Annotated in this window: 134 protein-coding genes, 1 tRNA gene and 9 pseudogenes (2 of these 144 only partly in view); 79 read left to right on the top strand and 65 right to left on the bottom strand. The window is 36.7% G+C overall.

The window, feature by feature from the left end; all coding sequences use genetic code 11:
• The 9 genes from atpA to MIDI_RS05440 form a co-directional block, all read left to right on the top strand.
• Positions 1-540: the final stretch of a F0F1 ATP synthase subunit alpha gene (atpA, locus tag MIDI_RS05475; protein WP_013951589.1), read on the top strand. The gene continues 756 nt to the left of window position 1, outside the view; the window shows 540 of its 1,296 coding nt (coding positions 757-1,296); its start codon lies off the left edge, out of view; the stop codon is at positions 538-540.
• Positions 491-769, top strand: a complete 279-nt coding sequence (locus tag MIDI_RS09465; protein ID WP_237697358.1) for a hypothetical protein — start codon at positions 491-493, stop codon at positions 767-769. The genes atpA and MIDI_RS09465 overlap by 50 nt, the downstream gene beginning before the upstream one ends.
• A 15-nt stretch (positions 770-784) precedes the next feature.
• Entirely contained in the window at positions 785-1,636 is an 852-nt protein-coding gene (gene atpG, locus MIDI_RS05470; RefSeq protein ID WP_013951588.1) for an ATP synthase F1 subunit gamma, read from the top strand.
• Between the two features lie 27 nt (positions 1,637-1,663).
• Positions 1,664-3,076, top strand: a complete 1,413-nt coding sequence (atpD, locus tag MIDI_RS05465; protein WP_013951587.1) for a F0F1 ATP synthase subunit beta — start codon at positions 1,664-1,666, stop codon at positions 3,074-3,076.
• Positions 3,077-3,086: 10 nt separating this feature from the next.
• Positions 3,087-3,329: a F0F1 ATP synthase subunit epsilon gene (locus MIDI_RS05460; RefSeq protein ID WP_041185548.1), complete on the top strand. Its 243-nt coding sequence runs from the start codon at positions 3,087-3,089 to the stop codon at positions 3,327-3,329.
• 375 nt (positions 3,330-3,704) lie between these two features.
• Positions 3,705-4,115: a hypothetical protein gene (locus MIDI_RS05455; RefSeq protein ID WP_013951585.1), complete on the top strand. Its 411-nt coding sequence runs from the start codon at positions 3,705-3,707 to the stop codon at positions 4,113-4,115.
• 265 nt (positions 4,116-4,380) lie between these two features.
• Positions 4,381-4,569: a hypothetical protein gene (locus MIDI_RS05450; protein ID WP_041185547.1), complete on the top strand. Its 189-nt coding sequence runs from the start codon at positions 4,381-4,383 to the stop codon at positions 4,567-4,569.
• 194 nt (positions 4,570-4,763) lie between these two features.
• Positions 4,764-4,889 (top strand): hypothetical protein, encoded by a 126-nt coding sequence (locus MIDI_RS09900; protein ID WP_272940955.1) that lies wholly within the window; start codon positions 4,764-4,766, stop codon positions 4,887-4,889.
• Between the two features lie 98 nt (positions 4,890-4,987).
• The gene (locus MIDI_RS05440; RefSeq protein ID WP_160162295.1) at positions 4,988-5,254 is read left to right on the top strand and encodes a hypothetical protein; all 267 of its coding nucleotides are present in this window, start codon (positions 4,988-4,990) and stop codon (positions 5,252-5,254) included.
• Positions 5,255-5,473: 219 nt separating this feature from the next.
• Here the strand turns inward: MIDI_RS05440 and iscX are convergent, their stop codons facing one another.
• The 5 genes and pseudogenes from iscX to secF all read right to left on the bottom strand — a co-directional run bounded on the left by iscX (position 5,474) and on the right by secF (position 9,103).
• The gene (gene iscX, locus MIDI_RS05435) at positions 5,474-5,677 is read right to left on the bottom strand and encodes a Fe-S cluster assembly protein IscX (RefSeq protein WP_013951582.1); all 204 of its coding nucleotides are present in this window, start codon (positions 5,675-5,677) and stop codon (positions 5,474-5,476) included.
• A gap of 3 nt (positions 5,678-5,680) precedes the next feature.
• Positions 5,681-6,813: pseudogene (prfB, locus tag MIDI_RS05430) on the bottom strand (peptide chain release factor 2).
• Positions 6,810-8,006: a UDP-N-acetylglucosamine 1-carboxyvinyltransferase gene (locus MIDI_RS05425; protein ID WP_237697357.1), complete on the bottom strand. Its 1,197-nt coding sequence runs from the start codon at positions 8,004-8,006 to the stop codon at positions 6,810-6,812. The pseudogene prfB and the gene MIDI_RS05425 overlap by 4 nt, the downstream one beginning before the upstream one ends.
• Positions 7,999-8,133: a hypothetical protein gene (locus tag MIDI_RS09895; protein ID WP_013951579.1), complete on the bottom strand. Its 135-nt coding sequence runs from the start codon at positions 8,131-8,133 to the stop codon at positions 7,999-8,001. The genes MIDI_RS05425 and MIDI_RS09895 overlap by 8 nt, the downstream gene beginning before the upstream one ends.
• 58 nt (positions 8,134-8,191) lie before the next feature.
• Entirely contained in the window at positions 8,192-9,103 is a 912-nt protein-coding gene (gene secF, locus MIDI_RS05420) for a protein translocase subunit SecF (protein WP_013951578.1), read from the bottom strand.
• A gap of 267 nt (positions 9,104-9,370) precedes the next feature.
• Between secF and MIDI_RS05415 the strand changes: the two genes are divergently transcribed.
• The 4 genes from MIDI_RS05415 to ccoG all read left to right on the top strand — a co-directional run bounded on the left by MIDI_RS05415 (position 9,371) and on the right by ccoG (position 14,495).
• Complete coding sequence (locus tag MIDI_RS05415) at positions 9,371-10,867, top strand: Rne/Rng family ribonuclease (protein ID WP_013951577.1); 1,497 nt, start codon at positions 9,371-9,373, stop codon at positions 10,865-10,867.
• Positions 10,868-10,883: 16 nt separating this feature from the next.
• Positions 10,884-11,348, top strand: coding sequence for a hypothetical protein (locus MIDI_RS06485; protein WP_052567734.1), 465 nt, complete (start codon positions 10,884-10,886; stop codon positions 11,346-11,348).
• 113 nt (positions 11,349-11,461) lie between these two features.
• Positions 11,462-13,141, top strand: coding sequence for an ABC transporter ATP-binding protein (locus MIDI_RS05410; protein WP_160162292.1), 1,680 nt, complete (start codon positions 11,462-11,464; stop codon positions 13,139-13,141).
• A gap of 4 nt (positions 13,142-13,145) precedes the next feature.
• On the top strand, positions 13,146-14,495 hold the full coding sequence (gene ccoG / locus MIDI_RS05405; protein WP_013951575.1) for a cytochrome c oxidase accessory protein CcoG: 1,350 nt from the start codon (positions 13,146-13,148) through the stop codon (positions 14,493-14,495).
• Positions 14,496-14,558: 63 nt separating this feature from the next.
• On the opposite strand, the gene MIDI_RS05400 is transcribed toward ccoG, so the two are convergent.
• Positions 14,559-14,786: a hypothetical protein gene (locus tag MIDI_RS05400; protein ID WP_041185544.1), complete on the bottom strand. Its 228-nt coding sequence runs from the start codon at positions 14,784-14,786 to the stop codon at positions 14,559-14,561.
• 335 nt (positions 14,787-15,121) lie between these two features.
• On the opposite strand from MIDI_RS05400, the gene MIDI_RS05395 reads away from it, so the two are divergent.
• The gene (locus tag MIDI_RS05395) at positions 15,122-15,325 is read left to right on the top strand and encodes a hypothetical protein (RefSeq protein WP_237697356.1); all 204 of its coding nucleotides are present in this window, start codon (positions 15,122-15,124) and stop codon (positions 15,323-15,325) included.
• 100 nt (positions 15,326-15,425) lie between these two features.
• Here the strand turns inward: MIDI_RS05395 and MIDI_RS05390 are convergent, their stop codons facing one another.
• Positions 15,426-15,833, bottom strand: a complete 408-nt coding sequence (locus tag MIDI_RS05390) for a hypothetical protein (protein WP_148234174.1) — start codon at positions 15,831-15,833, stop codon at positions 15,426-15,428.
• Between the two features lie 1,182 nt (positions 15,834-17,015).
• Between MIDI_RS05390 and MIDI_RS05385 the strand changes: the two genes are divergently transcribed.
• The 3 genes and pseudogenes from MIDI_RS05385 to MIDI_RS07480 all read left to right on the top strand — a co-directional run bounded on the left by MIDI_RS05385 (position 17,016) and on the right by MIDI_RS07480 (position 20,694).
• Entirely contained in the window at positions 17,016-17,522 is a 507-nt protein-coding gene (locus MIDI_RS05385; RefSeq protein WP_083809661.1) for a shikimate kinase, read from the top strand.
• Positions 17,519-19,394 (top strand): annotated as a pseudogene (gene htpG, locus MIDI_RS05380) (molecular chaperone HtpG). The gene MIDI_RS05385 and the pseudogene htpG overlap by 4 nt, the downstream one beginning before the upstream one ends.
• A gap of 1,018 nt (positions 19,395-20,412) precedes the next feature.
• Positions 20,413-20,694: a transposase gene (locus MIDI_RS07480; protein ID WP_160162291.1), complete on the top strand. Its 282-nt coding sequence runs from the start codon at positions 20,413-20,415 to the stop codon at positions 20,692-20,694.
• Between the two features lie 168 nt (positions 20,695-20,862).
• On the opposite strand, the gene MIDI_RS05370 is transcribed toward MIDI_RS07480, so the two are convergent.
• The 4 genes from MIDI_RS05370 to acpP are packed head-to-tail and all read right to left on the bottom strand — an operon-like array spanning position 20,863 to position 24,704.
• Positions 20,863-22,068 (bottom strand): phosphoglycerate kinase, encoded by a 1,206-nt coding sequence (locus MIDI_RS05370; protein WP_083809659.1) that lies wholly within the window; start codon positions 22,066-22,068, stop codon positions 20,863-20,865.
• A complete protein-coding gene (gene gap, locus MIDI_RS05365) occupies positions 22,058-23,080 on the bottom strand; it encodes a type I glyceraldehyde-3-phosphate dehydrogenase (protein WP_013951567.1) in 1,023 nt (340 codons plus the stop codon). Before gap ends, MIDI_RS05370 begins: the two co-directional genes overlap by 11 nt.
• A gap of 39 nt (positions 23,081-23,119) precedes the next feature.
• The gene (gene fabF, locus MIDI_RS05360; RefSeq protein ID WP_041185540.1) at positions 23,120-24,370 is read right to left on the bottom strand and encodes a beta-ketoacyl-ACP synthase II; all 1,251 of its coding nucleotides are present in this window, start codon (positions 24,368-24,370) and stop codon (positions 23,120-23,122) included.
• 10 nt (positions 24,371-24,380) lie between these two features.
• Positions 24,381-24,704: an acyl carrier protein gene (gene acpP / locus MIDI_RS05355; RefSeq protein ID WP_013951565.1), complete on the bottom strand. Its 324-nt coding sequence runs from the start codon at positions 24,702-24,704 to the stop codon at positions 24,381-24,383.
• A 162-nt stretch (positions 24,705-24,866) separates the two neighbouring features.
• Here acpP and MIDI_RS06480 point away from each other — a divergent pair, with 162 nt between their 5' ends.
• Both MIDI_RS06480 and MIDI_RS05345 read left to right on the top strand, forming a co-directional pair.
• Complete coding sequence (locus MIDI_RS06480; RefSeq protein ID WP_052567732.1) at positions 24,867-25,436, top strand: Smr/MutS family protein; 570 nt, start codon at positions 24,867-24,869, stop codon at positions 25,434-25,436.
• Positions 25,420-26,118 carry a uroporphyrinogen-III synthase gene (locus MIDI_RS05345; RefSeq protein ID WP_013951563.1) on the top strand — a complete coding sequence of 233 codons (699 nt, stop codon included), beginning with the start codon at positions 25,420-25,422 and terminating at the stop codon, positions 26,116-26,118. Before MIDI_RS06480 ends, MIDI_RS05345 begins: the two co-directional genes overlap by 17 nt.
• Positions 26,119-26,466: 348 nt before the next feature.
• Here the strand turns inward: MIDI_RS05345 and MIDI_RS08180 are convergent, their stop codons facing one another.
• Both MIDI_RS08180 and MIDI_RS09890 read right to left on the bottom strand, forming a co-directional pair.
• The gene (locus MIDI_RS08180; protein WP_192805766.1) at positions 26,467-26,610 is read right to left on the bottom strand and encodes a hypothetical protein; all 144 of its coding nucleotides are present in this window, start codon (positions 26,608-26,610) and stop codon (positions 26,467-26,469) included.
• Entirely contained in the window at positions 26,595-26,723 is a 129-nt protein-coding gene (locus tag MIDI_RS09890) for a hypothetical protein (protein WP_272940954.1), read from the bottom strand. The genes MIDI_RS08180 and MIDI_RS09890 overlap by 16 nt, the downstream gene beginning before the upstream one ends.
• 203 nt (positions 26,724-26,926) lie before the next feature.
• On the opposite strand from MIDI_RS09890, the gene MIDI_RS08985 reads away from it, so the two are divergent.
• The 7 genes from MIDI_RS08985 to MIDI_RS05320 all read left to right on the top strand — a co-directional run bounded on the left by MIDI_RS08985 (position 26,927) and on the right by MIDI_RS05320 (position 31,699).
• Positions 26,927-27,241, top strand: coding sequence for a hypothetical protein (locus MIDI_RS08985; RefSeq protein ID WP_041185539.1), 315 nt, complete (start codon positions 26,927-26,929; stop codon positions 27,239-27,241).
• 109 nt (positions 27,242-27,350) lie between these two features.
• Positions 27,351-29,786: a DNA topoisomerase (ATP-hydrolyzing) subunit B gene (gyrB, locus tag MIDI_RS05335; RefSeq protein WP_013951561.1), complete on the top strand. Its 2,436-nt coding sequence runs from the start codon at positions 27,351-27,353 to the stop codon at positions 29,784-29,786.
• Positions 29,787-29,810: 24 nt separating this feature from the next.
• A complete protein-coding gene (locus MIDI_RS08740) occupies positions 29,811-29,966 on the top strand; it encodes a hypothetical protein (protein WP_013951560.1) in 156 nt (51 codons plus the stop codon).
• A gap of 427 nt (positions 29,967-30,393) precedes the next feature.
• Positions 30,394-30,555 (top strand): hypothetical protein, encoded by a 162-nt coding sequence (locus MIDI_RS08735; RefSeq protein ID WP_013951558.1) that lies wholly within the window; start codon positions 30,394-30,396, stop codon positions 30,553-30,555.
• A 276-nt stretch (positions 30,556-30,831) separates the two neighbouring features.
• Positions 30,832-31,131, top strand: coding sequence for a nucleoside/nucleotide kinase family protein (locus tag MIDI_RS06475; RefSeq protein WP_013951556.1), 300 nt, complete (start codon positions 30,832-30,834; stop codon positions 31,129-31,131).
• A complete protein-coding gene (locus tag MIDI_RS10460; RefSeq protein ID WP_052567731.1) occupies positions 31,121-31,327 on the top strand; it encodes a nucleoside/nucleotide kinase family protein in 207 nt (68 codons plus the stop codon). The genes MIDI_RS06475 and MIDI_RS10460 overlap by 11 nt, the downstream gene beginning before the upstream one ends.
• A gap of 126 nt (positions 31,328-31,453) precedes the next feature.
• The gene (locus MIDI_RS05320; protein WP_041185538.1) at positions 31,454-31,699 is read left to right on the top strand and encodes a hypothetical protein; all 246 of its coding nucleotides are present in this window, start codon (positions 31,454-31,456) and stop codon (positions 31,697-31,699) included.
• 309 nt (positions 31,700-32,008) lie between these two features.
• On the opposite strand, the gene MIDI_RS08730 is transcribed toward MIDI_RS05320, so the two are convergent.
• From MIDI_RS08730 to MIDI_RS05310, 3 genes are all read right to left on the bottom strand, one after another.
• The gene (locus tag MIDI_RS08730; RefSeq protein WP_160162290.1) at positions 32,009-32,191 is read right to left on the bottom strand and encodes a hypothetical protein; all 183 of its coding nucleotides are present in this window, start codon (positions 32,189-32,191) and stop codon (positions 32,009-32,011) included.
• Between the two features lie 114 nt (positions 32,192-32,305).
• The gene (locus MIDI_RS08725) at positions 32,306-32,446 is read right to left on the bottom strand and encodes a hypothetical protein (protein ID WP_160162289.1); all 141 of its coding nucleotides are present in this window, start codon (positions 32,444-32,446) and stop codon (positions 32,306-32,308) included.
• Positions 32,447-32,627: 181 nt separating this feature from the next.
• Positions 32,628-33,317, bottom strand: a complete 690-nt coding sequence (locus MIDI_RS05310; protein ID WP_013951553.1) for an SDR family NAD(P)-dependent oxidoreductase — start codon at positions 33,315-33,317, stop codon at positions 32,628-32,630.
• A 146-nt stretch (positions 33,318-33,463) separates the two neighbouring features.
• On the opposite strand from MIDI_RS05310, the gene MIDI_RS05305 reads away from it, so the two are divergent.
• The 4 genes from MIDI_RS05305 to tyrS are packed head-to-tail and all read left to right on the top strand — an operon-like array spanning position 33,464 to position 38,849.
• Entirely contained in the window at positions 33,464-35,182 is a 1,719-nt protein-coding gene (locus tag MIDI_RS05305) for a cation:proton antiporter domain-containing protein (RefSeq protein ID WP_013951552.1), read from the top strand.
• Positions 35,183-35,188: 6 nt separating this feature from the next.
• The gene (gene nhaA / locus MIDI_RS05300; protein WP_013951551.1) at positions 35,189-36,361 is read left to right on the top strand and encodes a Na+/H+ antiporter NhaA; all 1,173 of its coding nucleotides are present in this window, start codon (positions 35,189-35,191) and stop codon (positions 36,359-36,361) included.
• Entirely contained in the window at positions 36,362-37,603 is a 1,242-nt protein-coding gene (locus MIDI_RS05295) for a lipoprotein-releasing ABC transporter permease subunit (RefSeq protein WP_013951550.1), read from the top strand.
• 10 nt (positions 37,604-37,613) lie between these two features.
• Positions 37,614-38,849: a tyrosine--tRNA ligase gene (gene tyrS / locus MIDI_RS05290; protein ID WP_013951549.1), complete on the top strand. Its 1,236-nt coding sequence runs from the start codon at positions 37,614-37,616 to the stop codon at positions 38,847-38,849.
• Between the two features lie 16 nt (positions 38,850-38,865).
• Here the strand turns inward: tyrS and queF are convergent, their stop codons facing one another.
• Entirely contained in the window at positions 38,866-39,684 is an 819-nt protein-coding gene (gene queF / locus MIDI_RS05285) for an NADPH-dependent 7-cyano-7-deazaguanine reductase QueF (RefSeq protein ID WP_013951548.1), read from the bottom strand.
• A 191-nt stretch (positions 39,685-39,875) separates the two neighbouring features.
• Between queF and MIDI_RS05280 the strand changes: the two genes are divergently transcribed.
• The 8 genes from MIDI_RS05280 to MIDI_RS08980 all read left to right on the top strand — a co-directional run bounded on the left by MIDI_RS05280 (position 39,876) and on the right by MIDI_RS08980 (position 46,142).
• Positions 39,876-40,973, top strand: a complete 1,098-nt coding sequence (locus MIDI_RS05280) for a flagellar basal body P-ring protein FlgI (RefSeq protein ID WP_013951547.1) — start codon at positions 39,876-39,878, stop codon at positions 40,971-40,973.
• A 1-nt stretch (position 40,974) separates the two neighbouring features.
• Positions 40,975-41,229 (top strand): hypothetical protein, encoded by a 255-nt coding sequence (locus MIDI_RS05275; protein ID WP_013951546.1) that lies wholly within the window; start codon positions 40,975-40,977, stop codon positions 41,227-41,229.
• Between the two features lie 3 nt (positions 41,230-41,232).
• Positions 41,233-41,685 (top strand): hypothetical protein, encoded by a 453-nt coding sequence (locus tag MIDI_RS05270; RefSeq protein WP_013951545.1) that lies wholly within the window; start codon positions 41,233-41,235, stop codon positions 41,683-41,685.
• A gap of 14 nt (positions 41,686-41,699) precedes the next feature.
• On the top strand, positions 41,700-44,108 hold the full coding sequence (locus MIDI_RS05265; protein ID WP_013951544.1) for a FlgK family flagellar hook-associated protein: 2,409 nt from the start codon (positions 41,700-41,702) through the stop codon (positions 44,106-44,108).
• Positions 44,109-44,127: 19 nt separating this feature from the next.
• Positions 44,128-45,003, top strand: a complete 876-nt coding sequence (locus tag MIDI_RS05260; RefSeq protein WP_013951543.1) for a hypothetical protein — start codon at positions 44,128-44,130, stop codon at positions 45,001-45,003.
• A gap of 102 nt (positions 45,004-45,105) precedes the next feature.
• On the top strand, positions 45,106-45,480 hold the full coding sequence (locus MIDI_RS05255; protein WP_083809658.1) for a flagellar assembly protein FliW: 375 nt from the start codon (positions 45,106-45,108) through the stop codon (positions 45,478-45,480).
• Between the two features lie 214 nt (positions 45,481-45,694).
• Complete coding sequence (locus MIDI_RS05250; RefSeq protein ID WP_041185536.1) at positions 45,695-45,964, top strand: AAA family ATPase; 270 nt, start codon at positions 45,695-45,697, stop codon at positions 45,962-45,964.
• 37 nt (positions 45,965-46,001) lie between these two features.
• Positions 46,002-46,142, top strand: coding sequence for a hypothetical protein (locus tag MIDI_RS08980; RefSeq protein WP_192805745.1), 141 nt, complete (start codon positions 46,002-46,004; stop codon positions 46,140-46,142).
• Positions 46,143-46,211: 69 nt separating this feature from the next.
• Here MIDI_RS08980 and MIDI_RS08975 read toward each other — a convergent pair whose 3' ends face one another.
• Positions 46,212-46,436: a hypothetical protein gene (locus tag MIDI_RS08975; RefSeq protein WP_192805765.1), complete on the bottom strand. Its 225-nt coding sequence runs from the start codon at positions 46,434-46,436 to the stop codon at positions 46,212-46,214.
• The gene (locus tag MIDI_RS09885; protein ID WP_272940954.1) at positions 46,421-46,549 is read right to left on the bottom strand and encodes a hypothetical protein; all 129 of its coding nucleotides are present in this window, start codon (positions 46,547-46,549) and stop codon (positions 46,421-46,423) included. The genes MIDI_RS08975 and MIDI_RS09885 overlap by 16 nt, the downstream gene beginning before the upstream one ends.
• Before the next feature lie 378 nt (positions 46,550-46,927).
• Here MIDI_RS09885 and MIDI_RS06465 point away from each other — a divergent pair, with 378 nt between their 5' ends.
• Positions 46,928-47,233, top strand: a complete 306-nt coding sequence (locus MIDI_RS06465) for a DUF4143 domain-containing protein (protein ID WP_410517926.1) — start codon at positions 46,928-46,930, stop codon at positions 47,231-47,233.
• Between the two features lie 476 nt (positions 47,234-47,709).
• On the opposite strand, the gene MIDI_RS08165 is transcribed toward MIDI_RS06465, so the two are convergent.
• The 3 genes and pseudogenes from MIDI_RS08165 to MIDI_RS08160 form a co-directional block, all read right to left on the bottom strand.
• The gene (locus MIDI_RS08165; RefSeq protein ID WP_237697446.1) at positions 47,710-47,922 is read right to left on the bottom strand and encodes a transposase; all 213 of its coding nucleotides are present in this window, start codon (positions 47,920-47,922) and stop codon (positions 47,710-47,712) included.
• Positions 47,912-47,959, bottom strand: a pseudogene (locus tag MIDI_RS10455) (hypothetical protein); the annotation flags it as partial. The gene MIDI_RS08165 and the pseudogene MIDI_RS10455, both read right to left, overlap by 11 nt.
• Positions 47,940-48,257 carry a hypothetical protein gene (locus MIDI_RS08160; protein ID WP_052567730.1) on the bottom strand — a complete coding sequence of 106 codons (318 nt, stop codon included), beginning with the start codon at positions 48,255-48,257 and terminating at the stop codon, positions 47,940-47,942. The pseudogene MIDI_RS10455 and the gene MIDI_RS08160, both read right to left, overlap by 20 nt.
• Before the next feature lie 228 nt (positions 48,258-48,485).
• On the opposite strand from MIDI_RS08160, the gene MIDI_RS08970 reads away from it, so the two are divergent.
• Complete coding sequence (locus MIDI_RS08970; protein WP_192805744.1) at positions 48,486-48,632, top strand: hypothetical protein; 147 nt, start codon at positions 48,486-48,488, stop codon at positions 48,630-48,632.
• Between the two features lie 666 nt (positions 48,633-49,298).
• Here the strand turns inward: MIDI_RS08970 and MIDI_RS05230 are convergent.
• The 9 genes from MIDI_RS05230 to MIDI_RS10625 form a co-directional block, all read right to left on the bottom strand.
• Positions 49,299-49,682 carry an FG-GAP repeat domain-containing protein gene (locus MIDI_RS05230; RefSeq protein ID WP_041185534.1) on the bottom strand — a complete coding sequence of 128 codons (384 nt, stop codon included), beginning with the start codon at positions 49,680-49,682 and terminating at the stop codon, positions 49,299-49,301.
• A gap of 342 nt (positions 49,683-50,024) precedes the next feature.
• Positions 50,025-50,258, bottom strand: a complete 234-nt coding sequence (locus tag MIDI_RS05225) for a hypothetical protein (RefSeq protein WP_041185533.1) — start codon at positions 50,256-50,258, stop codon at positions 50,025-50,027.
• A 675-nt stretch (positions 50,259-50,933) separates the two neighbouring features.
• Complete coding sequence (mnmA, locus tag MIDI_RS05220) at positions 50,934-52,004, bottom strand: tRNA 2-thiouridine(34) synthase MnmA (protein ID WP_041185532.1); 1,071 nt, start codon at positions 52,002-52,004, stop codon at positions 50,934-50,936.
• Between the two features lie 2 nt (positions 52,005-52,006).
• Positions 52,007-53,665, bottom strand: a complete 1,659-nt coding sequence (yidC, locus tag MIDI_RS05215) for a membrane protein insertase YidC (RefSeq protein WP_013951535.1) — start codon at positions 53,663-53,665, stop codon at positions 52,007-52,009.
• A 17-nt stretch (positions 53,666-53,682) separates the two neighbouring features.
• Positions 53,683-53,883, bottom strand: coding sequence for a membrane protein insertion efficiency factor YidD (yidD, locus tag MIDI_RS10450; RefSeq protein ID WP_202795464.1), 201 nt, complete (start codon positions 53,881-53,883; stop codon positions 53,683-53,685).
• 25 nt (positions 53,884-53,908) lie between these two features.
• A complete protein-coding gene (gene rnpA / locus MIDI_RS05210; RefSeq protein WP_160162288.1) occupies positions 53,909-54,289 on the bottom strand; it encodes a ribonuclease P protein component in 381 nt (126 codons plus the stop codon).
• Positions 54,290-54,301: 12 nt separating this feature from the next.
• On the bottom strand, positions 54,302-54,442 hold the full coding sequence (gene rpmH / locus MIDI_RS05205) for a 50S ribosomal protein L34 (RefSeq protein ID WP_013951533.1): 141 nt from the start codon (positions 54,440-54,442) through the stop codon (positions 54,302-54,304).
• Between the two features lie 78 nt (positions 54,443-54,520).
• Positions 54,521-54,772 (bottom strand): hypothetical protein, encoded by a 252-nt coding sequence (locus MIDI_RS07435; protein WP_192805743.1) that lies wholly within the window; start codon positions 54,770-54,772, stop codon positions 54,521-54,523.
• A gap of 97 nt (positions 54,773-54,869) precedes the next feature.
• The gene (locus MIDI_RS10625; RefSeq protein ID WP_237697355.1) at positions 54,870-55,145 is read right to left on the bottom strand and encodes a transposase; all 276 of its coding nucleotides are present in this window, start codon (positions 55,143-55,145) and stop codon (positions 54,870-54,872) included.
• Positions 55,146-55,443: 298 nt separating this feature from the next.
• On the opposite strand from MIDI_RS10625, the gene MIDI_RS08720 reads away from it, so the two are divergent.
• Together MIDI_RS08720 and MIDI_RS09880 are read left to right on the top strand one after the other, a co-directional pair.
• Positions 55,444-55,695: a hypothetical protein gene (locus tag MIDI_RS08720; RefSeq protein WP_160162287.1), complete on the top strand. Its 252-nt coding sequence runs from the start codon at positions 55,444-55,446 to the stop codon at positions 55,693-55,695.
• A gap of 95 nt (positions 55,696-55,790) precedes the next feature.
• Positions 55,791-55,925 (top strand): hypothetical protein, encoded by a 135-nt coding sequence (locus tag MIDI_RS09880; RefSeq protein ID WP_272940953.1) that lies wholly within the window; start codon positions 55,791-55,793, stop codon positions 55,923-55,925.
• 605 nt (positions 55,926-56,530) lie between these two features.
• Here MIDI_RS09880 and era read toward each other — a convergent pair.
• The 5 genes from era to rpmB are packed head-to-tail and all read right to left on the bottom strand — an operon-like array spanning position 56,531 to position 59,904.
• Positions 56,531-57,406, bottom strand: coding sequence for a GTPase Era (era, locus tag MIDI_RS05200; protein ID WP_013951531.1), 876 nt, complete (start codon positions 57,404-57,406; stop codon positions 56,531-56,533).
• A 3-nt stretch (positions 57,407-57,409) separates the two neighbouring features.
• Positions 57,410-58,078: a ribonuclease III gene (gene rnc, locus MIDI_RS05195; RefSeq protein ID WP_013951530.1), complete on the bottom strand. Its 669-nt coding sequence runs from the start codon at positions 58,076-58,078 to the stop codon at positions 57,410-57,412.
• The gene (gene lepB / locus MIDI_RS05190) at positions 58,050-58,799 is read right to left on the bottom strand and encodes a signal peptidase I (protein WP_013951529.1); all 750 of its coding nucleotides are present in this window, start codon (positions 58,797-58,799) and stop codon (positions 58,050-58,052) included. The genes rnc and lepB overlap by 29 nt, the downstream gene beginning before the upstream one ends.
• Positions 58,800-58,816: 17 nt before the next feature.
• On the bottom strand, positions 58,817-59,590 hold the full coding sequence (locus MIDI_RS05185) for an NAD kinase (protein ID WP_013951528.1): 774 nt from the start codon (positions 59,588-59,590) through the stop codon (positions 58,817-58,819).
• Positions 59,591-59,595: 5 nt separating this feature from the next.
• Positions 59,596-59,904, bottom strand: a complete 309-nt coding sequence (gene rpmB / locus MIDI_RS05180; protein WP_013951527.1) for a 50S ribosomal protein L28 — start codon at positions 59,902-59,904, stop codon at positions 59,596-59,598.
• A gap of 308 nt (positions 59,905-60,212) precedes the next feature.
• Here rpmB and MIDI_RS05175 point away from each other — a divergent pair, with 308 nt between their 5' ends.
• The gene (locus tag MIDI_RS05175) at positions 60,213-60,518 is read left to right on the top strand and encodes an AAA family ATPase (protein WP_013951526.1); all 306 of its coding nucleotides are present in this window, start codon (positions 60,213-60,215) and stop codon (positions 60,516-60,518) included.
• 4 nt (positions 60,519-60,522) lie between these two features.
• On the top strand, positions 60,523-61,494 hold the full coding sequence (locus MIDI_RS05170; protein ID WP_013951525.1) for a hypothetical protein: 972 nt from the start codon (positions 60,523-60,525) through the stop codon (positions 61,492-61,494).
• A gap of 73 nt (positions 61,495-61,567) precedes the next feature.
• Here MIDI_RS05170 and MIDI_RS09100 read toward each other — a convergent pair whose 3' ends face one another.
• The 10 genes and pseudogenes from MIDI_RS09100 to MIDI_RS05130 all read right to left on the bottom strand — a co-directional run bounded on the left by MIDI_RS09100 (position 61,568) and on the right by MIDI_RS05130 (position 68,818).
• Positions 61,568-61,840 carry a hypothetical protein gene (locus MIDI_RS09100; RefSeq protein WP_202795463.1) on the bottom strand — a complete coding sequence of 91 codons (273 nt, stop codon included), beginning with the start codon at positions 61,838-61,840 and terminating at the stop codon, positions 61,568-61,570.
• 116 nt (positions 61,841-61,956) lie between these two features.
• Positions 61,957-62,502, bottom strand: a complete 546-nt coding sequence (locus MIDI_RS10620) for a transposase (RefSeq protein ID WP_052567728.1) — start codon at positions 62,500-62,502, stop codon at positions 61,957-61,959.
• A gap of 475 nt (positions 62,503-62,977) precedes the next feature.
• A complete protein-coding gene (locus MIDI_RS09875; RefSeq protein ID WP_272940952.1) occupies positions 62,978-63,106 on the bottom strand; it encodes a hypothetical protein in 129 nt (42 codons plus the stop codon).
• Positions 63,087-63,218, bottom strand: a complete 132-nt coding sequence (locus MIDI_RS09870; RefSeq protein ID WP_272940951.1) for a hypothetical protein — start codon at positions 63,216-63,218, stop codon at positions 63,087-63,089. Before MIDI_RS09870 ends, MIDI_RS09875 begins: the two co-directional genes overlap by 20 nt.
• Positions 63,219-63,547: 329 nt before the next feature.
• The gene (locus MIDI_RS05155) at positions 63,548-64,033 is read right to left on the bottom strand and encodes a helix-turn-helix domain-containing protein (protein ID WP_013951519.1); all 486 of its coding nucleotides are present in this window, start codon (positions 64,031-64,033) and stop codon (positions 63,548-63,550) included.
• Positions 64,034-64,126: 93 nt separating this feature from the next.
• Positions 64,127-65,482: pseudogene (gene lnt / locus MIDI_RS05150) on the bottom strand (apolipoprotein N-acyltransferase); the annotation flags it as partial.
• Between the two features lie 200 nt (positions 65,483-65,682).
• The gene (locus tag MIDI_RS05145; protein ID WP_013951517.1) at positions 65,683-66,726 is read right to left on the bottom strand and encodes a divergent polysaccharide deacetylase family protein; all 1,044 of its coding nucleotides are present in this window, start codon (positions 66,724-66,726) and stop codon (positions 65,683-65,685) included.
• A gap of 227 nt (positions 66,727-66,953) precedes the next feature.
• Complete coding sequence (locus MIDI_RS05140; protein WP_013951516.1) at positions 66,954-67,313, bottom strand: TlpA family protein disulfide reductase; 360 nt, start codon at positions 67,311-67,313, stop codon at positions 66,954-66,956.
• Positions 67,294-68,619 (bottom strand): S41 family peptidase, encoded by a 1,326-nt coding sequence (locus tag MIDI_RS05135; RefSeq protein ID WP_237697354.1) that lies wholly within the window; start codon positions 68,617-68,619, stop codon positions 67,294-67,296. Before MIDI_RS05135 ends, MIDI_RS05140 begins: the two co-directional genes overlap by 20 nt.
• A 4-nt stretch (positions 68,620-68,623) precedes the next feature.
• Complete coding sequence (locus MIDI_RS05130; RefSeq protein ID WP_202795462.1) at positions 68,624-68,818, bottom strand: CDGSH iron-sulfur domain-containing protein; 195 nt, start codon at positions 68,816-68,818, stop codon at positions 68,624-68,626.
• A 142-nt stretch (positions 68,819-68,960) separates the two neighbouring features.
• Here MIDI_RS05130 and rnhA point away from each other — a divergent pair, with 142 nt between their 5' ends.
• The 9 genes and pseudogenes from rnhA (at position 68,961) to MIDI_RS09455 (ending at position 72,662) form a co-directional block, all read left to right on the top strand.
• Positions 68,961-69,395, top strand: coding sequence for a ribonuclease HI (gene rnhA, locus MIDI_RS05125; RefSeq protein WP_013951514.1), 435 nt, complete (start codon positions 68,961-68,963; stop codon positions 69,393-69,395).
• A 304-nt stretch (positions 69,396-69,699) separates the two neighbouring features.
• Positions 69,700-70,158, top strand: coding sequence for a type II toxin-antitoxin system RatA family toxin (locus MIDI_RS05120; protein WP_013951513.1), 459 nt, complete (start codon positions 69,700-69,702; stop codon positions 70,156-70,158).
• Positions 70,159-70,289: 131 nt separating this feature from the next.
• The gene (locus MIDI_RS05115) at positions 70,290-70,544 is read left to right on the top strand and encodes a hypothetical protein (RefSeq protein WP_160162285.1); all 255 of its coding nucleotides are present in this window, start codon (positions 70,290-70,292) and stop codon (positions 70,542-70,544) included.
• 117 nt (positions 70,545-70,661) lie between these two features.
• Complete coding sequence (locus MIDI_RS06450; RefSeq protein WP_052567727.1) at positions 70,662-70,925, top strand: efflux RND transporter permease subunit; 264 nt, start codon at positions 70,662-70,664, stop codon at positions 70,923-70,925.
• A gap of 38 nt (positions 70,926-70,963) precedes the next feature.
• Positions 70,964-71,137 (top strand): hypothetical protein, encoded by a 174-nt coding sequence (locus MIDI_RS08715; RefSeq protein WP_160162284.1) that lies wholly within the window; start codon positions 70,964-70,966, stop codon positions 71,135-71,137.
• Complete coding sequence (locus tag MIDI_RS10430; RefSeq protein ID WP_148234206.1) at positions 71,080-71,352, top strand: efflux RND transporter permease subunit; 273 nt, start codon at positions 71,080-71,082, stop codon at positions 71,350-71,352. Before MIDI_RS08715 ends, MIDI_RS10430 begins: the two co-directional genes overlap by 58 nt.
• A 58-nt stretch (positions 71,353-71,410) precedes the next feature.
• Positions 71,411-71,587, top strand: coding sequence for an efflux RND transporter permease subunit (locus MIDI_RS08130; protein ID WP_148234171.1), 177 nt, complete (start codon positions 71,411-71,413; stop codon positions 71,585-71,587).
• A complete protein-coding gene (locus MIDI_RS09865; RefSeq protein ID WP_148234170.1) occupies positions 71,575-71,799 on the top strand; it encodes an efflux RND transporter permease subunit in 225 nt (74 codons plus the stop codon). Before MIDI_RS08130 ends, MIDI_RS09865 begins: the two co-directional genes overlap by 13 nt.
• 8 nt (positions 71,800-71,807) lie before the next feature.
• Positions 71,808-72,662: pseudogene (locus MIDI_RS09455) on the top strand (efflux RND transporter permease subunit).
• Positions 72,663-73,003: 341 nt separating this feature from the next.
• Here the strand turns inward: MIDI_RS09455 and MIDI_RS09450 are convergent.
• Positions 73,004-73,207 (bottom strand): hypothetical protein, encoded by a 204-nt coding sequence (locus tag MIDI_RS09450; RefSeq protein ID WP_237697353.1) that lies wholly within the window; start codon positions 73,205-73,207, stop codon positions 73,004-73,006.
• On the opposite strand from MIDI_RS09450, the pseudogene MIDI_RS10425 reads away from it, so the two are divergent.
• The 5 genes and pseudogenes from MIDI_RS10425 (at position 73,119) to MIDI_RS09855 (ending at position 76,300) form a co-directional block, all read left to right on the top strand.
• Positions 73,119-73,374: pseudogene (locus tag MIDI_RS10425) on the top strand (efflux RND transporter permease subunit). The gene MIDI_RS09450 and the pseudogene MIDI_RS10425 overlap by 89 nt on opposite strands.
• 214 nt (positions 73,375-73,588) lie before the next feature.
• A complete protein-coding gene (gene nuoI, locus MIDI_RS05105) occupies positions 73,589-74,077 on the top strand; it encodes an NADH-quinone oxidoreductase subunit NuoI (protein WP_013951512.1) in 489 nt (162 codons plus the stop codon).
• Between the two features lie 17 nt (positions 74,078-74,094).
• Positions 74,095-75,043, top strand: a pseudogene (locus MIDI_RS05100) (class I fructose-bisphosphate aldolase).
• 13 nt (positions 75,044-75,056) lie between these two features.
• Complete coding sequence (locus MIDI_RS05095) at positions 75,057-75,506, top strand: nucleoside deaminase (RefSeq protein WP_013951510.1); 450 nt, start codon at positions 75,057-75,059, stop codon at positions 75,504-75,506.
• A 665-nt stretch (positions 75,507-76,171) separates the two neighbouring features.
• Positions 76,172-76,300 carry a hypothetical protein gene (locus tag MIDI_RS09855; RefSeq protein WP_272940948.1) on the top strand — a complete coding sequence of 43 codons (129 nt, stop codon included), beginning with the start codon at positions 76,172-76,174 and terminating at the stop codon, positions 76,298-76,300.
• Between the two features lie 571 nt (positions 76,301-76,871).
• Here the strand turns inward: MIDI_RS09855 and topA are convergent.
• On the bottom strand, positions 76,872-79,247 hold the full coding sequence (gene topA / locus MIDI_RS05090) for a type I DNA topoisomerase (protein WP_013951507.1): 2,376 nt from the start codon (positions 79,245-79,247) through the stop codon (positions 76,872-76,874).
• A 223-nt stretch (positions 79,248-79,470) separates the two neighbouring features.
• Between topA and uvrB the strand changes: the two genes are divergently transcribed.
• A complete protein-coding gene (uvrB, locus tag MIDI_RS05085; protein WP_041185528.1) occupies positions 79,471-81,459 on the top strand; it encodes an excinuclease ABC subunit UvrB in 1,989 nt (662 codons plus the stop codon).
• A 56-nt stretch (positions 81,460-81,515) separates the two neighbouring features.
• Here uvrB and MIDI_RS05080 read toward each other — a convergent pair whose 3' ends face one another.
• Positions 81,516-82,652, bottom strand: coding sequence for a glutamine synthetase type I (locus tag MIDI_RS05080; protein WP_013951504.1), 1,137 nt, complete (start codon positions 82,650-82,652; stop codon positions 81,516-81,518).
• Positions 82,653-82,813: 161 nt separating this feature from the next.
• Between MIDI_RS05080 and MIDI_RS05075 the strand changes: the two genes are divergently transcribed.
• The 9 genes from MIDI_RS05075 to MIDI_RS09445 all read left to right on the top strand — a co-directional run bounded on the left by MIDI_RS05075 (position 82,814) and on the right by MIDI_RS09445 (position 87,668).
• Positions 82,814-85,156 (top strand): flagellar basal body FlgE domain-containing protein, encoded by a 2,343-nt coding sequence (locus MIDI_RS05075; protein WP_160162280.1) that lies wholly within the window; start codon positions 82,814-82,816, stop codon positions 85,154-85,156.
• A gap of 190 nt (positions 85,157-85,346) precedes the next feature.
• A complete protein-coding gene (locus tag MIDI_RS10420; RefSeq protein WP_148234166.1) occupies positions 85,347-85,460 on the top strand; it encodes a sugar phosphate nucleotidyltransferase in 114 nt (37 codons plus the stop codon).
• A complete protein-coding gene (locus MIDI_RS05070) occupies positions 85,457-85,666 on the top strand; it encodes a glycosyltransferase family protein (RefSeq protein ID WP_041185527.1) in 210 nt (69 codons plus the stop codon). The genes MIDI_RS10420 and MIDI_RS05070 overlap by 4 nt, the downstream gene beginning before the upstream one ends.
• 35 nt (positions 85,667-85,701) lie before the next feature.
• Entirely contained in the window at positions 85,702-85,932 is a 231-nt protein-coding gene (locus tag MIDI_RS05065; RefSeq protein WP_041185526.1) for a sugar phosphate nucleotidyltransferase, read from the top strand.
• A 321-nt stretch (positions 85,933-86,253) separates the two neighbouring features.
• Positions 86,254-86,535, top strand: a complete 282-nt coding sequence (locus tag MIDI_RS05060) for a hypothetical protein (protein WP_410517899.1) — start codon at positions 86,254-86,256, stop codon at positions 86,533-86,535.
• Positions 86,516-86,641, top strand: a complete 126-nt coding sequence (locus tag MIDI_RS10415; protein ID WP_410517898.1) for a cupin domain-containing protein — start codon at positions 86,516-86,518, stop codon at positions 86,639-86,641. The genes MIDI_RS05060 and MIDI_RS10415 overlap by 20 nt, the downstream gene beginning before the upstream one ends.
• Positions 86,642-86,780: 139 nt before the next feature.
• Positions 86,781-87,182: a hypothetical protein gene (locus MIDI_RS08100; RefSeq protein WP_041185524.1), complete on the top strand. Its 402-nt coding sequence runs from the start codon at positions 86,781-86,783 to the stop codon at positions 87,180-87,182.
• The gene (locus MIDI_RS07395; RefSeq protein WP_041185411.1) at positions 87,142-87,327 is read left to right on the top strand and encodes a transposase; all 186 of its coding nucleotides are present in this window, start codon (positions 87,142-87,144) and stop codon (positions 87,325-87,327) included. Before MIDI_RS08100 ends, MIDI_RS07395 begins: the two co-directional genes overlap by 41 nt.
• Positions 87,328-87,434: 107 nt before the next feature.
• A complete protein-coding gene (locus tag MIDI_RS09445) occupies positions 87,435-87,668 on the top strand; it encodes a hypothetical protein (protein ID WP_237697352.1) in 234 nt (77 codons plus the stop codon).
• A 44-nt stretch (positions 87,669-87,712) separates the two neighbouring features.
• Here the strand turns inward: MIDI_RS09445 and MIDI_RS10410 are convergent.
• From MIDI_RS10410 to yihA, 4 genes and pseudogenes are all read right to left on the bottom strand, one after another.
• A pseudogene (locus MIDI_RS10410) lies at positions 87,713-87,772 on the bottom strand (hypothetical protein); the annotation flags it as partial.
• 202 nt (positions 87,773-87,974) lie between these two features.
• Positions 87,975-89,825: a transglycosylase domain-containing protein gene (locus MIDI_RS05045; RefSeq protein ID WP_013951502.1), complete on the bottom strand. Its 1,851-nt coding sequence runs from the start codon at positions 89,823-89,825 to the stop codon at positions 87,975-87,977.
• Positions 89,826-89,832: 7 nt separating this feature from the next.
• On the bottom strand, positions 89,833-91,137 hold the full coding sequence (gene nuoF, locus MIDI_RS05040; RefSeq protein ID WP_013951501.1) for an NADH-quinone oxidoreductase subunit NuoF: 1,305 nt from the start codon (positions 91,135-91,137) through the stop codon (positions 89,833-89,835).
• Positions 91,138-91,192: 55 nt separating this feature from the next.
• Complete coding sequence (gene yihA / locus MIDI_RS05035) at positions 91,193-91,780, bottom strand: ribosome biogenesis GTP-binding protein YihA/YsxC (protein ID WP_013951500.1); 588 nt, start codon at positions 91,778-91,780, stop codon at positions 91,193-91,195.
• Positions 91,781-91,890: 110 nt separating this feature from the next.
• Between yihA and MIDI_RS05030 the strand changes: the two genes are divergently transcribed.
• From MIDI_RS05030 to MIDI_RS08965, 4 genes are all read left to right on the top strand, one after another.
• Positions 91,891-92,100, top strand: coding sequence for a hypothetical protein (locus MIDI_RS05030; protein WP_013951499.1), 210 nt, complete (start codon positions 91,891-91,893; stop codon positions 92,098-92,100).
• Positions 92,101-92,195: 95 nt separating this feature from the next.
• Positions 92,196-92,993: an inositol monophosphatase family protein gene (locus tag MIDI_RS05025; RefSeq protein WP_013951498.1), complete on the top strand. Its 798-nt coding sequence runs from the start codon at positions 92,196-92,198 to the stop codon at positions 92,991-92,993.
• Between the two features lie 356 nt (positions 92,994-93,349).
• Entirely contained in the window at positions 93,350-93,478 is a 129-nt protein-coding gene (locus tag MIDI_RS09850; RefSeq protein WP_272940949.1) for a hypothetical protein, read from the top strand.
• Positions 93,463-93,669, top strand: coding sequence for a hypothetical protein (locus MIDI_RS08965; protein WP_041185402.1), 207 nt, complete (start codon positions 93,463-93,465; stop codon positions 93,667-93,669). Before MIDI_RS09850 ends, MIDI_RS08965 begins: the two co-directional genes overlap by 16 nt.
• A gap of 89 nt (positions 93,670-93,758) precedes the next feature.
• Here MIDI_RS08965 and MIDI_RS08960 read toward each other — a convergent pair whose 3' ends face one another.
• From MIDI_RS08960 to pth, 5 genes and pseudogenes are all read right to left on the bottom strand, one after another.
• A complete protein-coding gene (locus MIDI_RS08960) occupies positions 93,759-93,899 on the bottom strand; it encodes a hypothetical protein (RefSeq protein ID WP_013951496.1) in 141 nt (46 codons plus the stop codon).
• Positions 93,900-95,009: 1,110 nt separating this feature from the next.
• A complete protein-coding gene (acpS, locus tag MIDI_RS05010; protein ID WP_013951495.1) occupies positions 95,010-95,381 on the bottom strand; it encodes a holo-ACP synthase in 372 nt (123 codons plus the stop codon).
• Positions 95,378-97,207 carry an aspartate--tRNA ligase gene (gene aspS / locus MIDI_RS05005; RefSeq protein WP_013951494.1) on the bottom strand — a complete coding sequence of 610 codons (1,830 nt, stop codon included), beginning with the start codon at positions 97,205-97,207 and terminating at the stop codon, positions 95,378-95,380. Before aspS ends, acpS begins: the two co-directional genes overlap by 4 nt.
• Before the next feature lie 147 nt (positions 97,208-97,354).
• A pseudogene (ychF, locus tag MIDI_RS05000) lies at positions 97,355-98,450 on the bottom strand (redox-regulated ATPase YchF).
• Positions 98,451-98,462: 12 nt separating this feature from the next.
• A complete protein-coding gene (gene pth, locus MIDI_RS04995; protein WP_013951492.1) occupies positions 98,463-99,020 on the bottom strand; it encodes an aminoacyl-tRNA hydrolase in 558 nt (185 codons plus the stop codon).
• A gap of 122 nt (positions 99,021-99,142) precedes the next feature.
• Here pth and MIDI_RS04990 point away from each other — a divergent pair, with 122 nt between their 5' ends.
• The 5 genes from MIDI_RS04990 to ileS are packed head-to-tail and all read left to right on the top strand — an operon-like array spanning position 99,143 to position 107,557.
• On the top strand, positions 99,143-99,757 hold the full coding sequence (locus MIDI_RS04990) for a ribonuclease D (RefSeq protein WP_013951491.1): 615 nt from the start codon (positions 99,143-99,145) through the stop codon (positions 99,755-99,757).
• A gap of 12 nt (positions 99,758-99,769) precedes the next feature.
• The gene (locus MIDI_RS04985) at positions 99,770-100,702 is read left to right on the top strand and encodes a tyrosine recombinase (RefSeq protein ID WP_013951490.1); all 933 of its coding nucleotides are present in this window, start codon (positions 99,770-99,772) and stop codon (positions 100,700-100,702) included.
• 37 nt (positions 100,703-100,739) lie between these two features.
• Positions 100,740-102,479 carry a DNA primase gene (dnaG, locus tag MIDI_RS04980; RefSeq protein ID WP_013951489.1) on the top strand — a complete coding sequence of 580 codons (1,740 nt, stop codon included), beginning with the start codon at positions 100,740-100,742 and terminating at the stop codon, positions 102,477-102,479.
• Between the two features lie 20 nt (positions 102,480-102,499).
• Positions 102,500-104,389, top strand: a complete 1,890-nt coding sequence (gene rpoD, locus MIDI_RS04975) for an RNA polymerase sigma factor RpoD (RefSeq protein ID WP_013951488.1) — start codon at positions 102,500-102,502, stop codon at positions 104,387-104,389.
• 15 nt (positions 104,390-104,404) lie between these two features.
• Positions 104,405-107,557, top strand: coding sequence for an isoleucine--tRNA ligase (gene ileS, locus MIDI_RS04970; protein WP_013951487.1), 3,153 nt, complete (start codon positions 104,405-104,407; stop codon positions 107,555-107,557).
• Positions 107,558-107,939: 382 nt separating this feature from the next.
• Here the strand turns inward: ileS and MIDI_RS07385 are convergent, their stop codons facing one another.
• Both MIDI_RS07385 and MIDI_RS04965 read right to left on the bottom strand, forming a co-directional pair.
• The gene (locus MIDI_RS07385) at positions 107,940-108,116 is read right to left on the bottom strand and encodes a transposase (protein ID WP_237697351.1); all 177 of its coding nucleotides are present in this window, start codon (positions 108,114-108,116) and stop codon (positions 107,940-107,942) included.
• Positions 108,117-108,188: 72 nt separating this feature from the next.
• Positions 108,189-108,440, bottom strand: coding sequence for a transposase (locus MIDI_RS04965; protein ID WP_160162278.1), 252 nt, complete (start codon positions 108,438-108,440; stop codon positions 108,189-108,191).
• Between the two features lie 214 nt (positions 108,441-108,654).
• On the opposite strand from MIDI_RS04965, the gene MIDI_RS08955 reads away from it, so the two are divergent.
• Positions 108,655-108,840 carry a hypothetical protein gene (locus MIDI_RS08955; RefSeq protein ID WP_192805742.1) on the top strand — a complete coding sequence of 62 codons (186 nt, stop codon included), beginning with the start codon at positions 108,655-108,657 and terminating at the stop codon, positions 108,838-108,840.
• Positions 108,841-110,178: 1,338 nt separating this feature from the next.
• On the opposite strand, the gene MIDI_RS04955 is transcribed toward MIDI_RS08955, so the two are convergent.
• Positions 110,179-110,269 (bottom strand) — tRNA-Ser (locus tag MIDI_RS04955).
• Positions 110,270-110,469: 200 nt separating this feature from the next.
• Between MIDI_RS04955 and ispG the strand changes: the two genes are divergently transcribed.
• Positions 110,470-111,681, top strand: a complete 1,212-nt coding sequence (gene ispG / locus MIDI_RS04950; RefSeq protein WP_013951486.1) for a flavodoxin-dependent (E)-4-hydroxy-3-methylbut-2-enyl-diphosphate synthase — start codon at positions 110,470-110,472, stop codon at positions 111,679-111,681.
• Between the two features lie 6 nt (positions 111,682-111,687).
• Here the strand turns inward: ispG and MIDI_RS04945 are convergent, their stop codons facing one another.
• The 4 genes in view from MIDI_RS04945 to MIDI_RS04930 are tightly spaced (at most 50 nt apart) and all read right to left on the bottom strand, a layout consistent with a single transcriptional unit that may run on beyond the window.
• Positions 111,688-112,587, bottom strand: a complete 900-nt coding sequence (locus MIDI_RS04945; protein ID WP_013951485.1) for a cation diffusion facilitator family transporter — start codon at positions 112,585-112,587, stop codon at positions 111,688-111,690.
• A gap of 50 nt (positions 112,588-112,637) precedes the next feature.
• Positions 112,638-113,315: a DNA polymerase III subunit epsilon gene (dnaQ, locus tag MIDI_RS04940; protein WP_013951484.1), complete on the bottom strand. Its 678-nt coding sequence runs from the start codon at positions 113,313-113,315 to the stop codon at positions 112,638-112,640.
• Positions 113,281-113,925 (bottom strand): dephospho-CoA kinase, encoded by a 645-nt coding sequence (coaE, locus tag MIDI_RS04935; protein ID WP_013951483.1) that lies wholly within the window; start codon positions 113,923-113,925, stop codon positions 113,281-113,283. Before coaE ends, dnaQ begins: the two co-directional genes overlap by 35 nt.
• Positions 113,894-114,194 carry the final stretch of a glycosyltransferase family 2 protein gene (locus MIDI_RS04930; protein WP_013951482.1) on the bottom strand. 650 nt of this gene lie beyond the right edge of the window, so 301 of the gene's 951 nt are visible here — the last part of the coding sequence; the start codon falls outside the window, past its right edge — the gene reads right to left on this strand; the stop codon is at positions 113,894-113,896. Before MIDI_RS04930 ends, coaE begins: the two co-directional genes overlap by 32 nt.

Genomic DNA, 114,194 nt, shown 5'->3' with positions numbered 1-114,194 from the left:
GAGTTTTTCCGTGATAACGCAATGCATGCCTTAATCATATATGATGACTTAAGTAAGCATGCTGTAGCCTATAGGCAGATGTCGTTATTATTACGTAGACCTCCGGGACGTGAAGCTTATCCTGGGGATGTTTTTTACGTGCATTCCAGGCTTCTAGAAAGAGCTGCTAAAATGTCAGATAAAGATGGCGGTGGTTCTTTAACTGCCTTACCCATTATTGAAACGCAAGGAGGGGACGTCTCAGCATATATTCCAACAAATGTGATTTCAATTACTGATGGACAAATTTTCTTAGAAACAGAACTCTTTTATAAAGGTGTTAGACCTGCAGTTAGCGTTGGGTTATCAGTTAGCCGGGTTGGATCGGCAGCACAAATTAAAGCTATGAAACAAGTTGCAGGTAGTATTAAATTAGAGCTTGCACAATATAGAGAAATGGAAGCTTTTTTCTCAATTTTCTGCGGATTTAGATTTAGCAACGCAAAAATTATTGGCTCGGGGCGAAAGATTAACGGAGCTCTTAAAACAAGCTCGATATAGCCCCAGTGCCGTTGAGGAGCAGATTTTAGGCCTTTTTGCGGGTATTAATGGGTATTTGGACGCTTTAGCAACAAAAGACGTTAAGAGATTTGAAGAAACATTACGCGAGTATACCAAATTTAATAATTCTGTATTGCTTGAGCGAATAAAAACGGAACAGGAGATTAGTGATGATATTGCAAAGGAGTTGCATAAAGTTTTATCTGATTTTGCCAAGTCTTTTGTGTGATATTTGGGAAACGCTATGTCTTCATTAAAATTTTTAAAGGGACGGATAAAGAGTGTAAAATCCACGCAGAAAATTACTAGAGCAATGCAACTTATCTCTGCCGCAAGACTAAATAAGGCGAGGGAGGCTTTGGAGTTATCTATTCCATACACAACTGCAATGCAGGAAATGATCATATCTGTTGCTGGGAGTGCCGAATTAAATATACCGATGTTTAAAAAATTTTCTGAAAGGCAGAAACATTTGATTGTTGTAGTCACCTCTGATAGAGGACTGTGTAGCTCCTTTAATGCTGCTGTAATCAAAAAAGCAAAAGAGTATTGTACTACACTACAAACTTTAGGTGAAAGTTTTTATATAAGGTGCATTGGAAAGCGCGGTGATGAGAGCTTAAGTAATCATTTTGGGACGGAATTAGTCACAAAAGTGTCGAGCACAAAGCAAATAGACACTAAATTAGCAAGCTCAATAGTAGAAAATATTATTAAGGATTTAAGCTTAGATAAGTTTAATACTGCAAATATCATATTTAATAATTTTGTATCAGCAATGCAGTATGAAACAGTTAATAAACAGATTATTCCTTGTGAGGTTGGAATAACCAATCAAGGTGCAAATTTTGAGTTTGAGCCGGTTTTACCAGAAATGATTGAGGAACTAACAGAAAAATATTTAATAGCTGTTATTTATAATGTACTACTTGAAAATGCGGCCAGCGAACACAGTGCGCGAATGACTGCTATGGATAATGCGACAAGAAATGCTAAAGAAATGCTACATAATTTAAGCAATAAATATAGTAGGACAAGACAGGCTTTAATTACAAAAGAGCTTATTGAAATCATTTCAGGAGCACAAGCAATATAAGTTGTTAATAAAAAAGGATATTTAAAAATGGCTAATAAAGGTATAATAACCCAAGTAATAGGTGCGGTGGTAGACGTTAGGTTTGAAAGAGGCTTGCCGCCTATATTAAATGCGATAAGCTGCACTCACCTAGGTAGAGAGTTAGTTTTTGAAGTTGCCCAGCATATTGGTGAAGGTGAAGTGCGAGCAATTGCCATGGATAGTACTGAGGGGCTAAAGCGGGGCATGGAAGTTTTTGATAAGGGAGAGCCTATCTCTGTTCCGGTTGGAAGGGAAACTCTAGGCAGAATTATGAATGTAACTGGTGAGCCGATTGATGAGAGAGGGCCAATTGGTGCTAAATCTACACTTCCAATACATAGAAAAGCTCCTAAACTCATTGATCAAGCCACAGCTTCAGAAATATTAGTTACAGGGATCAAAGTCATAGATTTATTGGCACCATATGCTAAAGGAGGGAAGATCGGGCTTTTTGGAGGTGCAGGGGTCGGAAAGACAGTATTAATTATGGAATTGATCAATAACGTAGCTAAAGCTCATGGCGGTTTTTCAGTGTTCGCAGGAGTTGGAGAGCGGACAAGAGAGGGGAACGATCTTTATCATGAAATGATGGATTCTAAAATTATAGATGTGGATGATTCAACTAGATCTAAGGTTGCCTTGATTTATGGACAGATGAACGAGCCTCCTGGAGCACGTGCAAGAGTTGCTTTGACGGGATTGACTGTTGCAGAGTTTTTTAGAGATGAAGAAGGACAAGATGTATTGTTTTTCGTGGATAATATATTTAGGTTTACCCAAGCAGGCTCAGAGGTTTCAGCGCTTCTCGGACGCATTCCCTCAGCGGTCGGTTATCAGCCAACACTTGCTACGGAAATGGGCGCTTTACAAGAGAGAATCACTTCAACCAAGAAAGGTTCGATTACCTCGGTTCAAGCTATATATGTGCCTGCCGATGACTTAACAGATCCAGCCCCTGCAACATCATTTGCTCACCTTGATGCTACAACTGTTCTTAGTAGACAGATAGCAGAGCAAGGTATATATCCAGCTGTTGATCCACTGGATAGTACTTCACAAATGTTATCGCCTGCGATAGTTGGAGAACGCCATTATGGAGTTGCAGGGGAAGTGCAGAGGATTTTACAAACCTATAAATCTTTGCAAGACATTATTGCGATTCTTGGTATGGATGAACTTCCTGATGCGGACAAGTTGATTGTAAACCGAGCCAGAAAGATCCAAAGGTTTTTATCACAACCATTCCATGCTGCAGAAGTATTTACTGGAGCACCTGGTAAATCTGTGGCCCTTGAAGACACGATTGAAGGTTTTGAAGATTTAGTTAGTGGCAAGTATGATCACTTGCCAGAATCAGCTTTCTATATGGTTGGCTCGATAGGAGAGGCAGTAGAAAAGGCTAAAAAATTACAAGTATAGTAGGTAGATAGTGTCAAAAATAAACTGTAAGTTGTTAGCACTTGATTCCAAGATTCTAGACGAGGATTTAGATATGATAGTAATTCCAGGAAAGGAAGGAGAATTAGGAATTTTAAATGGACATATACCTATGGTTGTTACATTAAAGAAGGGGCAAATCAAGGCTTATTTAGAGAACACCATAACGATTTATGATATTGAATGGGGTTTTGCTCGTATTACCAAAGATAGATGCAATATACTTTTATCTTAGGTTTGATAAAGAGATATTGGTATACAGCGTACAAGCAGGGGAGACTATAAAATATTTTGATAGTGGAGTATAGCTTCTGTTGCAGTAGTATGGATGATAAGCCTGTGAGGACTTTTGTTTGTCGCGGTTCGAGGGTAAATGCGTTGCCCGCCAATTATTTATGCTGCCTTTTTCGATGAATAAGAGTTACTCTGCTGTGTTTACGCAACTTTCTCCTACCTCGCTATTGCTGTAAAAAAATCTTGACCACTGTTTTGAGGTGTATATACAATACGCTACGGTGTTGTTTTTGTTGTTATAGATAGAGGTAGGTATGCGTGACAGCACCAAAGAAGAAAATTTTAGTGAGACTCAGCTTCAGGAGATATTCAAGGAATGGAGAAAATTAGAAGATCCAGCAGCACTTTTGGCAATCAAATTAGTGAAGCAGTATCATTAGTTGCGAAGGAGCCCATTTTTGCGTATTTATTAGAAAGAATTGCAGGAAATGACGAGTATTATAGCGTAGCATTAAGGCTTTGCGAAGAACACGGTTTTTTAATACGCTTTAAAGAGCCGTCTACCTATCGAATATTTGAATTAGCTGTAGGAGTGGATACTTCGTCCGCTTCTAATAAAGCGGAATTGCAAATGTTGTGGATGAAAGTTTTGACTCAGTTATGTAATGAATCCGGCTTTGTAACTCCACTCCACGATAATGCTTTGGCGCATACTAGCAAAATTATCAGCGATTTAAAAATTCTTGAAGATTTAAAAAAAGAACAACGGCTTGAAGTTGCTAGCTAGCGTGGCAGGGGATCATTGCGCCTGGCGGAACCTAGTATGATAAAGCTAAAATTTTCTATCACTTATCTTTAGATATTAGCCGTGAGATCCTTGGAGAAAACAGCAAGGAGGTAGCACAGGTGTGTGACCGCATAGGTTTAGTGTATAAAAATTTACAAAATCATGAAGACGCGATTGCTGTATGCAAAGCTTGCTATATATAAGGAACTGTATGGGGAAACTAATGCTGAGGTGGCACAAGTTTATCGAGAAATAGCGTTACTGTATGATAGACAGCATAACCATACTGAAGCCTGTGCTCTATTACAAAGAGCTCTCTATATATAAATCTTCTTTAGAGAAGATGATCAGAGAACCAACCAGGATGCGTACTGACCTAAAGTTTATATTTAATATCCAGAGTTATGGAGAAGACGAAATGCAGGCTAATATAAATCCAATGTTTGGTCCATAGGGGACCCCACTTTGCTAGAAGAGAATTAAATGTAATTGAAGATAGACCGCTTGAGGGGAAGAGAAACGCGGCCGGTGAGGAATCAAACTTGGTGTCTCCTGAAGAGCAAGAAGTTTACGGTAGTAGTGGAGCTTATCCAACATTAAGTAAGGGCAGAAACACAATACGATAGTGTGCTTTTAAGAAATACGGCCATGTTAAAACTAGCTACTAATAGCAATGATGGAGCGGACCTTTTAAATAGAGTAATTAAGTTGGCAATAGATCAAGATGGAAAAGAAAATGAAGCTGCTAAGCTTTCTTATCCAAGCTTTCGATGAGGGCGGAGAGGAAGCTTTGCGTGATATTTTAATCAAACTTGAGCAGCACAAAGAGGAGTTTAAGATCAAAAGGCTTTAAAAGTGATATGGAGAAGCTAGTGACTTCATTGTTTAAGGCGATTGCTGGCACTAATGAATTAATTGACTCAGATTCTGCCATTATAGAGCGGGATAACGAGGTGTTTGATAGGGTAGCAAGCTGGTTTAGAGATTTAAGAACCGCATTAGGTTATGATGAAAATAGTGAGGAAGCAAATAATTTAGAAATAACGTTCTTGCAAGGATTGCATGAGAAATTGGGCGAGAGTAATTCATGGTTCGCTGGTTCTCCAAGTCCGTTATCCAGGCTTAGACCCAGACGATGAGATCCTGGGGTTACAGTGGCAGCAGTACTAGCTACGCTCAAAATGTTCACCAGGTTTGATCCAGAACTGGACATATTTTTAGTAGTTGGTGCGGATAATGCAACTTCCTGGGTTTACGAAGAGCTACGTTGGGACTTGCTAGATGAGCATATGGCTCAGTAATTTGGCTCTTTATAATACGGAAGTTGTTTTGGCTCTCTATATTTGGGAGAAAATTTTCTAATGGTTGCTATCCCTTTCTTCAAGCCATGCAGCTTGGACTGCTTCTAATATCTTTTCGTTTGATCTGTTAGGCAAATCATCGAGATAATTTAGAGAAACCACCATCTCTTTTAGTTTTGGAAAGCTGATATTAATTATATCAATATCAGGGTACTTTTCTTCTAAAGAAATTGCTATATCGTAAATATCTGTCCAACGCATAAACTAATCCAAATCTTCAATAAAGTTATCTAGGCCCTTACCGGTCGCTTTGCTTACTAACATCTTATACATGAATTTGTCAAGATCTCCGTCTAAAACTGCGGTGGTGTCTGTTTCTTGGTGACCAGTTCTTAAATCTTTAACCACACGATAAGGATGTAGAACATAGGATCTAATCTGGTGGCCCCAACTAATACCGGTTTTGGAGGCATTCAGCTGGCTAGCTGCTGCCTCTTTTTTCTTTAGTTCTAGATCATAGAGCCTCGCCTTTAGCATAGAAAAACATTCATCTCGATTGCGGTGTTGGGAACGGTTGCTTTGTGATTGCACTACTATTCCTGTTGGCAGGTGTATGATTCTAACCGCACTATCTGTAGTGTTAACATGCTGTCCCCCCGCTCCTGATGCTCTATAAGTATCAATTCTTAGCTCTGACTCCTTTATTTTAATTTGTATGTCTTCATCAACAACTGGATACACAAAAATGCTTGCAAAGCTGGTGTGTCTTTTCCCGGCACTATTAAATGGTGAAATTCTAACTAATCTATGTATACCGGTCTCATTCTTGAGCCAACCATATGACCCAGGGCTCGAAATTTTTATTGTACATGATTTTATACCAGCCTCTTCACCACTTAGTTGATCTATTATTTCAGACTTAAATTTATGCTGTTCAATCCAACGTAAGTACATTCTAAGTAACATAGCAGCCCAATCGTTACTCTCAGTTCCTCCAGCTCCAGAATGGATTTCAGCAAAGCAGCCATTATTGTCAGCCTCGCCTGAAAATAAACATTCTATTTCTTGTTTTTTCGTTTCCTGAGATAGTTTTTCTAATTCGTGGTCAATTTCCAAGATTAAGCTTTGATCACTAGCTTCACTTGCTAGATTGTATAACTCTAAATTTTCCTTAAGTTTTTTTTCTAATCTTGACGATTCCATTAATAGATTTTTCCAGGTAGTCTCTCTCCTTTAGCAGTTTCTTAGTCTTTTGTTGATCAGACCATAAAGATAGCTGCTCACACTCATAGTTAAGTTGCTGTAATCTTGTTAGAGAATTATCCCAGTCAAAGATACCTCCTGAGAAGCTCTAAGGTATTCTCTATACTTTTTTTAAATGTTTCGATGGTACTCATACTCTTATTTTTTCTATCTTTAGGTTGACGTCTTTTAACTTTTCGATTAAATCGCCGTAGCCTCTTTCTATTTGTTCTGCGACTGTTAGTATAGTCGTGCCTTCTGCAAGGGCAGCAGCAATGAGGTAAGCAAGTCCACCTCTTATATCTGGTACTGCAATTGGTTCTGGAATTGCTTTGAGGGTTGTAGGGCCATATATTAGAGCGCCATGCTCATAGTCAAAGCCTTTATAGCGACAAGGAAGAGAGCCTAAGCAAGCTTTTACTACTTGAGTTTTTGCTCCTAACTTATTTAATACTTCTAAATAACCGAATCGTTGCTCATATACAGTTTCATGAATTACAGACATACCGTTAGCCTGTGTCAATAATACTGAAAAAGGCTGCTGCCAATCTGTTGAAAATCCTGGATAAACATCTGTTTCAATAATGACATGCTTTAACTCATGCCGACGATAGAATTTAATTGTATCGGCATCAATCAATTTATAACCGCCGCCAACTTGGTTGTAGTATGAAAGAAAATTACCAAGTTGATCAGGTTTTACCCCAGACACCTCTATTTCCCCGCCTGAAGCGCAAGCGAGTGAGGCCCAAGAGGCGGCCTCTATTCTATCTCCAATTACATAAATATTAGTGCCATCTAATTCCTGCACACCGTGTACAGTTATACACCTCCCTGAGTCTAAAAATATAATAGCGCCCATCGCTCTTAACATAGTTATTAGTGCGATAATCTCTGGCTCAATTGCAATATTCTTAATAACGCTAGTTCCTTCAGCGAGTGTGGCTAAAAATAAACAGGTTTCTGTGGCTCCAACTGATGGGTAAGGTAAAGTTATGTGACAACCCTTGAGCTTATTCCTCACTTCCGCAGTATATACATTACCTTCTTTTTTTACGTCTGCTCCGAATTTTTGAATAGCGTCTATATGAAAGTCGACATTTCTTTTACCGATATCATCACCTCCAACTGTTGGAACAGTTGCAGTTCCGAATCGGTGTAAAAGCACACTAAGCAATAGAATTGGCATCCTATTTGTTCTTGAATCTGGAAGCGCAACTTTTGATTCTTGTAGAGGCGCAGGGTCTATAGTTATGGAATTATGTGCATTCCAACTGATACGAGCTCCAGCTGATTCCAAAAGTTTCTGCGTAATTTCGACATCTCCAATTCTTGGGACATTATTCAAGGTAGATATTTCTCTTGATAGCAAACAGGCTATCATGGCTTTGGTTGCAAAATTTTTTTGCTCCCATGCAAGTCACTTTACCGCTAACTTTTTCTCCGCCTGTTATTTTATAAGCTATATTCTGCATCTTTTTATTATCCCTGTAACTTAAAACCTTATACGCTAATGTAGGTAAAATTGCAAAATTATAAACCCTTTACTTCTTTAGATTTATAAAATAGCGTCAACAACGGTGCAGAGATATATATAGAAGAATACGTACCAAAAGCTGTCCCGAAAAATAACGTAGCTCCAAATCCTTTTAAGGCTGGCCCTCCAAATAAGACCAGTGCTATGCAGACTACTAGAGTGGTGGCAGCAGTCATTATAGTTCTTGATAGGGTTTCATTAATGCTTAAATTAATTAACTCAGAAATGCTCTTTTTAGAATGTTTTTTTAAATTTTCTCTAATTCTGTCATATATTACTACACTATCATTAACTGAATATCCTATAATGGTCAGTATCGCAGCAATAGAAGTTAAATTAAATTCAAATCTAGAAAAAATATAAAAACCGAGAGCAGCAATTATATCATGAACTAAGGCAATAACAACTCCTATACCAAAAACCCAATTAAATCTTATTGCAACGTATATCATCATTGCAATGAGAGCAAGTACCACAGCAATAATCCCTTTATTGATGAGCTCATCTCCAATTTTAGGTCCTACATAGTCAATCTTCCTAAATTCTACATTGGTAAATTCTGTAGCAATACTATTTTTGAGGGCCTCTATTTCACTAGCGTATAGATTATCATTTTTCGTTTGCAGTCTGACAATTAGATTATCTTTCTCGTCATATTGTATTGCAGCTCCGTGATAGCCAGCTTGATCCAAGAAAGATCGCATATTAGTGGCAGTGATTAGAGAAGAAGAACTGATTTCCATAATTACCCCTCCTGTGAAGTCTATGCCCAAGTTAAATCCTTTAGTGAAAATACAAATCAAAGTGACTATAGTAATAACTGTGCTAATCAAATAGGCTATATGTCGCTGTTTTAGGAAGTTTATTTTGGTATTTTGTTTGATCAAAATAATGGGTAGCTTCAACATAATTTTTTATTAATCCTTTTACTTGACTATTTGCATAAAATAATCTTAGATATACGCCTAATTTTAACTACCGAGATTTTAATTAATCTTTGAAATAGCTCAAGACAATTTATTCGGCAGTTTATAAAAAGCAATAATTCTTATTAAAGTCTAGCTAAATTTAACAAGATCTGAAATTTAGTGGATTGGTTTAGGCGCAAGGGCGCGGTTCATAAATATTGCTTTATTTTTTGTAAAATTGAGAAAAATCAAAAATAGTACTTAAATATGGTAAAAAGAATATTAATAGACGCAGCACATGAAGAAGAAATTAGATTAGTTCTTACAGAAGACAATATTATAAAAGCCTTTGATTATCATAATAAAGATAGAAATTCGATCAAGGGTAATGTTTACTTAGCAAAGGTTACAAGAGTTGAGCCATCCTTACAATCAGCTTTTGTTGAATATGGAGGCAATAAACAAGGATTTTTACCTTTAGCGGAAATTCACCCTGATTATTATCAGATCCCTAAAAATGATAAAGAAGCGATACTTGAATCCATGGCCAAAGCTAAACAAGAAGCTCAAAATTCAGGGTTGGATGATATTGATGAAGACGCCAAAGGAGGCGGAGGGGAAATTAGTAGACCTTTGTTTTACAAGAAATATAAGATTCAAGAAGTCATGAGAAAAGACCAAGCTCTATTAGTGCAGGTCACTAAAGAAGAACGTGGTAATAAGGGAGCAGCTCTTTCAACATATATATCATTGGCTGGACGATACTGTGTACTACTTCCTAATTCTGGAAATGTTGGTGGAGTATCTAGAAAAATAGATGATGCTGAAGAGAGAAAGAGGCTTAGAGCAGTAGTGCAAGAATTGAGTGAACATCTGGAAATTTCAAATAGCGTGATTGTAAGAACTGCCGGTGGTCATAAAACCAAGACAGAACTTAAACGAGATTTGAGTTATTTAAGCAGACTTTGGAATAATATACGGTCACATACTCTTTCTTCGGTTGCACCAGCTTTTATACACGAAGAGGGTGATATAATAAAAAAAGCGATCAGGGATCTATATGATAGCGATATTGATGAAATAATAGTTTCAGGTTTAAAAGCTTATGAAAATGCAAAAGACTTTACAAAATTGCTTTTGCCAAGGCATGTAGATAAAGTAAAGTTGCACCAAGCTGTTACGCCTATTTTCAGCAAGTATGGTATAGAGGAGCAATTAGGTAAGCTCTACGATCACAATGTACAATTAAGCTCTGGTGGGTACATAGTAATAAATCAGACCGAAGCATTAGTTGCAATTGATGTAAATTCTGGAAAATCTACGGGTGAGAGAAGTATTGAAAATACAGCGCTGAAAAATAACTTAGAAGCCGCAAAAGAGGTAGCAGGACAGCTTAGGTTAAGAGACTTGTCAGGCCTAATTGTTATTGATTTTATAGATATGGCAGAGGCTAAAAATCGTAAAGAAGTTGAAAAAGCCTTGAAAGATGCGTTATCTCATGACAGAGCGAGAACTCAGATAGGTAAGATTAGCGAATTCGGTATTTTAGAAATGTCTAGACAAAGGCTGCGTCAAAGTTTCTCTGAAACTTATATGTTGCCTTGCAATCACTGTGCGGGTAGAGGTAGAATCAGACCAGAAAATGTGACAGCTATCGCAATTATTAGAGCTATAGAAAATGAGGTAGCAAGGGGCATCTATAATGAAGTCAAAGTTTCATGCTCACAAGAGCTAGTCCTATATTTATTAAATCAAAAAGTGTAATGATATAGCGAATATAGTGCAGGACCGTGGTATTAAGCTTAGTTTTGCAATTGATAATGAGGCCGGGGCAGATGGCTTTTTCTTAGAAGGAGTTAAAAGAGCTTCAGAATCTAAGAAAACAGCGCTATCTGCCATAGATTTTGAACCTTATCGTATTGATAATAATGAGAAAGAGCAGGTCCCTAAAGCCACAGAGAAAAGTACGAAAGCTACTAAATCAAGTCAGAAAAAGAAATTTAAAACTCAGCCTGCAGTAGAAAATAAAACTGAATTAGACAAAATTGAAGAGCCAAAGGTAAACAAAAATCCTAAACGCTGTAAGAAGGGGTTCCGCAGTCGTAGTAGGAATGAATTAAAGACATTTGGGGATGTTGAGCCCAATGACGAAGTTGCTATTGATGAGGTAAGAGAGAGTGGTTCAGTTGAAGATAGTAAAAATAATTCCTTATTAAAAGAAATTTGGAAAAAAATAGTTGATTGATGTTTAGGTAATTTATTAATGAACAAGGGCAACAAAGTAAACCATGATAGCAGTTGGTATCTAATTAAAAGACTATACACAGAACACATCCATCATTATCGTCAAAAAATTTTTTGGCAGTAATATTCTTAATGTTTGTAGCTGCTATAACAACTGCGATAAATGCATGGTTAATGCAGCCGGTTTTAGATAGTATATTCTTTAATAAAGAACTTACAATGCTTTACATTGTTCCCACATTTGTTGTGATAAATAGCATAGTCAAGGGAGGGGCGCACTTTTATCAACTGTCCACAATGAAAAAATTGGGGCAGAAAATTGTTAATGATTTGCAGATAAGGTTGTATTCCCATTTGATATACGCAGATACTAAACTACTAATGGAGTATCCTTCTGGAAATTTAATATCAAGAATGACCAATGATATTAATGCAATGCGCAAAAGTGTATCAGATCTGTTAACAGGCGCTGTACAGGAATTATGTACTTTAATTGGTCTAGTTTTTTTGATGTTTTATCAAAGTAAAAGCCTAGCATTAATAGCAGTTTTTATTATACCAGTTGCGTTCTACCCAATGCTGAAATTAGGTCATAAGATGAGACGTGTTGCTAGAAAAATCCAAGAGGGGCTTTCAAGCTTCACTGTAAGACTCGATGAAACTTTTCAGCATATAAGCTTAGTTAAATCCTATTGTCGAGAAGAATATGAAATTTCTAGAGCAAAAAAAGTTACAGATAACGTACTTTCCCTTTACAAAAAATCTGCATATATAGAGTCCGCTCCTTCACCAATGATGGAGGTGTTGAGCAGCGTAGCTATAGCCTTTATAATATGGTACGGTGGATCCGAAGTTATAGATTCAAAAATGAGCCCTGGCGAATTCTTTTCGTTTATTACTGCCTTAATTGTGACATATAAACCTTTAAAGTCAGTAACTCAACTTAATACTTCACTGCAGGAGGCGTTGTCAGCTGCTAAGCGCATGTTTTCATTATTAGATGAAAAGCCTACTATCTTTGATGATCCCCGCACCCCCCACTCTGCACTAAAAAATTTTAATATAGAATTCCATGATATACATTTCTCTTATAAAACTGGATTAAAAATTCTGGATGGATTTAATTTGAGAATCCAAGAAGGAACAACAGTTGCACTTGTTGGTAGCTCAGGAGTTGGCAAAACTACGGTATTGCAGCTTCTACAACGCTTATATGATCCAGAAAGCGGTTATATAACTATAGGAGGCCAGAATATTACTAAAATGCGCCTTAATGATCTAAGAAATGAAATTGCTTTGGTCAGTCAAGAAATCGCGCTCTTTGACGAGACGATTATGGACAATATCAGGTATGGGAAGTTAGAAGCAACGCAAGAAGAAATTGTTGAAGCGGCAGTCGCTGCTGCAGCTCATGATTTTATTATAAACCTTCCAGAGGGATATAATACTCTTATTGGACAAAGGGGAGTAAAGCTTTCTGGCGGTCAAAGGCAAAGGTTAGCGATAGCAAGAGCTATGTTAAAAAATTCGCCTGTTTTATTACTTGACGAGGCAACTAGCGCCTTAGATTCGATTGCTGAAAAGCAAGTTCAAGAAGCTCTAGATAGACTCAAAAAGGGGCGTACTACAATAGTGATTGCTCATAGGCTGTCTTCGATAGAGGGAGCAGATATGATATGCGTTATAGCAAATGGTAGAGTCGCAGAATATGGAAGTCACCAAGAACTGATAAGCTTAAATAGAGAATATTGCAAATTTTATAATCAATATAAGAATATAACCGGCATGAATTGATAAGATGGTTAAGATTTATCCTCAAAGCGTTGTTGGTAGATATAGAACCATAAAAAATCGTGCAAATATTGTGCTATTATTATTCTATTTTTTAACTCCTTGGCTTAGATGGTATAGAGACGAAAACGCTCCATCCCAGGCTATACTGATTGATTTACCTACTAGAAGAGCTTATTTTTTTAATATAGAAATTTGGCCAGAGGAAATTTTTTATATAATGACTATTTTGATTATAGCTGCTTTTGGGCTTTTCTTATTTACCTCTATTTTGGGCCGCATATGGTGTGGTTATACTTGCCCTCATACTGTTTTTGTAGATCTTTTTATTAAAGTCGAAACGTTTTTTCAAGGGAGCCGCAATAGCAGGATAGCATTAGACAAAATGCCGATGAATTCATCTAAATTAGTAAAAAAGTTGTTAACGCATCTTGTATGGGGAGGTTTAAGCTTCCTTTTTGCTTTTGGTTGGATTTGTTATTTTTATGATGCTCCAAGTTTTTGTCATGACTTATTTTTAGGACGTTTAGACACGGCTCCAAGGTCTTGGCTATTTGGTTTGACTTTCACCACTTATATTTTAGCGGGCTTAATGAGAGAAAAAGTATGTACTCATATTTGCCCGTATGGCAGGTTTCAACCAGCTATGCTAGATAATGATAGTCTAACCGTAACATATCATAGCTGGCGCGGCGAGCCTCGTTTACAAAAAATACTAAATAAAAATAGTAAATTGAAAAATTTTGGTGATTGTGTTGACTGCTATAGATGTGTGGCTGTTTGCCCTATGGGAATAGATATTAGAGACGGGCTACAAATGCAATGTATAGGCTGTGGATTATGTATAGACGCATGTGATTCTGTGATGAGCAAACTCAATCAGCCTCTTGGCTTAATCTCGTATTCTAGTATTAATCTAACAGAAAAATTAAAAAAAGGTTTGAAAGCACAAGTTAAATTAATCAGGCCAAAAACTGTGCTGTATACTTTATTAATATTGATTGCTGCTACTATTATACTGAAAAACTTGCTCGATAAATCAATATTTGTTTTGTCTATTGAAAGGGAGCGCGGACCATTATTTACTACTCTGCCAGATGGAGATATTCGCAATACTTATAATGTTTATATTGCTAACAAAGCGTTAAAAGTAAAAGATATTTGTTTAGAAATAAGAGGTGTAACGAATGCTCTAATTAAAGGTAATATGATGCATATGGGAAATACCTATCAGAAGAAACTATGCTTTCCTATTGAGGCAGATTCAGAAAATAGATTCAAGGTATTTATCAAAACTAAACTAGACATTTCTGTAGATTCAGAAAAAAAAATTTACCTTTATTGTTCGCGATACTGAGAGTGGTAGAACCGAGGCAATAGATTCTATTTTGATCTCTGGAAAATCAATGTAGTGCCTGTATTATCCAGCTAGAGCCCTACTAGAGTCGGGAGATTTTTTAGAAGATAAGAACCTTGAGGTTGAAGTGCTGTAGTTAGTATGAATAAAATCAAGATACATTTCTTCAATACTTTTGCCTTCTTCTAAATCCGGGTTTTCTTGATAATTGGGTAAATTATAATCTGTATAAAGTTGCTTTTTAGGTTCTTTTCGTATTTCCGTATCGTATTGATTATTTAGGTAATGCACTCTAGCACCAATAGCTAAGTAGAAATCGAAACAGGTGAAGTCAAGAAGCTCATAGCAGCTATCGCACCTCCTACCGCATAATTACTTAACCCTAGTTTGAGGTGAGTTTTAAAGAAATTATCTGATATGGTTCAAAGAAGCTGTGTTTTAACTTCTTCTTAGCTTTCTAGTTCCCTAAAGATTGCGCCTGATGAGCAAGTAGCTTTTTTTATAAAAACTTATCGATAATAAGTTGCCAGTCAGCGTTAAATCTCAAGAGTTGACAAGAAATATCTTATTTATTGAGGATTTACCTGAGGATTGGAAGCTGTATGGAAAAACAGGCTCTTGTTCTTATGTTAAAACCTGATGGATCACATGATGAAGATCACAAAAGTCGGTTGGTTTGTTGGATGGGTCCAAAAGGATCTTGTACTATAGTTTTTTCTCATTATATTGAAACAGAAATAAGCAAACAACCTTTGTTAGTAATCAAGCCAGAGAAAGCAAGAGAAAAATTAGTACATCTGATTAAGGAGGAAAATCGACCAGAGAGATAAGGTGTACTTGCGAGAGTACAAAATCAAAAACCTATTATAAAATTAAAAGGTCTTTAGTGTATAACACTAAAGACCTGAAGCTCAATTAAGGGACTTTTTATTAAAAATGTTCTGCTCCACCATCAAGTGACGCTTTATAATGAGCATCAAATTCACCATCTACTTTTCCTCCGTCATGCGCTTTGCTTCCAGTTGTACTGTAGTCAACATGCTCTTCTCCTTGATTATAGTGAAAAGTTTTTGTCGGGTTAGGTGCAAAAGACTCTAGTTGTTTATCTACCGGATTACCTTTATAGATTTCTTCAATTGAACTCTTAGATCTAGGATAGCAATATTGATATAAGCTACAAGCACCATAACCGGCTGCTGAAACTGCAGCAGCTCCAAGCGCTACCTTACTCACAATATGGTTGGCTGCTTTTTCTGCACCCGACTTTATAGCTTCCGCTGCACCTTTCATTATCTCAGTAGATCCCCACCTAGTATATGCTGCAACTGTCGCCGCCACTCCACCTACCGCGGTTGAGATATGCAGTACAGTTTTTGTCGAAGGGCAATAGCCATGTAAAGAACTCAAAACCCCCCCCTTTCTTAGACGTTTCTGCTGTCATTTTAACCTCCTATTTTGTTATTGATTATAATATTATTACTCTGTAGTGCCTACACCAGCAACACTAGCTAAACCATGATATAGTTCTACTGATGCTTCCGCGGCTGTAGAACTATTCCTCAATTCATTTCAATTATGCTCAGCTAAATTTTGCACAGTAGCTTCTCGCGTAATTTCTTCCTCCGAGGTGAGCCCCAAAGTATTTAATTTCATGTTTATCACTTGTAATTCATTCTCCAACTCCTGCAATCGATTAAACAGCCTTGCATTCTCATCTCATTTCTGGCAGACACCTGCTGCTCCTGTTGAGCTATAATACCTCACTACTTTAATTTGGCGCTTTTGAGTTATACTTAACGCTTTTAAGTATAACTTTATAAACGCAGTAATTTCAATGGGATAAAAATAAATTTTATCGTTATTTTACTGAATAAGATTCTTGTTAATATTCTGATGACAAGGGGTAAGTAGCTGAGTTACGTAGGACTTAGACGCTTGCACGTGCATTATAACTGCTGGGATTCGAGTATTATTTGTCATGCTATTAGAGGGTATGTCAATAAAAACTTAAAATAAGTGTAAAAAAATACAAATTTTGACAAATTCAGTTATAAAATCACTTTGCTGTTAGATTGAATATAGCATTCAGGGGGTAGCAGGATAATTGCATTTTGTATCTTGTCCTTCTATGTTGGTGGGCTTTTAAGTTACGATCTTAAGATGTTTGGTGTTGTTGCGAGTTTCATCTTATACTTAGTGCTGCCTTTTTTTTTATACGCCACAATGTAGTGCCTACCACAAAACCGTACTAGCCGGTCTAAAAGCTGTTGTTGAGTTTTATATTCCTCTTACTCAATCTATACAACCAAATAGACCGGCTACTTACTACTGGAATTTTTTGTACTATATTTTTGCTGCTACCGAGAATTAGCCGAAAAACCCCTTTCATATACCCACCAGATTTTTGTTGCAAAAAAGTATCATTTTAGATAAAGGTTTAATATGTAATCTATAATAAAAATCCTTTGATATAATTAAGTATAGTGAGTTTAAGAGAAGTATTAGATAAACCTATAGTGCTTGCAGGAATTATGGGGGAGTGGTAAGAGTACAGTGGGAAAGAAGCTTGCAAAAAGATTAAATTTGCAATCTTATGATAGTGATAAAGTTATAGAGGAGCGCGAGGGCTTATCTATTGTTGATGTCCACGACTTTAAAGGGGCTGAATATTTTCAAAAGCAAGAAAAGAAGGTCATTACTGAAATTTTGGGCTACGGGCAGTTAGTTCTATCTACTGGAGGAGGTAGCTTTGCCAATCCAGAAGTACGTGAGCTTATCAAATCTAAAGCTATAACTATATGGCTCTCTGCAAATCTAGATATCTTGTACGATAGAGTCAGTCGTCGTAATACGAGACCAGAGTTAAATTCTGGAGATAAAAAAGCGATATTGCAAAAAATGATCGATGATAGTAAAGACTTGGCTGCTCAAGCCGATATGATTGTCGAGAGCATCGAGCAAGACTCACATTATATAGTTGATATAATTATATCCAGACTGAAGAGACATTATAACATTTTATATTGAATATGGCTGTAAATACAATAAAAAAAGGCTTTACTGCAGAAGTAGATAAAGTTTTAAAGCTAGTTATACACTCAATATATACAAACAAGGATATCTTTTTGCGGGAGCTAATATCGAATGCTTCAGATGCATGCGATAAACTAAGGTATGAGGCGTTACACAATAGTGGTATATCGAGCGATCAAGAGCTAAAAATCACTGTTATCCTTGATAAGAGGAATGGTGTGTTGAGCATTAAAGACAACGGAATTGGAATGAACAGGGATGATTTAGTAAATAATCTCGGTACAATCGCTAATTCTGGTACCCAGAAGTTTTTAGAGCAAAATATTGCAAATAAAAAGAACTTGGAGTTAATAGGCCAATTTGGGGTGGGTTTTTATTCTGCTTTTATGGTCGCTGACCTAGTTACTGTTTACTCACGTAAAGCTAATACCGCGCAAACCTTCGTTTGGCAATCTACCGGAGAAAGTGGATATACAGTGGTAGCAGCTCCTAAGGAAAAGGAATTAGATAGCTCAGGTACGGTTATTGAATTAAAGTTAACTCCCGAGAGCCTAGAGCTTTTAGAAAAGTATAGAATACAGCATATAATCAAAACTTATTCAGATCATATAGCTTTTCCTATAGAACTAATTGATGAGGATGGGACTGCTACAATAGTGAATTCTTCAGCAGCTTTATGGTTAAAGGCAGCGGCTGCAGTAAGTAAAGAGCAGTATGAAGAGTTTTATCACCATATTAGCCATATGCCAGATAAACCATGGCTTATTCTACATAATAAAGTAGAAGGAAATTTAACTTACACTAATCTCCTATTTGTTCCAACAAATAAGCCTTTTGATCTTTTTAGGCCTCAAGCGAAATCAAGAGTGAAATTGTATATAAAAAGAGTTTTTATTACGGATGAAGGAATAAATCTTATTCCTCCTTATCTAAGGTTTTTATGCGGTATAATTGATTCAGAGGATTTGCCTTTGAATATCAGCCGGGAAACTCTGCAAAATAACCTCACTGTATCTAAAATTAGAAAATCTATCACTAAAAAAGTAGTAACTACTCTGCAAAAGAAAATTGATGAAGATAGGGAAGAGTATGAAAAATTTTGGTCCAATTTTGGTGAGGTATTAAAAGAAGGCTTATGTGAAGGAGCGTTTGAAGAGAAGGAACTATTATTAGATATATGCAGGTTTCATACATTACGATCCAAAGAGAAAACCATTAGTATTGCAGATTACTTGGTTAATATGGTAGAGGGTCAAGAGGAGATCTATTATATTATAGGCAATAATATAGAGACCTTAGCTAACCATCCACAGTTACAAGGTTTTAAAGAACGAAACATAGATGTAATCTTGCTTACAGATCACGTCGACGATTTTTGGGTAAGCGTTGTTAACCAGTATAAAAATTATGCTCTGAAATCTGTAATTAGCTCAGATATCGACTTAAATAAAATCCAACATATTGATAAAGAAGCAGAAAAAGCCGCAGGAAATGATATTAATGATCAAAAGATTATTAATTACATTAAGGGGGCGCTGCAAGATAAGATAAAAGATGTGAGGATATCCACTAAGTTAATAGATAATCCAGTATGTTTAGTAATCCCAGAAGGAGCAATGAATATTAGAATGGAAAAGATGTTAGTCGAGCAGAAGCAATTGAATAAGCGCTCATTAAAAATTATGGAAATCAATACTCGACACAATATTTTCAAAAAAACTCTCTGCTTATATTGATTCAGACTCTAGTAAGGCACTTAAGTTAACAAAATTGCTATTTAATCAGGCCTGTATTTTGGAAGGCGAAGTTATAGATAACCCTTATGAATTTGTGAATACTTTAAATTCTTTTTTAGAGGCATCTTAGGTTTTAAAGCGACTAGAAATTACTTAAGAGGAAAGGATAAATCTAATTTCTCAGTCTAGAGAAGGAGAGCGGATATGGATTACTATAGGATTTAAAGAGCCTTATAGAATTCTCAAAACATCTTGGATTGAAACAAGGATTGGCTCTATGCAGGCTATTAGTGGCGAAGATAGCATATATTTTCTGGAATTCACCGACAAACGAGGTTTAGAAGGTGAAATTGCGAGGCTTAAGCTGCAAGCAGCTATTGTTGCGGGTGCACCCTGTTCTATGAAGGGCAAATCGAATAGCGATTGTAATTCCATGCCATCGTATCACCATAGCAATGGCAAGCTTGGTGGGGATATAGTGGAGGTGAGTCACGTAAGCAGTGGCTGCTTGAGCATGAAATGAGATGTGTCTCTAGTAAATAGTTTAACGAACCCGAAAGTTAAGCAAATATAAAAAGAAGTGTACCCTCTTTATATCTAAGCTCTGATGCACGGAAGGCGCATATAACCACCTACTTTAAAGGCTAGATGCCCCGCTGGCGGGGCATCTAGAAAATCTTGCTAGAGGCTTTTTCAATTTTTTTATTTACTAAAGGTATATAGCTTTGACTAACTCGGTTGCTTATTTGCCATACTTTACACCCAAATTAAAATACTTAGCTGGATAAGCAACCGTAAAACCTTCGAAGCTGCTCACTCAATATACCATGCGTTTTGGATATAGGTAAGTTTTAAAGAAATTATCTGATATGGTTTCAAAGAAGCTGTGTAACCATTAAGTTCTTCTCAATTTCACGATAAATAAGAAAAGTGGTTTCCCTAGTAGAAATATTTTGTTTGATTGATGATTTTTGCAAGCGACAACTCACGTACCAAAGATCCTTAAGAAACTCGCAGAGACAAAGGGAACGAGAGTCTAGGATGATGCTTTCCGAAGTTATGACGATCCTCGTTTTGTTTCATTTGAGGCATTACCGGATTCAAAGATTTTTTACCTAAACTGTGTTCAAATCTCTCTCAGAGAGGAATTGCCGAAGCTTATCAGCTACAATCGCTTTGTTGAGCTGGATGCGAGACGCGGTCATCCCGTTGGTCATTCTGCTGAATTGCTGCAAAGGGAAACAAACAGGTACGTTGACTCAACAAAAAGCTGGAAGGTTTGTCATAACTTACGTATTAGCCGTAATAAGGTCTTTAAAGACATCACTCAGCGTGGGAAAACGTCGACCCCGGATGGTTCTTTGGCTTTAAGTGGTTCTCAGGGCTCTTGGCTTGTGTCTTCAAACCCAATATATCTAATGGGGAAATAGACTCACTGGCCTACTCCTTACGTCAAACTGTAGGTTTTTTTAATATTTTAATTTGAATAGAGTATAAAAAATACTGTACGAACAATCGTACTAGCCAAGGCTATATAGGGAGTGTACTATATCTCTTAGATATATAAATCAACAATTCTTAGAATTAAAGAAGGAAAATTACTTGGTTTCATTAAGTAATACACAAAGTCCTGGTAATTTTTTTCCTTCAAGTAGTTCAATAAAGGCTCCGCCAGCTGTCGAAATATAGCTGAAATATTCAGTTAGATGAGAGTTGTTAATTGCCGAGACCGTATCACCACCGCCTGCAATACTCTTAATCGCTCCTGTATGAGTTCTTGCGCCAATAAATCTTGCAATAGTGTCGGTTGCAAAAGCAAATCTTTTATCTTCAAAAACTCCTAATGGTCCGTTCCATACTACGACCTCGGAATTATAAATTGCTTGGCATATCAAGAAAGCACTACTTGGGCCGATATCAAATATCTTATCATCTGCCTGTATACTGCTTAAATTCTTTAGCTTCCAACTAACAGTATTCGATATACAAATGAAATCATCAGGCAATAATATCTCTGCTTTGCTTTTTTCTAAGATATTCTTTGCCTCTTCCAATAATTCATTTTCATAAAATGATTCTCCAATAGAGTAACCTTTTGCTTTTAAAAATGTATTGGCCATAGCTCCAACTATTGCGAGCTTATTCATCTTTTGGCTTAGGTTTGCTAGAATATGTAATTTGGTTGAAACTTTCTTGCCGCCAATTATCGCTAGTGATTGTTTATTGACATCCTCTACAACTAGAGTAAGATTTTTCACTTCATTTAAAAATAGAAAGCCAGCATATGAGGGTAAATGCGCAGCAATCCCAACAATTGAAGCGTGCGGCCTATGAGAGCAGGAAAATGCTTCATTTACATAAACATCTCCTAGAGAAGCAAGATCTAAGGCAAATTTTTTGTTGTTTAATTCCTCATTTTTGTTAAATCTTACATTTTCAAGTAACAAAATATCGCCCGCCTTCATTGACTCAATGATTTGTTTGGGTTCATGACCAGTATGTTGATAGCTAAATTTAACGTCTCGCCTTAAAATTTTTGTTAATTCCGATACTAAGAAAGCTAAAGAAAGAGCGGGATCAGTCTTGCCTTCTGGGCGCCCGAAATGTGTTACTAAAACTATCTTAGCCCTTTGTGCTTGTAGATAATTAATGGTCTGTAAAGAGCTCATAATTCTAGTGTAGTCAGAAATCTTTCCCTCTATAACCGGTATATTAAAGTCAACCCTTACAACAACGGTTTTGTCTACTAGCTTTCCCTCTAACTCTGCAATGCTTTTTATTATCATAGATAAATTAAATATCAAAAATTTTTGCTACATCAAGCATTCTACTTGAAAAGCCCCATTCGTTATCGTACCAAGCTACTACCCTACAGAAATTTCTGTTTACAACGCTTGTAAGAGTTGTATCAAAAATAGCACTGTACTTAGTATGATTGAAATCGCAAGAAACTAATTTCTCATCAGAAACAGCAAGTATAGTAGGAGATTGACTTATGGCTTGCTTCATTAAACTATTAATTTCATCCTTAGAAGTATTTTTAGTCGATAAAAATTTCAGATCTATCATAGAAACATTTGCCGTTGGAATCCTAATTGCGGCTCCGCCTAGTCTATCCTGTAATTCTGGTAGGACTACTCCTATTGACTTTGCAGCTCCAGTAGAAGCAGGTATAGCAGAAAGAAAGGCGGCTCTTGCTCTCCTCCTGTCAGTATGCTTGCCATCTAGTATTAATTGGTCATTGGTGGCTGCATGAATTGTAGTAACAAAGCCCGATTCGATGCCAAGTTCGTTATTTAAAATCTTTGCAATTGGTGCTAAACAATTTGTAGTGCATGAACCTATTGAAATAACTTTATGAGTAAATGGATCTAATGCTGTTTCATTGGCTCCCATAACTATTGTAGCATCAGCGCTATCATAGGGGGCCGACACAACAACTTTCTTGGCTCCAGATTTGAGGTGCGCATGAGCTTTTTTATCTTTACTGAAAGATCCGGTGCACTCTAAGACAACATCAACACCTAGTGCTAACCAATCTAGTTTTTCTATATTTCTTTCAAAAATCATTTTGATTCTATGCTGGTTGTCAACTAAAAAAGTTTCCTCATCTAAAATTTTGATTTCTACTTTGAACCTACCGTGTACTGAATCATATTTAAGGCTATGAATTCTATCTGCAATATTGGGGGTGCCGGCATTTACAGCCACTATATCGATTTCGTTAAAATAATACTTAAAACTTTCAAAGTATGCAGCGAGTATACATTTGCCTATGCGTCCAAAGCCATTTATCCCCAACCTTAATTTTTTCATTTTTTTGTTGAAATTGTGTTAATTAGTTCTTTTGCAAAATTATATTTTACAAAAGATCAGCGAGGCATTGGTACCACCAAAGCCAAATGAATTGGATAAAACTGCGTTAATTTTTTTCTCTTTTGCAACGTTTGGTACCAAGTCTATGTCACACCCCTCATCTGGATTGTCTAAGTTAATGGTAGGAGGAACTATTCCTTCACACATTGCTTTTATCGAAAAAATCGCTTCTACACTACCAGCAGCTCCAAGCAAGTGGCCGATAGCAGACTTAGTGGAGGACATAGAAATATTATATGCTGCTTCACCAAACAATCTCTTGACCGCAGATAATTCTACTATATCTCCAGCAGGAGTTGAGGTGCCGTGAGCATTTATGTAATCGATTTGATCGACGTTTAACTGTGCTTTTGTAAGCGCAATTTTCATAGCCCTATAACCACCATCACCATTCATATCAGGAGCGGTAATATGATAAGCATCCCCGCTCATGCCATATCCAATGACTTCGCTGTATACATTAGCACCACGCTTTTTTGCATGTTCATATTCTTCAAGCACCAGTATTCCCGATCCTTCTCCCATTACAAAACCATCTCGATCTCTATCCCAGGGTCTTGATGCTTTTTCTGGCTCATCGTTTCTTGTAGAAAGCGCTCTAGCTGCAGCAAAACCAGCAATACCAAGTCTACAAATGGCAGCTTCGGTTCCGCCACATACCATGACATCTGCATCACCATCGGCAATAATTCTTGCTGCATCACCAATAGCGTGTGAACCAGTGGCACAGGCAGTAACTACTGCATGATTAGGGCCCTTGAAGTTGCACATAATTGCCACATGTCCAGAAGCCAAATTTATGAGGCTTGCAGGGATGAAAAAAGGACTGATTCTTTTAGGTCCTTCATTATGTAAAGTGATAGAGTTTTGTTCGATAGCTACCAAACCCCCAATTCCAGAGCCAATTAAAACTCCGGTCCGATATCTTTCCTCATCATTAGAGGGCTCCCATCCTGAATCTTTAATGGCCTGCACAGAGGCCACTATGGCTAGATGAATAAATCTATCCATTTTTTTCTGCTCTTTTGCAGACACACACTGATTTAAATCTAAATCGCCGTTTGTGCCTACAATACCAGCAATTTTGACGGCTAAGTCGTCGGTCACGAACATTGGATCCGGAATCCGAGTGATACCAGATTTTCCATTAATCAAACCTTGCCAAGTAGCGCTCAAATCACTCCCGAGGGGAGTAACTGCACCCATACCAGTAACAACGACGCGTCTCATAACTAATCAATTAACCAACTCTTTTAGGCTGATCTTCCTTAGACTTGGGTCGACCTTCCTTAGGTTTTGGTGGATATTCCTGAGACGATTGATTAGATAATTGAGCTTCTATATAAGACACTGCATCTTGAACTGTTTTAATATTCTTAGCAGCTTCATCTGTAATATCAATCTCAAAATCTTTCTCCAAGGCCATAATTAACTCTACTACATCAAGGCTATCTGCCTTTAAATCCTCAACTAATTTGGCCTCCAAAGTTACTTTTTTTGGATCCTCTGGTTTTAAGCTTTTGGTTATTGCTTCTATGACTTTAGCTTTTATATCGCTACTCATATTTTACCTTTTTACGTTATTAAAAAAAAGCGACCAGAGCTAGATATCAATAAATCGTCTTGTTGTCAAAATGTTTATTATTAAAATGTTCGGAGTAGGAAATAAATTTTTAACAAAAATCGATTAACTCTGGTATCGCATTTTCATAATTTACACTATAAATTGGAAGCTAAAAATAAAATGTCATCAAAAAAATGGTTGCCTAATGATTTTGAAACAGAGTTTTGGCAAAAAGTAACAAAAGATATAAAGAAGCATAAGCAATCTAAACTTTTTATTAAAGAGCCAAATACGGAAAGGCCTGTGGTTATTACAAGAGAGTTACAACCTAGTCCTGATAGATATAATTACACTTCAAGAAATTTAGTGCTGGATGACGATAGTGATATAGATCATAGCACTGTGAAAGATATAAAAAGAGGGCGCTATCCAATGGATGCCAAGCTTGATTTACATGGCTATAATTTAGAAAATGCCTTGAGAGAACTGGAGCAATTCATCATTGCATCTTGGCAAAGTAAATTTAGATTAGTAGTAGTGATTACAGGCAAGGGCAGTGGTGGCGGTAGCATAAAAGATATGATAATTACTTGGCTGAATTATAAAAATATCCGCTCTTATATTTTAAGAGTGGGCACCGCTTCTCCCAAACATGGTGGTACGGGAGCATTTTATGTGTTATTAAAACGTAATCGAAAAAAAAAGGTACCTACAAATGATACTAATAACTAGGCAACGGAACTTTGCTGCACAGACTTCTACTAAACTCGAGCAATTGGGTTATAAAGTATTAAATCTTCCTATGCTACATATTAGCTATATGTATAAAGAGATAGTAGATAATGATTACGATTTAATTGTTATGACTAGTCAAAATTCGGTTTATGCTAGCGGCCATATTGACTGGTTAAAGAATAAAAAGGTTTATGCAGTTGGCTCAGAAACAGCTAATCTATTACAGGAATCAGGCTATAAAAACATAATTTTCTGCCAAGAATCCTCTCAAAATAGTGACACTCTTATTAGTCTTATTAAAAAAAATGAGCAAGCCGGAGTGAAAATTTTATATATTTCTGGAGCTGACATTGCAGGCAATATAGAAAAACAGTTGTTGGACGCCGGTTACCTAATAAAAAGGGAGGTAGTGTATAAATCCATGCTAACTGAAAATTTATCTGAACAGGCTATTAGTTCGATTAACGATTTGATTAAGCTGGTGCTTTTTTATTCCCCTAGTACTGCCTCAGCTTTTTCTAATTTGGCTAAGAAATATAAAATAAATTTATCGGCGAAATCAGCAGTTTGTATTAGTGAAAAAACTGCAGCAAAATTAAATAAGGATGAGTGGGGAAAAATTATAATAGCTAAAATTAGCAGTGAGGCTTCAATCATCGAGGCAATGATTACAGCGTGAGTAACAGGCATTGCCTAATATTTATGGATAGGAGTTTCAAATCCAGCAAATGCCTATGGAAGAAGAGGGTAAGAGTAGCGCAAAGCATCCTCAGGAATTTGCTATAGCGCTCTGTTCTCCGATTAAAACTAGCTAGATAATGCCTCTTAAAGAATTCTTTGATTCTACAAATGAGGTCCTAGCCTTTGTTTTGTGATGGTGCGTGGAGATTTTATAGTATTCATAAACGCTGTAATCATCTGTACATGCTCAATTTATAACGTTCTTCCAAGCCTAAATGACAGGTTCATGTAGGGTTGCCTTGCTCCCGTCACCTACTCAAAATCAATAATTTCACCCGCTCCTCTATCAACAGCAATCCATATAAAGGTGTACTCCCACTTCCATTCTTTGGTCTTTTTTTATATATGTGCACAGCTCGTCAATCTCTAGGACCTCGATATCCTTAAGTGACTTTGTGCTGTTGCAGCTCTTATCTAACTTTTCTTGCACATAGCGTCCCCCCGTCCTTCGATCCATGAAGATATTTGGCTGTTATGGATTCCAGTCAGTCTCTCTATCGTCCTAATTCCACAGTCCTCAAGGTTAGGTTTTAGGTCTATCATTCATCGTGTATTCTGCCGCTTATCACCTCTCGGTAATTCTTTTTGCAATTCTTGCATCTTATACCTCTGCTGTCCCTATACCACGCCATTCTTCACCTGCTCGCTAGAGCCGCAATATTTACACTCGATTGTCATTTCTACTCCACCCATTCTACTACGAAGATATCGTACCCTCTTATTGTGCCGTCTATAATTACCAGGCATTGCCGATTTTTGGTACACTTATAATAACCGGAACTATTGATGTGATTATTTATGGTAAATATTACCTACAATATGAGGATGGGGTTTTAATTCAGGCTTTTGTTGATGATTCAATGGGATTGATACCGTTGCTAGTACGTGGTTCTGGTAAAATTGGTTGCAGAGATAGTGAATCGCGCAGCGCTCCAATCATCACTTATCCAGAGGTTAAGTTCTGTATATACGACGATCTTGGAATAATGAATGACGTTGAAAATGTTCTGTATTACTTAAGCGACCGAGATCACTTCTCGCGTAATCAGCTGGCACAATAGAGCGCTCTTTCTAAGCCACTTTGTGTAAACTAAACCAAAAAGCTTGATCAACTGGCATTATTATGTTAGTGTTTCGCCTCGTATATGGTGTGTTTAAATTAGTATTTATATGGCAACTTCTGGATCTTCTAAAAAAAATCATTTAACAAATAATGAATATGGTGCTCATTCGATAAAGGTGCTTAAAGGGCTTGAAGCTGTGAGAAAAAGGCCGGGGATGTATATTGGTGATACAGATGATGGCTCAGGCCTACATCACATGGTTAAAGAGGTAGTTGATAATGCTATAGATGAAGCTCTGCAAGGCTTTTGTAGATTTATTTATGTGGCAATTAATCCAGATGGCTCTGTGACAGTAGTGGATGATGGGCGTGGAATTCCAACAGATATTCATCCTGAAGAAGGAGTTTCGGCAGCTGAAGTTATTATGACGCAGTTACATGCCGGTGGCAAATTTGATACTAACTCTTATAAAGTTTCAGGGGGGCTGCACGGTGTCGGTGTCTCTGTGGTTAATGCATTGTCGAAATGGTTAAAGCTAAGAATTTGGCGTGATGGTAAAGAGCATTTTGTTAAATTTGTTGATGGTGTTGCCGTTAAGTCTTTAGAAGTTGTTGGTGACGCTGGCGGTAAGAGAGGAACGGAAGTAACATTTTTGCCTTCTAGTGAAATTTTTACTACAACAGAATTTAGCTTTTCCGCCCTAGAGCATAGATTAAAAGAATTATCTTTCTTAAATTCTGGAGTGCGGATAAAAATAGAAGACTTGAGAGCAGAACCACCTAAAAGCTCAGAGTTTTATTTTGAGGGCGGAGTCAAAGAATTTGTCCACGATTTAGATAAATCTAAAAAAGCTGTGAGTAAAATTATTTACATGTCAGGGAGTGACAAAGATATTTCGGCAGAGCTTGCCTTGCAGTGGAATGATAGTTATCATGAGAATATGCTTTGTTTTACTAACAATATTAGACAAAGCGATGGGGGGACTCACCTTGCAGGTTTTAGAGCAGCAATAACTCGCAGCTTCAATAGTTATGTTGAGCGAATGCCAAGTTTTAAAAAACAAAAACTTTCAATAGCACCAGAAGATATAAGAGAAGGTCTGACTTGTGTACTTTCGGCAAAAGTGCCCGACCCTAAATTTTCTTCGCAAACTAAGGATAAATTAGTGAGCAGTGAAGTCAGGCCTGTTGTTGAGAGTATAGTTTTCGACAATTTATCAAAGTGGCTTGAAGAAAATCCAAATGAAGCCAAAACTATTGTAGCCAAAATTATAGAGGCAAGCGCCGCAAGAGAAGCAGCTCGAAAAGCCAGGGAACTCAAAAGGCAAAAAAGTGATCTCGATATGGCAAATCTTCCTGGCAAATTAGCAAATTGCCAGGAAAAAATTCCAGAAATATGCGAGCTCTTCCTTGTAGAAGGGGATTCTGCTGGAGGTTCTGCCAAACAAGCGCGTGATAGAAGAATCCAGGCTATATTACCTTTAAAGGGTAAAATTTTGAATGTAGAACGTGCAAGGTTTAATAAAATGCTTAGTTCTGCTGAAATAGGAACCTTGATTACAGCGATAGGTACTAGCATTGGAGATAACAAATTCGATATAGATAAGCTACGGTATCATAAGATTATTATTATGGCAGATGCTGATGTTGATGGGGCCCATATTAGAACACTGCTGCTAACTTTCTTTTATCGCTATATGCCAGAACTTATAGAGCGCGGATATCTATATATAGCGCAGCCGCCACTTTATAAAGTAAAAAAAGGACAAACCAGTCTGTATTTGAAAGATGAAGAGGTGTTGCAGCAATATTTAGTAAAAATTGCTTTAGAGAATGCAACAATAGAAGCAAATAATAAGACTTATAGTGGCTCAGCATTGAAAGAGATACTAAACAATGCTTTAAAGTTTGTTGAGTTGTTAAACTCAAATACAAAGGGCATCCCTAGTTATATCTTAGAAGCTGCAGCTTTAGCTGCAGCTGAATTTTTTAATTCTCAACAAGAAATTATTTCTAATCCTGACAAGGTTGCTGAGGCAATAAGAAATAAAATTAACTTAAGCGAACTTACTGCTGAGCCAATTTGGGAGTACACCCTTTTAGAAGAGCAAATTAAGTTGATACGCACTTATAGAGGAGTATCTGAGGAATTTGTATTGAATAATGACTATATACTCTCGTCCCATTTTAAGAAATTGTCTGCTTTAGCCTTTAAACTTAAAGTTATTGTAGAGGGGGGGGCCGCGTTGCATATCGGTAACTCGATAACAAGATGTTTTACCATACTAGAAATTGTTGGGATAATGCTATCCTCTGCAAGGAGAGGTTTATATATACAACGCTTTAAAGGTTTAGGAGAAATGAATCCTGATCAGTTATGGGAGACCACCTTAGACCCTGTCAACCGAACTCTATTACAGGTTAGGGTTGAGGACGCTACTGAAGCTGATTCGGTATTTTCAACTTTAATGGGCGACATCGTCGAGCCGAGAAGGGAGTTTATTCAGAAAAATGCTTTGAGTGTAGCAAATCTTGATGCATAATTTCATTTAAATTTTAAAGCTTATATGAGTAATGTAGGACAGGAATCTTTTAATAGCGAGGCACAAGAGAATTTAGCGGGTTATGCAGCAAATGCGATTACTGCAATCGTTGCAGTTTTTTCTGCAAGGCTTGGTTTTACAAAAAGCGGGATTGCTTTCAGTACTAATTCATACGCTTAAGTTTAGTATTTGGGGAGAACCCCTTATAATTAAAAGCAGCGAAGAAACAGCTCTAAATCTTCTTGGAAATGATGTAGTGAAGGTGTTGGCAATGCTGCCTGTGTGACAACCGCAATAAAAGGTAACCTTTTTTCTAATATAAGAAGAAGCTTTAGTATACAGAACAAAAATGGCATTGTTGCCTACAGCTGTTTGCTTCATTTCAGTAGATCCTTGCCTCAGCGGCGAAAAGTATATACCTAGGGCAAGAAACAGACCCTCCATGGGGATTTGAGACTTCTATAATAAAACTATGCTGGAAGCGTTGTTTAAAATATGTTGGGCAGGTGATGTCTTTTAAGAATACTACAGGAATTTAAGAATTCTAATACGATTTCTGGCCAGTGTATAATAGGTTTTACAGGCCATACACTCAGGCAATTATTTTATGAAGCGGCAAAATTCTTTTAACCATAATACTTATGAAGTTAATACTTGGAATGTTATCAAAGAGGGCATAGGAGGAGGTTTAGCAATGGGCTTTTTAAGAGAGAGTGCATTTGATCCTTTATCAAGGAGTCGACTTTACAGGTTTTTACTTCCGTTTTGATTGCTGAGTCTATTGAAGAAGTATTGAGATCCATAGACCATTTATATTGATTTATTTGTTAATACTACCCAACAATCGGAGCTTACTGAATTTGTAGTTATACTTTATCTACTAGAAGCACACTAGATACGCCTGCTCCTTGACTTGGTTGAGGAATTTTTTATATAAATTACAAAAACTTATGGTATCTACACACTATGCCGCACAGAAAAGTTATAGGTATTGCAGGTCCAGCAGCTTCAGGCGAAAGCTTATTAGCAAATAGCTTACTTAGCAATGCTCCTCCAAGAGCAAGTTGTAGTAGTAATTAATGCTGATGACTATTATAAGGATCATTCTAAGTTATCAATTGAAGAAAGAGCAAAAATGAACTATGACCACCCCAGATCTATTGATAATGATCCACTAGTTAGGCAGATTAAAGAGTTGGTTTTAGGCAAGCCCATTAATATGCCAAGGTATGATTATATAACTCATAGTAGAAAAAAAGAAACGACCTTGGTGGATTCTCATCAAATAGTAGTCTTAGATTTAACGTTGGCCGTAAAAGAAGTTAGGCAGCTTTATGAATATTAAGATATATGTTGATACTCCGCTATATATATGTCTTATGAGACGCATAAAAAGGGATGTTTTAGAGCGTGGACGTGATATTAAACAAATTTTAGATCAGTATAATACTCAATGTCCGCCCCATGTTTTTAAAAATACATTGAGCCAAGTAAGAAAGATGCCCATGTCATTGTGCCTCGTGGCGGTAAAAATAAAGTAGCTTTAGACATGATCAAGTCTAGAGCAAACGAGCTATTAATGAATAGCGCTCTCAATAAAGCTTCTGTATCAAATAAAGTGCTCTAGCGAGAAGAGTAATAACTGAAGAGCTTAATAGGAGGATTTCTTGGCTTGTAACCCTTGCGAAGCAGGGGATTTTAATAACGATACTCAGCTACCCAAATACTGTTTCGGTGTTATTGAATACATATATACCCATAATACTACCGAACCTGTAATAACTACAACTTCTCATTATGATCCTTCATCAAGCAATCAGAATTTTGGTGCTATTATAAGTAGTGTTATCGGAGGAGTTGCGGCCAATAATATCCATTCTAGGAAACGTGGAATATATAAATATACTTATTAAAATAAGGCACTGCCTAATATTTATAGATAGAAGTTTCAAATCCAGCAAATGCCTATGGAAGAAGAGGGTGAGAGTAGCGCAAAGCATCCTCAGGGGTTTGCTATAGCGCTTCGTTCTTCGATTAAAACTAGCTAGATAATGCCTCTTAAAGAATTCTTTGATTCTACCAATGGGGTCTCAGCCTTTGTTTTGTGATGGTGCGTGGAGATTTTTATAGTATTCATAAACGCTGTAATCATCTGTACATGCTCAATTTATAACGTTCCTCAAAGCCTAAATGACAAGTTCAGGTGGGTTGCCTTACTCCCGTCACCTACCTTCAAAATCAATAATTTCACCCGCTCCTCTATCAACAGTAATCCATATAAAGGTGTACCCCACTTCCATTCTTTGGTCTTTTTTTATATATGTGCACAGCTCGTCAATCTCTAGGACCTCGATATCCTTAAGTGACTTTGTGCTGTTGCAGCTCTTATCTAACTTTTCTTGCACATAGCGTCCCCCCGTCCTTCGATCCATGAAGATATTTGGCTGTTATGGATTCCAGTCAGTCTCTCTTATCGTCCTAATTCCACACTCCTCAAGGTTAGGTTTTAGGTCTATCATTCATAGTGTATTTCTGTCGCTTATTACCTTCTCGGTAATTCTTTTTGCAATTCTTGTACCTGTATTACCTCTTGCTGTCCACAATGTACCACACCATTCTTCACCTGCTCGAGAGCCACAATATTTACACTTAATTGTCATTTCTACTCCCGTCTTATTACGAAGATATCATACCATCTTATTGCCGTCTATAATTACTAGGCAATGCCTAAAATAAGTAAAAACTTTCCTTGGCTAAAAGAGAGAAGCACTCTAGTCTCTCCGCCCGGGGCGCAGCTAGCGAATCTATCATCCATCAAACATCAGCGAGCTGTACTCCCTCTTAGTTTTCTAAAAATATTATATTTCCCACCAGGTTTTCGTTCTGGATTAAATAATAAATTGTGTCTAGAAGATTCTTTTCAGATACATTTTTCTTAAGCAGGGAGTATTGTATTGCTTTATTAAAGTTTTCTTCAGATTGTTTAGGATTTTTTACAGTATGCCCTAAAGCAATTCCGTTGACTCTAATAGTTGGAGCTAGGTTTTTCGCGGCAATTTTAGTAAAATGAGCCAATGCATTTTTAGTGATATTATAAGAAATAAAGTTGCTTGGTATATTTTTGATTTCACAATCTAATATATTAATAATGTTGGGATTAGATACATTCACTGACTTTTTCACGAATGCTTTAGTTAATAACATTGGGGCGATTAAGTTGATTTTTAATTTATTTGCAATATCTTCATAAAAAAAATTATTTATATTGTCATTTTCGAAGCTGGAGGCATTATTGATCAGTAGATCAAGGTTATCTTGTTGTATTAAATGCTCTATATTATCTAAATTTCTAAAATCACAATGCAATAACTCTGCTTTGATACCGCTTTTTTCTACGGTTCTTTTTAGTTCTTCAGCTTCTGCTTTTGAAGAATTATAGTGTAAGAGTAGGTCCCAGCCATTTTGAGCAAGATTTAATGAAATAATTTTCCCTATTCTTTTTGCAGCTCCGGTGATTAAAGCTATTGGCATACAAATAATAATTATTTTTTATTAGATTTATAATTTGCAAAAAGTTAAAATGCAATGTAGTCAACTATAGAACAATGATATAGATTTTACTCAAGTAAATATTAGTTGATACAATAAATTTTATAGGTTGAAGATTTTAAAAGGGCATGCACGATACTGGATACTTACCTGATGTACTTATACTGCTACTAGTTTCTATAATAACCGTAGTGTTATTGAGAAAGTTCAGAACAAGCCCGGTTCTCGGTTATCTTGTAGTAGGCGCCATAATCGGCTCTAATGGTTTAGATTTAATAAAAGAGCCAGGTTATACAACTGCCCTTGGTGAATTCGGGGTGGTTTTTCTTTTATTTGTAATAGGGCTGGAACTCACATTTGAGCGTTTAATAAAAATGAGAGTACTAGTTTTTGGTTTTGGTGGACTACAGCTTCTTTTAACAGCCTTAGTTTTTTATTTGGCATATCTAGTTATTGATCACTATATAGATACAGAACTACCGCAGACTATGGTAATTGTGATCTCCCTAGCTCTTGCTCTTTCTTCTACGGCTATAGTATTGCAGGTTTTAGCTGAAAATGGAACTCAATCTAGCCCAATTGGAAGACTATCTCTAGCTGTGCTTTTGATGCAGGATTTTGCTGTTGTTCCATTGCTTGCAATTATTCCTATTCTAAATCAGGGCAACGACATGTTATTAACAATAGGATGGGCAAGTCTTAAAGCTTTGGGCGCAATTATTGCAATTACTTTATTTGGCAGGTGGTGCTTAAGACCTTTTTTCTCATTAATTGCTTCGGTAAAAACAGACGAAGTGTATGTAACAACTACTCTATTGATAGTACTTGGAGCTGCTTGGACAACTAGCCAATTAGGTCTTTCTACAGCCATGGGAGCATTTCTTGCGGGAATCCTAATCGCTGAAACGGAATATAGAAATAGGGTTGAAGATAGCATAATTCCCTTTCAAGGTTTATTTATGAGCTTGTTCTTCATAACAGTTGGGATGTCAATAGATTGGCGTTTTATCATGTCTCAGTGGAGCGATATTTTAGTTCTTTCTGCTGGCATCATTTTAATAAAAGCGTTGGTGATATTTATTCTGTGTAATTTTTTTGGTTATCAACGGGGCGAATCTATAAATGCATCTTTATTACTTTCGCAAGGTGGAGAATTTGCTTTCATTTTATTTAATATAGCCGTAAGTCAAGGTGTAATAACTCATGACTTAGCTCAGTTTTTATTTATGGTGGTTGCGGTTACTATGGCCGTCACTCCACTACTTTCAATTATTGGTACTAAAATAGAAGATATATTAGACAACGGTTTGGCTTCTCACCAATTGCAAGAATTAAGAGGAATAGGTGATTTAAGCGAGCATGTCATATTAGCGGGCTTCGGTAGGGTAGGAAGAGTTGTCGCATATATGCTTGAACAAGAACAGATCAACTATGTGGCCGTTGATAGCAATGCCTCTCTTGCAAAACAAGCAAGAGAGGACGGATTCCCAGTTTATCATGGTAACCTAGCAGATCTTGATACACTAAATGCTGTTGGAGCCAAGCAAGCTGCTGCAATTATACTTAGTATGAGCGATAAAATATCAGTCAGAAAAGCAGTGAAAGTGATTTCTTTAGAATTCAGTAGCTTACCCATTATTACTAGGGCTGAAGACTTAAGACATAGTAGAAACTTAAAGAAAATGGGAGCAGAAATGACCGTGCCTACTACAATCGAGACGGGTTTGCAGCTTGGTGGTGTTGCGTTAAAGAACCTTGGTATAGTTGAGCACGCCATTCTTTCAATAAAAGAAAAGATTAGGAAAAATAATTATACATTAGTAGAAGAAATGGAACTATTTAGATAGATTACTATGATACCAAAAGGATTAACTAATTTTGCTTTGTTGATACATAATGCTGTTGAAAAGGGACTGTTACTTTTTATAGCTACTTTCTTAACTCTAATTGTTTCCAATTCTAGTTGTGCGAGTTGTTATGAGGCATTTTTCCAAACCAAAATAAGTTTAGCATTTGCGCATCACTCTCTTGGCCTCTCCATAAGGGAGTGGATAAATGACTTATTAATGGCAGTTTTCTTTTTCAGTGTTGGCATGGAGATTAAACGTGAATTAGTGGTTGGTCATTTATCTAAAGGAGAGCAACGGGTATTGCCTTTGGTTGGTGCAGTTGGAGGAGTAGTATTCCCTATAATTATTTTTATCTTATTTAATAAAAACTATGAGTTAAATATGAAGGGGTGGGCTATTCCTGCAGCTACGGATATTGCGTTTGCTCTTGGAGTGCTAGCCTTATGCGGTAAGGGCCTACCTATATCACTTAGAGTATTCTTAACCGCTCTTGCTATTATTGATGACCTAATTGCAGTATTAATAATTGCTTTTTTCTATACTGATTCATTGCAGTTGCAGTATTTGTGGTATGTTGGGCTGTGTGTAATATTTCTTTCTATATTATGTAGCAAAAAAATCTTTTCGGGTCCGATTTATCTAGTTACTGGCATGATTATGTGGAGCTTAATATTAGCAAGCGGAATTCATGCAACAATTGCAGGGGTCATTATGGGTTTATTTATACCAATTACTGCAACAGATGGATCTAAGCCTATAGAGAATATTGAGAAGAGTTTATATCCCTTAGTCGCTTATATAATTATTCCAGTCTTTGCATTTGCGAACAGCGGAGTGAATTTATCAAATTTATCCTGGGAAGTATTCTGTAGCCCTATAGTTTTAGGAATAACTCTAGGTTTATTTGTTGGCAAACAACTAGGAATTTTTGGGACGGTATATCTTTTAGTCAAAACAAAAATTACTTCTTTGCCCGAAAACACAGATTTAAAGCAGTTTTATAGTATAGCGATTATTTGCGGGATTGGCTTTACGATGAGCTTATTTATGAATGTTTTAGCCTTTGATGAGGTAGAGGAATACACGAGTATAGTAAAAATTGGTGTACTAAGCGGCTCATTATTATCTTTCATATTTGGCGCTTTAGTGTTAAAAATCACTCAAAAGACTAATTAAATGGTAACAAAAGTAGAACTCTTAATCGCATTAAGATATTTGCGTACTAAAAATAAAGAAGGGTTTATATCGATTGTTAGTGCCTTTTCTTTGGTTGGGATAACCTTAGGCGTTGCTACCTTAATAATAGTGATGTCAGTCATGTCAGGTTATGAAGTGCAGCTAATTAGCAAAATACTCGGAATAAATGGCCATATCACAATCAGTTCAAGTCAGGGCGATATAAAAGACTTTAGAGACTTGCAGAACAAAATTAGTCGCATCGAACATGTTAATTATGTAGCGCCAATTATCATTGCTCAAGCAATGATAATTGGCGCTACAGGTAGATCTAAAGGAGCACTAGTTAGAGGTATAGATGGTAAAGATTTAGAAAAGAAACCAGCTATGGGATCCTTAACATCGATTAATGAGTTTAATTCTTATAAAAACAATGAGGGCGTATTCATTGGCGAAGCTATGGCAAGAGAAATGGGAGTTGATATTGGTGATTATGTTAAGCTTGTAGCTCCTAAAGTTGAGAATTTAGCATTTGGTATGGTACCTCGCATAAAAACGTTCAAAGTAGTTGGTGCCTTTGATGTTGGCATGTATGAATATAACAGTAATAGCATTTTTATGCCGCTTCGGTATGCACAATTATTTTTTGATCATAGTGCTACTGACTTGGAGATAGTAATTGATCATCCGCAGCATCTTGCGTTGGTCAAAAGAGAAATTAACTCTATCATTGGTAACGAGTTAAGTATAATTGATTGGAGTGCTGCAAATCAATCTTTGGTAGCTGCCTTACGCGTGGAGAGAAACGTGATGTTTTTTATATTGATGCTGATTATTTTAATCGCTGCATTTAATATCATTTCAAGCCTTATTATGTTAGTTCAGGATAAGAAAAAAAGTATAGCAATACTTCGAACTATTGGAATGAAGAAGACGTCGATTTTAAGAATATTTATGATTTGCGGTTCTATAATAGGAGTTACTGGAACTTTTTTGGGAGCAATAATTGGCATACTATTTACAATTTATATAGAGCAAATCCGCCAATTTTTAGAAAATATGACTGGGCAAGTTATATTTGATCCTGTAATATATTTTCTCACCAGTTTGCCTGCAGAATTTTCGGTTACTAGCACGGTTATAATAGTTTCTACGGCATTACTATTATCGTTTTTAGCAACCATATACCCCGCATGGAAAGCTGCGAGTGTGATGCCAGCAGCTGCTTTACGTTACGAATAGGTGTGTGTTTATGAAAAGAAAATCAGATCTATTAAATTTTTTATATGAAAGAGGCTATATACATCAGTCAACTAACGATGATGGCCTTGATGAGTTACTAGCAGCTAAAAAAGTTAGGGCCTATATTGGATTCGATTGTACAGCCCCATCGTTGCATGTTGGAGGCCTGATTCAAATCATGGTACTACGTACCTTACAGAAATTTGGGCATGAGCCGACAGTATTGTTAGGTAGCGGCACGACCAGAGTCGGTGATCCATCCGGGAAAGATGAGATGAGATCTGTGCCTTCAGAGGAGCAAATAGAAAAAAACAAACAATCAATTAACAAAGTATTTGCTCAGTTCATTAATTTTGATCAAGGTGCGACTTCTGTTGATAATGCAGATTGGCTACTGAGTCTAAATTATCTTGAGTTTTTAAGTCAGTATGGCAGACATTTTTCTGTTAATCGGATGTTAACTTTTGATAGCGTCAAGATTAGGCTTGATAGGCGGCAGCCTCTTACGTTTCTTGAATTTAGCTATATGTTATTGCAAGCTTATGATTTTCTTGAATTACATAGAAAATATAATTGTACGTTACAGCTCGGCGGCTCAGATCAGTGGGGTAATATAGTAAACGGTATAGAGTTAATTAAAAGAGTGACCGGTAATGAAGTTTTTGGATTAACTTCACCGTTACTTACAACAGCTTCTGGCGCTAAGATGGGTAAAACCGCAAGTGGAGCTGTTTGGTTAAATGAAGACATGCTCTCTAATTATGATTATTGGCAATTTTGGCGTAATGTGGACGATGCGGATGTGATAAAATTCCTCAAATTATTTACCGAGCTTCCTATCGCTGAGATTGATAGAATGGCCGCACTCCAAGGAGCAGAATTAAATGAAGCTAAGATAGTTTTGGCAAACGAAGCTACCACACTTTGTAGAGGGAAAGAGGCAGCCAAAGCTTCTATGGAGACTGCTCGAAGTACTTTTGGTGGAGGAATAGGGGAAGATCTGCAACAAGTTGAGTTAGAGGCGGATTCCTTAAAGGATGGTATACCCGCTTTCAAGCTTTTTGTAGCCGCAGGTTTGTGTGCTTCAGGCGGTGAAGCAAGGAGGCTAATAAACGGCAATGGAGCTAAAATCAATAATGAAATAGTAGCGGCCGAAACTGAATTAATTAATGGTTCCTATGTCCAAGATGGTAAAATAAAGCTTACAGCTGGAAAAAAGAAACATGCGATTGTAGTTATAGTATAGAGGCGCAAGGAAGAAGCTACTGCCTAAAGCTTCTATAGTTGGACTGGGCGAAGTTTTCAGATGAGGATCTTATTGGGTTAATATCTATACCTCCTCTTCTTGTATACCTTGCAGATACCTCTAAAAAGTTAGGTCGGCAATTTTTATAAATTTCAAAAAATATGCGTTCAATACACTGTTCGTGAAATTCATTTAAATTGCGTAGAGATATTATGTACCGTAAAACAGAGATATGATTTATTTTTTGGCCACTATATCTTACAATTAGAGATCCAAAATCTGGCTGTCCAGTTACTAAGCAATTGGATTTTAACAGATGTGTATATAATAGCTCTTCCACTATATCATGCGCTTGTTCTAAGATGGGCTTATCATTGCAATTTTTAATATTAATATCTAAGTCATCGAGCAAAATCCCCTGAATTTTTTGTGGTATGTAGTGGCTACTTTCCACATTATATAGGACACATTTAATTTTGGTTTTCAATATTGTAGAAAGATCATTGGTAATAAGATTGTGGACTTCTTCTGGAGTATTAAAATTGCTGTTGTTAAAGGAATTTAAATAAAGCTTTAAAGATTTTGACTCAACCATGAATTCAGAATTTGCATCATAGATTATCTCAGCAATCCTGACCTGAGGCTTACCTTGAATATCAAGCCAAGAAACTTCATAAGCATTCCATATATCGACTCCATGAAATTGCACCGGATTTTGGCCTACAAATAACTCTGCTCTTTTTAATTTTCTTGGAATTGCAAATAATAAATCAGGCTTATACTTACTTATATATTGCGATTTTTTACCAAGCTCAGAGGAAGTTAGGTTAAACATAGTTAGAATTGATTGTTTTAACAGTAGTGGTGCTCATTTTCTTGTATAAGATATATCCTAGTTATTCAACTAGATTTAGGGCCTTTGTTAAATTTTCACAAGGACAACTTAAGGGTGTAAAATTACTTGCCAAACTAAAAAATCAGTGCTCAACTTTTAACATAAGTCTTTATTTATTAGGTGACCTCGCAATGAATTTTTGTACAGTTTTTTGTGCACTTTTCTTATTCGTTTCTTCTTTTACCCAGTTTGCCTCTGCAGAATCAAGGATAAAAGATATAGTAAATTTTGAGGGCATAAGAGATAACATATTGGTTGGTTATGGCCTTGTTGTTGGCTTAAATGGTAGTGGTGATAACCTAAAGAATTCTGCCTTTACGGAAAAGGGGTTAGTAGATTTTCTTGAAAGATTAGGAATTAATAGTAGAGGCAGCAACCTAAAAACTAAAAACATTGCAGCGGTAATGGTAACGGCTACAATTTCCGCATTTGCCCGTACTGGTAGCAAGATATCTGTAAGCATTAGTACTCTTGGCGACGCTAAAAGCCTTAAAGGAGGCACGCTTATTGCTACCCCTCTTTTGGGGGCAGATGGAGAAGTTTATGCAGTGGCTCAGGGGCCGGTTAGTATAGGAAGCCTTGCTGATCCTGATCCTAGCAAAATTAAGGCAGTGCCGACTTCTGGATATGTAAATAATGGGGCAATTATAGAAAAGGAAATAAATTTTTCCTTAAAAGAGGTTTCTGAGATGAGGCTAGCGTTGAAAAACCCAGATATTACAACTGCTAGAACAATTGCCACTGCAATAAATAATGCGCAGCAGGATGATTTGATAGCTTCAGTAGAGGATCCTGGAACTATAAAAGTCAATGTACCTAATCACTACAGAGATAACGCAGTTAATTTTCTTGCTGAGATTGAAAATTTAACTATTCAGCCAGATCAAGTCGCTAAGATAGTAATAGATGAAACGACTGGTACCATTGTCATTAGTGAGAATGTAAAAATCAATACAGTTGCTGTGGCCCAGGGAAATCTTAGAGTAAAAATTACTGATCAAGAAGGCTTTGTACAGAGCTTAAGGAATGCAGCTAAGAGTAAAAAAGAGCTTGATGAAGAACAACGCGCAGACCCTGGCACGAATCTTGCTGTATTAGAGAATGGAACTAATTTGAGTGATTTAGTAAACGGATTAAATGCGTTAGCAGTAAAAACTCATGATTTAGTTGCTATACTAAAAACAATACAACAAGCGGGGGCGCTACAAGCAGAAATAGAGGTAAGATAATATGCAAGTAACAAGTATTAATAATAAAAATATAGATAAAGCCGCCTTTAAGATGACAGAAATGTTCGTTAGGGAAATGCTTAAACCTTTGCTTGAAGAGGTGACAAAATCCTTAAATGTTGGAGATTCAGTTGATAGTGAAGTTTATGCTTATCTTCTGCAAGAGAAGTTGGGAGAGCAAATAGCTAGTAGTGTAAATATTCAGGATAGCATTAGAAAATATTTAGCTGCTTACAATCCAAATAATGAGGCTTAAGAAATGAGAGAAGAGTTAAGTAAATATGATAAGCTTTATAATTCGATAGTTTGCTTAAGCGATCTTATAAGGCTTGAGAACAAGCTAATAGAAAAAGATCAGATAGATGAAATTGTCCAATTATCTGATGAAAAAGAATTCCTGACTAATATGGTGTTAGAAAACAAGAGTATTATATTTAATGTACTTAGAAATGAAGAAGTTATTGCCTTGAGTATAACTAAAGATCAATATTCCTCAATTAAAGAATCGGTTAGCGCTCTCTTAACGCTAACTGAAGAAAACGCAAGACTTATAGGAAAAAGACTATATGTAATAAATATTATTCTGTCTTCAATACAGCGTGTAGCCAAAAAAGAAGAGAACAAACTCGCTCTATATGGTTCTAGCGGCAAAAATCTAAACTTTAGTAATAAAGTAGGCAGCAATGCTTTCAAGTTTAACTCGACAATTTAAAGAAGGGAAATGCTATGGCTAATATCTACAATATTTTCTCCAGTGGATCAAAAATAGTAAATGAAGGAGTAGTGACCGCCACAAGAAATAGTGAAAGTGCAGCGGTTGATTCTTTATATATAAGAACAGATGTTAAGTATACTGATGATCGTTTTGGTAATATAGAGGCTAAGTTAAATGCTGCTATTAATACTGATCTGACTAAGGGATATATTGACATGGTTTCGCAGGCAGAAAGGAGCAAGATTATGGATGAATATAGTAATAGGATAATTAACGCCATAGGGCAACCTAATGACGCTTTTGCGTTACATAACTTGTTTAACAAGGTTAATGGTATACTCAGTGATTTACATAGAAATGGCGATCGCAAAGCTATTATTGCATTAAATAAGTTGACAAAAAAGCTTAATTCCATTCATGAGACATTACAAGATATGAGAGGAGAGGCTGACCTAAATATAGAGAAATCAATATTTGAAATTAATCAATTGCTTGCAACGGTCCGGGAGGGCAATAAAGTACTCCGAGAAAACCAGCAGCGAAAAGATGAACAGATTTATGTAGATACGCAAAAGAGTATTTGGGCTGCGACTAGTGAACTTGCAAAATATTTTTCAATTGCGACAAAGACACTTAATGATGGAACACAAGAGATAAACATTGTAACTGATAGGGAAATATATAATTTAGTTGGAAGATCAAGTGCTACTGAATTTGCCTATAAAAGTGAAGGCGTTTCAAATATTTTGTCTGAGGAGCCATTTAATAGAATAGTTCTCAGAAAGCTTGGGGTTAGTAGTAAAAGCTTATATGCTGTAGATGACTTTACAGTAGTATCAAGCGGTACAGATAGTACTAATACAGAATATAAAATTCAAAGTGGAATTTTAGGCGGACTTTTAGAAGCTAGGGACGGCTTGCTCGCCGATGCACTTACAAACATTAATAAGTTATCTGAAAAATTAATGAGAAACATGAATTCAATGCACAACGCACTGACTTCACGTGCTGGGGCTCCATTATTAAGTGGAAGCGTAAATTTCAATCTCGATTCAACGGTAGCTGCACGAGGTAAAGCATTAATAGCATTAGTTGACGAAAATGGTAGACCAGCTAACTATGAAGGCCAGGATTTTGTACCTTTAGAGCTTGATATGGCGGAACTTGATTTAAATTCAACAGGTCAAACAAATGTGCGGTCAATTATAACCAGGATAAATGATTATTTCTCTGCGGATAACAGGAGAGTGGAGGTATCTGGGTTGTATGATATTAAATTAGTTTCTAAAAGCCCGCAGATTACTAACACGAATATACTAGAATTGGGAATAGAAGTAACCAATGCGATGCAGACTTCAGAAACAGGATTTAAGATTACTAATCTTAAGGTAACTAATGGTGCAGGTATTGAGCTTAAAAGCGATACTAATCTTAATACCTTAAACATGATTGCGGCCGGAGCGCGGCAAAAAATAATTCCTGGATTAAGTATTGATACTAATAATAGTATTGATGCAAGCGGTAACCCTATTGTTGCTCCTACTTACCCTTATACAGTGGAATTGATTGTTGAAGTCCAAAGTATAGATGATAGTGGACCAGTTTACAGTAAGATAGTTTATGAAATAGGCGATCCTGCTTTTTATGCTAATAACGTAAATGGAATTTTAGGTAAGTCTTTTTCTGCAAAAGAAGTTTTACCTCCTAATAGCGGGGATACAAACTTTGGTAAGTTGAAAGTGACTAATCCGACAAATATCCTTACTTCGTCATTAGTTAATGAAAGTGGTGCACAAATATCTGAGGCTGGTATAGGAGGATTTTTAGAGCTTAGAACGAATACCAATAAGTATAAGATAGCCATTTTGCAGGTTGATGAGCAAATGAGTGGAAAGGCAAATAATGTTGATCGGATGCTAACAGCGGGTTTCAGCGAGTTCTTTGGACTTAATGACCTTTTTAGACCTCGTGATGCTAGTAATTTTCAAAATTATAAAAATGCAGCGAAAGATATATCAATAAGAAATGATATACTAAAAAACTCAAAATTGTTTTCTTACTCTCAATTAACTATTTATAGAAAAGAGGGCGAAAAGGGTAATGTAGTGAGTTCTTGCGAAGTTGGTTTATCCAATTATAGGATTGAGAGTAAATGGCCAATTATAGCCACTGATATATCGAAAAATATCGGTAATCTAATTTTTCATTCAGAATGCAAGCATAGAGAATTTAAGTCATTACATGAGAACCAGGTCAGTATTTTAGAGAATATAGAAGCGGAATTAAATACTCAACAAGGATTTGATGATGATCAGTCGAAGTATGATTTATTTCAATTAAGCAGTATGCAATCGGCTCTATCTATAGCGTTTTCTAATACATTAAAAGTCAATCAGGCTTTCTTAGATGCTTTTAAGTAATTTTTAAATAGGTAATTTTATGGTGAATTCTGCTTATATATCTAAAATGCAACCAAAGCAGCTTAATAGAAGTGCTAATGATTTATACTCTGCAAGACAAAAAGACTATACCAACCCTGATTCAGGGTTTACTTACAAAGCTCCTACTTGGAGTGGCTTAACTGTTAATCAAATAAATGAAATAGTAAATATAGAAGCTACAAGCGCTGAAGCGAAGGCAGAGGAGGGCAAACTGTGTGATATCGAGAATAAGGTCAATGTGGTTATTAATGTATTAGATAGTATTGAACAAATTGTAACAAAAGTGAAAGCACAGTTAGCAGAAGATAATAACTATAACAGAATCACAAGCCTTAACCAACTGAGACATATTGGAGAAAATGCCTTAAAGGCTGTTGTTGCATTATGTAACTCAAAAAGTAGTAATGGGGATTACGTTATGAGTGGTAATCAAATTAAAATAAAGCCTTTAGAGGAAAGTGACTTAAGTTACAACGGCGGCACTTCAAATCTTTCTCTTAGTTTAAAAGGCCAATACAGCGGCGAAATAGAGGTGCGGGCTGACAATGTAGCTATAAAAAATATATTAGACTCATTTAAACAGATTGCTTCTAAAAAAGAGATTGGGTATGGCAAAATTAATCAAGTATTAGATGAATCCTTTAATGAGGTTGTAAGGCTGCGCTTAGGGGCTGCAATGTTTCTTCAAGAAATTAAATACCTGAAAGATAAGTATCAGTTAGACAGCAGTAACCTCATGAGCAATCATCAAGATGCTGCGTCTCAGAGTGATATTGAGTATGCAGGAGTATTAAGAAGCAAAGAAAATCAATATGATAGGACGCTTGAAATAACGAAAAAATTTTTAGAAATTTTTGACCACAATAGAGGTTAAAGATGAGTAATAATGCTTTAGATAAAAGGCTCTTATCAGAAAGCGAAACCGAAGTTATTTCCAATAAATTTGGTAAATTCAGAGTATTAAAAATCTAATAAAATAACGCTGCCCTTTGGTTTAATAGGAATTCCTGAATTAAAGTTTTATTATATAATAGAAAATTTTAATTCAACCATAGATAACTTCTCTTTATTGCAAAGTACTGAAAGGGAAGCAGTGACCTTTCTTTTATATCATCAAGAAGTAAATAATTCATTGATAAATAAGATAGATATTATCACGACTTGCATGTTGATTGGAATGAAAAAAGAGGAAGTCGATTTGTTTTTGATAGCTTCTTTAAAAAAGGGGGTGGAGGGCAAAACGAACATCGCGTTGAATACTAAGGCCCCATTATTTATCGATAGAAACAATAATATAGGTATGCAATATGTTCTACAAAACAATTTGTATAGTACTCAACATTTGTTATAAGATCTTTAGCTCAAAACTATAAATACCATTTAAAACCATTGCTGCTTCTCTTAGTGTTATTCATTGACTTAGCGTACTCAAGATTATATTTCTTATTAGCATTACTATTAAGGAATTAATTCCGCCATGTATCAGAGATTAATTAAAACGAATTTACCAAAGAATCAGTCCGGCCTTCCTATGGGGTGCTAGAAAGACTGGCAAATCCACATACTTGAAGCAACATTTTCCAAATTCAATTTATTATGATTTTTTAAAATCCGATGAATATTTGCGTTATTTGAAAGCTCCTCATAAATTAAGAGAAGGGCTTCTAGCCACAGGAGGTTCTCCATATCATATAATAATAGATGAAGTACAAAAGGTTCCCCAAATTTTAGATGAAATACAATGGCTGATAGAAAATGCTAATTTATCTTTTATATGGTGTGGCTCTAGTGCCCAGAAACTTAAAAGAACAGGTGCAAATTCCGGCATTGCCTAATATTTATAGATAGGAGTTTCAAATCCAGCAAATGCCTATGGAAGAAGAGGGTGAGAGTAGCGCAAAGCATCCTCAGGGGTTTGCTATAGCGCTTCGTTCTTCGATTAAAACTAGCTGGATAATGCCTCTTAAAGAATTCTTTGATTCTACAAATGAGGTCTCAGCTTTTGTTTTGTGATGGTGCGTGGAGATTTTATAGTATTCGTAAACGCTGTAATCATCTGTACATGCTCATTTATAACGTTCCTCAAAGCCTAAATGACAGGTTCAGGTGGGTTGCCTTGCTCCCGTCACCTACTTCAAAATCAATAATTTCACCCGCTCCTCTATCAACAGTAATCCATATAAAGGTGTACCCCACTTCCATTCTTTGGTCTTTTTTTATATATGTGCACAGCTCGTCAATCTCTAGGACCTCGATATCCTTAAGTGACTTTGTGCTGTTGCAGCTCTTATCTAACTTTTCTTGCACATAGCGTCCCCCCGTCCTTCGATCCATGAAGATATTTGGCTGTTATGGATTCCAGTCAGTCTCTCTATCGTCCTAATCCCGCAGTCCTCAAGGTTAGGTTTTAAGTCTATCATTCATCGTGTATTTCTGCCGCTTATTACCTTCTCGGTAATTCTTTTTGCAATTCTTGCACCTATTACCTCTTGCTGTCCCTATACCACGCCATTCTTCACCTGCTCGCTAGAGCCGCAATATTTACACTTGATTGTCATTTCCTACTTCACCCATTCTACTACGAAGATATCATACCTTCTTATGCCGTCTATAATTACCAGGCATTGCCAAAATTTATTGGGAAGGAGAGCTTGGAAGTATAATTTTTTTTCCGTTACGTATATAGCGAGGTTACGGATTTTTCTTTACTTAAAGTACTGAATCATGGATGTGTGCCTTCTCACTATCAAACAGCAAATCCAAAAAAGGCTCTGAAATCATATATTGAGGATTATTTGGTGCATGAAATTCAAGCAGAAGGATTAGTAAGAAGTCTGCCAGGCTTCGCTAGATTTTCAGATATTATGTCATTTTCAAATGGAGAAATGATAAATTTTACTAATATTTCAAGAGAAGTTGCGATAGATGCAAAAATCGTTAAGGAGTATTTCCATACATTAGAAGATACATTATTGGGTTATTTTATTTATCCATATAGTAAAAAAGTAAACCGAGAAATCATCACTTCTCAACCAAAATTTTACTTATTTGATGTTGGATTAGCAACGCACCTCTCTAAAAATCACTTTGAAACTATAGAATGAAGCCAAGCTGGCAAAGCTTTAGAAAATTATATTTTGCAAGAAATAGTTGCTTACAATAGTATGAAGAACTTGATTGTAAAATAAATTATTAGCGTACTAAAACTGGGTTAGAAGTAGATTTTTTAGTTAACCCCGGTTCGGAGATAAGGTTTAAAGAAATTATCTGATATGGCTTCAAAGAAGCTGTGTAACCATTAAATTTTTCTCAATTTCACGATAAATAACCTCAGTTTGACGTTAAGGAGTAGGCCCATGAGCCTATTTTTCCAATGAGATATATTTGGGTTTGGAGACATAAGCCAAGAGCCCCGAGAGGAGGACTGCCAAGAGATTGTTTGGCAAGTGATGCCGTGGTGCTGGATTTGTCAAATCTCTTTCAATTGTCCGATGGCTGTTTCAATCAATCCACGCCCTGCAAGAAGCAGTTGTTTAAAAGCCGCAAGCGGGTTTTGTTTTTCTTAAGCCGTGTGATGAGCTCAATACCTTGATTGCTCAGTGTTTTTGCTTATATACCACCGATCTCCGAATAGAAGGCCTGTCAAATATTGAGTCAGTTTTTCGACAACGGCTCGATCATCTGTATTACCCGAAGTCAGTGTGAATGACATAATCTCTCCTTGATCATTGAGGCCAAAGAACCATCCGGGTCGACGTTTTCCCACGCTGAGCGACGCCTTTAAGGACCTTATTACGGCTAGTACGTGAGTTATGACAAACCTTTTCCAGCTTTTTGTTGAGTCAACGTACCTGTTTGTTTCCCTTTGCAGCAATTCAGCAGAATGACCAACGGGGTGACCGCGTCTCGCATCAGCTCAACAAAGCGATTGTAGCTGATAAGCTTCGGCAATCCCTCTCTGAGAGAGATTTGAAAACAGTTTAGGTAAAAATCTTTGAATCCGGTAATGCCCTCAAATGAAACAAAACGAGGATCGTTATAACTTCGGAAAGCATCATCCCAGACTCTCGTTCCCTTTGTCTCTGCGAGTTTCTTAAGGATCTTTGGTACGTGAGTTGTCGCTTGCAAAAATCATCAATCAAACAAAATATTTCTACTAGGGGAACCACTTTTCTTATTTATCGTGAAATTGAGAAAAACCTAATGGTTATACAGCTTCTTTAAAACTTATCTCAAACTGGGGTTAACAAAAACACTGAGCAATCAAGGTATTGAGCTCATCACACGGCTTAAGAAAAACATGAAAAACAAAACCCGCTTGCGGCTTTTAAACAACTGCTTCTTGCAGGGCGTGGATTGATTGAAACAGCCATCGGACAATTGAAAGAGATTTGCCAAATCCAGCACACCACGGCATCGCTCGCCAAACAATTTCTTGGCAGACCTCTTTCTCAGGGCTCTTGGCTTATGTCTTCAAACCCAATATATCTCGTGGAAAAATAGGCTCACGGGCATACTCCTTACGTCAAACTGAGGTTAAGTAATTCTTCCCTACGCAAGTTTATATGTGTTGTTACAGGCTCCGTACTAGGATTGTCATGAAAATGAGTATCTACAGGTGGTTGGTTGGATTTTAGTTGCTTTATATATTGGGACACATCAGTATTTGAGTAGTTTCATCGTTATTATATACCTTATGGGTGAGCTTATGCTGATATGATTTATAACCTAAGAAGGCTCCAATACCCAATATTTAAAGAAGCTAATACTCCTATATTGCAACTCCCACACCAGTTGAAGAAGTGCTATGATCCTCATTATTAGATATGCGTACTGTGGATTTGGGAGAGTAGTGGTTATAACTGCAGAAGTGCTGTAATCATTGTTAGTAGACCCAGCTGTTTGCTGGTGCTTGAAAAGGAATTGGCTTCGTAGGTTGAGCTCCCGAACAATACAAATACTCTACCTGCTATATTGGTTAAGGAGTCTTGATACGGATCAGATATTACTAAAACGGACGCCGGTTTTTGTCTCAGTAGTATTGAATGAGAATAAGTCCGTGCCATATCCAGCTTGTTCTGGTGGTATAGTTGCATTTATATCGGACCTGTTATTGCTTCCGTATTAGGGCTTATTGCCATGTCATCTAAGTTATCACCATTAAACTCATTACCTATATAATGAGTTAACTAATATAGAATCTGGCAATATGACATTAAACCCCTTTTTTAGACCAAATATAAGTGTTTGTTCCTTATTACCGTATAGGACACGTATTTTAGTATCTTGCGCATACACAAAATCATCAATTCCGTCACCATTTAGGTCTGCTCTGCCTTTTGCTATTATATACGGAGATTTTGGCAGAAATATGTTTGCTTTTACTGCATCGATAGTGTGGCTTTCCAGTACTGCAGGATCTTCTGTTATTGTGATGGAGGGTGTCAAAGGCAAGAAATCTGAGCAGGAAAAAATAGATATCCCTTTGGTTAATAAGGTATTGTGAATGGTGATATTATAGGGAATTATGCCGCTCGCTATAAAAAGCAGCACTGCTATTGTAGTTTACGCTCCCAGTGTAAGGGATGGAACCGCTATATGGTACATTTCCACTGTAAGAAGCGCTCCGCTACATGGAATATTTAGTTGCTGAGTTCCATATCCACCGTTGCAAACATTCTCCCACAAGGACCATAGTAAAATATATTAGAATACGCTACAGAGATAATTATAGGGTACCATTCCACTATAAGGTACTGAACCGCTATACGAGACAGAACCGTTATTGGTATAGTTGTGTTTGTGGAGTAAAGTCCTAATATACGGCAGTAGAAGGTATAGGCGTTAGAATGATATGTTGACATCTCATTCTCAAATCCAAGATCGGTTTTTCCATCATGATTTACATCGCCAGTAAATCCAAATGAACCTAGATATTTGGTTGAAGTTAAGATTATCATCACTTCGTCTATGAGCGACTTTTATAGGTTGTTGATCTGTAAATATCCTACCCCAATGTTCTATATCTTCAATAGAAGTTTCTCTGGCAAAGGTATAATTGGCGCCGAATACTACATAAGCTGTAGTATTTCCAGAGATTGTTGAGTCATCGATGCCATCACCATTCAAATCTCCACCCGTAGAAAGGTTAGTAGACCAGTCTTCGTAAGTTAAATTAGAATGAGTGATTAAAGACCAACTCCATCGGTAGTTAATTGAATTATGAATGACTCCGTAAAGGAAGAAGAGCCGTATATTATGTCAACACCTTCTTGCGAAGAAATTATACTATATCATTATAACCATTATCATTTAGGTCACTTTTTATGCTTACTGCAAGCTCTAGATTACTTCCTGGTATGAGCGGCCGGACCGAATCTTGAAACCATTTGTTCCATTTAGTTGAGATAGATCTACTGGTGATGAAATATCAGAGCGGCGGAAGACTACAAACACGGTGCCTGCTTCTGGATATGATACTTTGTCCTAAATTAGATGTGGAGTGAGGAGAAGATAAAACTATATCGTAAATCCATCACAGTTCACATCGCCACCTATTGCAATGCCCAGCCTCATAGGATAACCTGTAGATCCATTTATATAAAACCCCAGAGTGAAGTTGAGTAAAATGATTTTGGGTTAAAAGTGTCATAACATGGCCTACAATACAACTCTATGAATTTCACCAGCTTTTCGCCAAGCATTAAATTTGGTTGGATTGTAGTAGTTTGTTGCTTGAGTCCTATTCCAAGATGGTCGTATCTTATTTCAATAAAGGCGCAAGTATTTTTATAAGTGAAAACACTAGTCATACTTTGCAATCCATCCGCCACCTAAAACCCTAGTGCCATCATACATAACACAAGCTTGTCCTGGAGTTATACCTTCGTATGGATCTTGAAGTGAGACATTTGCAGTACCATCTTGGATAGTTGTCACTGTAGCAAGGCTTCCTCCATGCATAGATCTTAATTTGACTGAACACTCTAGAGCCACTGGTTCATCTATGAGCCAATTAATGTCTTTTATTTTTAAATCATAAGATTTTAGATCAGTTTTACTACCGACAATTATTTGGTTGTTTTGCGGATCTATTTTGAGGACATAAAGTGGTTCAGCGCTTGCTATTCCCAAACCCCTGCGCTGCCCAATTGTATAATAAACAATACCGTTGTGTTGTCCAACGACTGTGCCATCTTTTAATACAATATTACCAACTTCAAAGGCTTCAGGTCTTAACTTTTCAATAACTTTAGTATAGCCCCCTTCAGGAACAAAGCATATATCTTGGCTATCCGGTTTGTCTGCAACATTTAACCCGCATCTATTGGCTAAATCCCGGGTATTGGATTTATTTAAATGACCAACTGGAAATTCTAGAAATTCTAATTGTTCTTTGGTTATAGTAAATAGAAAATAACTTTGGTCTTTGGCAGGATCAAACCCTTTATGGAGTTCTGCAGTGCCGTTTTTAATGATTTTTTGTGCGTAATGGCCAGTTGCAAGGGAGTCTGCGCCTAAATCCTTAGCTACCTTAAAAAGATCATTAAACTTTACTTTTTGATTGCAACGCACGCACGGAACTGGTGTTTCGCCTCTGATATAACTATCAGCGAAATCATCTATTACAGACTGCTTAAAAATGCTCTCATAATTTAAAACATAATGAGGTATACCAATTTTCTCAGCAGCCATTTGGGCATCATATATATCTTGCCCAGCACAACATGCCCCTTTTTTACCAACGAAGCTGCCGTAATCATAAAGCTGCATTGTCACTCCTATCACTTCGTGGCCTTGTTCATGGAGCAGTGCTGCAACAGTGGAACTATCAACTCCTCCAGACATGGCCACAACTATTTTCTTTCTAGGCATACCTATTTAACGATTCTTTTAATAACAATTTGTTGGATAATTGATAAAATATTGCTCCAAGTCCAATAAAGTACAAGGCCGGATGGAAATGAAGCAAAAACAAATAAGAAAATTAAAGGTAAATACTTCATTACCTGTGCTTGGGTTGGATCTGCGGGGGCAGGATTTAAGCTTTGCTGCATATGCATAGTAATAGCCATCAACATAGGCAGCACTCCCATCATTAAGAAGGAAGGAACGCTCCATGGAAGTAAGCCAAATAAATTAAATATAGTAGTTGGATCTGGAGCGGACAAATCTTTTATCCACCCAAAAAAAGGAGCGTGTCTCATTTCGATGGTTACGGAAAGTACTTTATATAATGCAAAAAACACTGGCATTTGTAAAAGTAAAGGCAGGCATCCAGACATAGGATTTACCTTCTCTTTTTTATAAAGCTCCATTACCGATTTTTGAAATGCAACGACGTCATCACCATACCTTTCTTTGATGGTCGCAAGCTGAGGTTGGAGCACCTTTAGTCTGTTCATATTTACAAAGCCTTTATATGCAAGCGGAAATAATAAGATCTTAATAAAGATAGTTAAAATTAATATCGCCACTCCAAAATTACCTACAACATTATAGAAGTAATTTAGTAATAGAAATATAGGCTTAGTAATAAAGTAAAGTATTCCAAAATCGACTGCTCGATCAAAAAGAGGAATATGGTATTGATCTTGATACTGATGCAATAGATCTATATTCTTAGCTCCAGCGAATAGGCGTACTGTGTTATTAAAGCTTTGTCCTGGAGATACGGTTATTTTATTTTTTAAGATATCTGCTTGATATTTATGGCCAAACCCGGTCAATTTAGCATTAAATAAAGCATTTGGGTTTGGTAGAATGGAAACAAGCCAATATTTATCAGAAAAGCCTATCCATCCTTTTTGCTGTTTTTTTTCTATACTTTCTTCTTTTAAATCACTGAAGCTATATTCGGTAAGCTGATTATCAAATACGGCGATTGCACCCTCGTGGACTATGGCATTAGATTCATTTTGACCATAAGATCTATTTACCGAAGTATAAGGGTAAACGATAATATCTTCAGAGGAGGTATTTTCTATTCCTTGATTGATATCAAATAAGTAATTCTCATCCAATGTAACTTTAATAGTAAACTTAATTCCCTGATTATTAATCCAGTATAAATTCGCAGAGTTTGGACTGCTGATATCAGCTACTTTCCAGATAGTTTTGTTATTTGGCAAATCAAATTTATTATTAGTACTTAACCAACCAAATTCTGCGAAGTAACTTTTTTGAGTATTTTTCGGTGAAAGCAATACTACTTTATCTTTGGTGCTGAGATCTTTTCCGTATTTTAGCAATATTAAATCGTCTAACCTTGCGCCCTGTAGGTTTATAGAGCCAGAGACATACTCATTAAAAATTCTAATTCGCTTAGACTGCTCAAAATCTTGTTTTAATATTTCTGCTTTGTCTTGGTTTATAGCAGCGATATGGAGTTCTGGTGAGATGTTTATTTGGTTATCAGCTGTTGCGCTAATTTCTGTTGATTTAGGACTTAGGATGGGTGGAGCGAAAAAATACTGCCAACCAAATAAAATTGCTGTACTTAAAATAACAGCGAGAACTAACCTAAATTGTTCCATCAAATGACCTCAAAAAGCTACTTAAAATCTTCGTCAACATAATTACAAAAGGGGTGGCACGAGCCAAGCCTTTTCAATGTTTTCCAGAGCCCAATTATCAACCCATGCTTTTTAAAAGAAAAAACCGCGTACTCTGAGCAAGTGATTCCGTATCTACATGCAGAAGGTAAAATTGGTGATAATATGTACCTATACCCCAAAACAAGTAAAATAGCCACCCGAGTTAACAAAAAGCTTATTAACTTAAGCGATTTTTTGAGTATATGTATCAAAACTTGCAATAGATTTCTCCATTTTTTTTGTGCAAAACAGCATTTCTTCCTTCAATTTTCTATAAGGAGTGAGCAATATACCAGGCTTTGCAACCATAACACATTGAAAGGGCAAGGTTATATTCTTGCTCAAGACATCAGCTATTAATGATTTCATAAGCCTTTTGCAGCGATTTCTTTGCACTGCTCCACCTATTCTTCGACTTGCAGTAAAGCCTACCTTCAAAGTTTTAAGGTCTTCATAATTAGGTGTATAAAATAATAAAAAGCTCGAAGAATAAACCTTCAGACCGTCGTTTGTGATTTTTTTAAAGTCTAATGATTTTTTTAGCCTTTTAATGCTGAAGGTCACCACATAAGAAACTTAAGCTGACAGGACCTTGCGCCCTTGTGCTCTGCGGTTATTCAAAATTTTTCTACCACCAACAGTTGCCATCCTAGCTCTAAAACCATGGCGGCGCTTTCTAACTAATTTACTTGGCTGATAGGTTCTCTTAGTAGACATAAAACTGCAATTATATAAATAAAACTCTCGCTCCTTTATAAACGGCAAATAGTGAAAGTCAATATAAAACAGCTACAGTTAACTGAAATTAATGGCCGAATCTTTAATTTGACTGCTCATATAATCCTTTCCGCTTTCGTTTTTAACCTCAGTTTGACGTAAGGAGTAGGCCCGCGAGCCTATTTTCCGCGAGATAGAGGGTTTATCGGGTTTGAAGACATAAGCCAAGAGCCCTGAGAAAGAGGTCTGCCAAGAAATTGTTTGGCAAGCGATGCCGTGGTGCTGGATTTGGCAAATCTCTTTCAATTGTCCGATGGCTGTTTCAATCAATCCACGCCCTGCAAGAAGCAGTTGTTTAAAAGCCGCAAGCGGATTTTGTTTTTCATGTTTTTCTTAAGTCGTGTGATGAGCTCAATACCTTGATTGCTCAGTGTTTTTGCTTATATACCACCGATCTCCGAATAGAAGGCCTGTCAAATATTGAGTCAGTTTCTCGATAACGGCTCGATCGTCCGTATTCCGAGGTCAGTGTGAATGACATAATCTCTCCTTGATCATTGAGGCCAAAGAACCATCCGGGTCGACGTTTTCCCACGCTGAGCGATGCCTTTAAGGACCTTATTACGGCTAGTACGTAAGTTATGACAAACCTTTTCCAGCTTTTTGTTGAGTCAACGTACCTGTTTGTTTTCCTTTGCAGCAATTCAGCAGAACGACTAACGGGATGGCCGATTTCTTACTAGGGGAACCACTTTTCTTATTTATCGTGAAATTGAGAAAAACTTAATTGTTACACAGCTTCTTTGAAGCCATATCAGATAATTTCTTTAAAACTTACCTCAAACTGGGGTTAACAGAAACACTGAGCAATCAAGGTATTGAGCTCGTCACCCACGGCTTAAGAAAAACATGAAAAACAAAACCCGCTTGCGGCTTTTAAACAACTGCTTCTTGCGAGGGCGTGGATTGATTGAAACAGCCATCGGACAATTGAAAGAGATTTGACAAATCCAGCACAACACGGCATCGCTTGCCAAACAATTTCTTGGCAGACCTCTTTCTCAGGGCTCTTGGCTTATGTCTTCAAACCCGATAAACCCTCTATCTCGCGGAAAATAGGCTCGCGGGCCTACTCCTTACGTCAAACTGAGGTTTTAATAGTTAGAAAGTTAGCCTTATCAGGCACTTTAACAGTGAGCGTGATAAGGTGGTTCTCTTCTGTCATGACCGAGAGATTGATTCTAGTGAGGTAGAGTATTGCTATTCTTCTGAACAATGAAGCTCGTTTTCTGATTGTAAAAGGTGCAGAGATAGAGCTCCGTGTCCCGATGGCTAAAGAGAGGGTCATATGGCAGCTAGAATATGGCATGGAGTGAGCAATAAGGATGCTCATAGCGGATATACAGCCATTGCTATTCTTGGGTTAGATGAAGAATTGACTTTAGGGCATAATTTAATCTTAAACCAAGGTTGGTCTAATTAATTTAGTTGTAATAGTGAGTTTTGACTCTTACCTTGAAACATGGGAGCAGCAAAGGCAATAGTACTATAAAGCAAGTATACTGCTTATAAATTAAGGGGTGATAGGGACAGATGGGCGATTTCCCTCTAAGAAAACTATAGATAAAGCGAGTTGCAATGGAAAATGGCCTACCTTCTGCCCCTTTGCAAGCTTCGCTTGCAAGGCGGACCATAAGCAACCGAGCTTTTCAAAGCAGATCATCACTCAACATCTTACTGGAGGGTCTTTGAAAACTGCTAAAGCGCCAAGCCGCTGAAGCTTCCCTTCGCTGCTGCTCAAAGATAGGCCTTCTAACCAAAAGAGCGGTGTCCAAACCCTATGGGGCACCTCTTTCATAACCATAGGCTTCAGAATAAGCCCATCCAATGCTTCAATTGATACAACAGGTATTAAACCCCAGCATAAAAATTATGCTACTCTCCAAGCTTCTTGCGCGAAGAAGTAATGGGGATACCCATCGGGGCAGTGATGTTTCAAGGATTATTTTGGTTTGCCTGCGGAAAAATTTATCGCGAGTACGCTCTTAATCAAAGTTTCAAAATAGCTATTATAATTAGAAGTACCAATCAATTGCCAAATCCAGCAACACTTCGCTCTATCCAGTCCGGCTTAACTTTAACATAGAGAAATAAATGTACATTCCGCTCCAAAATTTTTGCTATTTGCTCTCTGGCACGCTGACCTATACTTTTTAATTTCTGCCCCCGGGTGCCTAAAATAATTTTCTTTTGCGATGCCTTAAGTATATGAATTACTTGGTTAATCTTAACACTACTGTCCTCTTTGTCTTCCCATAATTCAGTTTGTACCTCCAAAGCATAAGGCAGCTCTGCACCCAGTGCATAGTATAGGGCTTCTCTAGTAATTTCTTCTGCTAAGTTTCTATCGGTAATGTGACTTGCAATATCTTGATCGAATAACCAAGGCCCCTCTATTGCCCTAGCCTGTATATAATTTAACACTTCATTTATTCCGGTACCTTTTTTAGCAGAAATCATAAAAGTAGAGTCAAAGTCATACAGACGATTCATGTCTTGTGATAATTGCAATAATTCGCTTTTAATTTTAAGGGCATCTACTTTATTAAGTAATAAAATTATAGGCTTTTTCAAAGTTTGCAATTGCTTTAATATGCTTGAGAAATCCTGTTTTTTGGCAAATGTTGCATCCACTATAAAACATATAAGATCAGCTTCTTCTAACCCTAAGTTGGCTTGTTTTACTATACTTTTTTCTAAGGGCCTGCTTGGTTTAAAGAGGCCAGGAGTATCTATAAAAACTAATTGAGTATCATCTATATTTGTAATGCCTTTAGTATTAAATCTTGTGGTTTGACATTTTGAAGTTACAATGGCAATTTTTTGTCCAACGATTTTATTAATTAATGTAGATTTACCAGCGTTTGGGCAGCCTGCGAGAGCTATTACTAAAGTTTTTTGCATATGTTAGTTTTTCTTTTCTAGTTCGTTAATTTGGCTTAATAGCGCCGTTGCTGCATTCTGCTCAGCTTCTTTTTTAGACTTACCTATTCCAATTGCTTGCATATCATGAGCGGTCACAGATATCGTGAAGGTAGGAGAATGCGCTACTCCCTCTCTTTTGACAATTTTATAGATAGGTAAAGCTCCATTGTCACGCTGTGCCCATTCTTGAAGAAGAGACTTTTTATCTTTTTCTCCAATACTCTTGTCGTTAAGTAGTGGCCGCCATAACTTTTTTATAAAAGCTGCAACTGTTTCATAATTACTATCTAGGTAAACCGCTGCAATCAATGCCTCCATAGCGTTTTCAAGATTTTTAACATTATCTCTACCTCCAGCAATCTCCTCACCCTCATCCATGATAAGATATTTACCAAGATTTATACTAATTGCAACTTTTGCTAAGCTTTGAGAATTAACAAGATTAGAATGCATAATAGATAACTTGCTATCTGTTGCGTTGATATGCTTTTTATATAGTAATTCAGTGATCACCATAGATAAAATGCTATCTCCAAAAAATTCCAAACGTTCATAATCATTTTCACCGACTTGACTAGCTTTAGTAAAGCTTGGATGGGTAAGTGCTTTGTCTAATAATTTTTTATTGCGGAAGGTGTAAGGTATTGTCATTAGTTAATCTATTGAAGAGACGATCCAATTTAAATTGTGTCACAATTTTCCAAAAAGAAAAATCCCTAGTCCAAAATAATATTTGAGCTCTTCCAACAAGATTCTCTTCTGGTATAAGTCCCATGTCGGACAAAAAGCGGCTGTCTACAGAACGATTGCGGTGATCTCCCATCATGAAATAATAACCTTGAGGGATATGATAAACTGCGGTCTGGTCTGGAAATTCATTGTGAAATCTAAAATTAGCATCGAGAGTATTATATCTTACACCGTTTGGAAGCGTTTCTTCGTAACAATTAAAAATTCCTTGGGGCTCGTCTTTATAAAGAGGATGATATACACCTACTTTTTTTCGTTCTACTGCGGTATCATTGATAAATACAACGGCATTTCTGACCTGTATCTTATCGCCGGGCAGGCCTACTAATCTTTTTATATAATATCTATCGTCATCTGCATGCGGCGACTTAAAAACAATGATATCGCCCCTTTCAGGTTGCTTGGCAAAAAATCTTCCTTTGATTCTATCTAACGCTATAGGGAAAGAATGTTTGCTATAACCATAACTGTACTTTGAAACAAAGAGATAATCTCCTATCATAAGTGTTGGAGTCATAGAGCTGGAAGGTATTTTGTAGGCTTCAAAAAAGAAAGAGCGAAAAATTAGTGCAGCGATTACTGCAATTAGTGTACTTTTTAGGTATTCCCAGAATAATCTCATTATTAGACTCTAATTAGTTAAATAAATTGTTCTTTAATAGCTCTAGTTTCCAGCTTATCATCAGAATCAAAAAGAACGGATAATTTTATGTCGCTTCTTTCTTTGATTTCAACAAATTTTGCATCTCTAACTTCAGCTGAATCAGCACTTGCACTTACTGGCCTTTTACCAGTTTCAAGCACTTCTAATTGTACTGCGTCACTTCTGAGTATAAGAGCGCCCCGCCACTGCCTAGGTCTAAATGGACTGATCGGGCTTAAAGCCATAACATTAGCATTGATCGGTATAATTGGACCACCTACTGCATAATTATAAGCTGTACTGCCTGCTGGGGTTGCGACCAATACACCGTCTGAGACCAAGTGATTTAATCTTAGCTCACCATTAACATTAATTTTAATCTTGGCAGCTTGGTGAGTCTCTCTAATTAAAGATACTTCGTTAATAGCAAGATGAGAATGCGTTTTCCCGTCTTTATCTATAACTTTCATTTCTAAAGGGCTTAGTACTGCTGTACTAGCTTTTTGAATTCTAGATATGAGATCGTCTGTGCTATAAGAGTTAAGGAGAAACCCAATTGAGCCCCGGTTCATGCCAAAAATCGGTATGTTATTATGCATAAAGCTATGCAATGCTTTAAGCATAGCGCCATCGCCACCTAGCGTTAATATCACATCAAAATCTTGCTTGGAGCAATGTTCGACGTCTAAAATATTATATAAAGGAGATAACTGCTCAAAGGCCTGCACTGCATAAGTAGATAATTTATCAATTACACAGCCAATATGCATTTTATTTAAGCATTTAATTCAGGATTCTTTTTTGCTATAGCGCTTTTAATTTGTTTTTTGATAAGCAAAGCAGCTTTTGTGAGCTTGCTATTTGCTGTTGAGAGCAAATAATTGTCTATGCCATTATTATGTTCGACGGTCCTTGCTCCACTAGTTGTCATATATAATCTTACAACCCTGTTTAACGCATCGCTCCAAAGAGCAAAGCTTTGGATATTAGGCAAAAACCTACGCCTGGTCTTGCGGTTAGAGTGAGAAACATTGTTTCCAGACATCACAGCTTTATTACCATTGATATTACATACTCTTGACATAATCCGTCACCTTTTTCTAAAATTATACCCTAATTCAAATAGGGCAGATAAATAATTACTATTGGCTTGGCAACATATAACAATTACTCGAAAAAGTAAATCGGTTCTTAGTATAAATTTTGTTCGGACACTGAAAGAAAGGTAGCATTATCAATATTAACTGATTATCAAGAATCGTATTTTTAAAGTTTAAAGAACACCAGGCTACCTCTTGTTGAATAGGTGTAACAGAGCTGACATTTATTTAAGTACTGCTATAATCCGTTACGATAATTAATGTTAGAATACAAAAATGATAAGAAACAGATATGGCAGAGACGACTTTAAAAAGTTTTATCACTGACAGCGAGATTTATGTAGATAAGTCTCTCTTTATACAGCATGTTATAGACCTTAAGTCGTATTTAACGCCAATCACCAGGCCGAGAAGGTGGGGTAAATCTCTAAACTTTGATATGCTGAAGAGATTTTTAAATGTTGAAGTTGACCAATATGGCGACCCAGTTATAAATAATTCAAATAGAGTATTATTTATAGGCGGCCAGGCAGTCTTAGGTAATGGAAGTATCGCACATTACAACAGGCTTAAGATAGCTGATGTAGAAGGGTGGTAAATACATGAGTCACCAAGGGAAATATCCAGTAATCGATTTTCCTCTTAAGGACATCGGTGATCATTCTTTGCAAAAAATTACAGAACAGCTAAAATCTCAGATTCATGAGACCTTTATGTCTCATCATTATTTGAAACAAGATCCTGCCTTGATTCCACAGAGTTATTGGGTAAATAGCGGATCCAGGGTAATGCTTGAAAAGATATTACGTATTGGATTCACCAAGAAATTAGCAGATAAAGCTGCAGCCTTAATAATTGGTAAAGAGCAAGAGTTTGGATTCGTTCGTAGCATTTCGTTGATCCGGCAGTATGAAAACGAGAATGGCAAGTATCGTTATATTCTAGAAGAGCTGTCCTCGCATTTATTATTTTATGAAGGCTACCTAACCGCTACTAGTTGCAATAAACTCTCTTGTGTATTTGTTACTCCTAACTATGAAGTTAGAGAAGAATTTCAAGAGATTATTATGCGTCAAGCAAATCTACTAAATGAGGGTGAATTGGACAAAGAAGACTTAGAAGTTACGGGTATAAAACTAAAAGAATTTGAAGTTAGGGTTGCCAAAATTGAATTTGTTCTTAATTATGAAAGTAAAATAGCCGCAGTAAATGCAGTCATGAAGCATGATATAGAAGCCTTGAACACTGTTATAACAAAACATACCCCTCAGTTGCCGAAGAGTGCGGTAATGACTAACCCTAATTTGCTACAGTTAGCAGCTATATCTGGTAATGGAAAGATATTTGAGAGAGTATTAGATTATTGTGGTAAGAGCTTACTAGATGATAAGAAAGCTATTCTGAGTGCTGGAGATTTTGCTTATATGTCTCAAGAAAAAGAGGTATTAAATCAATTAGATAAACCTCATGAGCTATCTTTAAAGAATCCATCAATAGTTGCACCGCTTATTTGTTGGTCGATAGCTGATTTTGCTATTTATTGCTACTGCGACTATTACTGTTACTATAATTGAAGCTATGAAATATTATGCAAAAGAACAATCTAAACCCCTAAATTTAGATGCATTACGATCAATAGCTTTGAATTCAGGAGTGGGACTTACTGCTTGGATTATCAAAGAAGTCATTAAGAGTTATAGTCAAGGTATATGCAATAATTATGAGTGGTACCATGAAATTGATTCCCTCTCTAAAGATAATAATACTCTGCCACAATTTGCTAAGTATAACCTCAGTTTGACGTAAGGAGTATGCCCGTGAGCCTATTTTTCCATGAGATATATTGGGTTTGAAGACATAAGCCAAGAGCCCTGCCAAGAAATTGTTTGGCAAGTGATGCCGTGGCGCTGGATTTGTCAAATCTCTTTCAATTGTCCGATGGCTGTTTCAATCAACCCACGCCCTGCAAGAAGCAGTTGTTTAAAAGCCGCAAGCGGGTTTTGTTTTTCATGTTTTTCTTAAGCCGTGTGATGAGCTCAATACCTTGATTGCTCAGTGTTTTTGCTTATATACCACCGATCTCCGAATAGAAGGCCTGTCAAATATTGAGTCAGTTTTTCGACAACGGCTCGATCATCTGTATTACCCGAAGTCAGTGTGAATGACATAATCTCTCCTTGATCATTGAGGCCAAAGAACCATCCGGGTCGACGTTTTCCCACGCTGAGCGATGCCTTTAAGGACCTTATTACGGCTAGTACGTGAGTTATGACAAACCTTCCAGCTTTTTGTTGAGTCAACGTACCTGTTTGTTTCCCTTTGCAGCAATTCAGCAGAATGACCAACGGGATGACCGCGTCTCGCATCAGCTCAACAAAGCGATTGTAGCTGATAAGCTTCGGCAATTCCTCTCTGAGAGAGATTTGAACACAGTTTAGGTAAAAATCTTTGAATCCGGTAATGCCCTCAAATGAAACAAAACGAGGATCGTTATAACTTCGGAAAGCATCATCCCAGACTCTCGTTCCCTTTGTCTCTGCGAGTTTCTTAAGGATCTTTGGTACGTGAGTTGTCGCTTGCAAAAATCATCAATCAAACAAAATATTTCTACTAGGGGAACCACTTTCCTTATTTATCGTGAAATTGAGAGAAACTTAATGGTTACACAGCTTCTTTGAAGCCATATCAGATAATTTCTTTAAAACTTACCTCAAACTGGGGTTAAATAATATTTATTTTTGCCAAAAAGAATTTAGTTGAATATAAGAAGAGGCATTGCTACCATACTCCATCCTTAAAAAAATAAAGTAGAAGAGCAAATGCACGGTTTTATATCTATAAAGGGCGCCAAAGAACATAACCTTAAGAATATTAATAATTGATGTCCCAGCCTTTGTTTTGTTATGGTGCGTGGAGATTTTTGTAGTATTCATAAACGCTGTAATCATCTGTACATGCTCATTTATAACGTTCCTCAAAGCCTAAATGACAGGTTCAGGTGGGTTGCCTTGCTCCCGTCACCTACCTTCAAAATCAATAATTTCACCCGCTCCTCTATCAACAGCAATCCATATAAAGGTGTACTCCCACTTCCATTCTATATGTGCACAGCTCGTCAATCTCTAGGACCTCGATATCCTTAAGTGACTTTGTGCTGCTGCAGCTCTTATCTAACTTTTCTTGCACATAGCGCCCCCCGTCCTTCGATCCATGAAGATATTTGGCTGTTATGGATTCCAGTCAGTCTCTCTATCGTCCTAATCCCGCAGTCCTCAAGGTTAGGTTTTAAGTCTATCATTCATAGTGTATTTCTGCCGCCTTATCACTTCTCGGTAATTCTTTTTGCAATTCTTGCACCCCTTATTAACTCTTGCTGTCCCTATACCACACCATTCTTCACCTGCTCGCTAGAGCCGCAATATTTACACTTGATTGTCATTTCTACTTCACCAATTCTACTATGAAGATATCATACCATCTTGTTGCCGTCTATAATTACCAGGCATTGCCAAGTGCTTTATGCAAATCTTTCATATTTAAATTCCTAGACTCAATACTCCCTACTATAATTCAAGGATATAAGCAGTTTAGATGCTTTTCAAAATTATAATAAGAAATCAAAATGTGTTAATGCCAAGCAAGCGATTTCACCAAATTCAATATGTTATATCGTATCTTTGGATCTTTTATACTTTTAAATGCTTTTACTAATTCAACTATTTCAGCATTTATATCTTCTTTATTAAAGTCAAAATCGACTTCCCCTAGAGAATAACTAGTATTCTCTGCAAAAGGGTAAAAAACATCACCTAAACCCTGAAAAAAGTATCTAATATCAGTTTTCAAATACCTAGCAAAATCATGCAATTTACTGCAGCTTATTCTATTTAAGCCTTTTTCATATTTTTGCACCTGCTGAAAAGTTAAGTCAACAGCCTTAGCAAGCTCATCTTGACTCACTCCCTTTTCCCTCCTTTTCTCTCTCAGCTTTGCTCCAACATGTAAATCTACATAATGAGCACCTGTATCTTTTTCAATTTTTTTGTCTCGTAACTTTGATTCAACATTTAAATCTATAAAACGAGCTCCTGAATCTTTTTCTTTTTCAGACATAATAAACTTCAACCTTCCCAATAAGTTACCTGTATATTAATACAGAAATCATACGCAAAATCTAGTCAGTACTACATTTTTTTTAATAGAACTTTAATATTTCCTCACCTTTAATAAAAAAGTGACAGATGCAATGGCCATAATTAGCCCTATAAGAGCTAGTATTACCATTTTCAACTTATACTCAGTATAAATCGAAAACGCACGAGTTACTCTCAGATTAAAGTCTTCAACTACGGCGGCATTTAGCTCACAAATTGAAAGAATACGTCCGTAACAATCTATGACTGCAGAAATACCAGTATTAGCAACCCTAACTAGAGGAAGCCCATACTCTATAGCCCTTATCCTTGACATAGTAAAGTGCTGATACGGCCCTATACTATCACCAAACCATAAATCATTAGTAATATTTAAAATAAATAATGCATTTTTGACTAACTCTCTATTATATAACGAATCAAACGCAATTTCAAAGCAAATCGACGGCATAACCTTACCAACTTGATCAACATGTAGTAGGCTAAAAGCGTCACCCTTTGAGAAGTCTGAAGCCCCGCTGGCTACCTTTTTCAAAATAGGTAAAAATTTCCTAAGAGGCATATACTCTCCAAACGGCACAAGAATTTTTTTGTCGTAATAGTCAACTAGACGCCCAGCTTTAGAAATAGATATCATTGAATTAAAAAGATAACTTTTCTTAAGGTGGTCTACGTACCTATCCGCACCAAAGACCAATGCAGAATCTGACTTTACGACTTTACCTAGAACTTCGAACAATCCTCGATTATTATTAATCAAAAAAGGATAAGCAGATTCTGGCCATATGGTCAAATCACGATCTTGATATCCGTTTTCATTAGACATCTCAATAAGCCTGAGCAAAAATTCCAGTCTTTTCTCTTCATCTCCAAAATGAACCTGCTGAAAATTTGGCTGAACAAGCCTTAATTTTATAATTTGGTCATTAACATCCGCGGCCTGTTGTTCAGTAAGCCTATGATAGCCATAAAGAAAGCATATACCTATACAGCAATATGTAATTAAAATAGGTGATAGTTTTTTAGTATAGGGAATAACAGCAGCAAGCGCGATAAGAAAGCCCATTCCTCTAACACCTATGATAGAAGCAATTTGTGAAAAATACTCAAAAGATGCTCCGGTATATCCTAATAGATTCCAAGGAAAATCAAATATGGCATGACCACGAACTAATTCTGTCACACTCCAGCCACTCGCAAAAATCAAACAAATTAATATTCTATCTCCATTCTTGTTTATGAAATAGGATATAAAAATAGTAAATAGACCGATAAAAAAAGACATCAGTGCAGGTATTAAAACTACACTAAAAGGAATTAGCCAAGCAAACTTTTCCGGTTCAAACAATAAAGAATAAGAAATCCAATATAGGCTGGTGAGAAAATGCCCCATACCATAAGCAAAGCCTGTGAAAAAATCTCTTCAGAACTTTATCTGTGGCACTGAATTCGATTAAATATATAAAAGATAAGAAAGAAAATAGAACCGCATATATAAAATTAAAAGGAGCAAATGCCAAAGTAAGCAATACCCCACTAAAGATGGCGCATATAACTCTAAATGAATAACAGGTTCTTATGTTATAACAAAAAAAATCAACTACTCTTTTAAGGCTGGACTGCATTACTGATCTTGGAATCGTCTTTGTTCTTTTTGTCATTAATCATAAAAAGGATCTCTTCTTTATGATCATGATCTCTTGAACGTTTAAATAAAGCATCAATAGGAATTAACTTTATACCATTTTTTGACAATTTACTCAACCACTCAAATACATGATCGGTATAATTTGCATCTGAATATATTAATATAATAGCTCCACCCCTGGATTTAGCAATAGACTCTGCATACTGAAAATTCTTTTTTAGCTCCTTTAAATCTACATCATCTGGAACAGATATATCAATTTTTTCTGCTACAACTCTAGGTAAACCTAGGCTCTTTGCATAAGAATCTATCTGCTTAATAACTTTTTCATCATGATAAAGAAATAAAAACTTACTTCTTCCAATTGATTTAAAATTTAACTCATTTAAGAAAGTCTTTAAATCACTTTCTGACTCAGTAAAGACTTCATCAGGACTAGTATAAACTCCTTTAATCTTACTGGACTTAGCTAATACAGCGTCAGTACGAGATATATTTTCTTTATCATCAAAGCTATCAAGCAAACAATAAGGCCCTAAATTAACAAATGGATAATTAGCAGGCTGCATGGGAATGTGCAATATCGTCTCATACCCCCTCCTATCCGCCTCATCAATTAGCCCAGAAACTTCATCAGCATATGGAGAAAAGCCTAAAACTACCTCTTTTGGTAAATTATAAACCCACTCATTACCTTTTTTATTCAACCCAAGGTTAGCGATGACTAAACTAATCGCTGGCTCGATATTATTTTTTTCCTGCATTGTATTTATATCCTTACCCTCGTAGTCATTTGATACTTCATTAGTAGAGGGCGCTGTTGTCGGAGATAATATACTAATTGGAGATTTATCTTCTACCTTTTCCTTTGTATCATTAAAAAACAAAAAAACTCCCGCAACCATAAAAACTATAATAAAGCACCAGAAAATATAAACATGAAGTCTATCGTTATCTTCATGATTTAAGTGTCTATCAACTTTTTTTAAGTCTAAATTTTTCATTGCGGTTCTGAAAATAGAATATCCTTCTTATTACAATAACTGATACTAGGAATAGATCAAATGCTATTATCACTTCAAAGAGGATTCTTTTTCACACAAATAAGCGATGAAATTTTTCACTGACTGTATTTCATAATTATCATCAGCGATAACTCTATTGTTATGAAATATAGTAACGTGCGGTATAGTGCCACGGTACTTTATTCCATTATTAAAAAGAGCTAAGCCTATTTTTTTCTTTCAGCCTCATTAAAGTAATAAAACTTATCTTCATATCCTTTATAAGTAGCAACTAGTCCTTTCAAATTATTAACATTCTCATCTAAAGCCAGCATAATAACCTCCACCTTATTACCAGCCTTATATTTAGCTCCCAGCTCTAAAACTTCAGGAATAGAGCTTTTACAGGCTTTACACCATGAAGTAAAAATAAATAGCAAAGTGATCGGCTGCTTATTTGACATAATATCATTAAACTTCTCGATGTCTAAATCCTGTAATTGGACTGGGGTGGCCTCTTTTGAACCTACTGTAATAAGTACAGTAATGAAAAACAAAGTTATATAATTATTTAATTTTCTTAGCATTGTTATTCTCGACAGTAGTTTTCTTATATAAAGACATAGATTTCACTACATCCGCAGCTCTTAAAAGTTGAAAATCATTAGATTCTTCAGAATCAAATAACGAAGAAAGCATTAGCCCATTATTATTATCAGAGTTAATTAATACACTAGAAGTATTTGGCTTCTTAGAAATATGGCCAATTAACGAAGATTCTGATACTGCAATTCCCCTCTTATCTAGTGGTTTAATAGTCGCTTCTGGAACTACTATATCTGGAACTATGCCATGGGCCTGTATTGATGTGCCTGAGGGAGTATAATAAAGTGAGGTAGTAATCTTAACAGCAGCACCGTTGAATAACGGTATAACTTTTTGCACTGACCCTTTGCCAAACGATTTTACCCCTACCACTAAAGCTCTTTTATTATCTTGCAAAGCTCCAGCAACAATCTCAGCCGCAGAAGCAGAACCAGAGTTAATTATTACCGCAATTGGTAGACCTTTTGTTATATCTTCTCCATTAGCTTTTAGAACTTGATTATACTCTGAATTTCTAGAGCCAACAGTTACTATATCACCTCCAACTAAAAATAGATCTGCAACCTCTTTAGCTTGGGCAAGTACACCACCAGGGTTAGACCTAAGGTCAAGAACCAATCCTAACAAATTAGGGTTATTTTTAATCATAGTAAGCCAATCCTTTTTAACAGTGCTCGCAGCCTTATTGTTAAACATAGAAACTTTAATATAGCCAACAGTTCCCGCAGCTATCGTTTTACTTCTTACCGGAGTTATTTTTATAATTTCTCTTTCTAAATTTACGTCAATAACTCCAGCCGAATCCCGATAAATTTTTAAAGAAATTTTAGTGCCCGGCTCTCCTCTCAATTTTTCACTAGCTTCACCTAAATTCATTCCCTTAACTAATTTACCATCAATCATAGTTATGTAATCTCCAGCCCTTATCCCAGCTTTATATGCCGGAGAATCTTCATATGGTGAAATAACTTTTATAATCCCATTTTCCATAGTCAGCTCCATACCCAAGCCCCCAAACTCCCCCTTAGTAGAATTCTTCATTTCTTGATAGGATTTGGGACTTAGATAAGCAGAATGAGGATCCAATAGAGATAACAAACCTTGGGCGGCATATTCAAAAATCTTAGCATCACTTAAATATTCAACGTATTCTAATTTCACAATATTAAAGACGGTGTTGAATAACTTGAAGCCCCCATTTTCTTTACTAGAAGAGGTTACATTACTTGCCAATGCTCCACCGATACAAAAAAACAAAATAAAACTTAAAAATTTAAGCAAGTTCATCAATTTATTCAAATATCTCATATTTCTCTTCAAAGTTTTCTAATAATTTATGACTACCGTCGCATATAGCTCCTTTTTTGCTATATTTACAACCACAGAACCCCATAATTCTACTCTCTTCCGTTTTATATTCAATAGGTAAAAACCCTGTATCTTTATGAGAACCATCACAAAATGGTTGACTATTACTTAAAGCCACAAGAGCACCGATAATAGCTACTCCCTCCTTCAAGTTCAATTTTTATTGAATGTAAAGTTGCAATTTTTGGTAATTTTATTTGACATAAAAAATTTTCGATCAATGCTTAACTTAATTAAAATACAATTACAATAAAAATTTTATGTTTGATATTCTAAAAATATATTGTGATGGCGCGTGCTCAGGTAATCCTGGGAAAGGTGGGTGGGGAGCAATTTTAATCTGGAAAGATACTACTAAGGCAATATCTGGTTTTGAAGAAAATACCACAAATAATCGTATGGAATTAACTGCAGCAATCGAAGCACTAAAAGTTATTAAAAGAAATGTCAAAGTAGAAGTTTATACTGATAGCAAATACGTATGCAACGGAATAACTAATTGGATACAAAAATGGAAGAAAAACAATTGGCGTAATAAAAATAAATTGATAAAAAACGTAGACCTTTGGCAAGAGCTTGAATTATTATCAAGTAAACTTGACGTATCATGGCGCTGGATTAGGGGGCATAATGGTGATGTGTATAATGAAAAAGCTGATAAGCTTGCAACAACGGCAATAAGATATGGAAAATAAAATAATTTCAATCAAAGGAAGGATAAAAAAAGTCGCTGCTCATATTTTACGTATTATGGAAAAAGAAATGGAGATAATAAAAAAATAAATCTTAGCTTTGCTACAATTAGAGATATTCATCAAGATATCCAATATTCTAAAATAGATATAAAATTATTAGAACCAGAAAGAACAACACTTTTAGGTGCAATTGAAAATCTTGAAGAATATTTAAAAAAGTTAGAGAATCAACATAAGGATCAATTAATCTATCTCACGAAATATAAAAAAGTTATAAAAGCCTATAAATAATTTAGGTTAATCCATGCACCACTTTAGCAAAAAAATCATTAGTGATTATGAAATCAAACAGCTTTACGAATTGGTATCAGATATTAATCAATACCCTAAGTTCATTCCTTGGTGCGATAACTTAAGAATATTAAAACAAGAAAAGAATTCTATAGAAGCTGAAGTAGTAATAAAAGCCCTTGGAATACGTGAAAAATATATCTCCAACATTACTCTATTTCCGATAAAGAAAGGAAAGGCTGCAGTTTTAATCACCTCTAATTCAAGCCCATTTAAACAAATGGAAAGCCAGTGGTTATTAACTAAAGCTGACAATCACAAAACAGAAGTACACTTCTCAATCACTTTCGCATTAAAATCCAGGATATCAGAGTTAGCTATTAGCCAAATGTCACCACTAGCCTGCGAAAAAATTATCAACGCCTTTCAAGCCCGGGCTAATGAGCTTTTCAACAATACTCTGATTAAATGAACTTTCTAATAAAAATTTCAAGATATACTTCAATGACTTACTAAACGATGCTTTTTTGAAGCATAGTATTGCTTGATATAATCTTCAAGTATTATTATACTAAATTCATTAATTTTTTGTTGGAGTTTACCTTGATAACTTTCAATAGTAAAATGCTTACAATAGCTGCAATTGGCTTAATGATATACTTAGGATATTTACAAAGAAAGGAAAGTATGCCTTCAAATCCTAACATGCAACGAGACTTCGAAGAGGCAATGGGTTTAAATAAATCAAAAAATGCTATGTATAAAATTGAAGTCCCCAAAAATAAAAAATATGAAGACTACAACCCCTTAGAAAGATTGATATATAATTTCTCTAAAAGTGAAAGAAAAGAGTGGTAAATGGGGAAGTTAGTTAACGCGTTTGTAGATCGCAGGAGAGCAACTATCTTATTCCTATTCATCGTGTGTTATTGGGCTATTTAGCGTACACTCAAATACCTAAAGGAAGCAATACCGATGATATATGTTTTAATGCAATATGTGGGCATTTCTCCAGAAGATGGGCAAAGATTGCTACTGCGGCCTATGGAAAACGCCTTAAGATCTGTTGTTTGTATCACAAAGATGACCTCTTACGTCCAAGAGGGCAGTGCTAATGTAATACTTGAATTCAATGCAGGGTTTGATAGTGATAGAGCTTTAAGAGGTGTAGGAGATAAAGTTGGCGATACTACTTTTAACCAAACTCTGCCAAAAGATGCTGTGATACCCCGACTGTGAATTAAATAAACCTAAGTTTAGAGCCAGTATTAAACGTAATGGTTACAGGAGATGTCGATGAAAGGAGTTTAGTTACCTTAGCAAGAGACTTAAAAGACAAGATAGAAGGAGTCAAAGGTGTTTTAGAAGTTAATATAGGGGAGAAAAAAATGCAATCGAAGTTATCATTGAGCCGGCAACACTTGAGAGATATGGAGTTGCGATTGATTTAATTGCACAGATCATTGCTTCTAACAATGCGTTAGTTCCTGCTGGAACTTTAAAAACAGAAGGGGGAGAGTATGCAATAAAAATACCAAGCCTGGTTAAAAACATAAACGAATTTCTCTCCTTTCCAATTAAAGCGAGCAAGAGTGGAATACTAAGGCTTGAAAATATTGCAACAGTGAAAAAACTTTTAAAGATGCGCAAACTATTGCAAGAGTAAACGGTAAATCAGCAGTGGTGTTAGAGATCTCTAAAAGAAGTGAAGCAAATATCATTTAGTGGCTGCAGTTAAGGAAATGATCAAAGAAAATTCAAAATTTTTGCCGGCATCTATTGAAATTATGTATTCTCAAGATCAGTCTGATCAAATCAACGAAATGATTGCAGATTTAGAAAATAGCATCATCTTAGCTGGAATTTTGGTTATGATAGTCATCGTTTTATCAGCGGGGTAGGTTCGCGGGGCCTTATTAGTTACTTTGTCACTTCCTGCTTCATTCTTAGTTGGAATTTTATTAGCCTCACCCTCAACATAGTTGTATTGTTTAGCCTCATACTAACCGTTGGCATGATAGTTGATGATGCAATAGTTGTAAGTGAATATGCGGATAGAAAAATGGCCGATGGCCATGAACTGCAAATAGCCTTTTCTGGAAGCAGCAACTAGAATGTATAGTGACTTCAACACTCGTAAAAATTGTTGTATTTATGCCCCTTCTATTCTGGCCAGGAGTTATTGGTCAGTTCGTGAAATTTATGCCAATTACAGTAATCGCTATTTTAAGCAATTCTTTGATATTCGCTCTCTACTTTCAGCCAGCCCTAGGCCCAATTTTAGGACATTCTAAAACTGAAGATGAAGAAGCAGTTAAAGCATGCGCGCAGCCGAAGGAAGGTGATCTTGCTGACTTGAGAGGTTTAAAGCGCAAAATACGTTAAATTAAATTATTAACAATTGTCTTGCAGAGGCCAAAACTCTTTATCTCGAGCATATGTGATTTTCTAGTAAGCGTGTATATTTTCTTTTTTATCGCAGGAACCGGAGTAGAATTTTTCCCACAAGTAGAACCAACTTCAGCAACAATTTCAATAGGATCACCTGGTAACCTCTCACTCTCGCAAAAAGGCAAGTTGCTCCAAGACGTTGAAGCTAAAATTCTTGATCTAAAGAAAGATATAAAAGTCTTCTACGCTAAAAGCTGTCTAGTTGATGACAAAGGAATGTTTCCTGAAGATACCATCGCTATAGTTCAACTTGAGCTTGAAGATTGGCAAACAAGAAGAAAAGCCGTAGAAATTTTTGCTGATATAACTGAAAGATTGGAGCACATCAAGGAAATAAGCTTTCAAATACTGGAAGAAAGGAAAGGCCCACCCTCACAGAAACCAATTGAAATAAATTTCTCTTCATATAACTACGACTTGCTTCCTCCCTTTGTTGAACGTTTCAGAAACGCTATGACTGAAATGGTTGGATTCAAGGATGTTGGAAAGATTCAAGACCAATTCCTGCTATTGAATGGGGTTTAAAATTTGATCGAGAGCTTGTTGCAAGGTATCGAGTCGATGTTGGAATGGTTGGTAATATGGTGAAGTTGATTACAAGTGGGCTAAAGCTATCAACCTACCGTGTGCGGACGACTCTAACGACGAAGTAGATATACTGCTACGTTATCCGGCAACCAAAAGATTAATTTCAGAACTAGATATTATTGTCACAACTGATGGCAAGAAAGTCCCTATTAGTCAATTTGTCAACCGAGTAGCAGAACCTCAAGTCAATAAAATCAAAAGATTAAATCAAGACATTACTATTACAGTAAAATCAGATGTTAAGCCAGGAGTACTTGCAGATACTAAAGTAAAAGAGATCAAGAAGTGGCTCGAACAAAATCTTGATGATAGGTATTAATGTGACCTATGGCGGAGACGATAAAGATCAACAATATAGTTATGAGTGCGGTATTCCTATCAGCAGTTGGTGTTTTGATAGGTCTCATTCTTTCTTGGCAACCATTTGGTATAGTGGTGTGCAGTATAGGGATTATTGCATTAGCAGGAGTTGTGCTTAACAATAACATCCTGTCCGTTGATACTTACCAGCACTTAAGAGCCCAGCGGAATTTCTGTAGAAGAAGCAGTAGTTAGGACCGGCGCCCAGAGAATGAGGCCTATTCTACTTACTGCACTCACTGCGATATTAGGCCTTATTCCGATGATTGCAGGACTCACTCTTTTTTGAAAGAGAGATAACTTATAATGCTCCTTCAAGTCAACGTTGGCGCCGGTCGGCTGCTTCCATTGCAGGCGGTTTAAGTTTTGCCACTATTTTAACTTTATTTTTCACTCCATGTCTATTAGTGCTCGGTCAGAAATTTGAAAAGTAACGAAAGTAGTAGACTATATTTAATCAACTTAATATAATAGACTTAGTGTTATAGTTTAACAATTAGTGTATGGCTCGAGTTTGTAATTTTTTAAAATCCTTTACTCTATTTGAGATTATCCAAGGGATGCTTTTAACTTTGCGTTATATGTTTAAACGCAAAGTGACTATTAACTATCCTTATGAAAAGGGTTTTCTCAGCAACAGGTTTAGAGGGGAGCACGCTCTAAGGCGCTATTCAAGCGGTGAAGAAAGATGTATAGCTTGTAAACTATGTGAAGCAGTTTGTCCCGCGCAGGCCATCACTATTATGGCAGAAAATAGAGAAGATAATAGTAGACGGACTACTCAGTATGATATTGACATGACAAAATGTATCTATTGCGGTTTATGCCAAGAAGCGTGCCCGGTTGATGCCATTGTGGAAGGACCTAACTTTGAATTTGCCGCTGAAACTAGAGTTGAGCTTTTTTACAATAAAGATAAATTACTAGATAACGGAGATAGGTGGGAAAAAGCTATATCTTATAATATTGTTAAAGAAATGAAATACAGGTAGCAAAGGTCATGGTACGTATGAATTCCAAGATAAAAGAAATTATTTCTTATTATGACAGTGATAATCCTGGCGTTAGAAGTAATCTGGTCAAAATACTGAATCATGGTAAGCTTGCTGGGACTGGTCATCTAGTAATTTTACCAGTAGATCAAGGATTTGAGCATGGCCCTGCTAAAAGTTTTTCTATGAATAAACATGCTTATGATCCTGAATATCATATAAGTCTTGCTCTAGAAGCTGGTTTAAGTGCCTATGCAGCACCCCTTGGTATGCTTGAGGTTGTTGCTGCTAAATACGCTGGTGAAATTCCATTCATATTAAAAATTAATAGCTCTAATTCTTTATCCGCTAATTCTTCTGACTATGATCAAGCAGTCACTGCTTCAGTCGAAGATGCCTTAAGGTTAGGATGTTCCGCAATTGGCTTTACGATTTATCCAGGATCTGATAGAGCGAATGATATGATAGAAGAAATTCAAAAAATTTCTCTTGAAGCAAAACGAAATGGTCTTGCCATTGTGATTTGGTCCTATCCAAGAGGAAGAGGTATCTCCAAAAAAGGAGAAACAGCTATTGATGTGATCGCTTATGCTGCACATATTGCGGCTTTAATTGGGGCTCATATCATCAAAGTTAAATTGCCCTCTAGCGACTTAGAGTTAAGCGAAAACAAAGGGGTTTACGAGAAAAACAGTATCAAAGTCAAATTATTGGCTGAAAGGGTACATCATATAATGAGTTCTGCTTTTGCAGGTAAAAGAATGGTGCTTTTTTTCAGGCGGGGCATCTAAGGATAATGAAGAACTTTTTGAGGAAATTAAAGCAATTAAAAATGGTGGCGGGACTGGTTCTATAATAGGCAGAAATACCTTTCAAAGGCCTAAAGAAGAAGCTCTAAAGATGTTAGCAAAAACTATCGGTATTTATTCTGCGGATTTTCGCAAAAACTTAATACCAAAAGAATAGTATCACCTTTAACATGATACACTCTAACCACTTTATGCAGTATGCAATTAATGAAGCTAGAAAAGCTTTTGACACTGCAGAGGTGCCTGTTGGCGCGGTTATAGTATGCGGCGAGCAAATTATTACTAAAGTACATAATTTATCCATAAGCGATATGGATATAACTGCACATGCCGAAATTTTAGCATTACGCGAAGCTAGTCACAAATTACAAACGAGATATTTAACTGAATGTGATCTATATGTTACTTTAGAGCCCTGCGCGATGTGTGCTTATGCCATATCTTTGGCGCGTATAAGACGATTATATTTCGGCGCCTATGATCCTAAAACCGGTGGAGTAGATCATGGCCCTTGTATATTTGCGCATAGTAGCACCCATCATAAGCCGGAATACTATGGCGGCATTGAAGAAAGAAGGTGTAGCAAGCTGTTAAAAGATTTTTTTATAAATAAGCGTTAAGTAAAGTGATATGCTCCGGCTATAGCCTTGGTCTTTATAATTTGACTACGCGCCACTAGGTCGCTCATTTTCTACATTTTGTATTTAAATTAAAATACTTTCTCTATGAGGATAGGTGCAGCCTGTGTTAAAGATGTAGTTAGAGTACCAGAAAAAAGGTACTAAATTTAGAAACCGAATTGCTTTTAAAAGTGAAGAGGGTAACCCTTTGGCACATATAAGTGTTGAAAATCGAGGATAAGAAGTTCAGTAGGATAAAGCAAAACCCTTCTTTAATTTGGATAGCTTGGCTTATAGCTGTAAAAATTTATACTGTTCTCTAAACCCCCTTCAAAAGAGATAATTGGCGCATCCAGAGGGATTGGGATGCGAAAGTATACATAAAGGGCCGCCTTCTTATACTCTCCCCAAAGCAAAGAAGCAGCGAGCCTCGTTATTAGAGGGTATATTTTTAGGCAATGCCCGGTAATTATAGACGGCAACAAGATGGTATGATATCTTCATAGTAGAATGGGTGAAGTAGGAAATGACAATCAAGTGTAAATATTGCGGCTCCAGCGAGCAGGTGAAGAATGGCGTGGTATAGGGACAGCAAGAGGTAAATAGGTACAAGAATTGCAAAAAGAATTACCCGAGAAGGTGATAAGCGGCAGAATACACTATGAATGATAGACTTAAAACCTAACCTTGAGGACTGTGGGATTAGGATGATAGAGAGACTGACTGGAATCCATAACAGCCAAATATCTTCATGGATCGAAGGACGGGGGGACGCTATGTGCAAGAAAAGTTAGATAAGAGCTGCAACAGCACAAAGTCACTTAAGGATATCGAGGTCCTAGAGATTGAGGAGCTGTGCACATATATAAAAAAAGACTAAAGAATGGAAGTGGGGTACACCTTTATATTGATTGCAGTTGATAGAGGAGCGGGTGAAATTATTGATTTTGGAAGGTAGGTGACGGGAGCAAGGCAACCCACCTGAACCTGTCATTTAGGCTTTGAGGAACGTTATAAATGAGCATGTACAGATGATTACAGCGTTTATGAATACTACAAAATCTCCGTGCACCATCACAAAACAAAGGCTGGGACATCATTGTGGTAGAATCAAAGAATTCTTTAAGAGGCATTATCTAGCTAGTTTTAATCGAAGAACGAAGCGCTATAGCAAATTCCTGAGGATGCTTTGCACTATTCTTAACCTCTTCTTCCATAGGCATCTGCTGGATTTGAAACTCCTATCTATAAATATTAGGCAATGCCTAGTATTTTCCAATTCTTCATTTATGCAGTATTCTTCTTTAACATGAAGAACTGAAAGAATAGAGTGGTATAAAAAGTGTACTTCTTACCTTCAAAATCTTAAATAGTAGCCTTTGCAGACCTTTTCCCCTGAGAACTCTTATCCTTTTTATCGGACGAACTTTTTTTAATTATGCCAAGGGCTTCTTCAAGGGTGATCAAAACTGGATCTATTCGAGCCGTTCGTAATGAAATATATTTACCACTTCGCTCTAAATAAGGGCCAAATTTTCCAGCACCAGCCCTTATTAATACTCCCTCTTGGTCAAGTCCGAGTTCTCTTGGCATGTTCAACAAACCAATAGCATAATTCAAATCTATATTCTGATAATTCAAATCCTTAGGTAAGCCTGTTCTTTTAACTTTTTTGCCCTCTCCTCGTTGGACATAAAATCCATACGGCCCCTTTCTAATTGAAACTTCTTCTTTAGTATTGGGATCAGTGCCGAGAACTTTTGGCAAGTCGGCGACCGCTGGCTCGTTACAAGTATCTTGCATGTTGTTATCATTTGAACCGATTGCTTTGGTATAATTACAGTTTGGATAATTAGAGCAGGCTAGAAATGACCCAAAACGTCCGTTTTTTAACTGCAGTTTTCCGGTAACGCATTTGCTACATTTAAGTACTTCTTCGATAGATTTACTATCCTGCAGAATTTCTTTGTGGAATAAGTAGTTTAATAATTGCTCTTCCATTTTGGCTAATATTTCTGAAGTTTTTATGGATAAAACCTCATCAGTTTTATTTTTGAAGGGATACCAAAAATCTTTCATGACTTTTTTCCATATAACTTTGCCAGCGGCAATTTCATCAAGCTGCTCCTCTAAATTAGCTGTGAAGCCGTATTCTACGTATTGATTAAAAAACAAAGTTAAAAAGGTATTTACTAATCTGCCCCTGGGCTCTGGTATAAACCGTTTCTTCTCAAAAATAACATATTTTCTATCTTGAAGAATTGAGATGATTGTAGGATATGTAGAAGGCCTGCCAATACCTAGCTCTTCCATTCTTTTTACCAAACTAGCTTCTGTATAGCGCGGAGGGGGTTGGGTAAAGTGTTGCTCTTTTATTGCTTCTAATAATTTTAATAATTCTTTTTCTTTTAAGATTGGTAAGATCCTATCTTTTTCTTCATCAGCATCATCAATACCTTCTCGATAAACTTTGTAAAAACCAGAGAACGCAATGGATGATCCGGTGGCTCTAAATGTGTTTCCTTGATCATCAGCGATATCTACGGTCATAACATCCAAAATCGCGCTAGCCATCTGGCTTGCAACCAGCCTGTTCCATATCAATTCATATAGTTTAAATTGGTCTTCTTCTAAAAAGCTTTTGATGCTTTCAGGTTTTTTAAATACATCTGTGGGCCTAATTGCCTCATGAGCTTCTTGCGCGTTCTTGGTTTTGGTCTTGTAAACTCTTGGAGAAGGGGGTAAATAATTGCTACCGTATATTTTAGTGATTAGTTCACTTGCAGCTTTTGTAGCCTCTGCTGAAATACTAGTGCTATCTGTTCTCATATAGGTTATCAGACCAGTTAACTCGCCATTTATGTTAATACCTTCATATAATTTTTGAGCAATTTGTGCAGTTTTTTTAGCAGAAAACCCTAACTTTCTTGATGCTTCTTGAATCATAGTTGAGGTGGAGAAAGGAGCCTGAGGATTTCTATTAACTTTTTTCTTTTCGACTCTTTTTACACTAAAGCTATTATCCTTAATTTTGGAGATTACGTCAGCAGCTTGAGCTTCATTTACTGTAGTAAATTTTTCGAGTTTTTTGCCCTGAAATTCTATTAAGGTACTATCAAATTCCTCCCCTTTTTCGGTAGAAAAACGTCCATGAATGCTCCAATATTCTTGACTCTTAAAACTTTCTATTTCAGCTTCTCTTTCGCATATCATTCTAAGAGCAACTGATTGAACACGACCAGCAGACCTGCTACCAGGCAGCTTTCTCCATAATACTGGGGACAGTGTAAAACCAACTAAATAGTCTAAGCCTTGTCTTGTTTTTTGAGCGCTAACGAGATCATTATTGAGATCTCTAGGGGTTTTTAATGAATCCGCTATTGCTTTTTTAGTTATTTCATGAAAGACTGCCCTATAGACTTTGGTAGAGTTTTTTATAGCTTTTTTTTGCTTAAGGATTTCTAGGACGTGCCAGGATATAGCTTCTCCTTCTCGGTCTGGGTCGGTTGCCAGGTATATATGGTCGGAGTGTTTAGCTTCAGCCACAATTGCTGCAATCTGCTTTGCAGCTTTTGGGGGGATTTCGTAACGCATTGCGAAATCGTGCTCAGGGTCGACTGCTCCTTCTTCTGAAGGTAATGCTCTGACGTGTCCATAAGAAGATATAACTTTATAACTGGGGCCCAGATATTTGCCTATGGTTTTAGCCTTTGCTGGCGATTCTACTATTAAGAGATTCATACAAAAATTATAATTGCTTTAAGAGTATGAAAATTGCATAATCCAGTGTATGTTGCAATGCGATTTTTTAAAGCTTATGTAATCTTTTTATGAAAAATAAAACATTAATATCGGTGATACTAGTTATTACAGGCGTTTTGGCGTTTACAATTATACAAATTGCAAACTTAGATTTAAAACCAAAAGAAAAATTAGCTTCTGAAACGGTAGATCTGATTAAGTAGTGGCGTTATTTAACCTTAATTTTGAATATCAGCCTTCTGGAGATCAGCCAGCGGCCGTAGAGAGACTTCTCAACGGATTAAGGAACGGAGAAAAAAACCAAATTTTACTTGGAGTGACCGGCTCTGGTAAAACTTTTACCATGGCAAATGTAATTGCAAAATATGAAAAGCCAACCCTCGTTATGGCGCATAATAAGACTTTGGCTGCCCAATTATATAGCGAAATGAAAAAATTTTTTCCAAATAATGCAGTTGAATATTTTGTTTCTTACTATGATTATTACCAACCAGAAGCCTATATACCTAGGGCTGATTTATATATAGAAAAAGACTCTAGTATAAATGATAAGCTTGATTTGCTCAGGCACTCTGCAACCAGGGCATTACTCGAGAGAAAAGATGTTATAGTGGTTTCTTCTATTTCCTGTATTTATGGTCTTGGATCTCCTGAATTATATTTGCGGATGACTTTTTCAATTAAGACTGGAGAAAAACTCAGTCGTTCGTCTTTAGCAGAAAAATTGGTTGAGCTGCAATATGAAAGAAATGATGTGAAGTTTACTAGAGGCACATTTCGAATGAGGGGCGATGTAGTTGATATATTCCCATCGCACTATCAAGATAGAGCCTGGAAAATAAGCTTTTTTGGCAATGATACAGAAAAAATCTATGAATTTGATGTCTTAACCGGTAATAAAATACAGCAATTGCGGGAAATAATTATATTTGCAAATAGTCACTATATAACTCCTAGGCTTACTTTATTGCAGGCCATTAATGGAATAAGAACTGAAAAAGATCAAAGAGTTGAATACTTTAAGGAAAACAATTTGCTTGTTGAGGCTCAAAGATTAGAGCAGAGAGTAAATTTAGATTTGGAGATGATTGAACAATCTGGAAGTTGTAAAGGAATAGAAAACTATTCGCGTTATCTTTCAGGTAGAAAGGCTGGAGAGCCGCCTCCTACTCTATTTGAATATTTGTCGCATGATGCTCTACTGATCGTTGATGAGAGCCATGTGACAACTCCACAGATAAGAGGAATGTTTAACGGCGATAGAGCAAGGAAAGAAGTTTTGGTTAATTATGGTTTTAGGTTGCCGTCAGCGCTTGATAATAGACCTTTAAGGTTTGAGGAATGGGACGCAATGCGGCCACAAACTATATTTGTCTCTGCAACTCCTGGTCCTATGGAGCTTACAATGACAAATGGAAAATACGTTGAACAGATTATAAGGCCAACTGGATTACTTGATCCAATTTGTATTATACGGCCAGTTGAAGTTCAAGTAGATGACTTATTAAATGAATGTAAGGATGTAACTTCAAATTCAGGCCGAGTTTTAGTCACGACCCTTACCAAAAAGATGGCTGAAGATTTAACAGGTTATTTGACCGATATAGATGTTAAGGCGGTTTACCTACATTCTTATGTTGAAACATTAGAAAGAGTTGAGATTATAAAGAAACTGAGAGAAGGGGTGTATGACGTGCTTGTTGGGGTAAATCTTTTGAGAGAAGGTCTTGATATCCCAGAATGTGCTTTAGTTGCGATTTTGAATGCTGATAAAGAGGGATTCTTGCGTTCTGAAACTTCGTTGATTCAAACAATAGGGCGTGCTGCAAGAAATATTAATGGTCGAGTTATATTATATGCAGATAAAATGACTGGATCACTAAAGAGGGCAATTGATGAAACTAATAGACGTAGAAAAATTCAGGAAGAATATAATAAGGAGCATAATATCGTGCCTAGGACCATAATTAAATCTATAAGTAACGCTTTAGAGGAGGCGATAAACGCTATGGAGGGCAATGAACAAGTTGAGGTTAAAGGTAAAACACACTTAAGTAAGGCAGACTTAGAAAGATATATAGAGAAATTACGTAAGCAAATGGTAACGGAGGCCCAAGCTTTAAATTTTGAAGCCGCAGCCAAGATTAGAGACGAAATAAAAGAGCTAGAAATGGATCTGACGAGTTTATAAAACCTACAGAACCTAGCTCCCCTGTTAACTTAGGGGCGCCTTAGGCTTTACTCTACTTACACCTTTTTATAAAGGTCAACAATTTCCTCCCCCATGACATTATGAATAAGATTAAAAGAGGTAAGAGAAGGGCTTGAAAAATCAAGGCTTTGGTCTAAAATACCTTGTCCCATATCTAATTCGTTGCACTCAATCTTTTCGTAAATTCCATCAATACCATATATTATTAAGCTTGCTAACAAGATATAACTATTTACACCCTGAGCCGGCAAATCAATTGATATATAAAGATCGTTAACCATTACCTTACAATGGTCTTTTAAGCTAGGGAGGGCTTCTGCATAATAAAATTTAATTTTTCTTAAATTTTCCGAAGTCTGTCTTAATTTTTTTGATAAATCTATTATTTGATCATAATTATAAAAAATTCCTCCAATATACCTAGTTACCTCTTCTGTAGGGGTGAAAAAGTTGTTTAGATGAAAAATAGATCTGTTGTTTTGATATATGACATGGTTAACAATAATTCTAGCTGGGTGTTTTTTATCGCTTTCGAAGGACACTACGACCTGATAATGAACTCCAATCTTCTTCAATAGATATTTCACTTTTTCAATTGTATCAGCAGTATTAAGTATACCAAGAGAGAAGGTGCCTACCAATCGTTTGTTAGGCTCTTCCAACTTCCGGTATGAAACTAATTCTACATTAGATTTTTCAAAGCTACTTTTTAAATTATTGTAAAACTCATCTTCTAGATCATCCTCTATATCGGCATAAAATTCCAGTTCAATCAAAAAAGCTATTTGATCAATTTTCATAGAGTTCAATAAGTAACTGTCAGTTCGACTTGCAAGATATCGTGGATCATGATTTAGGTTGTCATAAAGATTAACTCCTTCATGTGATTTAACTACTATATTGCAGTGAATAATAATTGCGTTACTTAAAAGATCAGGAAAAAAGGTGTTTAAATTAGGCTTTAGATAAATTTTTTTGTTACTGACGCAGTCTGTTAAGCTACTAGAGGAGGCAATTACTGCATTGTTTTGTAGGAAATCATCACTAAAATAGTGCGCGGAATAAGTAACGTCTTGGTAGGCCCCAAAAATATCAAAAAATCTAAATGTTATAAAATCAAATTGCTCATTTTTATCTAAAAAAAACACTCCTTTCTCTAAAAAATTAAACATCTCCCCCTACGTCCAATTTTATTAATTTTTTATTCATTAATAAACCATAATATTTAATTTATTAATAGTAATATATTGTTCAATTAAATGTTTTTTCAAAAAAAGTTGGCATGGTTCTTGCTGTATATAATTTTGTTATTAACTTTTGTATTATTTTAAAAATGACTATATTAGGTGCCGTATCATCTGAAGCCTTCAGAAAATCAAGTCAAAGCATGGATACTCTAGCCAAAAACTTAGCAAATGATCACACACCAGGACGATTTGCTGATAGTATAAGTTGGCAAGAAACTTCTGTTGCAGGTAAATCAAGTGGGGTTGAAACAAAAACTTTTATAGACGTAAATAGTCCACTAACCTTCACTGGTACTGCTAACGAGGGGGATATTACAATTATGGGTGATGGCATGTTAGTCGTTACTACTGAAGATGGCTCAGAGAATAACCTTTATGTAAAGACTAGCTCATTTGAAGTGAATAAAAATGGAGATCTTGAGGACAGTGGAAAGTACCTGAAGGGTTATGCTTATGATGACAGTGGAGTTTTGTCAACTGCTAAACTAGTGCAGATTAAAATAGACAAAGATACTATTTCTGAAGCCGAAGCTACTAACAAAATAGATTTGGCTTTTAAACTGAACGCTGATACGGTAGCGACTGGGGATTCTGGAATTTTACTAGGAGAGGTGCAATCGCCGGGGGTGACTCTTCTCAGAGATAAGGGCGTAATAATAAATAGGACTACAAAATCTACGTTAGAGTCGGCTCCTCCAACAACTGAACAATTTGTTTTACAATATGGTGGCTTCGTTGAGACAAGGAGCATACAAATACCTGGCAACACAGCGGCTGCTATAGATACTAGTAAAGTCGCTATGACCTTTTCGATAAAAAATGGCTCACAGCCGGTTCAGAATAGGGAATTGAAAGTTGATATTCCAGCCAACACTGACAATACTGCTGCCTTAGATATTTTAGCAACAGGAATAAACCAGAACTATGGCCAAGTTCTGGGAGCTAAAGTTTTAAAAAATGACACTACTGCTTCCCTTTTTATTTATTCGCAAGATAATGGTAGTAAAATTACTATAGCATTATCAGCAGATTTAGAAAATGTATTTGGAGGCAAGGCTAATTTTAATCTTGATACAGGTAATATCATCACGTCAGTAGATGCGACTCAAAAGAGATTTGCAACTATAGAACAACTACAAAATATTCTCAGTAGAAACTCATTTAATGCTAGTTTTATAGGTGCCGCAAGTGCAAAAGATAAAATGTTTTTATATAGTACAGTTGATGAAATGATCGAGATAAGAAACCAAGATCCTGTGATTGATATATTAGGTGCTCTTGGAGTACCAAAGTTCAATCAAGGTAACTTAGAACCGATATATTCCTATTTAGATTCAAATCACAATATGGCTGGAGGTCAAGTTCGAGCTGATTATCAAGAAAGAGTTTCTTTTTTTGATTCTAAGGGTGGTAAAAAAGATGTGAATTTTTCTTTTAAGAAAATTTCTACTACTGCGTGGGTTGTGGAAGTTTCTGCTAAAGGAGAGATAGACGCAACATCAAAGTTGTATAGAGACGATGGCTTATTGCAGGCAGGTATCTTAAATTTTACTCCAGATGGTCAATACTTAAATAGTACTCCAGTAACTGCTAATCTCATCACCAAAAATTATTTTAGTGATCCTAGTGCCGACTTAGGGGCTACTACGAACACTGCAGTTCAAATAGGGGGGCAAACATTTACTTATGTTGCGGCTCCCGCCAACGCTGGAGAATTTAATTCATTAATTGGATTAATGAATGCAATTAATGGGGAGGCTAACTGCTCTTGTATTGCGGCTTTAGCTCCTAGCCGTAATGGCTTTGCTTTAGTATTAAAGCCAAAAGCTGCGGGTAATCCAATACCAGTTACGGGAGATCCTAGCTTACTTAGCACAATTGGCCTTCATGAGAATCCTGGAGTAATAAGCACCCAAAATACTAATATTCCTCTTTTTGGTTCAGACTTGATTGTTGATTGGGCGATTAATAATACCCAAGTTGCACCAACTCATGCTCAAATAAATATTAATGGTAAAACTAGTAAGGAGTTAAAAGGACAAAAAAACCTTTTGACCTACCAAACAGATGGCTCGCCTCTTGGAGAATATGATAGCTGGTATATTGATAAAGGTAATTTGTATATGAAATTTAAAAATGGAGCTAAAGACAGAATGTTGTATGCGATACCTGTTGCAGTTTTTCAGGCCCCTCAATATTTCCAAAGAGAAAATGGTGCATACGCAGAAACTGGTGATACTGGAGCTCCATCAATTCGTTTGTCAGGAGCTTATGCGGGAACTGTTGAGAGCAAAGCACTCGCAGACAGTGGATCGAACGGAACAGACCAACTGGTGAGCATAGTAGATATGAATCAGTTTGGACAAATGAATGCAACGGCGATGTCTATTGCGAATAAGCTGATTGATGAATTTTTAAGAAAGATTTAATTTTAATTGTTAAATAATAGCAAATAACATTTATTACAGTATGTTAATCGGTTGTTTGCTGTTGTTTTAACATCTTAATCGAATATTAAAAAACTTTCTTGCAATCTTTTTCTTTTATTATAGCATTTGGAGGCTGTGTGTTTTTATAGAACTAAAGTTCTATATTAAATTGGGAAAAGGTTAGTTTTTTATGCTTAAGAATTTTTCTATCACTCCTATAATTTTGTGCGGAGGCGAAGGTAGTAGACTTTGGCCTTTGTCTAATCCCATCGAAACCAAGACAATTCATCTCTACCTGGGATGAGTTATACTTTACTACAGAGTACGCTAATTAGGTTAAAGGAGGCACAGTATTTTAACCTCCCTATCATTATAGTACAGGAATGCTTTATATCGTATGTTGAAGAAAAAATTAAACAATTTAATATAGAAGTAGGGCATATCATAATGGAATCGCAAGCCAATGGTAGCGCATTTGCGGCTGCTTTAGCCACCGTTGTTAATAAATAAAAAAGTGATGCACTGAATTAGGAGTGATATTAATTATGCCAGTAGATCATTATTTAGAATATGCGCAAGAACTGTTTAATAAAATTTACTTTCTAGCTGCCAAAAGTCACAACAGAATTACAATCTTTGGCCTTCATCCTCAAAGAAAAGAAACTAGATATGGTTATATTCAGGTTGGGAAAGATGCTAACTTTGAAAGTATACAAAAAGCGAGTAGATTTGTGGAGAAGCCTACTGAAGAGAAAATTGACGATTTGGTGAAATAAATTTTGTTACTGGAACAGCGGTATATTTTTATCTGGAGTGGCTAATTTTTTACAAGAAATGAAAAATTTATGCCCTCAAATATATAGTAAATCCCAAGAAGCCTAAATAAATCTACTGAAATTAGTAATAGGACTTATATTTTACCAAATGAGCTGAGCAAAAAAGGATATCTATAGACACTGCAATTATTGAAAGATCAGATAATATCTTTACGTCTGTTGCAAATGTTAAATGGTATGACATAGGTTGTTTATATTCAGCTTGGGGGGGAAGTCGCGGAAAAAGATAAATACGGCAATTTTAGCAGTGGTAACACCCTCTTGATGGATACACAAAATAGTTACGTTGTCTCGGATCAAAAACCCATTGCAGTTATTGGATTAAATGACGTAATAGTTGTAAATACTGATGAAGCGATATTAATGGCTGATAAATCTAGCGGACTAATACACAAAACATGTATTATAACCTTAAATATGAGGTTTCAAATAATAAACCTTGGGGGAGCATTTTACGAAATTAAGAGAGGAAAAAAATTTTGCTATCAAAAAATTAAAAATAGCCCCTTTTTAAAGAACATCTTTGCAACTTCATCACAATAGAAGTGAATACCTGATCGTTATCGAGGGTTCAGCTGCAGTTATAGTAGGTTATGAAGGTTATACTTTGAATCTTGGCGATAGTGTGCTGGTGGGCTATCCTAAGTAACCCCAGTTTTAGGTAAGTTTTAAAGAAATTATCTGATATGGCTTCAAAGAAGCTGTGTAACCATTAAGTTCTTCTCAATTTCACGATAAATAAGGAAAGTGGTTCCTCTAGTAGAAATATTTTGTTTGATTGATGATTTTTGCAAGCGACAACTCACGTACCAAAGATCCTCAAGAAACTCGCAGAGACAAAGGGAACGAGAGTCTGGGATGATGCTTTCCGAAGTTATAACGATCCTCGTTTTGTTTCATTTGAGGGCATTACCGGATTCAAAGATTTTTACCTAAACTGTTTTCAAATCTCTCTCAGAGAGGGATTGCCGAAGCTTATCAGCTACAATCGCTTTGTTGAGCTGATGCGAGACGCGGTCATCCCGTTGGTCATTCTGCTGAATTGCTGCAAAGGGAAACAAACAGGTACGTTGACTCAACAAAAAGCTGGAAGGTTTTGTCATAACTTACGTATTAGCCGTAATAAGGTCCTTAAAGGCGTCGCTCAGCGTGGGAAAACGTCGACCCGGATGGTTCTTTGGCCTCAATGATCAAGGAGAGATTATGTCATTCACACTGACTTCGGGTAATACAGATGATCGAGCCGTTGTCGAGAAACTGACTCAATATTTGACAGGCCTTCTATTCGGAGATCGGTGGTATATAAGCAAAAACACTGAGCAATCAAGGTATTGAGCTCATCACACGGCTTAAGAAAAACAAAACCCGCTTGCGGCTTTTAAACAACTGCTTCTTGCAGGGCGTGGATTGATTGAAACAGCCATCGGAGAATTGAAAGAGATTTGCCAAATCCAGCGCCACGGCATCGCTCGCCAAACAATTTCTTGACAGACCTCTTTCTCAGGGCTCTTGGCTTATGTCTTCAACCCAATATTATCTCATGGAAAAATAGGCTCACGGGCATACTCCTTAACGTCAAACTGAGGTTACTTAGTGTGCGGCCATCCGCTAAAACTGCTTCACCGCCGGCAAATAGTACTCTGTTTGAATTATGCTCGACCTTGTTACCATATTGATCAACTTCAATATTAAAAAACTTCTTCAGCATATCGAAGTTTAAAGATTTGCCCCACCTTCTTGGACGAATAATTAATATTGCTTCTTTATCGCTCTCTATCACATGATGTATAAAGAGGGATTTATCTTACATAAGCGTCGTTTTGTCTACAGGAAAAGTTTTAAAATCATTACTACTGATGTGTTTGTTACTCATGTTTCATATCCCAGAATCAATTTCTATACCGGATTATAGCAGTATTGAGATAAAAGGCACTCCGTTACTCTTCTCCGCTGTTGATTCTATATAGCATTGAGTAGGTAGATCACCTCATTTTCATAAATTCTTTAAATATATTAGCGGGCAAGGTGCCGCCAGTAACACGGTTCATAGGAGTATTATCGTCGTTGCCAACCCAGATACCAAGAACTAAGTCATCTACAATTCCAATAAACCATGCATCGCGGTGATCCTGACTTGTTCCGGTCTTACCGTAAACTTTATGTTCAGGGACAGCAGCATTTTTGCTGGTACCATACATCACTGACGCTGCTAGCATATCTTTTATTTGAGATACTACGTTCTCTTCTAAAACTCTGCTATTATCAAATATCCCGCCTCTCTTGAGACGATAGATAGTTTTTTTATTAGAATTTGATATATTAAGTATACTTGAATCATTAACCAGCATTCCATCATTAGCTATGACTGCATAGCAAGAGACTAGATCTAATAAAGTAACTTCGCTTGTCCCCAGAGCAAGGCTTGGTAAGTTCTTCAAACTGTCTTCAATGCCGAGCTTTTCTGCCATAGAAATCACTTTTTCTCGACCTACAGATTCACTGAGTTTGATAGCGACAGTATTTAATGAGTAGGCAAAGGCATCAATTAAGGAGACAGTACCCATATATTTCCTTGAGAAATTCCTCGGGGTCCACTTACCAATTTTCACCTCTTCATCTTCAATATAGCTATCAGCGCTGTAACCATTTTCTAAAGCTGCTAAGTATACAAATAATTTAAAAATTGAGCCAGGTTGACGCTTTGCAGCAACCGCTCTATTAAATTGCGAGTGTACGTAGGACCTTCCTCCCATCATTGCTTTTATCCCCCCATTCTTATTCATTACTATAGCGGCGACCTGTATCTTTTTAGATATATTGTCTTTTTCTAAAGTTTTTGTGATAGCCTTTTCAAGGTTATGCTGTATTTCTAACGAAAAGGTTGTATGTATATCTAGATCCTGTTTGATATTGGGGATTAGTTTAGGTAATTCTGATAGTATATAATCAGTAAAGAACTGATTAACTAATAATCCGCTTGGCCGTGCGTTATTAATAAAATTGGGTATGGCAGCGTTCTCCATTTGTCTTTTAGAAATAAACCCAGCTGCTACCATGTTTGACAGCACTTGCTTAGCTCGATTCAATGCCACTTCTGCGCCTCCAGGGGGCGCATACCGAGAAGGAGCTTTAAGCATTCCGGCTATAAACGCTGATTCATAGAGCGTTAAGTTTTCAGTACGTTTACCAAAATAATTTCTAGCAGCCGCATCAACGCCGTAATTGGCATGCCCTAAAAAAACGCGGTTTAAGTACATAACGAGAATTTGCTCTTTGGAAAATAATCTTTCCAATTGAATTGCAAGTAATGCCTCTTGTACCTTACGTTTGATTGTGCGTTCTGCTGATAGGAAAATAATTTTTGCTAGCTGTTGTGTAATGGTGCTGCCACCTTGGACCACCCTTCCAGCAATTTTATTTTTATATGCTGCTCTAATTATGCCAAAATAATCTATTCCAGCATGATCAAAAAATCTTCTATCTTCTGTGGCTAAAACAGCATCGATGAGAGTTTTAGGTAATTGCCCATAGGTCAAAGATCTACAATAAATATCTCCATAATGAGCTAATATTTCTTCTGTTCCTGCTCTGATTATTATATGAGGCCTAGAATTGTCTTCTGATAATTTTTCAATGTCTGGAAGATCGATTGCACAGTAAATTATGAAAATGGAAATAAGAAAGGCGGCTATTATTAATCCTGCTATTGAGCTTTTTATAAAAAGCCTAAAAATTTTGTTTTGCCAAACTCTTTTTAATCGAAAGAAAATACCTTTTCTAGAGGCTTTTCTCCGTATACAAACTCTTTTAGAGGATTTAGCTTTTTTCGTCATGAGTTATTTATGCAGCCCTTCTTCCTTTTGAGAGTCTATTGTTGTGGAATATTTTAATACGATTTTCTATTTCGTTTCTGAAATGTCTAATTAAACCTTGTACGGGCCATGCAGCAGCCTCTCCAAGAGCGCAAATAGTATGACCCTCTATTTGTTTAGTAATTTCAAAAAGTTTATCTATTTCTTCCGAATGAGCGTTACCTTTAACCAGTCTTGACATAATTCTATAGATCCAACCTGTGCCTTCTCTACAAGGTGTGCACTGGCCACAAGATTCATGCATATAAAATTTTGACAATCGTGCTATTGCTTCAATCAAATCTGTTGATTTATCCATAACGATTACCCCGGCAGTTCCAAGTCCTGACTGTACCGCTCTTAGGCTATCAAAATCCATTAAAACATCATCACATATTTTTTTAGGTAGCATTGGCACTGATGAGCCGCCTGGAATAATGGCTAAAAGGTTATCCCAACCCCCTCTTACTCCGCCTGCATATTTTTCGATTAATTCCTTAAGAGGGATGGACATTTCTGCTTCAACGTTGCAAGGCTTATTTACATGGCCAGATATACAAAAAACCTTTGTGCCACTATTATTGGGTTTACCTAGAGAGAGAAACCAATCAGCAGTACGCCTCATAATGGCTGGAACCACTGCGATAGTTTCGACATTATTTACAGTTGTTGGATGCCCGAATAAACCAACTGCTGCTGGGAAAGCCGGAGGTTTAAGTCGTGGCATGCCTTTCCTGCCTTCTAAGCTATTAAGAAGAGCAGTTTCTTCTCCGCAAATGTAAGCTCCGGCCCCTCTATGTAGGTAGATATCGAAATTCTTGCCGCTGCCACAAGCATTTTTTCCAATTAATCCGGCTTCATATGCTTCATCAATTGCTTTTTGTAGAGCAATTGCTTCGTTATAAAATTCACCGCGTATGTAAATATAAGAGGCTTCTGCTCGGATTGCATGACCTGCTATGAGGCATCCTTCGATAATTTTATGAGGTTCGTGTCTTATAATATCTCTATCTTTGCAGGTTCCAGGTTCACCCTCATCTGCATTAACGACTAAATAAGAGGGATTTTCTTCAGTTGGATTTTTAGGCATAAAAGACCACTTTGCTCCAGTTAAGAATCCGGCCCCGCCTCTGCCTCTTAAACCAGATTTCTTAATTTCCTCAATAACTACATCGGGGCCTAATTTTAAAAATTTTATTGTTTCATCCCAATCACCGCGCTCCTTTGAAGATTTTAAATCAGCACTATCTTGTCCATAAAGATTAGAAAAAATTCTGTCACTATCCTTTAACATGATGCAAAAACGCTATCTAAGTTTTCTATATATAATAAAACAAAAGCAATTCATTTCAAGAAATTATATAATGCAAAATCACCTTACGTATTCTTTCTATACCTTCCTTATTCTTACTACTCGCGATCAAAGCGTTCGGCTCTAGGAGAGGGTATCTATCGTTAAAAGTGGTTATTGATTTTAAAATTTCTATTTCGCTTTTATTTAGTTGGTCAACTTTAGTGTAGATAATTCTACATTTAACTCCAGCTTCATTTAGTTGTTCGATGAGGTTTAAATCTAATTCTTTAAACCCAATTCTACTGTCTATCAAGATAAAAACCAGTTTTAATTGTTGACGGTTTTTTATGTACTCTAAGTTAAATTCTTGCCACTTTTGTATCACTTTTATTGGAGCTGAAGCATAACCATAGCCAGGTAGATCCACTATAATAAATTCTGGGAGCTTAAAAAAATTAATTTGTTGAGTCCTGCCGGGAGTTTTTGAAGTTTTTGCAATTTTTGCATTGCCAACAATTGCATTGATGAGGCTTGATTTACCAACATTCGATCTGCCTATAAAGGCAATTTCTGGTAGCTGAGTTTTTGGTAAATTGCGCAAATTAGCTGCGCTAGTTAAAAAAGTTGCTTGGTTGAAGAGCATAAGTATTGTTAACCACTATATAGAAAGTCAATACCACTTGACTAATTGTGTAAAATGTCCATAATCGCACTATGGAATTTTTAACACAAAGATTGATTGGGTTCAAGTGTATGGCAGCAAAGGGTACAAAAACATCAAAGAATAATATTGCGAATCGTGGTGCTTCCGCAACTTTAAAAAAGGTAGACGGAAAAGAAGTGAAACCTGTAATGTATAAGGGCGGAAAAATTGGGCATGGCAATTATGTAGCAGCTAAATTTGATAACGGTGATTTAGTGCGTGATGCGGCTGGAAGACCGGTTCCTTATCAAGTTTTATAAGCTTGGAAATTGTTTCAAAAAGGCGTTGAAAAGTTTATACTTTTTGGCGCCCTTTTTGTTTGATATTTCACTAATTCCTCAGGTTTTGACCTAATATGCATAGCAAGAGATCTAACCTAATAAATTTTTTAATAAAAACTTGTGATAAGGTAAGTAATGCCATTACCAGGGATTTTTATGAGTTAGAGAAGTTGCAGGTCTCTAAAAAGGATTTAGGAGGATTTGTAACCAACGCTGATGTAAAGGCAGAGAAAATTATCATTAGAGAGTTGTCTCATTTTTTTCCTGATAGCAACTTCTTGTTAGAAGAGCGGGGAGAAATTATAAATGACCCTGAATTTAATTATCGGTGGATAGTTGATGCTATTGATGGAACGTCAAATTTTATGCGTGGTAATCCGCATTTTTGCGTCTCAATTGCGCTTGAAAGGACCAATACAGAAAAAGAAATTATTGCCGGGATTGTCTATTGTCCAATTACAAGAGATATTTACTGGAGTGAAAAGGGCAAAGGAGCTTATTATATAGATGACCTTTATGCAGAGAGAAAAATAAAAGTCTCTAGCAGGGAAAAACTATCAGAATCGGTTGGTACCATAAGTAGTGTTTTAGGGAGTTATTCTACTGAGGAGGAAAGAATTCATTTGCTTTTGAAAGAGCAGAAGGCCAGATTTCGCATCACTGGATCTGCCGCTTTAGACATGGCATATATTGCGAGTGGTAGGTTTGATTTTTGTGTTCATGGTGTAATTAAACTTTGGGATATTGCGGCAGGTATTCTATTAATCAGAGAAGCAGGTGGAGTTGTTTCAGATTTTAAAAGTAATCATACGATAGAAGAGGGAAGCGGGATGATTGGCGCTAACCCTATCCTTTATAATTTAATGGTATAGGTTTAACCTCTTGTACCGCATTCTATTTGAGAGCCTATCGCTCGTAGTATTATGGCTAAAGTACTTTAATCTTTGCAAGGTAGGACATGTTAAAAAAGCAAACCAGCCTTGCAACAGTAAGTCTTTTGTGTCCCGCTAAGGATTTGGCAATGCCTGGTAATTATAGACAGCAATGAGAGGGTGTTGATATCTTCTAGTAGAATAGGTGGAGTAGAAATGGACAATCAAGTGTAAATATTGCGGCTCTAGCGAGCAGGTGAAGAATGGTGTGGTATAGGGACAGCAAGAGGTAAATAGGTGCAAGAATTGCAAAAAGAATTACCGAGAAGGTAATAAGCGACAGAAATACACTATGAATGATAGACTTAAAACCTAATCTTGAGGACTGCGGGATTAGGACGATAGAGAGACTGACTGGAATCCATAACAGCCAAATATCTTCATGGATCGAAGGACGGGGGGGCGCTATGTGCAAGAAAAGTTAGATAAGAGCTGCAACAGCACAAAGTCACTTAAGGATATCGAGGTCCTAGAGATTGGCGAGCTGTGCACATATATAAAAAAAGACCAAAGAATGGAAGTGGGGTACACCTTTATATTGATTGCAGTTGATAGAGGAGCGGGTGAAATTATTGATTTTGAAGTAGGTGACCGGGGAGTAAGGCAACCCACCTGAACCTGTCATTTAGGCTTTGAGGAACGTTATAAATGAGCATGTACAGATGATTACAGCGTTTATGAATACTATAAAATCTCCACGCACCATCACAGAACAAAAGCTGAGACATCATTGGTAGAATCAAAGAATTCTTTAAGAGGCATTATCAAGCTAGTTTTAATCGAAGAACGAAGCGCTACAGCAAATTCCTGAGGATGCTTTGCGCTACTCTTACCCTCTTCTTCCATAGGCATCTGCTGGATTTGAAACTCCTATCTATAAATATTAGGCAATGCCAATTTTTACATTAATTAAGCAGTGATTTACTTAAAAATATTCACTTGAAGTGTTAGTCATGCAAAAATAAAACGCTAGTCTACTCTTTTTTTATGCGGCCGGCTAATTGGCACCAATAGCACCAATACCAGCTGCATAAAGTAATCTACTCCGTTATTGCTAACACAAATGTGATTCTTCGCCAAAAAGAGAGCTTATCCCCTCATAAGGATTGTCACTCACATAACGAAGTCTGTACTTGGCATGTCATATGCATAAGCCACATCTTTCTCATGCTCGGCGAGTTTTAATTCACGTGCCATTTCCGTAGCCAAGTTTCCTTTCCTGATAAAAGATCACTAACGGCTCCTCCAATCGCTTTAGCCCCATGATAAGCAGAAGTTCCTGCTTCTTGCCCGCATTGCCTGTATGGTACAATGCAGACCCAGTTTTCTCAATTACGGGCTGTAAGCGCTGTATATCTCCGGTTTTACAGAAAGTAAGTCCTGTAACCAGAGCAAAAGCAGAAACCGGATAAAAATACAAGGCCTTTAGCTGCACATCCTAGCACGCTTGCTACTCCCGATATAACAGTTGACGCGATAGGTGAAACAGTATATTTAGCTATTGTAGATGCAGCACTTATAATAGGAAGATTTCCAATCACCGTTCCACAAAAACTCCTTATAAGTACAATAGGCTAATGGAAGCGCAGAAGCCACTCTTGCAGTATCCTTTGCAGCACAAAACGTCTCATAAGCTGCAGTGGTTGCTGATTCTTGAGCAGTTTTAGAATGATAACTAGCCTTAGCTACTTAGTTACATGTCTCTCTCGAGATAAAATACAACAAAAACCCCAACATGTGAGCGCCTCCTTAAAAATTTGATTCAACGTAAGTTCAATATATACAATAAGCTTCGCACCGCAACCGCTATCCCATATTATTGATACTAATATTACCCATTATTTACGAGCAATATTAACCTTTAATTAAGTCCCTAACATAAGCTTCACTTTTCTATTAAAATCGCTAGTAATGTACTAATAAACATACTCAGGCTTTTACTCAGCTGTGAGGGGCTTATCTATAACCATTCTTTTCAACAATTACATACGCTATTGCAAATTCCCGCTCGTCAGATAGAGAAAGGTGAGCCAGCTTATTGCCTAGCTTCTGGCAATTTATTTTAGGGGCTCCTAATTCATTATTTATGACTTCAATATCAAGAAAACCTAACCCATTTCCTATACCAGTTCCCAAAGCCTTAGAGAATGCTTCTTTAGCCGCAAATCTTTTTGCATAATAACTGGCTTGCAGCAATTCGTCTAACCTCTCCCCTAAATTTATTTCATCCTCAGTAAATATTTTTTTTTTAAAGCTCATCCCGTACTCTTTCAGTAAGTCTGAGATGCGGGAAATTTTAACAATATCGCAGCCAACACCTATAATCATGCAATCTTTTTTCCTAATTTGGGCACAACACTAATATTCAATTCTTTAAGCTGCTTAGCAGTTACAGAAGAAGGAGCGCCCATTAGCAGATCCTGCGCATTTTGGTTAAGAGGAAAAGCAATCACTTCTCTAATGTTAGGTTCATTGGCAAGTAGCATGACTATCCTATCAATACCAGGTGCGATCCCTCCATGTGGCGGGGCTCCGTAAGTAAATGCCTTAATCATGGCTCCAAATTTATTATCCACAAAATCTTTATCATAATCAACCAAGGAAAACGCTTTGTACATAATCTCAGGCTTATGGTTCCTAATCGCCCCACTTGAAAGCTCTATACCATTACAGACGATATCATATTGGTAAGCAGTAAGAGCTAACTGCTTTTCAACGGTATTTGCAGCTTCTAAAGCTTCTATACCCCCCTGTGGCATAGAGAAAGGATTATGAGAGAAATCTACTCTTTTCTCATCTTCGTTCCATTCATAAAATGGGAAGTCAATAATCCAACATAACTTATAAACATCCTTCTCAAGCAAATCTAGTTTTTGACCAATCTTAGTTCTAACATGGCCAGCCATTTTGGAGGCTAGAGCTGGTTTTTCGCAAATAAAGAATACCGCATCTCCATTTTGTAAACCTACTTGAGTTTTTAAATCTCTCAATTGTGCTTCATTTAAAAATTTTACAATGGGACCCTTTGCCATTCCATCTTCCCCAAAGACTATATAAGCAAGGCCCTTTGCCTGCAAATCAGTTTGCGCATAACTAACCATTTTATCAAAAAAACTGCGGGGTTGAGCAGCTGCTTGAGGAGCAGGAATCGCTCTGACGCACGCGCTATGCTTATCGATTGCTTCTTTAAATATAGCAAATCCTGAATCTTTAAATAGATCAGTGACATCTGATATAACAATAGGATTTCTCAAATCCGGCTTATCTGAGCCAAATTTCAGCATCGCATCAGCATATTTAATGCGCGGAAAAGGTGCTTCTGTCACTGCAAAATCTGAAAAATTCTTAAATGTCCCATAAAGTACTGGTTCTATAGTTGCAAAAACGTCTTCTTGGGTAACAAATGACATTTCAACATCTAGCTGGTAAAATTCTCCTGGCGCTCTATCAGCCCTTGCATCTTCATCTCTAAAGCATGGAGCTATTTGAAAATAGCGATCAAAACCGGAGATCATTAATAACTGTTTAAATTGCTGAGGAGCCTGAGGTAATGCATAGAACATACCATAGTGCAATCTGCTTGGGACTAGAAAATCTCTTGCGCCCTCCGGAGAACTGGCAGTCAAAATTGGAGTTTGAAACTCATTAAATCCTAATTCATGCATCTTCTCTCTAATAAATCGAATAACTTGATTGCGCAGAACTATATTTTTATGTAACTTCTCGCGTCTCAGATCTAAAAATCTGTATTTCAAACGAATATCTTCTGGAAAAGGCATATCGCTATTAACATTTAATGGTAGGACCTCGGCCTTTGAGTTAATAGAAAAGTCTTCGATTAAGACTTCAATCCTGCCTGTAGTTATTGAGCCATTCACTGTTTCATCTGATCTTTTCAAAACTGTGCCTGTAATAGTAATAACGCTTTCATAGCTTAAAGAAACTAATTCAGCATAGGCACTTTCTTCTAACCTTATTAACTCGGGATCCTGATCAGAGGTGACAATTTGAGTAATACCATAATGATCTCGTAAATCTATAAAAAAAACTCCGCCGTGATCTCTTTTTCTATGGACCCAACCTGATAGTCTAACTTTTTGGCCAATATCAGCCGAACTTAATTCGTTACAGTGATGCGTACGATATTTATGCATTGTGTTTTATTTTACTTAAAGATATGAGGTCAATTTATATATCAAAGCAGTCCAAGCTGCTACAAATTTTTCGGGTACTAATCCGATTCTCGGAAAAAACAGTGAACGGGAGAGAAGCGTATAAACGAAGTAATGATTTCAAAATAGTTAAACATTAAATCTAAAAATGCATAACATCACCATCATTTACTCTATATTCTCTGCCTTCTAGCCTCAGTTTTCCAGCTTCCTTGACTTTTGCTTCGCTGCCGTAATTCATGTAGTCAATACAGCTTATTGTTTCTGCACATATAAATCCCTTCTCAAAATCGGTATGGATAACCCCCGCTGCTTGCGGCGCAGTTGCCCCCTTATGAGTAGTCCAGGCATGCGCTTCTTTGGGACCTATTGTAAAGAACGTGATTAAATCTAAGGTTTCATAACTTGCTCTGATTAACCTATGTAAACTGCTCTCTTCAAGCACTAAAGCTTTTAAAAATGCTTCTTTCTCACTCTTTTCTGTTAGATTAGCAATTTCTTGTTCAATTTGAGCGGATATTAAAACTGTCTTAGCTCCAACTTCATTTGCCTTTTGCAATACAGCGTTAGTTAATGCATTACCATCTATTATATCTGACTCCGCTACATTGCAAACATATAAAAATGGTTTACTGGTTAAGAGCTGTAAGTTATTAATTTCATTAAGGTTATGCTCAGTAATCAAAGACCTTGCGGGTTTACCTTCGTTTAGCACTTTAAGTACCTCATTAATTAAGATTAACTGGTCTGCTATTTCTTTGCTTTGTTTAGATTTTTTCTCCATATTTGGTATTCTTTTAGTAAGGCTTTGGATATCTGCTAATATCAATTCTGTCTCTATTATTTCGTTATCAGAAATAGGATCAACTCTTCCCTCAACGTGTATAACATCTTGGTCATCAAAGCAGCGCAAAATATATAATATACAATCCACCTCTCTAATATGCGATAAGAACTGATTGCCGTGTCCCTGTCCTTCGTGGGCCCCTCTAACTAACCCAGCGATATCTACAAGCTCGATCTGAGCATGAATGGTATTTTGTGAGCCTGCAAGCTCTGCTAACTTTTCTAACCTTTTATCTGGAACTGAAACGCAACCGAAATTTGGATCGATAGTACAAAAAGGATAATTTGCAGCCTCAGCGGCAATACCGCTGGTTAATGCATTAAACAAAGTTGATTTACCCACATTTGGTAACCCCACTATTCCACATTTTAAAGCCATTTTGTCCTCAATTTAATTCGTATTATATACCGCTAAAAGAAACTTATCTTTGCCGTCTTTCATTAGTATATGAATGTTTTTAACAATCTTTTCTACCGCTACATTAATTATTTCGTTCTGTTCTTTAGTAAATTTTTTCAGTACATAATCGCTAACACTGCTTTTATATTCTGGCTTAGATATCCCTATACGCACTCTCCAATAATCTGTGCCTATATACTGATCGATAGATCTCAAACCATTATGGCCACCATGCCCGCCGCCTATTTTAACCTTAACTTTCCCCGTCTTGAGATCTAAATCGTCGTGAAATACAAAGATCTGAGCCGGTGGAATCTTAAAAAATTTAGCAGCTTCAATAACTGCCGCCCCTGAGTTATTAACATAAGTAACGGGCTTAAGAAGAACTAAGTCATCAGAGGTCCTAGTATATAAACTATGAAATTTGTTAGTGAAACTATTCACACCATATTTCCTCGATAATCGGTCTATCACTTCAAAACCTATATTATGCCGCGTTCCAACATATTCCTGTCCCGGATTACCAAGTCCAACCAGTAAATTAAGCATTGCTTTATAAAAATTGTACGAAGCTCCTAAATAGCATAAAAAGATAATAGTTGTAATTTGAATTTGTCATAATCCACATGATTAATGTATAAATAATTTTAAATTAATAGAAAGTCTTCAAAATGCAGTTTTTTTACCATAAGTACGATTTACCTAAAGATGTTGAATTTCCAGATGATATAGCAATTGATTGTGAAGCTATGGGGTTAAATATTTTAAGAGACAGGCTATGTGTAGTACAAATCAGCGCTGGTAATGGTACGGCCCATCTAGTACATTTTCCTTCTGCAGAATATGCAGCTCCAAATCTAAAAAAAGTATTAAGCAATGAAAAAACGGTCAAAATATTTCATTTTGCGCGATTTGATTTAGCTATAATAAATCACTACCTTAGCATCAAATTAAAGAACATATATTGCACCAAAATTGCCTCAAGATTAAGCAGAACTTATACTGATGCGCATAGTCTAAGAGAACTTTGTAGCGAACTCCTTGAGGTTAAAATTTCTAAGCAGCAGCAATGTTCTGACTGGGGGTCTAAAGAATTAACTCAACAACAAATAGAGTATGCTGGATCAGATGTTTTGTATTTGCATTCTCTACGCAGAGCTCTTAATGAAATGCTTGTAAGAGAAAATAGAAAGGATTTAGCGCAACAGTGCTTTGATTTTTTACCAACTAGAGCAGTGCTTGATCTTCTTGGTTGGAACGGGGCAGATATATTTGCTCATCACTAGATTTTTTTGAAAATGATAAGATACGGTAGAGCACTAGAAAATTTTTTAGAAATGCTGGCAGCTGAAAGGTCTGTTGCTCAGAATACCGTATACGCATATAAGAACGATATAGAAAAGCTTTTAGAGCACACAGCTAGCCTTCAGCTAAAATTGGATGAGATAAATTTAAAAATTTTAGAAGATTATCTAGCAAAACTTAAGCTCAATCAAGGCATTGGGCCTAAAACCATTTCAAGAAAGATTTCATCAATAAGGCAATTTTTTGATTTCTTAACTTCAGAAGGTTTGGTAAAAAATAACATAGCAGTTGATTTAGTGATGCCTAAAAAATCAATAGATCTTCCAAAAGCTGTATCACGGAATGAGATAGATATGTTATTACAGTACGCATACAACATCAGTACGTTTGAGGGCATAAGAACAGCAACCATGCTTGAACTTCTATACGCCACGGGGATGCGGATCTCAGAATTATTAACACTAAAACTTCAATCTTTACAAAACAGCCCAAAATCATCAGCTAATTATGTAATAGTTAAAGGTAAAGGTGGTAAAGAAAGAATTGTACTTTTAAATGAATATGCAAAAGAAGCTCTGGCTAAATACTTGGAAATCAGAGAAGCTTTTATAAAGCGCGGTACAAAAACAGATTGGCTGTTCCCTTCTTTCAACAAAGCCGGTAAGGTTACTCATCTCACTAGACAGCGATTTGGTCAGGTTTTAAAAGAGGTTGCCATTAATGCTGGCGTCAACCCAAATATTATATCCCCCCATAAGATTAGGCATTCTTTTGCTACTCATATGCTGCAAAATGGGGCCAACCTGCGAATAGTTCAGGAATTACTCGGTCATTCGGACATATCATCTACTCAGATATATACTAAAGTTAGTAATGAGCAAGCAGCTAAGCTCGTACTCCAAAAACACCCACTTAAAGACTCATGAATTTGCTTGATCCATCATTTAAGAAAGTCTAGGCAGTATGTCCCTTCATATAGAACAAATTAGATCTAGAATACCAGCTTCAAGAATTATAGGGCAGAAAGTAACCTTAAGAGGCCGCGGAGCTGGAGAATTTATTGGTCTTTGTCCGTTTCACCATGAAAAGACCCCATCTTTTACTGTGAGCGATACTAAAGGATTTTATCATTGTTTTGGCTGCGGCGCACATGGTGATATCTTTACATTTCTGATTGAATACGAAGGTTATGATTATAAGACCGCTTTAGAAACGCTAGCAAGCTTAGCAGGGGTCGAGCTACCAGCCTACAACAGAGAACGACATGATAGCCACAAGAGATTTTATGAAATCTTAGAAACTATTACTAAAATTTATCAAAAAAATTTATATGAAAAACAAGGGCAGCCGGCTCTAGTTTATATTAGGGCTAGAGGTATAAGTGAAGCGACCATTAAAAAATATCGACTGGGATTCGCCTCATTTGATAGACACTCGTTGATCGATGAATTGAAGAAAGAATTTGATATAGATGATATAAAAAAATCACATATTCTCTCTATTAAAGAAGATGAAAAAATAGTCGATCCAATGAGAGGAAGACTAATTTTCCCGATCATGGAGAAATCTGGGAAAGTAATAGCATTTGGTGGAAGAATTTTAGATGAAGGCCAACCTAAATACCTTAACTCTGCTGAAAATCCACTTTTTGAAAAGGGTAAGATTTTATACAGCCTAAACTTTGCTCAAAGCTCTATGTACCGGGCGCAGAAAGTTCTAGTAGTCGAAGGCTATATGGATGTGCTAGCGCTTTCTGAAATTGGAACAGAAAATGCAGTTGCACCCCTTGGCACAAGCTTAAAGATTGAGCAAATTAAGGACCTCTGGAAATTAGTAGATACTCCTGTTATATGTATGGACGCTGATGAAGCTGGATCTAAAGCTGCTCATAAAATGGCGATGGAAGCTTTACCTCTGATTAACCCAGTTAAGGGATTGCAATTTGTTGAATTACTAGGAGGCAAAGACCCTGATGAGGTAATAAAAAACAAGGGAAAAAATGCAGTACTTAGATGTATTGAAAAACCCATTAATCTATCAGAATTTATTTTTAAATTTTTTAAAAACAAAACTGGTTATAATCTACCTGAAGAAAAGGCACTATTAAAAAATGAGCTAGACAATATAACTAGACAGATAAGAGATCGTAACCTACAAAATACATACCGTAATTACTTTAAAAATGAGTTGTTTAGGTTGAATTCCTTCAACGATTTTGTAAAACAAAATGTACAACGTGATAGAAATATTACCAGTTTCAAAAACATTATATTTGATAATAAATTCAGCCATGAAAATTTTCATATTGTAACAGCATTTTATATCTTATTGCGCAATCCTGAATTTTTAAATGATGACGAAATAAGTGAGGCCGTGATAAGACTTGACATTTCAGATCAAAAATTAGATAAAATTAGAGAGTTTCTACTGAATCCTAATAGGGAAAAAATCGATCTTGGAATACATGATTTAATAGAAGAGTTAAATGTAGCTGCAAACATTGTCGAGCCGCAGGCCAAGTCGTTCTCTCACAAACAAATTTTAATGCGTGCGTTAGAGTTGCATTCGCTATATGTTGTCCAGCAGCAGATAAAAAAAACCGAAAAAGATCTGATTATAGATGGTTCAGAACATGTATTTTCAAGACTTATGGCGCTAAAAGACCATGAATCAAAATTGAAGAAACAATTAAATATAATCTAAAAACAGAGCAAAATATATATATGTCAACAGCAAAGAAAAAAGATACTCCTCCTGTAACAAATAACGAAGAAGCATTATTGAAGGATCCTTTAAAGAAAGTTAAAGATGGCCCAATAATTACAGATGACGAGCTTAAAGCTTTATCAAATGCACAAGATACTGAGGGTGATACCGTACTAGATCCAATTGATGGTATATCTATTGGAGGCTCAAAACATAGTGAAGAAGATGATATGGAATTAGATTTATTTGGTAATAAATCAGAGTCTGATTCGGACCTAACTTCAGAATCTGAGGAAAACGAGGATGCTGCTCCAAGGAGCGATGACCCTGTCAGATTCTACTTGAAAGAAATGGGCGGGCAGATGCTTCTCACTCGGGAAAAAGAAGTCGAGGTTGCAAAAAATATTGAAGAAGGCCGCAGAAAAAGAATTGCTTATCTTTGCCATAGTCCTTTGGCAGTGCGCTCTATTATAAAATGGTACGAGGATTTAACCCATGATGTAATTAGCTTAAGAAACATCATAGACTTGGATGCTAGATATTCTGGAGAATTCCAAAAACATGATTTTTCCAGTACTGAAACCGAAGAAAATGAGAAATTCGATACAAATGAAGAGGGAGCTGAAGAAGCGGAAGAAGACGGCTTCGAAAATGCTTCTATCTTAAGAATGGAAAGCGAATTAAGGCCTAAAGTTATAGAGTCCTTAAGTAAAGCTTTCGAACTTGGAGAAGAGATATTGAAGCTGCAGCAAGAAAAACTTGCATTAGCTCTAAAAGGGGCAAAGCCAGACAGAGCACAGCAAGATAATTATGAAAATCTAATCTCGCAGCTTTCAGATGTGATGTTGGAATTGAAATTGAATGAAAGCAACATAGAAAAGCTTTTAGAAGAATTATACGAAGCCAACAAAAATCTTATTAAACTTGAGATGAATTTCCTAAAACTTGCAATGGAATGTGGAATTGATAGGAATATATTTTTGAAAGATTATTTAGGAAATGAGTTAAATCCAAATTGGATTGAAAAGATCTCTCAAAATCCTAAATATAGCAAGTTCATTGAGAATGGAAAGGTAGAAGAACTTCGTCAACAATTGCGTCAAGTTGCAACTAACCTAGGTATTGACATAGAAAGCTTTAAAGAATTAGTAGTGGAAGTGCAAAAATCTGAAAGGATGGTAACCCGAGCTAAAAAAGAGATGATAGAAGCTAATTTAAGATTAGTCATATCGATTGCTAAAAAATATGCTAATCGTGGATTACAATTTCTAGATTTAATCCAAGAGGGTAATATTGGCTTAATGAAGGCAGTAGATAAGTTTGAATATAGAAGAGGTTACAAATTTTCAACTTATGCTACATGGTGGATAAGACAAGCCATCACTCGCTCTATTGCAGATCAAGCAAGAACCATCCGAATTCCTGTCCATATGATAGAAACGATTAATAAGATTCTTCGCACCTCAAGACAAATTATGCATGATATAGGTAGAGAGCCAACTCCTGATGAGATCTCAAAAAAACTTGGAATGCCAGTTGAGAAGGTAAGGAAAGTTTTAAAAATTGCTAAAGAACCAATGAGCCTAGAAAATCCTGTTGGAGCTGAAGGCGATGAAGGAAGTGTTCTTGGGGACTTTATCGAAGATAAAAATGCCTTACAGCCAATTGACTCTGCGGTACGATCCAATTTAAGAGAAGTAACCACTAGGGTTCTTGCCTCTCTTACGCCAAGAGAGGAAAGAGTTTTACGAATGAGGTTTGGTATAGGGGTAAATACTGATCACACTCTTGAAGAAGTTGGACAACAATTTTCGGTTACCAGAGAAAGAATTAGGCAAATTGAAGCAAAAGCTTTACGCAAACTTCGCAGGCCTAATAGAGCTAAAAAGCTTAAAGGTTTTGCATAAATATAAGATTATACTATGAAACTAGAAAAAATATATCCGCACCTAGAAGTGGGTAACTCTTTAGCACAAGCTGAAGAAGAAATAATCAGTAGGTGGCAGTCGCTTAAAATATTTGCAAAGTCGATCAAAGGGGATACGGATTATATTTTCTATGATGGACCGCCCTTTGCAAATGGGCTCCCACATTATGGCCATCTTCTGACTGGCTTTATTAAGGATACCTTTGCTCGCTACCATACAATGCTAGGTCAGAGAGTAGAACGTCGGTTTGGCTGGGATTGTCATGGATTACCTGCAGAAATGGCGGCAGAGAAAGAGCTTGGAGTTTCTGGAAAAAATGAAATAGAGAATTTTGGTATTGGCAATTTTAATGAATATTGCCGAACTTCTGTTCTAAAGCACACTAAAGAATGGCAGCACTATGTCAACAGGCAAGCAAGATGGGTTGACTTTACTAATGACTACAAGACCATGGATAAAAATTACATGGAAAGCGTTATTTGGGCCTTTAAGGAGCTCTACAAGAAAGGGCTAATTTATGAGTCAATGAGAGTTATGCCTTATTCTTGGGCCTGCCAAACTCCTGTTTCAGATTTCGAAACTAGAATAGATAACGCTTATAGAGAAAAGCAAAGTAAAGCAGTCACAGTTGCAGTGAAACTGAAGGATAAAATACAGGATTTACCGAATTTACCTACTTACTGCTTAATTTGGACCACAACACCGTGGACCTTACCTTCAAATCTTGCAATTGCCGTTAATAAAGATATAGAGTATTCAGCAATTCTTAAAGATGATAAAATTTATATTATTGCTTCGGCTTTATTACATAAATACAAAAACGAAATCGGAGAAAATATAGTAAAACCTGTTAAAGGCAGCGATTTATTAAATAAAACCTATCATCCTATATTCAACTATTTCGCTGACCACAAAAACGCCTTTGTAATACTACATGGTGATTTTGTGACCACAGAAGATGGTACGGGCATGGTACACGTAGCCCCTGGTTTTGGTGAGGATGACTTTAATTTATGCCAACAGCATGCAATAGAGATAGTATGTCCTGTTGATAACGCTGGTAAATTTGTTTTTCCGGTTACAGATTATATAGGTAAACAAGTTTTTGAAGCAAATGATGATATTATTATTTACTTAAAAAGACAAAATTTATGGTTAAAGACGGAGCAGTATATCCATAATTACCCGCATTGCTGGCGTACTGATACCCCTTTGATATATAAAGCAATCCCCTCTTGGTATATTAGGGTTACTGAAATCAGAGAACAGATGCTTAAAAATAATCAACAGATCAATTGGATCCCTAGCCATATTAAAGATGGGTTATTCGGAAAGTGGCTAGAGAATGCAAGAGATTGGTTGATTTCCCGCAATAGATACTGGGGCTGTCCTATTCCTGTATGGCGAAGCGATGATCCTGAATATCCATATATAGAAGTTTATGGCTCAATCGGAGAACTTGAAGAGGCTTTTAATGTTAAAATTGAAGATTTGCATAGGCCCTTTATAGATACCTTAACAAAGAAAAATCCAAAAGATCCTACTGGAAAATCTACACTAAGACGAGTAGCAGATGTGTTGGATTGCTGGTTTGAAAGTGGTTCAATGCCCCATGCACAGCAACATTATCCTTTTGAAAATAAAGAGAAATTTGAGAATAATTTTCCTGCAGATTTTATAGTTGAATATGCGGCCCAAACTAGAGGTTGGTTTTATACGTTGATGGTTCTATCTACCGCACTTTTTGACAAACCTCCTTTTCTAAATTGCATTTGCCACGGAGTTATATTAGGTGAGGGAGGACAGAAATTATCCAAACGTTTAAAAAACTATGCTGACCCTAATGAAGTTTTTGAAACTATTGGGGCAGATCCATTAAGATGGTTTATGCTTTCATCTGGAGTTATGCGCGGAAGCGAGCTAGCTATAGATAAAGAGGCAAAAGTGATAAAAGAAGTATTTAGGTTGGTCATTAAACCAATTCTAAATTCATATAATTTCTTTTCAATGTATGCTAACGCTGATCGAATAGAAGCTTGCTTCGATCTCTCATCGAAAAACTTCATGGATCAATACATAATATCTAAATGCTTAAAAACAATTAATATTGTTAAAAAAGCAATGGATTCATATGATACAGTGACTGCAACTAAGGCTTCTGAAAGTTTTTTCGAAATTTTAACTAATTGGTATATAAGAAGGTCGCGGGAGCGTTTTTGGAAATCTGAGATAGGCGAGGATAAGCTGGCAGCATATAACACTTTATTTAGTGCCCTAGTTTTGATATCTAATGCTATCGCTCCATTACTGCCGCTTACTACAGAATCTATTTTCTTAAGATTGTATAACGCTAATGTTTCAGAGGATACTAGTATACACTTGGAAAAATACCCTGAAGTTGATATTTCCTTAATTAAGGAGGATTTAATCGAGAGTATGGATCGGGTAATGGACGCTTGCAATGCGGTACTATATCTACGTAATGATCTTGGAATTAGAGTTAGACAGCCTTTAGCAAAGGTCACTTTCATCGGGGTTGCAGAAGACTTGAGCGATGATATGAGCAAGCTAATTTTAGATGAAATTAACGTAAAATCATGGGAAAGCTTACCAAAATCTGAAATAACTAAGTACGCTAATCTTAAAATAAAACTAAATCTACAAATTATTGGGAAAAGGATTCCAACATATGTGAAACAATTGATTGCAGCCTCAAAAGCAGATAATTGGCATATACAAGATAATAAAGCGATTTTGGATGGTATAGAGTTATTACCAGAGGAGTTTTCTATTACCTTAGAGCCAAAACCTGAATATAAAAATGTGGCTAGTTCCTTAACTACAAATGATGCTTTAATCGTTCTTGATACTGAGATTACCGACTCATTAAAAAGAGAAGGTATAGCAAGAGATATAGTGAGAATTATACAGCAAGCAAGGAAAGATAAGAATTTCTCTATCACGGATAGAATTAAAATATCTTTAACTACTAAAGATGAGCTTATTGCTACCGCTCTAGATGAATGGCAAGATTATATAGAAAGTCAAACATTAGGTAAATTTTCTAAAGACTTAGAAGATTTTAGTCCAGGAGAGGAGTTCGATTTAGAAGATGGAAAAGTGACTTTGCAAATTGTATATATCTGAAGAGTTGATAGTTGCAGATGTGGACCAAGCTACAGATGAAGCGAGTTTGCAATGGCCCCGGTGAGGGGGGCTCACGCCTTCCGTTCCTTATTATAGCAAGCGAAGTTTGCAAGGCAAGCCAAGGCCTCCCCTCCTTCCAGATTAAATTAGACAAATGCTTAGGAAGAACGAGGCTGCGTCAGTATACAAGCATGTACAAGGCCGAGTTCCAAACTAAGCGTTTGGATAAGTTAAAAATGGGATATGGTATAAAAAGCAAACGAACCTTGCAACGGATCATCTCTTAACCCCAGTTTGAGGTAAGTTTTAAAGAAATTATCTGATATGGTTTTAAAGAAGCTGTGTAACCATTAAATTTTTCTCAATTTCACGATAAATAACCTCAGTTTGACATTAAGGAGTATGCCCGTGAGCCTATTTTTCCATGAGATATATTGGGTTTGAAGACATAAGCCAAGAGCCCTGAGAAAGAGGTCTGCCAAGAAATTGTTTGGCGAGCGATGCCGTGGCGCTGGATTTGGCAAATCTCTTTCAATTGTCCGATGGCTGTTTCAATCAATCCACGCCCTGCAAGAAGCAGTTGTTTAAAAGCCGCAAGCGGGTTTTGTTTTTCTTAAGCCGTGTGATGAGCTCAATACCTTGATTGCTCAGTGTTTTTGCTTATATACCACCGATCTCCGAATAGAAGGCCTGTCAAATATTGAGTCAGTTTCTCGACAACGGCTCGATCATCTGTATTACCCGAAGTCAGTGTGAATGACATAATCTCTCCTTGATCATTGAGGCCAAAGAACCATCCGGGTCGACGTTTTCCCACGCTGAGCGACGCCTTTAAGGACCTTATTACGGCTAATACGTAAGTTATGACAAAATCATCAATCAAACAAAATATTTCTACTAGGGGAACCACTTTTCTTATTTATCGTGAAATTGAGAAAAACCTAATGGTTATACAGCTTCTTTAAAACTTATCTCAAACTGGGGTTAACAAAAACACTGAGCAATCAAGGTATTGAGCTCATCACACGGCTTAAGAAAAACATGAAAAACAAAACCAGCTTGCGGCTTTTAAACAACTGCTTCTTGCAGGGCGTGGATTGATTGAAACAGCCATCGGAGAATTGAAAGAGATTTGCCAAATCCAGCACAACACGGCATCGCTTGCCAAACAATTTCTTGGCAGACCTCTTTCTCAGGGCTCTTGGCTTATGTCTTCAAACCCAATATATCTCATGGAAAAACGGGCTCGCGGCCCTACTCCTCACGTCAAACTGAGGTTATAATGAGCAAAGAGCATAGGCTACTTCTCGAAAAGCTGCTTCTGGAGTGTTTAATAATTTGAATAGTGTGGTGATGTGGATTCTATCGTGCCATTGGTGCGGAAATTAGATCGCAGATACTCAAATGACTGCATCCGATCATCAGCGTCTTCATCAGATAGAAAGAAGTGTTCACAGTAGATATCTTGGATGATGTGGCTCTAAGCGGTAGTAGCAAATGGCGTCCTGATTTATCTCTGTTTGCCCATAATCTGCATGACATAACACATACTCAGGTGGTTGTTTTTGGATCGTGAGCGCAAGCTTTTCAGCATATTCAACAAACTTCTGTGCTTTTGGATTTTAGGAACTCTGACGTTTTTACAATAATAGGCTCTTCAAAAACATCATTTTCGATGTGCTCAAGGAATGCTTTGACAGCTTGGTGCCATTTAGGAGAGAAAGTTTTCCTGTGTGGTATACCGCCTTGTTATTGTTGAAAGAATATCAGCGCTGTGGAGCCTCTTCACGGCATCACCAAACTCAATCCACCGCTGCCCTGAGACAAAAAGGCGCATCCACAGCATTACGTCCATCCATATAAGAATAGAGAATTGCCATAAAAGATGCCAAGCTTGTCCAAAGTTGTTCTGTCCCGGTTGCGATTGGTGGGAGCACTGGTTTGAGTCCTGAATCAGCCAAGTACCTTGGAATCAACACTGAAGCCTCCAAAAATTCGCCACTCCTTAGTTTGAGGAAATAGTCTGCTCCGCTACTTGTTATAATGCGACAGACGGATGCATTGAAATCAGCACCCAGAGGAAAAAAGGAGATTGCTCTCACATCTAATCCACAGGCATCGTGTAAGCATGCAATGATTTCTTCGTCTGTGAGATCAGGGTTTTGTTAGCGTCATTTGGTGCTCTCAAAATCATAAATAGTTGTGGTTCCTGTTAAATAGTTTTAGCTACGCATAACATCTACACATATAACATATTCCTTCTTGGAAGATAGTTTAATCTGCTTTCTACCTCTTGACTTACCTTGTTTTCTCTATTTCGAATACCATTCATCACTTTAGTTTTTGTTCTGTAAAAAATGCAGGTTAAAAAAATACTCAGCCCCGAAAACCCAGGTAAATCAAGGCTTTGATGGTATACATACCTTCGACCCGAGTGCTGCATGTATCGGGGAAGGAGGGTATGAAAATAGAGATTTTGGGGGTAAAATGGCAAAATTATAGAAAGTGAGGTACGGGGTATGGGGCGACGCAGAAACGCTGGAAAGCTTATAAATACTGGGGTTTTGGAAGGTGCTGACGCCAGAGCAAAAAAACGTGAGAAAATTTATTCTAACGAAACCTGGCGGAGAGAGAGGGATTCGAACCCTCGATACAGTTTTGCCGCATACTCCCTTAGCAGGGGAGCGCCTTCGACCACTCGGCCATCTCTCCGACTTTATTGTCAGGCGCCGGGAGTCTAGAGTTTTTGTATAGAAATATCAACAATAAATCTAAAAAATTTTTGTTTTTAAAGCTCTGATACCCTATAATGGACTGCAACTAATCACATTAGTAGTTTGCCTATTTAAAGAGTACGGCGGAAGCTGTATCTCAGATGCTCGCTTAAAGAATAGCAGGATTTTAGAGGTTCGATGAAAAACAGGCATTTGACACATCAAGTTGATGTTGCAGGAGTTAAAATAGGAGGCGGGGCTCCAATTGTAGTTCAGTCTATGACAAATACTGAAACTGCAGACCATAAAGCGACTGCCGCTCAGGTCCTGGAGCTTACTGAAGCTGGTTCGGAAGTTGTTAGGATTACAGTGAATAATAATGAAGCTGCCAAAGCTGTTATCAGAGTAAAAGAGCTAGTCGAGGCCAAGAGAAAAGTGCCTTTAGTTGGCTGTTTTCACTATAATGGTCATCAGCTTTTAAGAGATTTCCCAGAATGTGCAGCTGCTCTTGATAAGTATAGAATTAACCCCGGAAATGTGGGATTTGGCGCCAAAAGAGATAAGCAGTTTGAAATGATGGTAGAATATGCCCTTAAATATAGTAAGCCCATAAGAATTGGAGTTAATTGGGGAAGCTTAGACCAAGATTTAGCTACTAAGTTAATGGATGATAATTCCAAATTATCAAACCCGAGATCAGCAGAAGAAATAATGCAAGAAGCAATTATACAATCATCCCTTACAAGCGCTAAAAAAGCTGAAGAAATAGGGATGGCCGCTGGCCAGATAGTGATTTCTGCAAAAGTAAGTCGAGTTCAAGAGTTAGTAGCAGTTTATAGAGAATTAGCCGCAAGATCAAATTATGCATTACATCTTGGGTTAACGGAAGCGGGGATTGGCTTAAAGGGAGTAGTGAATATTTCTTCTGCTCTTGCTATTTTATTACAAGAAGGAATTGGTGATACTATTAGGGCTTCTTTAACCCCACGCGTTGATGAATCACGGACTCAAGAAGTGACTTTATGTTGTGAAGTATTACAGGCTTTAGGGGTGAAAACTTTTAATCCGCAAGTTTCTGCATGTCCTGGCTGTGGTAGAACTAGCAGCACCTATTTTCAAAAATTAGCTAATGACATCCAAAACTTTTTACAATTAGCAATGCAAAAATGGCGTACTGATTATAAAGGAGTTGAAGATCTTAAGGTGGCGGTTATGGGTTGTATAGTCAACGGCCCTGGAGAAAGTAAGCATGCAGATATAGGAATAAGTCTTCCAGGATCTGGAGAATCTCCGGTTGCTCCTGTATTTATTGATGGGCAAAAGACTCACACTCTAAGGGGTGACAATATTGCCGAAGAATTTAAGCAGATACTAATAGAGTACGTTGAAAAGCGTTTTAGCAAGGGATAAGGTGCTCTATCCTTGGTGTAATGCACAATCCGTTGGGCATTCATTATTATCTCTTTTTTCTAACTGCATGGTGACATGGTGAATAGGGAAATTATTCTTAATACTCTCTTCTAATTTTGTAGTCACTTCTTCATTAAAAGATTCTGGCAAGACAACCAAATGTACTGAGAGAGCGGTCTCAGTAGTGCTTATGGGCCATATATGCAAGTCATGGAAAGTGACTAGTCCTTTGGATTGCAAAATCATTATCTTTAGTTTTTCTAAATCAATAGCTGCTGGAATAGCCCCTAAAATAAGATTTAGTGATTCTTTAAAAAGTTTCCAAGAGCTAATCATAATAACTATTGCAGCTAATAAACCCATTACAGAATCTATCCAATACCAAGATCGCCACCAAATAAAGAAGCCTGCTACGATAACTCCTACAGACACCAGTATATCGCTCAATAAATGTAAAAATGCTCCTTCTATATTAATGTCAGATCTCCGTTCGTCAAAAAATAGAAAAGCAGAAAGACCATTAATAATTACGCCACCAAAAGCGACTAAAATGACTATGCCTGAATTGACCGTTTCATGGTTTCCAAGGCGCTCAAACGATTCCCAAATCATGGCGCCTACTGATAAAAATAACAAAATAGCATTTATAAAGGTCGCAAAAATAGTTAGGTTCTTGTAACCATAGGTGAATTTTTCTGGGGCTTTTTTTCTTGCTAATAAAAAACTAAACCATGATAAAAACAAACTTAAAACATCAGCTGCATTATGGATTGCGTCTGCAACAAGAGCTAGCGAATTAGCTAAAACTCCATAAACTAATTCGATAATAATGAAGGCTGTATTTAGTACTATTCCAGTTATAAACTTGTTATTAATATTACCTTTATGCTGATGCTTAAAAGACATAACTCTAACAATTTTTCTACAAGGTTATGATTTTTTAATAACAGAGATTTCTAGGCTGAATCACTTTTCATCCAAATCGGCTCTTTAATTAACTTCATAATATATGCATGCCTTCTAAGTTCGTCAGCTGATGCTTCAAAAATCCGATAAGGATAATTTCTAAGATTTATCGCTCTATTAATGCTCGCATCTAGCCTAATTTGGCCTTGGCTTCCACTGCTCATCTCTATATAAACTAATGCCAATAATTCAGCATCGACAAGAGCTCCGTGTTTTTCTCTGGCATGGAGGCTAATATTAAAACGTCTACATAAGGCATCAAGGCTTGCTTGAGAACCGGGGAACTTTTTTCTCGCCATTAAAAGTGTATCTATAGCCCTATGCATAGGTAAGGTATAGCGACCTGATAAAGTTAACTCTTGATTAATAAATTGCATATCAAATACAGCATTATGGATAATCAAATTGCTATTGCCAATAAATTCCATAAATTGCTCTGCAACCTTTGAGAATGTGGGCTTGTCAGCTACAAGTTCATCTGAAATGCCATGCACTTCATATGCTGTAGGGTCTATTTTTCTTTGCGGATTCAAGTAGGTATGAAAAGTTTTACCAGTTCTAACTTTGTTAACTAATTCTACACATCCTATTTCAATTATTCGGTGTCCGTGCTTTACTCTGAGCCCTGTTGTTTCAGTATCTAAAACTATTTCTCTCAAATCTGCCATGCAAAAATTTCTCTACTTGATTAAAAACCGCCAAAGGATTTTCATTTTCAATGATAAAATCCGCGCACTCCTCTCTAACAACCTCTGAAAGTTGCAGAGCCACTATAGCATCAAATCTCTCTTTAGTCATATTTTTTCTCTGCATAATTCTTTTCAGTCTAGTTTCGTAACTGGATTTAACCAAAATTATTGCATCATTTTCGTATTCATAATTATCTCTTACCATTGCTTCTATCATTAATGGAATCTCAATCACTATAGATCTTTGTCTATCTTCTATAATATTTTGATAGCGAGCTCTGATAAGTGGATGGATAAGAGAATTTAGAAGCTTTAATTTCTCTATGTTACTAAAAACTAATGTTGACAGTGACCTCTTATCTAAGTAACCATCTACTTGACTTACGCACTCTGGGAATGCTTGAGTAATTTTTACATAGACCGGGCTACTTCTATCTAGGAAAGTATTTGCAATTTCATCTAAAGATAAAGTCTCAAACCCTAGATTAGCAAAGTGTTTTAAAACAAAAGACTTCCCAGAAGCGATTCCTCCAGTAATTACAATTACTAATCCTGCTCTACTTAATTTCTTTTTTCGGTGGCGACTCATATATTTTATTGATCAAATAAATTGGTCTATTTTTGACTTCATCATAAATTCTAGCTAAGTACTGTCCCATTATTCCTAGACTGAATAAATTTATTCCTCCCATAAATAGAACCGTAATCATAATAGAAGCATAACCCGGCACGTCGACTCCATGTATAACAGTTCTGGTAATTAAGTAGATTATTGTAAAAAAAGAGCTGATAGATATTATAAAGCCAATATACATCCATATTTTAAGAGGAGCAGAGGTGAAGGCTAAAATACCATCT

Origin of the sequence: Candidatus Midichloria mitochondrii IricVA, assembly GCF_000219355.1 — a bacterium.
Taxonomy (GTDB): domain Bacteria; phylum Pseudomonadota; class Alphaproteobacteria; order Rickettsiales; family Midichloriaceae; genus Midichloria; species Midichloria mitochondrii.
The sequence above is the reverse complement of the archived record's forward strand: the minus strand, read 5'-3'. Positions and strand labels throughout refer to the sequence as shown.

Bases quoted from the DNA above. Each gene is read 5' to 3' on its own strand.
- nuoI (WP_013951512.1), top strand. From the start codon at position 73,589: ATGGCTCGAGTTTGTAATTTTTTAAAATCCTTTACTCTATTTGAGATT.
- MIDI_RS05070 (WP_041185527.1), top strand. From the start codon at position 85,457: ATGAGTTATACTTTACTACAGAGTACGCTAATTAGGTTAAAGGAGGCA.
- MIDI_RS09870 (WP_272940951.1), bottom strand. From the start codon at position 63,218: ATGATAGACTTAAAACCTAACCTTGAGGACTGCGGGATTAGGACGATA.
- MIDI_RS05155 (WP_013951519.1), bottom strand. From the start codon at position 64,033: ATGTCTGAAAAAGAAAAAGATTCAGGAGCTCGTTTTATAGATTTAAAT.
- MIDI_RS09895 (WP_013951579.1), bottom strand. From the start codon at position 8,133: ATGCAGAATATAGCTTATAAAATAACAGGCGGAGAAAAAGTTAGCGGT.
- MIDI_RS05140 (WP_013951516.1), bottom strand. From the start codon at position 67,313: ATGCTAAGAAAATTAAATAATTATATAACTTTGTTTTTCATTACTGTA.
- MIDI_RS10460 (WP_052567731.1), top strand. From the start codon at position 31,121: ATGAATATTAAGATATATGTTGATACTCCGCTATATATATGTCTTATG.
- rpmB (WP_013951527.1), bottom strand. From the start codon at position 59,904: ATGTCAAGAGTATGTAATATCAATGGTAATAAAGCTGTGATGTCTGGA.
- rnhA (WP_013951514.1), top strand. From the start codon at position 68,961: ATGTTTGATATTCTAAAAATATATTGTGATGGCGCGTGCTCAGGTAAT.
- ccoG (WP_013951575.1), top strand. From the start codon at position 13,146: ATGGTTAAGATTTATCCTCAAAGCGTTGTTGGTAGATATAGAACCATA.
- MIDI_RS05305 (WP_013951552.1), top strand. From the start codon at position 33,464: ATGCACGATACTGGATACTTACCTGATGTACTTATACTGCTACTAGTT.
- MIDI_RS09890 (WP_272940954.1), bottom strand. From the start codon at position 26,723: ATGATAGACCTAAAACCTAACCTTGAGGACTGTGGAATTAGGACGATA.
- MIDI_RS08960 (WP_013951496.1), bottom strand. From the start codon at position 93,899: ATGGAAGAAGAGGGTAAGAGTAGCGCAAAGCATCCTCAGGAATTTGCT.
- MIDI_RS05075 (WP_160162280.1), top strand. From the start codon at position 82,814: ATGACTATATTAGGTGCCGTATCATCTGAAGCCTTCAGAAAATCAAGT.
- tyrS (WP_013951549.1), top strand. From the start codon at position 37,614: ATGAAAAGAAAATCAGATCTATTAAATTTTTTATATGAAAGAGGCTAT.
- atpG (WP_013951588.1), top strand. From the start codon at position 785: ATGTCTTCATTAAAATTTTTAAAGGGACGGATAAAGAGTGTAAAATCC.
- atpD (WP_013951587.1), top strand. From the start codon at position 1,664: ATGGCTAATAAAGGTATAATAACCCAAGTAATAGGTGCGGTGGTAGAC.
- pth (WP_013951492.1), bottom strand. From the start codon at position 99,020: ATGCTTAATTTACTGGTTGGACTTGGTAATCCGGGACAGGAATATGTT.
- MIDI_RS05045 (WP_013951502.1), bottom strand. From the start codon at position 89,825: ATGACGAAAAAAGCTAAATCCTCTAAAAGAGTTTGTATACGGAGAAAA.
- MIDI_RS04985 (WP_013951490.1), top strand. From the start codon at position 99,770: ATGATAAGATACGGTAGAGCACTAGAAAATTTTTTAGAAATGCTGGCA.
- MIDI_RS08735 (WP_013951558.1), top strand. From the start codon at position 30,394: ATGAAGCGGCAAAATTCTTTTAACCATAATACTTATGAAGTTAATACT.
- MIDI_RS04990 (WP_013951491.1), top strand. From the start codon at position 99,143: ATGCAGTTTTTTTACCATAAGTACGATTTACCTAAAGATGTTGAATTT.
- MIDI_RS05095 (WP_013951510.1), top strand. From the start codon at position 75,057: ATGATACACTCTAACCACTTTATGCAGTATGCAATTAATGAAGCTAGA.
- rnc (WP_013951530.1), bottom strand. From the start codon at position 58,078: ATGACAATACCTTACACCTTCCGCAATAAAAAATTATTAGACAAAGCA.
- MIDI_RS09880 (WP_272940953.1), top strand. From the start codon at position 55,791: ATGGCAGCTAGAATATGGCATGGAGTGAGCAATAAGGATGCTCATAGC.
- MIDI_RS05170 (WP_013951525.1), top strand. From the start codon at position 60,523: ATGAGTCACCAAGGGAAATATCCAGTAATCGATTTTCCTCTTAAGGAC.
- MIDI_RS08715 (WP_160162284.1), top strand. From the start codon at position 70,964: ATGGTTACAGGAGATGTCGATGAAAGGAGTTTAGTTACCTTAGCAAGA.
- MIDI_RS09850 (WP_272940949.1), top strand. From the start codon at position 93,350: ATGATAGACTTAAAACCTAATCTTGAGGACTGCGGGATTAGGACGATA.
- MIDI_RS05145 (WP_013951517.1), bottom strand. From the start codon at position 66,726: ATGAAAAATTTAGACTTAAAAAAAGTTGATAGACACTTAAATCATGAA.
- acpP (WP_013951565.1), bottom strand. From the start codon at position 24,704: ATGAGTAGCGATATAAAAGCTAAAGTCATAGAAGCAATAACCAAAAGC.
- MIDI_RS05280 (WP_013951547.1), top strand. From the start codon at position 39,876: ATGAATTTTTGTACAGTTTTTTGTGCACTTTTCTTATTCGTTTCTTCT.
- MIDI_RS09855 (WP_272940948.1), top strand. From the start codon at position 76,172: ATGATAGACTTAAAACCTAACCTTGAGGACTGTGGGATTAGGATGATA.
- MIDI_RS05080 (WP_013951504.1), bottom strand. From the start codon at position 82,652: ATGTTTAATTTTTTAGAGAAAGGAGTGTTTTTTTTAGATAAAAATGAG.
- MIDI_RS05025 (WP_013951498.1), top strand. From the start codon at position 92,196: ATGCATAGCAAGAGATCTAACCTAATAAATTTTTTAATAAAAACTTGT.
- MIDI_RS05270 (WP_013951545.1), top strand. From the start codon at position 41,233: ATGAGAGAAGAGTTAAGTAAATATGATAAGCTTTATAATTCGATAGTT.
- yidC (WP_013951535.1), bottom strand. From the start codon at position 53,665: ATGGAACAATTTAGGTTAGTTCTCGCTGTTATTTTAAGTACAGCAATT.
- lepB (WP_013951529.1), bottom strand. From the start codon at position 58,799: ATGAGATTATTCTGGGAATACCTAAAAAGTACACTAATTGCAGTAATC.
- mnmA (WP_041185532.1), bottom strand. From the start codon at position 52,004: ATGCCTAGAAAGAAAATAGTTGTGGCCATGTCTGGAGGAGTTGATAGT.
- MIDI_RS05345 (WP_013951563.1), top strand. From the start codon at position 25,420: ATGATACTAATAACTAGGCAACGGAACTTTGCTGCACAGACTTCTACT.
- MIDI_RS05295 (WP_013951550.1), top strand. From the start codon at position 36,362: ATGGTAACAAAAGTAGAACTCTTAATCGCATTAAGATATTTGCGTACT.
- rpmH (WP_013951533.1), bottom strand. From the start codon at position 54,442: ATGTCTACTAAGAGAACCTATCAGCCAAGTAAATTAGTTAGAAAGCGC.
- topA (WP_013951507.1), bottom strand. From the start codon at position 79,247: ATGAATCTCTTAATAGTAGAATCGCCAGCAAAGGCTAAAACCATAGGC.
- MIDI_RS09900 (WP_272940955.1), top strand. From the start codon at position 4,764: ATGTTAAAACTAGCTACTAATAGCAATGATGGAGCGGACCTTTTAAAT.
- MIDI_RS06475 (WP_013951556.1), top strand. From the start codon at position 30,832: ATGCTCCTCCAAGAGCAAGTTGTAGTAGTAATTAATGCTGATGACTAT.
- MIDI_RS10420 (WP_148234166.1), top strand. From the start codon at position 85,347: ATGCTTAAGAATTTTTCTATCACTCCTATAATTTTGTGCGGAGGCGAA.
- MIDI_RS05450 (WP_041185547.1), top strand. From the start codon at position 4,381: ATGATAGACAGCATAACCATACTGAAGCCTGTGCTCTATTACAAAGAG.
- aspS (WP_013951494.1), bottom strand. From the start codon at position 97,207: ATGCATAAATATCGTACGCATCACTGTAACGAATTAAGTTCGGCTGAT.
- secF (WP_013951578.1), bottom strand. From the start codon at position 9,103: ATGTTGAAGCTACCCATTATTTTGATCAAACAAAATACCAAAATAAAC.
- queF (WP_013951548.1), bottom strand. From the start codon at position 39,684: ATGTTTAACCTAACTTCCTCTGAGCTTGGTAAAAAATCGCAATATATA.
- MIDI_RS05120 (WP_013951513.1), top strand. From the start codon at position 69,700: ATGCACCACTTTAGCAAAAAAATCATTAGTGATTATGAAATCAAACAG.
- MIDI_RS05260 (WP_013951543.1), top strand. From the start codon at position 44,128: ATGGTGAATTCTGCTTATATATCTAAAATGCAACCAAAGCAGCTTAAT.
- MIDI_RS06450 (WP_052567727.1), top strand. From the start codon at position 70,662: ATGATATATGTTTTAATGCAATATGTGGGCATTTCTCCAGAAGATGGG.
- MIDI_RS08740 (WP_013951560.1), top strand. From the start codon at position 29,811: ATGAGTAATGTAGGACAGGAATCTTTTAATAGCGAGGCACAAGAGAAT.
- MIDI_RS05395 (WP_237697356.1), top strand. From the start codon at position 15,122: ATGTTAAAACCTGATGGATCACATGATGAAGATCACAAAAGTCGGTTG.
- MIDI_RS05310 (WP_013951553.1), bottom strand. From the start codon at position 33,317: ATGCCAATAGCTTTAATCACCGGAGCTGCAAAAAGAATAGGGAAAATT.
- MIDI_RS05265 (WP_013951544.1), top strand. From the start codon at position 41,700: ATGGCTAATATCTACAATATTTTCTCCAGTGGATCAAAAATAGTAAAT.
- MIDI_RS08725 (WP_160162289.1), bottom strand. From the start codon at position 32,446: ATGACAATTAAGTGTAAATATTGTGGCTCTCGAGCAGGTGAAGAATGG.
- acpS (WP_013951495.1), bottom strand. From the start codon at position 95,381: ATGATTATAGGTGTTGGCTGCGATATTGTTAAAATTTCCCGCATCTCA.
- ileS (WP_013951487.1), top strand. From the start codon at position 104,405: ATGAAACTAGAAAAAATATATCCGCACCTAGAAGTGGGTAACTCTTTA.
- MIDI_RS04945 (WP_013951485.1), bottom strand. From the start codon at position 112,587: ATGTCTTTTAAGCATCAGCATAAAGGTAATATTAATAACAAGTTTATA.
- iscX (WP_013951582.1), bottom strand. From the start codon at position 5,677: ATGCGTTGGACAGATATTTACGATATAGCAATTTCTTTAGAAGAAAAG.
- gap (WP_013951567.1), bottom strand. From the start codon at position 23,080: ATGAAAAAATTAAGGTTGGGGATAAATGGCTTTGGACGCATAGGCAAA.
- fabF (WP_041185540.1), bottom strand. From the start codon at position 24,370: ATGAGACGCGTCGTTGTTACTGGTATGGGTGCAGTTACTCCCCTCGGG.
- dnaQ (WP_013951484.1), bottom strand. From the start codon at position 113,315: ATGGCAGATTTGAGAGAAATAGTTTTAGATACTGAAACAACAGGGCTC.
- MIDI_RS08980 (WP_192805745.1), top strand. From the start codon at position 46,002: ATGGAAGAAGAGGGTGAGAGTAGCGCAAAGCATCCTCAGGGGTTTGCT.
- coaE (WP_013951483.1), bottom strand. From the start codon at position 113,925: ATGAGTCGCCACCGAAAAAAGAAATTAAGTAGAGCAGGATTAGTAATT.
- era (WP_013951531.1), bottom strand. From the start codon at position 57,406: ATGCAAAAAACTTTAGTAATAGCTCTCGCAGGCTGCCCAAACGCTGGT.
- MIDI_RS05415 (WP_013951577.1), top strand. From the start codon at position 9,371: ATGGTAAAAAGAATATTAATAGACGCAGCACATGAAGAAGAAATTAGA.
- MIDI_RS09885 (WP_272940954.1), bottom strand. From the start codon at position 46,549: ATGATAGACTTAAAACCTAACCTTGAGGACTGCGGGATTAGGACGATA.
- dnaG (WP_013951489.1), top strand. From the start codon at position 100,740: ATGTCCCTTCATATAGAACAAATTAGATCTAGAATACCAGCTTCAAGA.
- MIDI_RS05030 (WP_013951499.1), top strand. From the start codon at position 91,891: ATGGCAGCAAAGGGTACAAAAACATCAAAGAATAATATTGCGAATCGT.
- nuoF (WP_013951501.1), bottom strand. From the start codon at position 91,137: ATGTTAAAGGATAGTGACAGAATTTTTTCTAATCTTTATGGACAAGAT.
- MIDI_RS05455 (WP_013951585.1), top strand. From the start codon at position 3,705: ATGGAGAAAATTAGAAGATCCAGCAGCACTTTTGGCAATCAAATTAGT.
- nhaA (WP_013951551.1), top strand. From the start codon at position 35,189: ATGATACCAAAAGGATTAACTAATTTTGCTTTGTTGATACATAATGCT.
- gyrB (WP_013951561.1), top strand. From the start codon at position 27,351: ATGGCAACTTCTGGATCTTCTAAAAAAAATCATTTAACAAATAATGAA.
- MIDI_RS05275 (WP_013951546.1), top strand. From the start codon at position 40,975: ATGCAAGTAACAAGTATTAATAATAAAAATATAGATAAAGCCGCCTTT.
- MIDI_RS05065 (WP_041185526.1), top strand. From the start codon at position 85,702: ATGCCAGTAGATCATTATTTAGAATATGCGCAAGAACTGTTTAATAAA.
- yihA (WP_013951500.1), bottom strand. From the start codon at position 91,780: ATGCTCTTCAACCAAGCAACTTTTTTAACTAGCGCAGCTAATTTGCGC.
- rpoD (WP_013951488.1), top strand. From the start codon at position 102,500: ATGTCAACAGCAAAGAAAAAAGATACTCCTCCTGTAACAAATAACGAA.
- MIDI_RS05135 (WP_237697354.1), bottom strand. From the start codon at position 68,619: ATGAACTTGCTTAAATTTTTAAGTTTTATTTTGTTTTTTTGTATCGGT.
- MIDI_RS05185 (WP_013951528.1), bottom strand. From the start codon at position 59,590: ATGCATATTGGCTGTGTAATTGATAAATTATCTACTTATGCAGTGCAG.
- ispG (WP_013951486.1), top strand. From the start codon at position 110,470: ATGAAAAACAGGCATTTGACACATCAAGTTGATGTTGCAGGAGTTAAA.
- MIDI_RS05175 (WP_013951526.1), top strand. From the start codon at position 60,213: ATGGCAGAGACGACTTTAAAAAGTTTTATCACTGACAGCGAGATTTAT.